Origin of the sequence: Limibacillus halophilus, from assembly GCF_014191775.1 — a bacterium.
GTDB classification, from domain to species: Bacteria; Pseudomonadota; Alphaproteobacteria; order Kiloniellales; family CECT-8803; genus Limibacillus; species Limibacillus halophilus.
Genome location: NZ_JACHXA010000001.1, coordinates 454141 through 569483, shown reverse-complemented (window position 1 = coordinate 569483; position 115343 = coordinate 454141). Strand labels below are relative to the sequence as shown.

Sequence of the window (115343 nt, the reverse complement as noted above, 5' to 3'; positions counted from 1 at the left end):
CGATGAGAACGATGCCGACGCCGCCAATCACCAGAACTCCGCCAATGACGATATGCAACGTTAACGTCTCACCCAGAAACAGAATGCCGCCTAGCACCGACATCACGGGCGTCAACAGGATGAAGGGCCCCACCTTGCTCGCTTCGTAACGGCCCAACACGTGGTACCAGCAGCTATAGCCGATCGCGGTCATGACCGCCCCAAGGTAGATGACCGCGACCCAGACCTCCAGGCCCGCAGATCGAACGTAGGTCAGGTGGTCCGCCTCAACAATCAGCGAGGCAATGAACAACTGCGGCGCCGCCATCGCCGAAACCCAGGCAATCGCCGTAAAACCGCCAAGGGCGCCCAGGCGCCGCATCATTGCTTGTCCCAACGCCCACATGAACGCACCGGCCAGGACCAGACCTATGCCAATCGCCTTACCTTCCAACCGGGGCTCACCGGCGATCAGGTAAATGCCGCCAAACGCGACGGCCATTCCAAGGATTTTGCGTAGGCCCAACTTCTCACCGAGCCATAGTGCCGCAATCAGCGATAGGAACGGTACCTCGGCCTGCACAATAAGTGCTGTTGTCCCCGCATCCAACAGCCGCAGTCCATTGAAAGTCAGCCCGTACTGTAGGGTTGATCCGATGAGCGCGACCAGAAACAAAGAACGCAGAGCAGCCCGTGGAATTGGAACGAACCAAACCAGCAACATGGCCGTCACCCCAAAACGCATGGCCATCAAAAGAATCGGCGGAAACTGGTCGACCGCGGGCTTGGCAACGACAAACCCCATACCCCATAGAATCGGCACCATCAAAGCAAGAAACACATCAATCTTTTTCATTAAGTATCCTCACAGGAACGCGGCTATACGCGCCCTGTCTTAAATAGGCCCTGGGTCAGGCAAAATTTTGGTTGGGCATTCGACGTTTCGGTCAGTTAATTCCGCCGTGGCTGTTGTTGCGTAATGCAATGGATGCCACCCCCGCCGAATGCAATATCGTCGACAACGAGAGGCACGATCTTTCGCTCAGGAAACACCTCGCTGAAAAGTCGATACGTAGCGCGGTCCTCCTCCACACCGTAGCAAGGCATGATCAAGGCTCCGTTGGCCATATAGAAATTGACGTAGGAGCGGCAAAAGCGCATCGAGGTCGAATCCGCGCCGACGGCGCTTTTGACTTCCATGACTTGGAGTGGCCTTCCCTTAGCGTCCGTCTGTCCGCGCAAAGCCTCCAGGTTCTCCGCAAAAGCTTGATACTCCGGCTGGGATTTATCATCGGTCGTTTGAACCAGAACCAGCCCGGGCCGAGCAAAAACCGCCACCCCGTCGACATGGCCATCCGTTTCCGTGTCGAAGGAATTGCCGGGGAGCCAAATCACCTTGCGCACGCCCAGGCAGCGTTTCAACTCATCCTCTATCTCAGCAAGATCCCAATCAGGATTTCGATTGCTGTTGGGAAAGCAGGACAAGGTGGTGATCAGCGTTCCTTCTCCGTCGACAGTTACGCCGCCGCCTTCGGCGACCAATCTCGAGCCGATTCTTTCGGCACCCGCCGCCGCCAGTATGCGGGCGGCGACCGCCGCGTCGTTCGCGTACCCCTGATACTTGCCACCCCACGCATTGAAGCAGAAATCGACACCCGCCAGGTCACCCTTGCCGTCCAGCAAAAAACAGGGACCTGCGTCACGACACCATGAGTCGTCGATAGGCGCCTCAAGTACATCGATCGCCGGCCCTAACAGCGCACGGGCCGCCATCGCATCTGCCGGAGACACAACCATTGTCACCGGTTCGAACAGCCGAATTGTCCGTGCCGCCGCCGCAAAGGCGCGCCGGGTCGCAGCAATATCGTTCCAGATCTCGGCGCGCGTCGGCCACATCATCCAGCAGCGTTCGTGCGGTTCCCATTCCGCAGGCATCCGGTAGGCATCGGCCGGAATAGAATCCGATTCACTTTGGTGTCGTGGCGCCATGATCACTTTGCGACGGTTGGGAGTATCAAACGCGTATGGGAACTCTGGTATTTGGCACTACCATCACGTCGCATACAACCCCGTCACTGGACCGAACGCCGATGACGGGAGATCAGAGGCCGACGGTGTGTGCAAAAAAAGGGGCGGCATGGTTTCCCGATGCCGCCCGACCTCCCGGCAAGGAGGAATCGTCCCGCTGACGCGGCTTAAAGAGCCAGAGCCAGCATTACTCAGCTGCTTGCGACGCCTCGATATCGCCCAAGGCCCACACCAACCGGTCCATGTGTTGCTTGAGATTCACGTCGATACGCATGTAGCGCTCGCCGCCCTTCATGATGTCCAGGCCATCCTTCGCAATAATACCGCGCTTTAACAGCTCATTGAAAAGATGGGTGGAGGTAATTGCCGGGTCGAGAATCTCCAGCATGAAGAAATTGCTACGGGACCCAGGCACCATGCGAAAACGGTTCAGGCCACTCAACTTCTTGGTAACATAGTCGCGCATCTCAACGATGGTCTTAACCGTCTTCTCGACATGTTCGTCGTCGAATACCGCAGCCGATCCGCCAGCGACCTGTACCTGTCCCATGTTCCAGGTCGGCTTGATGTTCCAAAGCGGAAGGATCAAGTCGCGGTTCGCGGACGCACCAAAACCAACGCGCAAACCGGCAAGCCCGTATGCCTTCGACAGAGTCCGCAGCACGATCAAATTGGGATAATCCGGAAGGAGGTGCATCCCACCCTCGGTTTCGGTGTAGTGAATGTAGGCTTCGTCCAGGACCACCAGCGTCTCCTTGCTGGCCGCCTCGCAAATCCGGCGAATGTCGCTCTCTTCGATGAAGCGACCGCTGGGATTGTGCGGATTGGTAACGAACGCAATCCGTGGCTTCTGTTTCAGAGCCTCGATATAGCGATCAACCATCGGCTCGAAGTCTTCCCCCATCGGCACGAACACCGGCCGACGGCCTTCGCAGTTCGAGTAAATGTGATAAATTGGAAAGCAGGGTTCATGCATCAGAATGGCTTCGCCAGGAGCTGCGAATGCTCTGATTACCATGGCGATCACTTCCGTTTCGCCAGAACCGCAAACCACGCAATCCGGATCAAGGTTGTAACGCTTCGCGATAGCCTCGCGCAGTGCCTTGGCGGTCCAATCCGGATAGAGGTCGATCCGACCCTCGGCGGCCTTCACAGCCTCCAGCGCCTTGGGCGAGGGTCCGTAGGGATTCTCCGCCGAGCCGAGTTTGGCTATCTGGTCCATGGGAATATTATACTTTTCAGCAACGTATTCCCTGGACAACCCGGGAACGTAGGCCTTGCCCTCGACGAGAGCAGGGACACTAACTCGCACCATTTTTCAGCTCCTCAATTAAACGAATATCGCAGTTACCGAACACCAACTGATCAGATATTAACCTAGTGCAAAAACAATCTCAATCACAAAAATACTATTACATTGTTAAAATACATGGCATCGCGCCACCGATCTGCTGTGGTCTTGATTAATCAGTTTACGGGCTCGCCTCGTTCCGGATGCTGGGCTGTGTGGATGCAAAAAACTCCCAGAATCTGCCACTTATTAACCTTTCAGTTCTGAGATGCTTTGCCCTCATTCGCTTTTTTACTAGCTGGGTGGCCGATCTTTTCGGTTTCTCAAAAATAGTACACTTTTCCTTTGCATATTAGAAAAATATAGTACAATATAAACCATGCTTATCACAGAATGCTGCTGCTCGAAAACTCAACGAGCAGAGATCACCAACAATCTCAAACCGGCGCCGGTGTCACACGTTGAACTTTGGGGTGCCACCTGTAACATGGCATCCCGATAGCCATGACTGTACTTGTCGAGGTTCTACACACCCTGATACTCGACGAAGGACGTGTTCGCACTGAAACGGGATAGGCGATAGCTGGAGCTAATGAGTGCCGCGATGTCGGAATGGAAACTGCAAACACATACAGGCAGCGGCCCCAAGTATCTTGCCCTCGTGGGTGCACTGGAAGACCGCATCAGCGGGGGACATCTGAGGGAAGGCGATCGCCTTCCTCCCCAACGCGACTTGGCTCGGATGTTCGGTGTAACCATTGCGACGGTGACCCGTGCGATCGCGGAGGCGTCGAGACGTGGATTAGTGGTCGCCCGCCCTGGCAGCGGCACCTATGTAAAAGACCGCTCCACGCTACCCGGTGCGGCTCCCGAGATAGTCGACCTCAGTATCAATACCTTGCCCAGCGATCTGGTCGCAGGTCTGCTCGACGCTGCGTTGGCAGAAGTGGCGGCCCGTAAAATCAGCCATGACGCTTTTGGATACTCTTCATACGGCAGCAATTCCCGGCACCGCGCTACTGGCGCCGAGTGGGTGTCGCGCTTCGGACTTGATGTCGGGGTCGAGTCGGTACTCCCAACGCACGGTGTGCATCAAGGATTGATGGCCGCTTTCGGAGCGCTAGCCAAACCAGGAGACAGTGTTATCTGCGAGCCTTTCACCTACACCGGCATTAAGCGTATTGCCGAGTACCGGGGGCTGAAGCTGATTGGCGCGGATATGGACGACGAGGGGTTGCTGCCAGATAGTGTCGGCCGGGAACTGCGGAACAGTGGGGCCAAGATCGTGATCGTCACGACGGTCGCGCAGAACCCTACGACAGCGAGCCTTTCAATGGAACGGCGGCGCGCGCTGGCCGAGGTATGCCGCAAAGCCGACGCCATCATCTTGGAAGATGCGATCAATGTGCCATTGGCCGGTGATCAGTTACACCCGATTGCTCACTACGCGCCCGAGCGAACCCTTTACCTGACGAGCTTTTCCAAGTGTGTGACTCCCGGGTTCCGTTTGGGATATGCCGTCGTGCCGCCCCAGGTTTTTCCTATATTCCACGATGCGCTGATCAGCACACAATGGATCGGGCCTTTGTTCTATGCCGAGCTGGCGGGTATCCTTCTAGCCGGGTCTCAGATGGACAAGTGCCTAGACCTTCATCGCCGGGAAGCGAAAGCACGCGTGACCCTGACGACGTCGCTTCTGGACTGCGTAAAACCCGTTACTTTCCCAGGGTACCACGTGTGGGGGCTAGCTCCCGCCGGCTGGCAAGCTGATGAGTTCTGCACTGAGGCCCTGCGCCAGGGGGTAAGAATCTCCCCCGCCTCGCATTTTGCAGTTTCTCCGACACCCTCAATCCAGGCTTTCCGGATCAGCCTTGGTGGCTGCGAGACGCGGGAGCAGTTGCAAAGTGGCCTCGAGAGATTAGCTCGAATCCTCCAGCACAAGCATGCGGTCAGCGGGACCGTCGTCTGACCCTCATCGATTTACGAAATCACGCCAGGTTTTGCCACGCCGCCTCGGTTTCTGCCGCCGGTCGATCGCTAAGCATCTTCTCGTAACAGGTCGAACGTTGCCAGGGGCGACGGCCAATCTGCGCAATCAAACTCTCCATATCGGAAGCCACGACTTCTTGCCCATGACTGGCGCCCGCCGATCGGGTAATGGTCTCATCCATTAGGGTACCGCCCAAATCGTTCGCGCCAGCTTGCAAACAGGACTGCGCACCCTTACGACCCATCTTCACCCAAGAGGTCTGGATATTGTCGATCAGTCCATGGAACACGATACGGGCGACTGCATGCATCAAGACGCTTTCACGGAAGGTCGGCCCCCGGCGTGCTCGTCCCTTGAGATAGATCGGGGCTTCGGATGCAACGAACGGCAGTGGAACAAATTCCGTGAAACCGCCCGTGTCTTCCTGTAGCGCGCGAATGTGAAGCAGATGACGCGCCCAGGAACGCGTATCGTCTATATGCCCGAACATGATCGTCGCAGTGGTCTTAAGCCCCGCTGCGTGTGCTGCACGCATCACCGACAACCATTGCTCCGTGTTGATCTTGTCTGGGCAAAGCGTAGCGCGCACTGCGTCGTCTAGAATCTCCGCGGCGGTCCCCGGCAAAGTATTCAGGCCAGCTTCTTTCAATTCTGCGAGAAAACTGTCCAGCGGTTTGCCGAGTGTGGCCGCACCCTGCCAAATCTCCAGCGGCGAGAAGGCATGAATGTGCATTTGCGGCAGCGCCTCGCGAATGGCCCTGCAGATAGACAGATAGGTCTCTCCCGTGAATTTTGGGTGAATGCCGCCTTGCAAGCACACCTCGCTGGCACCCCGATCCCAGGCTTCCCGAGAGCGCCGCACAATCTCATCTAAACCCAGTTCATAGGGCCGACCCCGCAGGTTCTCCGACATCTTGCCTTTGGAGAAGGCACAAAACTGACATTTAAAATAGCAAATGTTGGTGTAGTTGATGTTGCGATTGACGACGAAACTGACGGCATCACCGCAGCTTTGCGCACGCATCTCATCTGCCGTCCGGCAAAGGTAGCTGAAATCTCGCCCCCGTGCCTCGAACAGCGATGCTACCTCACTTTCGGTCAGGGCCATGCCCTTGCCGGCCTTGCGCATCAGGCCCGTGTAGGCGCGGGTGGTCGTTCGCGTCGAGCGTGCCATCAAGTGGCCTAACTGTGCGGCTGGCGGCTCGGTCGAGATACCGGTGATCCAGTCGTCTTCGCGGAGCTCCCCTGCGGCATCCACAAGCGGCAGGACCTTTGATCTCAATTCTGGATCCAACCAAGCGGCGCCGTTCTTCACGTACTGAGGATAGACGGTCAGGCGCTCCGTCAGAACCTTACCGCACTGTGCGGTCTTGGTGGCCAAGTCCTCAAGATGCGGCCATGGCGCCTCCGGGTTGACGTGATCAGGAGTGACCGGCGAAACACCACCCCAATCGTTGATCCCGGCATCAATCAAGGCACCCATCTCCTCCCGGCGCAGGTTCGGGGGCGCTTGAATGCTCATCTCCGGTCCAAGAATGAGTCTCGCCACCGCGATGGCCCATAGGTGGGTCTCCAGGTCCGACGCGGGCGCGTCCGCCATTTTGGTGCCGGGCTTTGGCAGGAAGTTCTGGATGATGACTTCCTGAATGTGGCCATAGGCCTCATGTAGCCGGCGGATTGCGAGCAGGCCTTCCACAATCTCTTCCCTGGTCTCGCCGATTCCGACCAATAGCCCAGTCGTAAAGGGAACCTTGGCTTTTCCTGCATCTTCGATCGCGGCCAAACGCGCGGCCGGATACTTGTCGGGCGACCCAAAGTGAGGGTTGCCACGTTCCGACAAGCGATCCGATACCGTCTCCAACATAATCCCCATGGACGCAGCGTGCGGACGCAACATGGCGAGGTCTTCCGCAGTCATCAGCCCAGGATTGAAATGGGGCAGCAGACCAGTTTCCTTAAGGACAAGCCGACCCATCTCAGCCAGATACGACAAGGTCGAGCGATGACCCAGGGTTGCCAGCTCCTGACGCGCGATTTCATAGCGCGCTTCGGGCTTGTCGCCCAAAGTGAACAGAGCCTCCTTGCAACCGGCTTGAGCGCCGCGCCGAGCGATTTCCAGCACTTCGTCGGGATTCAGAAACGCTTTCTTCAGATGCCGCGGCGCCTTAGCAAATGTGCAGTAGTGGCAAACATCGCGGCAAAGCTGCGATAACGGTATGAAGACTTTTCGCGAATAGGTAATTCGCTCCCCGAACCCCTGATCTCTCAGGTGGCCGGCAGCCGTCATCAAGCCTGCCAGACTCCGTCTGCCCGCGAGTTCGCGTGCCTCTCCATCGCTCAGAACTCTACCCAGCACTGAAGGCTTATCAGTCTCTAGTCGCATATCCATTACAATCCCATTCCAAAGCCTTGGCGTGCAAAATCGCCGCCTGGTCCGGCCATTTCCTGACGAAGCTGGAGTTCATCCAACAGCAGACGCCGGGTGCGTAAACCCACCGACGGATCGCCGGCGCTACGCTTCAGGAAGCGTTCGACGTCGTCTGGCTTGTCTATGTCGAGTGCGGGGCCGTCGAGACGCAGCACCTGCATGCATAAATTCGCTTCGCGCGCCGCCGCTCGATGTCGATGGAAGCTGTTTCCCTCGAAGGCAAAGGGGAACCCTTGCGGAGGCCGGCACAACAAGCCGTTGGTTCCCTCGCCATCATGTGACGGCACAATTGCTATCGACGACGGTCGGCCCGCGCAGTGTGCCAATGCTTCAAGATCTTGATAGCCGAGCAGCGGCACATCACAAGGCAGATACAAAAGATTGTCGGCTCCCTGGCGCGCAAGGTGCGCCGCGGCCGCTTCAACTGCTGCTGTCAATCCGCAATCAGCCTGCTGAACCAACACGGTGGCATCCACGGCTCGCGCCAATGCCGCGACCTGCGCATCTCGGGTCACGACGCTGATACTCTGGATCGTCTGCGATCCACGCAGGAGCTGTAGGATATCGCTGCACATCGCGAGTGTTAGCTTCTGGCGATCCTGGGCCGCAAGAAGGGGCGCCAGACGGCTTTTGCTTTGTGCCAGTGATTTCACCGGCACCACAACGTGCAACCCCTGTTGTCCCTCCACCCATCTAAATCGGCGGCCAATCATGACTCACCTCCACCGCGTGGCAGGGACAACACGAATTCGAGTACTTCTGCCGCCAGATGGGCGCGACTCGCTTCGTCATGCATGACAGTTTTGGCCACCAGAACCGGCAGTGGTATCCCTCTGGCTTCCACCGTGTCACGGTTGTCCACCACCCAGCAGTCTACGAGGTCGCCATAGTACTCCACGAGCGACCGTTGAGTTCGCGGCAAGCCCAACTCGTGCATGATCTTCGCCAGAGGCCCCTTGACAGCGTCACCACCGACAAGCGGCGAAACAGCCACTACCGGGGCGCGGCACTTCGCAAGCGCATCTCGGAACGACGGCATCGCGAGCATCGGCGCGATACTGAGGAACGGATTCGACGGACAGATCACCACTGCCTCCAACCCATCGTCATTAAGCAGATCAAGCGCTTTGGGTGAAGGTGCTGCCGCTTCGGCTCCCCAATAGGTCAGGGCCTCTACCACTGGCGCACAGCCTTCCCGAACAAAATACTCCTGGAATGCAAGCGGTCCGGAAGCAGTATGGACCACCGTCGAGAGGCGCTGATCACTCATGGGAAGAATGCGCGGGCCCACTCCCAGCCGCGTTGCAAGCGCCGCTGTAACGTCGCTTAGACTCACGCCGGATCGCAGTTGGCGCGTCCGCTCCACATGGAGCGCAAGATCCCGATCTCCGAGCCTGAACCAAGTCTCCAGTCCAAGCTCCCCAAGGGTTTCATGAAAACTCCAGGTCTCGTCGCCACGCCCCCAGCCCAACGTCTTATTGGCGCGCCCGGAAAGTGTATAGAGGACCGTATCGACGTCCGGGCTGATGTGCAGCCCGAGATGCTCGAAATCATCGCCGGTGTTGACCATGATCGAGAGCTTGTCCGCTGGCACCGTCACAGCAAGGCCATGAGCCAGTTTTGCGCCGCCGACACCGCCGCATAGGGCCAATATACGCCCTCCGGTCATCGGAAGAGATCCGCATTCACTGGGCGCAGCAAGGCACGACTGCTGGATGACGTCTGATCCCAGATGACGCCGCGTAGCAACACCGCGGGCTGGCCTTCGTCGGCCTGTCCCATGACCAGCGATGCCGCAGCCGCCAGTTCATCGGCAAACCCTATCTGTGTGGATTCCAGCTTGCGGCCGAACAAGTCCGGCTGGTTCACCTTATCAACCAGTGCCGGGAGCCCGGCAACCCCCAGCGCCATGCCCACGGTGCCCAAACGCCAAGCGCGGCCGACGCTATCATTGATGATCACTGCAACGCGAACGCCAAAATGGCGATCAAGGGCTTGTTTCAGGCGCGAAGCGGAGTCGTCCGGATCCACCGGAAGAAGAAGTACGGGCTCTTTACCATCCGCCTTTTGTACGTTGGACTGATCAATGCCCGCGTTTGCCGCGACATGTCCCAATCGATGCGCCACGATGATAACACCCGGAACGCAGCGCAGAACCTCTGTCGACTCAGCCAGAATCAATTCGACAACGCGCGGGTCCTTGCCCGCCCGATCTGCATAATCTCGGGCCTGCGGACTTGGCTCAACAGCGCGCAGATCGACGAAGCGGCCCTCGGCCTTTGAGATGATTTTCTGCGCAACGACCAAAACGTCATTGTCCTGAAGGGTAATGCCGTTGTGGTTCAGACCCGCAATCAAGAGCGCAGCGATATCATCTCCCGGTTCGACGATCGGTATACCGCCTATTGCGCTCAAGGTGACTGCTGCAGGCCCCATGGTCGAGCTTTCGCCCCCTCCTCTGATAGCTTTCCGGACTAGGATGCAGTTTCCAGACCAGTGATTTGGATACCTGCGCCCTTTACTTTGTACCGACGGTTCAAGCCTATCAGAATCGATGTCAAGGCCTCGGCGGCGATGCTATTTGCCAGGGGACCGGCGTCGATTCCGCGCATACCCATGTCGGTAATCAAGGTGATCACTGTGGCTTTGGCGTCGCCGTTGTTACCGGTGACCAGCACGTCGCAAGCAACGTCTTCACCACTTGCCAACTTGTCGGCGGCAACATTCTGCATGGCAGAGACGACCTGCGCCTTATCACCCAGAACTTCCGCTGTCCGGGCTGCCGGCGACCCCGTCTGTGTAACCTGGACGGTCGACACCTTTGGCGGCACAAGTGGAACGGTCGTATCGACCACAACCTTTCCTTCCAACTGCCCGGCAATATCGGTCAGAATTTCCTCATGCGTGGAGAAAGGCACAGCCAGAATGACCACCTCACACTTTTCCGCCGCGTCTCGGTTGGAGGCTCCGACAGCCATACCCCCTCCAACACGTGCGTTCAACGCCTGCGAGGCCTCAGCGGCCCTAGCGGCATCGCGCGATCCAAGGATCACGCGATAACCCGCTAACGTCAGGCGATAGGCGATGCCGCCACCGAGCGCCCCCGTACCACCGATTACAGCAACACTCGGTTTGTTCGACGACATAACACCCTCTTCTTCTTGCAATTGTTTAGCGGATATGCGGCAGAACCTCTTCACCGAAGAGCTTGATGCCTTTCAGCACGTTCTCCAGCGGCATACCCGGGAAGTTCATACGCACCAGCAAGTGCGAGCACTCGAGCTCGTCACGATGGCGCTGGCACTCGGCAATGCACTCTTCCGGGTCACCAACGACGAAACGCCCCTTGATCAACTCCTCAAGCGGCAGGTCCTCGCCGGATACGCCCGGCACGTTCTTGCCCATGCCCCAGGAATAGTAGGCTTTATACTTGTTGGCCATGAAGGGTGCGCCCATCTCCATGGCTTCGGCCTTGGTAGGCGCGCAGTAAAGCTCGACGCACTTGGTGATTCCCTCCGGATGCCTCGGTAGGCCGGCATCCTTGCGAACCTGATGATAAAGACCGACTTGCTCCTTCACGGCATCATACTGCGTGACGGACGTTGCAATCCAAGCATCGCCCTTGATCGCCGCACGCTTGATGGCCGGATCAGCGGCCGCACCCAGCCAGATGGGCGGACGGGGGCGCTGCAAGGGGCGCGGGCGGATCGAGATGTTCTCGAATTTCACGAACTCACCTTCGAAGGTGGCGTTGTCCTCTTCCCACAACAGCTTCAGTGCATCGATCTGCTCGTCGAACAACTTTGCGCGGCGCTTCCGGTCGACGCCGAAATTGTTGTACTCGATGTCCCGATACCCCAGGGCGGCGCCGAAGATCAACTTGCCACCGGTGATGATATCCAGCGTGGCATACTGCTCTGCCACGTCGATGATGTTGTGCAGCGGAAGGACGAAAATGTTGGTGCCCAGCGTCATATCGCCGGTTTCTGCCGCGAGGCGCGCCATCATCGGCGTCGTCTGCAAGAACTGATCCGGGTAGGTCAGGTAATGCTGTGCGAGCCAAAGGGCATCGAATCCAGCGTCCCTAATCGCTCTGGTTTGCACGAGGTGGTTCTCGAATTCCTGACGAATATTCGCATCGGGCAAGTGCTGCGTGCCCAGAAAAACGCCTACATCCATAGCTCTAAATTCCTTACTTTTAATCAGTAACCATTGCGGGACACGTCGGCGAGCGAGCTATAGAGCTCCGGCCGCCGATCGCGGAAAAAGGTGTAACGGCGCCCATGGCGCTCGACCTCGGACATATCCAGGGTTGCCCAGATGGTTGCCGGACCCTGTTGCTTCGGCCCCTCAGCCAACAATTCGCCCATTGGGCTATAGACAATGCTATGTCCGTAGAAAATTCGCTCGCCCTCGGTTATCTCCGACCCACCCTTGTTCGGAGCCACCACGAAGACGCCATTCTGAACAGCCGTGGTACGCAATTCGAACCCCCAACTGTCGGCGCGATAATTGCCCCAGGCAGCGGTCGGTACGAAGATGATTTCCGCACCATGCAGCGCCAGAACACGCCAGCCCTCGGGGAAGGAGCGCTCGTAGCAGATCAACGAGCCGATTCGGCCGTGGTCGGTGTCAAAAACCGGCAGACCCGGGCCGCCCTTGAAGTAGTAGCGCTCGTTGAGGCCCGGTGAGTAGCTGTACTGATCGGGGATATGGCACTTACGATAGCACTTGACCTGACGACCGTCCGGCAAAGTGCCGGGCACGAGCTCGCCGCGCGGATCAATCACTGCAAGGCTGTTGAAGTACTCTCCCTTTACGAATCCCTTTTCATAGAATGTGAAAAGGATGTAGCAGCCGATATCTTTGGCGACTTCGCGCATACGCGTCACACTCGGGCCATCGATCGGCTCGGCGAGGCCAAACCACTTGGGGTCGTTGTAGCCGCAAAAATACTGGGTGTTTGAAAGCTCAGTGAATACGATGAAGTGCGGTTTCCTATCCTTCACTGCTTCGTAAACGAGCTTGATGTTAGCCTCGACATTCTTTTCGGGAACCGGGTCGGCACCGCCGCACTGAACGACAAGTACCTCGACCTCACGCTTCTTATCAGTGGTCACCATTTCTCCTCTCCCGCGGATATCTGCGGCGCCTCAGAACCCCTCGGCGCATAAATCTGTATGAGCTCATCGCTCAAGGAGAGAATGATACAAATGTTTTCTTGAAGTCAAGTTATAGAATTTTTGTTTGTTTTTTTGGGTCGTATATCAAGAGTCGAGGAAAGGCTCTTCCCGGTAGGCACCCATATCTTGGCGTCTACGGTGGAATGAATTAATCCTGTCGATAACCTTCGGGTCGCTCTCGCCGATTATGAAAGCCAGCAAGGTTTCCAGCAACGCCGATGGGGCTTGGGTTGAGGGAAAGAATTGCGGCGTGCGCGTTGGCGAAACAAAAACGTAATCAGCTTGAAAAGCGATTGGCGCGGCCTGGCTGTCTGTTATCGCCACGACGGTTGCTCCTTGTCGCTTGGCGAGTTGGACGGACTGAATCACCTCCGTCCGATAGGGATTGAAGGAAATCACTATCAAGACATCCTGCTTGCCGATCCGTGCGACGTCATCCACAGGCAAACTTCCATGATTTGGCAACAAGACTAGGTTGTCCAACGCCATACGGCCTACGTACCAGAAGCTGTAGGCCAGCGCATAACAACTTCCGAGACCGACAATCATGGTATTGCGCGCCTTCACGATCCGTTTCGCAACGGCGCGAAGCTGATCCGTGCTGGTGTTAGAAAACAACTGTTCGATATTTGCCAACGAGGCCGCGGCCATCTGGCTGTACAGCTGGCCGTGACTGTTGAATTTGGCCAGAGCCTGCAACCAGCGGGCGCGGTCGGGGAAGCTATCAACCGCCCCTGTCACAGAATCACGGAAGGGTTGCCTGAACTCCTCGAAGCCGGCAAAGCCGAGAATTCGTGCTAGACGCACCAAGGTATTTGGTTTGATTCCAGCGGCTTCCGATAGTTTGCGGATGGAGCTGACAGCGACGCCATTGGGATTGTCGAGAACGTACTGCGCGGCCCGCCGAAGCTGCGGGCTCATGGCGGGAAATTCAGCAAGGATCTTATTTCGAACCTCTTCTACGGTCATACAACACGCCCTTTCCAAACATCCGCTCAGACGCGGAGTTGACAAAACATTTTTTTCAGTCTCTAAATTTACCGAACAAATGTACCATTTATTTTTATCGATGCCAAACATCTACAATAGGAGCGTTCCCCTGTGACGAAAACCCTACCAAGCCACGCTGAAATTGTCATTGTGGGCGGCGGCATCCTTGGATGCTCCACGGCCTATCATCTGGCGAAGAATGGCTGCAAAGACGTCGTGCTTTTGGAGCGCGCGAAGCTGACCAGCGGCACCACTTGGCACTCCGCAGCTATGGTCAGGCAGTTGCGATCGACGGTGAGCCTCACACAACTTACCAAGTACAGCACGGAGCTGTACTCTTCGCTAGCGGAGGAAACGGGGCAGGAAACCGGTTGGATTAAGTGCGGCAGCATTTCCATCGCCAGCACACCCGATCGGATGACCCACAACCGGCGCCAAGGTACCTTGGCGCGGGCATTCAATGTCGAGGCTTGGGAAATCGGGATTGACGAGATAGCCGACTACTGGCCCATTGCAAACCTGGATGACGTTATCGGCGGCATCTATTCACCGAACGATGGTAGGGTCAATCCGAGCGATACCTGCGCGGCCCTCGTAAAGGGCGCAAAGATGCGGGGCGTGAGTTTTTACGAGGACACAGCGGTCACCAACATTCGCGTGACAAACGGCCGTGTCAGCGGCGTCGAAACCGCCGAAGGGACGATCACCTGCGACAAACTGGTGGTCTGCTCCGGTCTGTGGAGTCGCCGTGTTGGCTTGATGATGGGCGCATCCATCCCCCTCAATCCATGCGAACACTATGCAATTATGACCAAAGCCATCGATGGGGTGCGCATCGGCATGCCGATCATCGGCGATCACGACAACCATATGTACATCCGCGACGAGGTTGGCGGCCTGCTGATCGGCTGCTTTGAGCCGAACGCCCGTGCAATTGATCTGGCAGACCTGCCAAACGACTTCTGCTTCGATCTTCTCAAGGAAGACTGGGACCACTTCGAACCGATTATCGAAGGTGCTATCCGCCGCATACCGGCGCTCGAAAGTGCCGAGATCAAAACACTTATCAATGGACCGGAAAGCTTTACCACCGACGGCAACTTCCTGATGGGCGAAGCGCCGGAGCTGGCGGGCCTGTTCGTTGGTTGTGGAATGAACTCCATGGGCATGGCGAGCGGCGGCGGCGTTGGGCGCGCACTGGCTGAATGGGTCATCAACGGCGAGCCGACACTGGATCTCTCTTCAGTCGATATCCGCCGCTTCGGCCGATTCCGCAATAATCTTGCGACACTAAAGGAACGCTCCGCGGAGATGCTTTCCAAGCATTACGCCATCAGCTATCCAGGCCGTGAGCCCGAGACCGCACGCAATGTTCGCCTGACGCCGCTACACAGCGCGCATGAGCGCAACAACGCGCAATTCGGCGAACGGTCCGGATGGGAGCGGCCCAATTTTTTCATCCCCGAAAACACACCGTTCGATCCGACCCTCACCTACGGCAAGCCGGGCTGGTTCGATATCGTGGCTGAGGAACACAAGGCCGCCCGCGAAAAAGTCGCGATCTTCGACCAATCCCCCTTCGGCAAACTGCAGATCGAGGGTCGCGATGTGGTGGCCTACCTGCAAAGGGTTGCCGCCAACAACGTCGACGTTCCTGTTGGCCGGCTTGTTTATACTCCCCTTCTCAACAAGCGCGGCGGCTACGAAAGCGATGCTGTCTTGATGCGTCTGGCCAGCGATCGCTACCTGTTCATCACCGGCACAGCGCAAACCGAACGCGATCTCCATTGGTTAAGCAAGCAACGGCGCGATGACGAATGGGTAACACTGGTGAACGTGACCAGCGCTTATGCAGTTATTTCCGTCATGGGCCCCAATGCCCGCACCCTTCTAAAGCGCGTCAGTAATGCAAGCTTTAGCAACGCCGATTTTCCCTTCATGACACATCAAGAGATAGAGATTGGCAAAACGGTGGCGCGCGCCGCACGCGTGTCCTACGTCGGCGAACTCGGGTGGGAAATCCATATCGCTTCCGATCAAGCACTCCCCGTATACAACGCACTGCTTGATGCCGGGCAGGGTCTCGGCTTGCGGTGCGGTGGGACTGTGGCAATGGGCGGCCTGCGTTTGGAGAAGGGATATTGTTCCTGGGGTCACGACATCGGCACCGACGACACACCGTTGCACGCCGGTATGGGCTTCACTGTGAAGTTCGATAAAGGCTGTGATTTCATTGGACGCGACGCGTTGCTGAAGCAACGTGAGTTTGGAATCAACCGCCGGCGCATTCTGCTCAAAGCCGACGATCCGGAGGTCATGCTACAGGGCAGCGAGACAATCATTGTTGATGGACGAGTCTGTGGACACACAACATCCGCAGCTTACGGTTATACGATCGGCAGCGCGGTTGCCATGGGCTACATGAGCCTTCAGGGGGCCGACGCAGCGGCCTTGGTTAAACAAGGTAAGTTCGAGATCGAGGCCGCAGGGAAGCGCCACGCGGCGACGGCCAGCCTTCAAGCCCTGCACGATCCGAAGGGCGCACGAATGAAGGTCGACGACGGCGCCTGAAAACGCCCCGGATGGAAATTGGAAACGGCGCCGCTTTCGATAGCGGCGCCGTTGTTGCATACGCTGACCCCGGTCAGCGTTTCAGGAAGCTACCGTTACCACGCGCGCCAAGAGCCTTACCATCACGGGCGATAAGATTGCCGCCCAGAAAGGTCATGACCGGCCAGCCCTTAAGCGTCTTACCCTCGTACAACGAAAAATCGGACGCCGAGCCAAGGACGGAAGCGTCCACCACCCGCTCCATTTCGATATCGACAACGGCCAAATCCGCGTCCGCGCCGATCTGGAACGTGCCTTTGCGCGGATAGAGGTTAAAGGTTTTAGCCGCGTTGTAGGAGGTCACCTGGGCAACCCGCTGCAGGGACATCCCACGCTTGTGATAGCCTTCGGTCAACATAACCGGGAAAATGGTTGCCATACCTGGGAAACCGGACGCCGCCTGCCAGATCGTGCCCTGCTTCTGTGCGCGGCAAACCGCGCAGTGATCGGTGCCGACACAGGAAATCTCACCGGAAATCACACCCTCCCAGATACGCTCCAAATCGTCCTGTTTGCGCAGCGGCGGGTTCACTTTTCCCAGCGTGCCAACATCGGAATCTTCGGTCAGGGTCAGGTAGTGGGTGCAGGTTTCCACCGTAATCCGCCCGTAACGTTGTTTTTGGATCAAGGCTTCCTGCAAGCCTTCCTTCGCGCCGATATGAACATAGTAAAGCGAACAACCGGCCTGCTCCGCGAAATAACCGGCGCGACGGACGTGTTCTGCCTCGGCAAAGGCTGGCCGCGCGGCGTTCCAAGCCGCCAACCCATCCATGCCGCTCTCCTTCACGCGCTTGGCGTAACGGCCGATGATGTCGGTGTTCTCGCAATGAACGCAGGCGACTGCATGATCATGCGCCGCGAGCTTCTTGAAGCTGTCGAACATCACGCCATCGTCGATTTCATTGATCATACCAACGGTTTTGCCGTCAGCGCCGCGATAGGCCATGTAGAACTTAAAGGAAGAGACGCCGAGGTCGATGTACTTGTCCAGCTCATCAGCCTGTGATTCGGTCAGGATTCCAAAATGCAGGCCGACATCAACATGGGCCTGGTCTTCCACCATGGACACAAGGTCCGGGTAGTCGTCATAGGGTGTCGGTATGGCGTTCTGGTAGTGACGATGGAAACTCAACACACTCGTCACCCCGCCAAGCGCCGCTGAAACGGTCTCGGTGTTTACGTCCTGCGCGAAAGGATTCGCGTAGCCCAAGTGCGTATGCGGATCGATGCCGCCCGGGAACACATGCTTCCCGTCGACCGACACGATCTTCTTCGCCGCCGCACCGGAACCCGGAACCAAGATGCCTGCGATCAGACCATCCTTGATACCAATATCGCCTCGAAAGGTCCCGTTCACAGGATCAACGACGTTTCCGCCAGTTAACAAAAGATCAAACATCTAGACTCTCCCTCTCTAACACCGACGCCGTCCTCGGCGCTTCAGTTCTGGCTAGCCCCCTGCGCTGCCCGAGCGGCTCCAGGCAGGCAAGCGCCCTTCCTCAGCTGCGTGGCAGGACGCCCAACTCTCTCCATAGGGCTTCAACTGCGGGGCTTCGCTCCGGCAGCGTTCCTGGGCCAGCGGACAGCGCGAACTGAACGAGCACCCTGGTGGCGGATTGATTGGGCTGGGCAATTCGCCCGCTGCGCCGTCTCGATCTCTACGGCGCTTCGAAAGGTCTGGAATGCTGTCGACAAGCATCCGGGTATAGGGATGTCTGGGATGGGCAAATACCTCGTCAGGGGTGCCGATCTCACAGATCCGCCCTAAATACATGACGCCCACTTTGTCCGACATGAAATCAACGACGGCCAGGTTGTGGGAAATGAAGAGCATGGTCAGCTTGTAGCGCTCTTGCAGGTCGCGCATCAGGTTCAGTATCTGCGCTTGCACCGAAACATCGAGGGCCGAAGTCGGCTCATCGCACACCAGAAGCTCTGGCTCGCCTGCCAATGCCCTGGCGATGGAGATTCGTTGGCGCTGACCGCCGGATAGTTCGTGCGGGAACCGACGACCATCGCTTTCCGACAACCCTACGGACTCCAACAACTCGGCAATGCGTCGCGCAGTCTCCTTTTCACCCTCGATGAGTCGCCCCTCGCGAATGGGCTCGGCAATGATATCGGCAATGCGCCAGCGCGGATTGAGTGACGAATAGGGATCCTGAAAAATCATCTGGACACGCGGTGCCGTCGATCCCTGTTCGCGGCCACCAGATGGCAAGCCAATCGGTTGCCCATCGACACTGATCGCACCCGCTGACAAGTCGTACAGTCCGACCACCAATCTAGCGACCGTGGATTTTCCGCACCCGGATTCGCCGACCAAACCGAAGGTCTCGCCCTTACGGACATACAGATCGATTCCGTCAACGGCCTTTAGAATTCGCCGTGGTGCCCCGGTCAGAAGACGTTGAATCTTGGGGGCTGACACATCGAAATGCCTGACGGCCCCTGAAATTTCCAGAAAATGCGGCGCTTCGGTCATCGTTGGGCTACCTTCCTGGGCCTGTTAGGCGCTTCACCGCTATCAAGCGTCGGCAGATCATTGCGCCAACAAGCCACCAGCCCGGCACCGGCTGCTTCCAGGCGCGGACGCTCCATCGAGCAACGATCCATGGCAACCGGGCAGCGGCTCGAGAAGGGACAGGAGTCCGGTCGCACCTGCCCAAGCCGTGGCATCGCACCGCCAATCTGCGTCAGGCGGTCCTGGCGCGCGCCCAACAGCGGTATCGAACCCATCAGGCCCTTCGTATAGGGATGGTTTGGCGCTTCGAGTAATGTTTCGACCTTACCGATTTCCGCGACCCGCCCGGCGTACATGACAGCGACCCGGTCCGCCATCTCGGCGATCACCCCCATATCGTGGGTAATCAGCATGACGGCGGTACCATTCTCCCGGCAGAGCCGCTTCAAGACGCCCAGAATCTGGGCCTGAACCGACACGTCGAGCGCTGTAGTCGGCTCATCGGCAATAATGAGTGTGGGATTGGCTGCAAGCGCTAGGGCAATCACCACGCGCTGCCGCATACCGCCGGAAAACTGGTGCGGATACTGCTTGATCCGCTGTTCCACGTCAGGGATGCCGACATCGTCTAGCAGCTTGACCGATCGCTTCCGCGCTTCGGCCGGCGTCACATTGAAGTGAGTGCGGATGGTTTCCACAAGTTGATCTTCAACCGTGAACAGAGGGTCGAGACTGGTCATGGGGTCCTGGAAGATCGTCCCGACTTCACGGCCACGAATGGCCCTGATCGCCTGCTCGGAGAGGTTATCGATCCGGCGACCGTTCACCCAAATTTCACCCGAGGCTATTCGGGCAGGCTGTGGCAGCAAGCCAATCACCGCCGCCCCAGTCATTGACTTGCCAGCGCCCGATTCACCAACGACTCCCAGGACCTCGCCCGGTTGAATCGAAAAGCTGACGTCATCCAGGATCTTGAGGTTGCCTTGGCGAGTCGGAAGTCCGACGTTGAGCTTTTCAATCCGTAGGATCGGTTCTTTCGATGGTGCTGAGGTCATACTGCGGCCCTCAGCGAAGGGTAGGATTGAGGACATCTCGCAGCCAATCCCCCAAGATGTTTATAGACAAGACAAGCAACAACAATGCGGCGCCGGGAAAGATCGTCATCCACCAGTAACCGGAGAAGAGATAATCATTACCGATGCGGATGAGCGTCCCGAGAGAAGGCGCCGTCGGCGGGAGGCCCACGCCCAGGAACGACAGTGTTGCCTCCATGATGATCGCGATCCCAAACCCGACAGTCGCGATCACGAACACCGGCTCGACGATGTTGATCAAGATGTGTTTGCGCATGATCCGCATTGGGCTAACGCCGATGATACGGGCTGCCTGCACATACTCGCGTCGGCGTTCGACCATCGTCGCACTGCGCACCGTCCTGGCAAAATGCGCCCAGTTGGCCAGGCCAATGGACAGCACGATGATGTACAGCGCCAGCGCATCGTGCACCTCTGCGGGCAGAAAGCCTCTCGTCACGCCGTCTATCAGCAGAGCAATCAAGATAGCCGGAAAGCTCAACTGCACGTCGGCAAGCCGCATGATGGCCGCATCGATCATACCGCCGGCATAACCGCTGATCAGCCCCAGGATAATGCCTACCACCGATGCAAAGGCCATGGAAAGCAGCCCCGCAAGCAGAGAAATTCTCATCCCGTGCAGGATCAAGGAGAGCATGTCGCGCCCCTGCGCATCGGTGCCGAGCAGATACCCGTCCAAACCTTCATCCGTCCAAGCTGGCGGCAAGCGAGAGGCCAATAGGTCAATTGACGCCAGATCGAAGGGATCATGCGGAGAAATCCAGGGCGAAAGTGCCGCAGCGACACACAGCACAACCGTGATGATCGCCGAGATTAAGGTCACCGGAGACGTTATCAGCGAGAATACAGCGTCGCTGCCGCGCAGGCGCGCAAGAAAGCCTGTCGTTCGCGCTGCCGTTGCACCTTCTGTTGCCACGATCAGCCTCCTCTAAGCTGCTTGCTTTTGCGTGAACTCAGCGCGCAGCCGCGGGTCCACAACGAAGTACAGCAGGTCGCAGATCAGGTTGATCAAGACGAACATGACCGAAACCAGCAGCAGATAAGCCGCGATCACGGGAATATCACCGAACTGGACCGCCGTAATAAACAAGAGCCCCATACCCGGCCACTGAAACACCGTCTCGGTGATAATCGCGAATGCGATAATAGATCCGATTTGGAGTCCAGTGACCGTGATGATGGGGACGATTGCGTTCTTCAATGCATGGCGGAAATTGACCCGCAGCGGAATCAAGCCCCGTGCATGGGCAAACCGCACATAGTCCGAACGCAAGACCTGCAGCATCTGCGAGCGGACCAGTCGCATGATCAAGGTCATCTGAAACAGTGCTAATGTGACGGACGGTAAAATTAAAGCCTTCCAGCCACTAGCGGTCAGCATTCCCGTCGTCCACCAGCCAAGCCCAATCACTTCTCCGCGGCCAAAAGACGGCAGCCAGGAGAGCATGACCGAGAAAATCATGATCAGCAGAATACCGACCAGGAAGGGCGGCAAGGAGATTCCAAATAACGAAACAAGCATGAATCCACGGCTTGAAAGGCGGCGGGGATAAACCCCGGCAAGAACGCCCATGGGGATTCCAAAAGCCAACGCGAGGAAGCCTGATAGCAGGCTCAACTCCAATGTAGCAGGCAGGCGCTCGGCAAAAAGGTCGGACACCGGACGCCCCATCCGATACGAGATTCCCAGCTCTCCCTGTGCCGCCCCCAGCACAAAGCGGCCAAACTGTACATAAACCGGATCGTTGAGGCCCAGGTTTTCGCGCAAGGCTTCGCGTTCCTGCAATGTCGCGTCCTGGCCAACCATGTTGTTCACCGGATCGCCAACAAAGCGAAACAATGCAAAAGCGATCAATCCGACGGTGAGAACCACCAAAACGGCCTGCGAGAAGCGCTGTAGGATAAAGGCGATCATCTCTTAAATCATGTCTCTCGCTGGCTGGGGGTGGCGACTCGAGTGAGGTAACAATTATTTCGCAGTACCGGCAAGAACCCGGGACGGAAAAATCCTCTCCGCCCCGGGAATTCTTGCACCACGGCTTACTTTATCTTCGTCGTTTTCAACTCGAAGACGTTATCTGCGCGCTGGTTGACTTCGACATTCTCACGAACGCCCCAGGCTAGTGTCTGCTGATGCAGAGGAATCATCGCGATATCATCTGCCGCCAACCTCAAAGCCTCTTTGATCAAAGCCCTGCGTTCGTCGGCATCCACGGTCATCGCAATTTTTTGCTGCAGCGCATCAAGTTTGGGATTGGAGTAGTCACCCATGTTCCACTTGCCCTGTCCTCCCTCTGCCTTGGTGCCAAGGAAGTCGTAGAGCACGTTGTGCGCGTCATAGGTGGGCGGAACCCAACCCATCATGTACATACTGGTATCACGGTCCAGAACCTTGCCGAAGTACTTGGTTTTGGTCATTGCGTTAACCCGCGTCTTGATACCGACCCTGGCCAGCATCGTTGCCGTTGCAACGCAAATGTCCTCGTCCTTTACATAGCGATCATTGGGACAATCCAAAGTCACCTCAAAGCCATCGGGATAACCCGCTTCGGTAAGCAGTTGCTTGGCGCGCTTGAGATCATAGGCAGGGCGCTCCTCCATGGAGGGGTCATAGCCTTCGACTTGAGGCGCGATATAGGAGCCCGTCGGCTTGGCTGCGCCTTCCATGATCCGGTCGGCAATCGCATTCTCGTCGATGCTCAGATAAACAGCCTCACGGACACGGCGGTCCTTGAAGGGATTTTTGCCCTTTACGTTGGAGTAAAGCAGCTCGTCGCGATTTTGATCGAAACCGAAGAAGATGATCCGCATCTCTTCGCCCTGCAGCATCTTTGTCTGATCGCTGCTATCGACGCGGCCGGCATCTTGCAACGGAACGGGATAGATCATGTCTACCTCACCCGACAACAGGGCGGCAACGCGTGTTGCGTCGGATTTGATCGGCGTGAAAATCGCCTTGTCGACGTTGTGCTCACGCTTATCCCACCAGTTCGGATTGGGTTCGAATACCGTTCGTACGTCAGGTTCACGGCTGACGACCATGAAGGGGCCGGTGCCGTTTGCATTACGGGTCGCGTAGTTTTCGCTTCCCTTACGCACGTCGGCCGCTTCCTCCGCACCGTTCTCGACGCTCCATTCCTGATCCATTATGTACCAGTCGGCGATTTCATTGAGCAGCGTTGGACTTGGGCCGTTGGTGGTTATCTCAACCGTCAGATCATCGACTTTCTTCAGCTCCGCAATAGAGCGAATTTTGGCCTTAACGTCGGACGTTTCGCCTCTGGCACGCTGAAAGGAGAAAATCACATCGTCTGCGTTGAAGGGATTTCCATTATGGAATGTCACACCCGCACGCAACTTGAAGCGCCAAACCGTATCGCCATCCCTCTCCCAGGATTCGGCCAATGCGGGCTCAATGCCAAGGTTGCGGCCACGCCGAACCAAAGATTCATAAAAGTTACCCTGGAACCCCGTCGTATAGATCTCGCTCAAGCCGTATGGATCAAGCGTCTGGGCATCGCCAGAGAAGGCCCACTTAAACTCTGCCGCGCGGGCGTCGTTCATAGTAGCGGCGGCGGACAAGGCGACAGCCAAGCCTCCTGCTCCAACAATTGAAAGTAACCTGTTTTTCATCGAAACAACCCCTCTCCCTGGTTTCACTCGGTTTCCGCTGCGGCGTCTTTGATGGCGCCCTCATGAGCATTCTCAAGGCGGAACTTCGCCGGCTCTCATTTCATCGGCAGTATAAAAGTCTATGGATTGTCCGGGGGTAACGTCAAGCACAATTGGTCCAATAATCGATCAAAATGGATTAATTGTATGGCATACAATTTCCGCATACTGGCACACGAAAGAGGCGGAACTCCAGATCGTCATTTTGATACAAGAGGTTACGGCACTCATCATTTTTGGCCCAGCAGTTCAGAAAGCGGGGACAAATCCCGCGCCGTATCCAGTCCGTCCGTCAATTGGATCAGTTTCTCAACCCGGTTTCCGTAACCACACTCACTCAGCAACGACCTAGTTTTTGCCATCGCCTCCCTGTCAAAGAGACTGCTGTCGATCTTATAGCGGTCGGCCTCGGGGTCGCCGCTCGGGCAGGTGCTTAAGAACTGTCTGACCTCGCGGTCGAGCGTCTTCACACGCAGGACTGTATGATACTCCTCTGGATAGAGCGCACTCAGCGCATCATCTTCGACGACCTTTACCTTAGCCGCCAAAGCGAGGATCTCAGGCCTTTGCACGGCCTCGACGGTAAAGTCTTTCAGGCCTATGTTTCCCTGGAGCAGGCAACAGGCGATATGGTAGGGGACGTTGAACTGCGCATCGACCGCATTGATGGGGACCGGATGATATGTAAGCACATCGGTCCGGTACAAGCGGACTTCGACCTCTGAAATGTCTTGAACTGCGATCCCGGCGCGCTGCGCCTCCAAGGCGAGATCAATGGCGCCGTGGGCAAAGCGGCAACAGGGATAGGGTTTGATCGCCGTCCCTAGCCCCCGCAAGTCTGTTCCTAAGCCCCGCGTGACGGCCTCGGTGTCCAGTTTCTGATCGTGGCCAAAGGCTGCAAAAAAGCCGCCCGCCCCTTCCAGGATCGTGGCGGGCCCCGTAAAGCCTTCTGCCGCCAGCAGCGCGGCAATTACTCCGGACTGAGCGGCCCTACCTGGATGCAAGCGCTTTATCCAGGAGCCGTCTGCACGCCATTCCACCAATCCGGCGGCTTGTGTCCCCGCAATACCAAGCGCGCGTGTTGCAGCGATGCTATCCAAGCGCAGAACAACCGCACCGGCAGCAGCAGCGCCCAAAGCACCGCAAAGCGCGGTCGGGTGGAAACCGTAGCGAAACAAGCTGCCACGGAAGACCTCTCCCAGCCGACAGGCCACCTCATAGCCAGCGATGAGTCCCAGAAGAAAATCCCGGCCGCTGGCCCCCGACGCCTCTGCGATTGCGAAAGCGGCAGGCACCACAGCCGCGCCGGGATGCAAAACGCCGATCCGATGATCGTCGTCCAACTCCAACGCATGGGCTAACGTTCCGTTCGCCAAAGCGGCCTCGCCGCAACTCAGGCGCAACCCGCTACCGAAGACGGCGGAAGGACCGCCGCTACCGAACCGGGTCAGCCCGGAGACCGTTCGTTTGGAGGATTCCGCCATCGCCCCACCAAGTGTTACGGCCAGTGTGTCCAGGGCATAGGTTTTTGCCCTGGACATCGCTGCATCGTCACAACCTTCGGTTATCAGTCGCGTGGTAAATCCAGCCAGCTTTTCGGCCAGCGTTGCGGTTTCAGGCATCGACAATGGCTCCATAAGCTTCCGGCCGACGATCCCGATAGAAAGGCCAAACCTGCCGCACCTCTTCCAAACGTGCGCGGTCGAGGTCGGCGATCAGAATCTCTTCTTCCGTATCGCTCGCCTGCGAGATGATCTGCCCGATAGGATCGACAAAAACGCTCTTGCCGTAATACTCACTCTCGAATTCGGTGCCGACGCGGTTCACGCCAGCCACAAAATAACCATTGGCAATCGCATGGCCGCGCAGTTCTGGCTCCCAGACGCTCTGAGAGAATCCACGTTTGGTGGTGGCGGTTGGAACAAAAACCACCTCTGCACCATTCAACCCTAAGCACCGTGCACCCTCCGGGAAGTGGCGATCATAGCAAATGAGCACGCCGATCTTTCCGAAAGTGGTGTCAAACACTGGGTACCCCTTGTTCCCAGGGCGAAAATAGAACTTCTCGTTGAAATAGGCACTCATGGGAATGTGGTGCTTTCGGTAAAGGCCCAGAATTTCGCCCTTCTCATCGACAACCGCGGTCGAATTGTAAAGTTCGCCCGCCATAACCCGCTCGTAGAAGGGCACCACAAGCACCATGCCTAAGGCCTTAGCCGTACGGCGCATCAACGTCATCGTCGGCCCGTCAATCGGCTCTGCCAATTGCTGGTCGTCCGGATTGATCTTCTGCGGAAAAAACCAAGTCGCAAAACACTCGGCAAGGCAGGCGACCTGCGCGCCCTGTTCGGCGGCCTGGCGTAACATTGCCTCCGCACGGGATAGATTCTCGTCACGCTCCATCGACGCCTTCATTTGAATGAGTGCCGTTCGCACTTTAACCCCTCCTCATTTTTCGCCCAGTTTCAAACGCCTGGTCGATATTGTAATACAATTGACCGCAACAATTAGGATTACGTAAGCTTACAATGTCAGTCAATATCTGAATTTTTCGCATAATTGTACTGTTTTTATGGCGATACCCAAGAGATCTGCGCGTCACTACCGGTCGAGATGCACAGCAATTCTCTTTGAAATCTCTTGCTACAACAAGCCCCTGACGAAAATTCGAAGGCTAACCGCAAGACCGGGGCTGCTGCCGGATCGGCTATGGTTAAATACGCCATCTTTGAGAGTGATTTCATGAATTGTCTACACAGACAATATGCTTTATAGAGAACTCATGGTTGAAGAATGGACACCGAATATCGATGATCGCAAGGTCCCTTTGTACCGAGCGATCGCCGATGCTATCGAACGCGATGTCGCGGACCGCGTTCTCCGGCACGGAACCCAAATGCCGACCCACCGCGCCCTGGCAGACAGACTGGGCGTCAATGTGGCAACGGTCACGCGCGCCTATTCGGAAGCACGATTGCGCGGGCTTCTGGTCGGCGAGGTGGGGCGCGGCACCTATGTCAGCAATCCTTCCGCATCAAGCGAGCGCGCCACCACCGAAAGCGGTATCATCGACTTCAGGATCAATCAACCGCCGACATCTGAAGTCGAAAAGGCCCTATCTCGTGAGCTGGCGGCCTTCTCGGGCCGGGTGCGCACTATGGGGCTGCTCGGGTATCATCAAGCGCCTGGTAAGTTGCAGCACCGCATTGCCGGGTCGAAGTGGGTCGAGCGTGCTGGTGTTTTTGTAGAACCGGGCCGGGTCGTGTTGACCAACGGCGCGCAGCAGGCCCTTATGGCAACGTTCGCAGTCTTGACGCAACCAGGCGACCTGGTCGTCACCGAAGCCCTCACCTATCCCGGTATTCGCAGTTTGGCAGACCTTTTCCGTGTCCGGCTAAGGGGCTTGCGGATTGATGACCAAGGGCTGGTGCCAGACAGCCTGGAGGAAGTATGCCGGGAAGAGAAGCCGGCGGCACTTTACCTTACGCCAACGATCCACAACCCGACAGCGTCGGTCTTACCGTTGGAGCGGCGCCAGGAGATTGCCAGAATCGCCGAGCGCTATCAGGTGCCCATTGTCGAGGACGATATCTATGGCCCCCTTACCGCTGGTAATCCGGCACCGATTTTCACGATGGCGACTGGCGATTGCTACTACGTCTGTGGAACTTCCAAGACCGTAGCGCCGGGATTACGGATCGGCTATCTGGTCGCGCCGTCGCATATGATCCATTATGTGGCTAACGCCGTCCATGCCACGACGTGGTCGGCCCCACCGCTTACTGCGGAGATTGTCACCTCCTGGATCGAGTCCGGGATTGCCGACCGCGTGCTAGAGTGGCATCGAGCGGAATCGGGTCGTCGGCAAGCCGCCGCTCGACGTATTCTGGGACAGTTCGATATTACGGACCAGCCGTTTGGCTATCACCTGTGGTTGCGCCTGCCCGAAGAATGGCGCAGCGAAGATTTCGTCCAGGCCGCCAGGGCCAACGGCGTTGCAATTGCCCCAAGCAGCCCCTTTGCCGTTGATCCGAGGGATGCCCCAAGAGCTGTGCGCATCAGTCTGGGCTTGCCTGAGAATCAAGCCCTCATGGAAGAAGGGCTGATGCGGATCAATGACACCCTATCGCAATACAACATGCCAAAGAACGTTATTATCTGATAGCTGCTGGATCGCTTGGCACAGACAGGCGGTAGGCTTGCGGTGGTATGCTGGGACTGCTGCGAGCGGCAGGTCTAATTCAGTGACCGGGCTCGCGTTGAGGCAGGCAAAGCAGCCTCACATACCAGAACGCAAACAGCGCAAAGGCCCCGCCCCAGGACATACCAGCCAACATCAGGAATGGCTGTGTGGCTGTGTCGATCCAACCCATCGCCACACGCAACACGGCGCCGACCACCAATAGCAGATAAATGACCTGGGTCACCTTGTCGGCGGTCAAGGGACGACCGGCATGCCCAAGCATGGCACGCGTCATGACAGCCAGGGTCATCAGCCCAATGGTTCCGGCGGTAAGACTGTGCAGCGCGGCGGGCACAGAAATCAGATGCGGCCAGAGTGCTGCTCCGCCCAACAGCAGGAGCGAGATCCCCAGCGAGCCATAGGCGACATGGAGCACCAGCAAAAGCGGCTCAGCGATCGTGCGATGGCCCGCCCAGCGGCCTAAGCGCAGCAGCGTGGCTGCACCAGCAATGAGGAGCAATATGCCGGCAGCCAAGGACTCCGGCGCCGCAACCCAACCAACCAACGCAACCGCCACACAAACCAACGCGACCTTATCGAAAGTGCCGACGGAAGCCGGAAGCCCTTCCCTATCTCCTCGTTTCGCAAGCCAGTTTCGCGTGAAACTCGGTGTAATCCGCCCGCCAATCATAGCGATCAACATCGCAAAAACGCCTAAGGCCGCCCGCTCGAAGCCGCGGGATTCGAAGCCCGAAAGATATGAGATCAACCAACCGGCGTTCGCCAGGGCCAGCAGGGATATGAGGATGCATACCGGTATGTTCTTCTTATTTCCGGCCGCCAGGATTTCCCGCCAGACCGCAGCCGCCAGAACCAGCAGAAACAAGCTATCGATCGCCGCCGCCAATTGAGGTGCTGAATCGCCAAAGAGCAGCGCCAACCGCCCGGCCAACCACAAGAAGAAGAGGAACGCCAACCGCCGCCCTTTCAGGGGTAGTCGGCCCGTCCAGTTCGGGACCGCCGTCAATAAGAACCCGGCAATTACCGCTGAAAGAAATCCGAAAAGCATTTCATGAATGTGTAGTGCCAGAGGGTCGAGCGCCGATGGCGGCACCCAACCGCCGCTCAGACCGTTTACCCAAATGCCGATCTGCAGAGCGGCCTGCAGGCCGGCAGCTGGAAAAAAGACCGCGAAGGCACGCGCAAACAACCGTTCCATGATTACCTGCCATTCTTTCCAAGCGCCGACTCGATCTTGGCGATTTCCGGGTGGACGCTTAATCATTTAAGTGGCATATTAAATACTACTTTTAACAAAATCCGCAAGAGCCTGAAATTTGGGGCGGCCCATTCAAGGAACTAAGCGATGCGTATGACCCAGCACAGCGACTATGCCCTACGGTTGCTGGTCTTCCTGGCATTGAGGACGGACCGGACCTGCACCGTCAGTGAGATCGCAGAGGCATATGGACTATCCCGCCATCACCTTTTGAAAGTGGCATTGCAACTAAAGAACCTGGGATTAGTCGATAGCCTTCGCGGGCGCAGCGGCGGAATCAATCTCGCGGTCGATCCGGCTGACATCAATATTGGCGCGTTAATGAAATCGCTGGAGACCGATTTTGCTTTGGTGGAATGCATGAAGCCGACCGGCGGCAACTGCGTCATATCACCGGAATGCCGCTTGAAGGGCATGTTCCACGAGGCGCTGGAGGCCTACCTCGACGTATTGCGCGCCTATTCGCTCGCCGATGCGCTGGGGAACGGACCCGCGCTGGCCGCCCTGTTGGAAATTCCCGGTACCGAAAACCTGGGCTCGCTCAATTGATCTAGCTCAAAGACAGGTGGCGCGCGGTTTCATAGAAACAGGAAGAACGTTCGCCCCAATCCGGCGACCCTCACGTGAAGAGACAGGTACGACATGATTTCACAATTGACCAGAAGTGAGCGGCTTGGGTCGCTGGCCGTGTTGCTGTTGCTCGCGGTCATCGGACTGGCTTTTGCCGGGGCTGGAAACGGCGCGCCGCTCGGCGTTCACGGGCTTATCATTCTACTTTATGCGATTGGCCTGGCCTTCGTCGTGATGCATGGTTATTTCGAAGCCGAGCCCGACCCCGAACGTCTGTCGAGTTACTATGACGATCCGATCAAGGTCGGCGTCGTCCTCACTATGCTTTGGGCCGTGTTCGGCATGTTCTTCGGGCTGTGGGTTTCGGCCCTTCTGGCCTGGCCGGATCTAACCTTCGACGCTGGGTGGGCGAGTTTCGGCCGTATGCGCCCCGTCCACACCTCCGGGGTCATTTTCGGGTTTGGCGGCAACGCGCTTATCGCTACGTCGTTCCATGTAATGCAGCGGACATCGCGTGCACGTCTGCCCGATCAGTTTTCGCCTTGGTTCGTTCTCCTGGGATACAACCTGTTCTGCATTCTGGCGATCAGCGGCTATTTCATGGGCCTCACCCAATCCAAGGAGTATGCCGAAGCAGAGTGGTATGCAGACATCTGGCTGGTAATCGTCTGGGTTGTCTATTTCCTCCTCTACATCCGCACCCTGGCGCGGCGCAAGGAGCCGCACATCTATGTCGCCAACTGGTATTACCTGGCCTTCATTCTGGTCGTGGCCATGCTTCACATCGTCAACAATCTGGCGATCCCGGTCTCCCTGGGGACCGCCAAGAGTTACTCGCTGTTTTCCGGTGTCCAGGACGCCATGACCCAGTGGTGGTATGGACACAATGCGGTGGCCTTCTTCCTGACCGCCGGCTTCCTTGGCATGATGTACTACTATCTACCCAAGCGCGCCGAACGGCCGATCTTTTCCTATCGCCTCTCGATCATCAGTTTCTGGGGAATCACCTTCCTCTATATGTGGGCCGGGTCCCATCATCTTCATTACACGGCCTTGCCGCAGTGGGTGCAGACGTTGGGCATGACGTTCTCCGTCGTGTTGCTGGTTCCCTCCTGGGCCTCGGCGGGCAACGCCCTGGCCACGCTCAATGGCGCCTGGCACCGGGTTCGCGACGACGCAACGCTACGGTTTATGATGGTGGCAGCCGTATTCTACGGTCTCAGCACCTTTGAAGGGTCCTTCATGGCCATCCGGCCGGTGAACTCCCTATCTCACTATACCGACTGGACCGTCGGCCACGTGCACGCAGGCGCTTTGGGCTGGGTGGCGATGATCACCTTCGGCTCTATCTACGCCTTGGTCCCCTGGATATGGAAGCGCGAGCGCATGTACTCGGCCAGACTGGTGGAAGTGCACTTCTGGTTGGCGCTGTCCGGAACCATCGTCTACGTCTTCGCCATGTGGAACTCGGGCATCATCCAGGGCCTGATGTGGCGCACATACAATGACAGTGGCACGCTGGCCTACTCCTTCATCGATTCCCTGGTGGCGATGCATCCCTACTATATCGCCCGCACTTTTGGGGGCCTGCTGTTCCTGCTGGGCGCAATGGTTGGCACCTACAATGTTCTCAAAACCATCCGCGCGGCGGCCCCGGGAACGGTGCAGACCGCCGATGACAAGGATATCCCGGCGGATGCCGCCAAACCGCTACTCCAGCCGGGTGAGTAAAAGATCATGCCAGATTTTCATCGCAAGCTAGAACGCAACTCCATCGGCTTCGTCATCGCCATCGTCCTGGTGGCCGCTATCGGCGGCATCGTGGAAATTGCTCCGCTCTTCACGATCGACGAAACGGTTGAGGCCGCGCCGGATATGCGCGTCTACACGCCACTGGAGATAGCCGGCCGCAATATTTACATCCGTGAGGGCTGCTATGCCTGTCACTCGCAGATGATTCGCACTCTGCGCGACGAGGTGGAGCGCTATGGGCCCTACTCGCTGGCCGTGGAATCCCAATACGACCATCCTATGCTGTGGGGTTCAAAACGCACCGGGCCGGACCTCGCCCGCCTCGGCGAGAAGTACTCCGATGACTGGCATGTCGCCCACCTTATCAATCCGCGCGACGTCGTGCCTGAATCGGTCATGCCAAAGTATGGGTGGCTGCAGCGCCAACGCCTGAAGGTCGAGGATCTGGATCAACATCTCGCGGCGCTCCGCAAGGTCGGCGTTCCCTACTCGGATGACATGATCCAGAACGCCACCGAGGATGCAAAGGCACAAGCTACACCGGACAGCCGCGGTGTGGAGGGTCTGACTCAGCGCTACGGTGAAGCTACGCACCTACGCGCCTTTGACGGCGACCCGTCCCGGTTGACCGAGATGGATGCGGTTGTCGCTTACCTTCAAATACTCGGTAAACTGACCGACGCCGCCTATGCGGCGCCTGCGGTCAAGGAGTAGGCAAGATGGAGTTCTTTGATCACCAGACCTTGGTCGGCTTTTCGAAAAGCTGGGGCCTTTTCTATCTCATCGCCCTGGCATTAGGCGTTCTCATCTACACCTTCTGGCCTAGCAACCAATCTCGATTTCAGCAGGCCAAGAAAAGCATTCTCGACAAGGATGACAGGCCGTGGACATAGGCAAGCGCGACCCCATTACCGGACGAACAACAACGGGCCATGAGTGGAATGGCATCGAAGAGCTGAACACGCCGATTCCGCGTGTCGTCCTTTTCTTCCTGGCGGCAACGATCCTGTTCTCGATCATCTACTGGATCCTAATGCCCGCCTGGCCGATCGGCACGACCTACACCAGAGGTCTGCTTGGGTTGGATCAAAAAGATATCGTTCAGATGCAGGTCGAGCGCGCCCAAGCCGAGCGTGGCGCTTGGACCGACGAAGTGGCGGCACGGAGCTTCGATGCCATAGCCGCGGACCCTGAGTTGATGACTAAGATCGGCGAAACCGGACGCACGCTCTTTGCTGACAACTGCGGCGTTTGTCACGGCGTTGAGGGAACCGGAAATCCCGGCTTCCCTGACCTTTCGGCCAAGTCATGGCTGTGGGGGGGCGATCCGGAAACCCTGGCCGAAACCATTCGCGTGGGTATCAACGCCACGCACCCCGAAACCCGGCAGTCGCAGATGCTGGCCTTTGGTCGGGACGGGATTCTCGCGCGATCGGAGATCAAGGACGTAGCCGCCTACGTGCAATCCCTGAGCGACCCGCAGGCGGTAAGCGGTGAGCCGCCTGAGCGAATTCAATCAGGAAGCAATCTTTTCGCGGATAACTGCGCGGCCTGCCACGGCGAGGACGCGCGCGGCATGACCGAGGTCGGCGCCCCCGACCTGACCGATTCGATCTGGATATATGGCGGTGATCGCCAAGCGATCCTCACCACACTCATGCAAGGGCGCCAGGGCCAGATGCCGGCCTGGGAGAACCGCCTATCGTCCACTGAGATAAAGATGCTGGCTATCTATGTGGGAACACTGGGGAGGGCCTCGCGATGAGCCAATTTCCGTTTGGCGGCCCACGCGTGAACAGTCGGAAGCGTTCATCGGGCTGGCTTGTCGCCGTGTTCCTCGGGGCGTTGATTCTGGTCGGTGCAAACGCGCATTTCGTCTATGTGGCGGTAACCTCACAGCCCGATTGCGTACCGCACTTAAAATCTCCCGCCGCGGAAAAGATCGGCGAGGAATCCCCGTTCCGCGCCGCCAAATCGGCTTGCTGAGGACCCGCAGATGAGCAACACAGCGACTCCGAATAGCCCCACCCAAGACAGCACGGTGCCCTTGGCGCAGCAGCGCCAACGCAACCTACCCGCGACGGCGGCTTTTGACTGGCTGGCCGCCGGCTGGCGCGATCTATGGAACAAACCGCTGCCCAGTCTGGCCTATGGCGTTGCGGTATTCGGCGTATCGCTCGGCATCGTCTGGGGGCTCATTGCGCTCGGCATGGATTACATCCTGTTTCCGGCACTGGCCGGGTTCATGGTTGTCGGGCCCTTGCTGGCAATCGGGCTCTATGAAAAGAGCCACGCGCTCGAAACCGATGCGCCCGTGCGGTTGGGGCGGATGATTATGGTGCGGGCCAAATCCGGACCGCAGGTACTTTTTACGGGAACCATTCTCTGCCTATTGATACTGGCCTGGATTCGGGCTGCGGTGATTGTTTATGCCCTGTTTTTCGGCCTTCGGCCCTTCCCTGGGTTGGATGATGTGGCCGCCATGCTTTTCACCACATCGATTGGCTGGGCAATGCTGTTCGTGGGCACCGCTATCGGTGGTTTGTTCGCCGCCTTCTCCTTTGCCATCAGCGTTTTCGCCGTTCCCCGCCTCTATGACGAGCGGACCGATGCCTTCACCGCGATGGGTACCAGCATTTCCATGGTATGGAACAACCTCCCGGTCATGATCGCCTGGGGTGCCATCGTCCTGCTGCTCTTCCTTCTGAGTGTGGCGACTGGACTAGTAGGGCTGATTCTGGTCTTTCCGCTCCTGGGGCACGCGACCTGGCATGGATACCGGGCAATGAAATGAGCTGCTGCCTTCCCAATGCGGCAATGACGCAAGGCGAGGGCGGCCCTCCCTTGTCGGACGAGTTGCGTCTTTCCAGCTATGATCTTGGTGGCGGTTTGCTACAGACCGATCTGTCGGTTCCGGGCATTCATTGCGCTGCCTGCATTCGCGCGGTCGAAGGCGGCCTCAAGGCTCTAGAGGGTGTAGAGAACGCGCGCGTCAACCTGTCTACCAAACGAGTCAGCATCAAGTGGCGGGGCAACAATGTACCGCCGTTTATCGAGACCTTGAGACAAACCGGCTATGCAGCGCACCTCTATGAAGACCGAAAGGAGGACGAAGACAAAACACTGACGCACCTGATACGCGCGCTCGCGGTCGCCGGGTTCGGCGCAATGAACATCATGTTGCTGTCTGTGTCGATCTGGTCTGGAGCGGATACTGCCACGCGGCAGTCGTTTCACTGGGTATCCGCCTTCATCGCCTTACCCGTCCTGGCTTACTCCGGCCAAGTGTTTTTCCGTTCTGCCTGGACAGCGCTGAAAGCTCGGCGAACCAATATGGACGTGCCGATCACCATCGGCGTGTCCCTGGCGTTCGGCCTTAGTTTCTATGACACCCTGACCGGCGGCAAGCATGCTTACTTCGATGCCTCGGTGACACTTCTCTTCTTCCTTTTGATCGGCCGCACGCTCGATCACATGATGCGGGAGAAAGCACGCGTCGCGGTGCGTGGATTGATGCGTTTGGCGCCGCGCGGGGCAACGGTGCTGCTGAGCGACGGCAGTCAGGAATACCGGCCGATTAGCGAGATTGCTCCCGGCATGCGTCTACGAATCAACCCCGGCGACCGTGTCGGCCTGGATTCCCGGGTTGTCGAGGGCCGCTCCGATATCGATGCATCCATTGCAACGGGCGAAAGTATGGCCCTGCCGGTCGAGCGCGGTTCGTATCTCAAGGCGGGGATGGTCAACCTGACGGGGGCGCTGACCGTCGAGGTGACGGCGCGCGCCGAAGATTCCTTTCTCGCCGAGATGCTGAGACTCATGGAGGTGGCCGAAGGTGGGGCCGCACGCTATCGGCGCATTGCCGATCGTGCCGCGGCAGCTTACTCCCCCCTTGTTCATTCCGCGGCCTTGTTGACTTTCCTCGGCTGGATGCTGACCAGCGGAGACTGGCACAACGCCGTCAGCGTAGCGATTTCCGTCCTCATCATCACCTGCCCCTGTGCGCTTGGATTGGCGGTGCCCATCGTCCAGGTCGTGGCGGCGAGGCGGCTGTTCGATGGGGGCGTTCTGGCAAAAGACGGTACCGCCCTGGAGCGTTTGGCCGGAATTGATACCGTGATCTTCGACAAGACCGGAACTCTCACATTGGGCCGTCCCGCACTTTTGACGCCGGAGGCCTATCGCCCGGAGGTTCTCGGCAAAGCCGGAGCCATTGCTGAGCGCTCCAGTCATCCCTTGGCAAAGGCTATTGCCGCGGCCACCAGCCCAGCACAACGTTTCGGTTACGCGCCCCAGAACGTGACAGAGACACCGGGCTTGGGTATGGAAGCCAGTCTGCTGGGCCACACCTACCGGCTTGGCCGGGCCGAATGGGCCCTAACAGCGTGCGCGGATGCGACCTTGTTCGGGCGCACGGTTCTGAGCGAAGACGGGCGGCTCATTGCCACCTTCGCCTTTCAGGATCGCCTACGTCCCGGCGCGAAGGACGCCGTGATGCGGCTACAACGCGAAGGGCTTGCGCTGGGCATACTCTCCGGCGATCACGAAGAGTCGGTCCGCGCGATCGCGGAGGCACTGGGCATTCCCGCCTACGAATCCGGCATGCTTCCCAAGGCCAAGCTGGCGCATATCGTGGCGCTCACTGAGGCCGGACACAAGGTCGCGATGATCGGCGATGGGTTGAACGACGCCCCTGCTCTGGTCGCCGCCGAGGTGTCGATGGCGCCGGCATCCGCCGCCGACATTGGTCGAAACGCCGCGGGTTTCGTGTTCCTGCATGACAGCCTAGAAGCGGTTCCCGCCGCATTGGAGACAGCGCGGCGCGCGCGGCAATTGATTCGACAGAATTTCCTGCTCGCAATTCTATACAATTCGTTGGCGCTTCCCGTCGCAGTCGCTGGCTACGTCACGCCGTTGGTCGCTGCCTTAGCGATGTCGGTCTCCTCCCTCCTCGTTATCGTGAATGCCCTTCGATTGGGAGCCTCCAATACTACCGCCAGGAAGAAGGGCGAGCCGCAACTGGTCGGGCCGCGCCACGACCTTCACGTCGTGCGGAGCACCGGATGATGAGCAGCCTGACTTTTCTCATTCCCATTGCGTTGCTTTTAGGACTGGTTGCCCTTTGCGCGTTCCTCTGGTCATTGCGCAGCGGTCAATATGAAGATCTAGATGGCGCGGCTGCGCGCATCCTTCTGGACGAGGACACGCCCGGATAGTGCCGTCCAACCCCTTTACCAATTCGTGAAAATTTAGTGCTTGAGCCTGTAGTTGATACAGGCGTTATGGTTCTTCCATCCGCCATCATATGGAGAGCCCTGAGTCTTATGAAATCCGACGAAAAACTGTTCCGCACGGGTGCGATTGGATCGATCATTGTCGCCCTTTGCTGCTTCACACCCTTGTTAGTCGTGCTTTTCGGCCTGGTTGGCCTATCTGCTTGGCTCGGATGGATCGACTATGTTCTGTTCCCGGCACTGGGCTTCTTCTTGCTGTTGACCGCCTATGCCCTCTACCGTCGGAAGTTCCACCCGGACTCTGTCTGCGCCGACAAGCCGGATGGCCGCTAAAGCCATGACCGATCTTATTGTCATCGGAGCCGGTTCAGCAGGCTTCTCTGCAGCCATCACCGCAGCGGAACTGGGCGCGGAAGTTACACTGGTCGGCCAGGGGACCATCGGTGGCACCTGCGTCAATGTCGGCTGTGTGCCGTCCAAAGCTCTCATCCGCGCCATGGAAGCGCTGCATCATGCAAACGAGGCCTCACGCTTCTTGGGAATCGAAGCGACCGCCCGCCTCCAAAACTGGCAAACTCTGGTGGCGCAGAAGGACACCCTTGTCGAGCAGCTTCGCCAAGCCAAGTACGCCGACCTTTTACCCGCCTACGATAAGCTCATCTATCGGGAAGGGAGGGCGACGTTTGACCGAGAAGGTGTCCTGGTAAACGGTCAACGAGCGCCTGCGGACAAGGTCATCATCGCCACCGGAGCGGCGGCCGCCATTCCCGCCATTCCGAGAATCGACGGTGTTTCCTATCTGACCAGCACCACCGCGCTCGAACTTCAAACCCTGCCCGAATCCCTATTTGTGATCGGTGGTGGGTACATCGGTTGCGAACTGGCCCAGATGTTTGCCCGTGCCGGTGTAGGTGTCACCCTCTTTACGCGGCGGCGGCTTGTGCCTGACACGGAACCGGAGATAGGCGATGCCATCACCGGATACCTGCGCGAGGAAGGAATTGTGGTACACGCCGGACTTTCTTATCAAAGCATTGCTCAGGATAACGGCGGCGTTGTCTTGACGACCGTCAGCGACGGTGAAACCACAACCCACCATGCCCAGCAGGTTCTTGTCGCCACGGGGCGACGGCCAAATAGCGAAGGGCTCGGCCTCGAGGTTTCCGGCATCGACACAGAAGCCGACGGGCGTATTGTGGTCGACTCCTGCATGCGCACTAGCCGCCGGAACGTCTATGCCGCAGGCGACGTGACCGGCCAGGATCAATTCGTCTACATGGCCGCGCATGGCGCCAAGATAGCGGCGGAAAACGCCTTGAACGGAGATGGCCGGCGGTACGATGACAGCGCGGTACCCGCCGTGGTCTTCACGGACCCGCAGATTGCAAGTGTCGGTCTCACGGAAGCAGAGGCCCGGCAACGCGGCCACGCCGTCAAGTCATCCGTGCTACCCTTGTCCTACCTGCCGCGCGCACTCGCAGCACGCGACACACGCGGCTTGATCAAGTTGGTAGCCGATCGAACGACAGACCGCTTGCTGGGGGCGCATATTCTCGCTCCCGAAGGCTGCGACAGCATTCAAACCGCGGCGCTAGCGATCCGCCAAGGCATGACCGTGCAAAATCTTGCGGACATGATCTTCCCGTACCTGACGACCGTTGAAGGACTGAAGCTCGCGGCGCAGACTTTCGATAAGGACGTGGCCAAACTTTCCTGCTGCGCCGGCTAAGTGCAAAACGGCTGTCCGGCGCTAGAAAAAGGGCGCGTTACTGCTTTTTGACCTTGTCCTTGCCGGCTTCGGGGAAAACCCACATGGCAACGATCATGAAGGCTCCCAGGGCCAGGATGATCCAAGGGGCGGGGCCTTCGGGCGATTGACCCTCCAACCAATAGGCAACCAACGCCACGACTCCCACCAGAACCGACAGCATGGCTTTTAGATGTGCTGGCATCGCTCGTCTCCCAATGTTCTCATCATGTAGAGCCCCCTTCCACTGATGGTGGAAGCGTGGTTCGAAGTTGTTTCAAATCGTCGTGGCGACAGTCACCATCAGTACTGCCAAGCCGATCCCCATGAAAGCCACCAAGCCGACGGGGCGATTGCGTAACGCCGCGGGCAATTGCTGGAACCCAGGAGGCCCCGCAAGCAAAGCGAGCCCGCCAGCAATCACGGCGGTCGCCCAGTCAAGTTCCTGAATCGCGAACAGCAATAGTCCGCCGACCAACAGCACGATCAGAATACCGTTGCCGGTGACAAGAAATGAGCGCGACGGTGTCCACCAGCCCTCCGGCATAGCCGACACCGGCAAAAAGCCGGCCACCAGCACAATACCCACCGTCGTCGCAAAAACGCCAAGGGTGAAGATCGCAATCGGCAGAACTCCCAATACCATGTATCAAGCCTTAAGCATTATTCGACTGAGGTCTCGCTCATGAACCAAACACAAGCTGTTCGCTTGACCGGTCATTGACCATACCATATGCATATCACTAGTATATCACAAGTCCAGGGGAGACCAAGATGTCCCAAGAGTCCGAGAAAAAGAAGCGGACGATTACCGAGATCCGCGACTCTAAACATACCGGCGAAAAGATGGTTTACACATCGGTTCCCGACTATACCTCCGCGCGTTGGGCCGAGATGGCCGGTGCGGACGTCTGCGTTGTCGGTGACAGTCTGGCGATGGTGGCCCATGGCCACAAGAGTACGATCCCGGCAACCATGGACATGATGGTCATGCATGCGGGTGCCGTACGTCGTGGAGCGCCCAACACCTTCGTACTGGGGTGCATGCCTTATCAAAGTTACAACACGGTAGATCGCGCACTGGCCAACGCCAGCAGGTTCATGCAGGACGCGGATTGCGATGCCGTGAAGCCTCAGGGCGGCAAGAGCCAGGCTCATATCCTGAAAGCCTTGGTCGATGCCGGTATCCCAACGGCCTCGCATATCGGGCTGACGCCCCACACCATCGCCATGTTCGGCGGCTTCAAGATTCAAGGCCGAACGGCTGACGCAGCCATGAAGATTCTAGAAGACGCATTTGCCATCCAGGATGCAGGATGTTTCATGCTCGAGTTCGAAGCCGTTCCCGCCAAGATAGCGACGATCATTTCCAAGCAATTGGAGATCCCGACTATAGGCATTGGCGCGGGCGCGGGCACTGATGGCCAGATTCTGTTGAGCTACGATCTTCTTGGAGTTTTCACGGATTTCAAACCCAAGTTCACAAAACGGTATGCCAACCTGACCGAGGTAGCGGTTGACGGCCTGCGGCGCTATGTTGAAGAGGTCAAAGCGGGCCAGTTCCCCGATGAAGAACACAGTTACGGCGTGAATGACGAGGAGTGCGAGAAATTCCTGAGCATGGTCGAGAAGCGCAAGCAGATTTGAGCGGCAACGACGCGCCGGTCAGCGCTCGGAACGCTGGCCAACGCGTGCTCGATGATCTGGAAAGAATGGGGGCTCCAAACGATAGCCTGACGCAAAAGGCCTATCGCCTCCTGGAAGAACAGATCGTCATGCTGCGATTGGAGCCCGGCGCGGTTCTTTCCGAGTCTGCATTGGCCAAGCAGTTTTCCATCGGACGCACACCCATCCGGGAGGCTCTTCAAAGGCTGGCGCGGGAAGGATTGGTCCTGATTTTGCCGCGCCGCGGCATCCTGGTCAGCGAACTGAACGTTCGCCGGCAGCTTCGTTTGCAGGAGTTGCGCCGCGAGGTCGAGCGCCTGATGGCACGAAAAGCGGCCAGGCGCGCCACTTCCGAGGAGAAGCAGGCTTTTGAGATGATCGCCGAAGGGATGCACGAAGCGGCCCGCATCAATGATGACATCATGTTCATGCGATATGACCGGCAACTCAATCTTCTGCTTTGTCACGCCGCGCGCAATGAGTTCATCAACAGCGCAATGTCGCTCACGCACGGCATGTCCCGGAGATTTTGGTATTCGCATTATCGCGAGGTGGCGGATCTGCCCCTATGTGCCAGGCTTCATGCCGACGTGGCGACGAAAGTCGGTGAAGGTGACAGCGCCGGCGCAGCTCAGGCAACCGACGCCTTGATGGACTATGTCGAGCAGTTTACGCGCGCAACTTTGGATTTCGGGACCGGGAATTGACTTACACAATCTGAGATTGCTAGTTGCGAGAGAGAATCTCGCGCCCCGGGCCCTATACCTGAGAATAACAATCATTTCCTCCGAAAGACCCTCTTTCCAACCCAGGTATTGCCTTGTACCATACGCCAGATATATCAGTCGTCGATGACCTGTCGGAGAGAAGTATGAAAGTCTATAGGGGGGACCGGACGATCGATGGCGTGCAGGTCACGGTGGATGGAAAGCCACTGAAGGAGCGCGTCGATCTCAAGCAAATATCCAAAAATGGATTCGAATGGAGTTACGAGGGACCGGAACCTGCACAGTTGGCGCTGGCGATCCTGGCGGACTGTGCGGGCGACGCCACAGCACTAAAGCACTACGACACCTTCATGCAGGAGGTTGTCGCTAATTTCCAGAATGACTGGGAAATGACCGAGGCCGACGTGATGTCGGCGCTCGAACCGGAGTAATCCGCCTGCCCTTACCTCATGGGAGCAGATGCGGACTACAATGATACTTAATATTGAGGGAGGAGAACCATGTTGAAACATTTTGCACCACGCGTGCTTGCCGGCGCGGCACTGGCCGTGACCCTTGCGGTCACGGGTCTGGCCAACGCCCAAGAGCACAAGTTTAAAATGGCCACCGCTTGGAGCGGCGGACCACTGACCGACATTGGCGCTCAGGCCTTCGCCGACCGGGTTAAGGAAACCTCCGGTGGACGCATTGAGATCGAAGTCTTTCCGTCAGGCACCTTGGGCCCGGGCCTGAAAGTCTCCGAGACCGTGAAGAACGGCGTTGCCGATATGGGCCATACCTGGGTCGGTTACGACTGGGGCGCGGACACGACGGCAGTGTTGTTTGGCGGGTACGCCGGCAGCTTCGACAGCGAGCGGATGCTGCACTGGCTCTATCGTGCAGGCGGCGCCGAACTGCACGCCCAGTGGCGCGATGAACAGTTCGGCCTGGTCGCCATGCCGCTCTTCATTCGCACCTCCGAAGTGTTCTTGCATTCCCGCAAGCCCGTTCGCACGCTTGAGGACCTGCAAGGGCTGAAGCTTCGTACCGCTGGCGCATGGTTGGATATCTCCCAGTCCATGGGCGCCGCACCGGTCACCATGCCGGGCGGTGACGTGTATCCGGCTCTTGAGCGCGGCACCATCGATGCGACCGAATGGGGCACGCTCTGGGAGAACCTTTCTCCTGGATTCTACCGGGTGACAAAATACGTGATCATCCCGGGTGTGCATCAGCCGACTGCGCCGTTCGAGCTGGTGGTCAACAAGGACTCCTGGGCCAAACTGTCGGAAGCTGATCAGAAACTTATCAGTGACGCGGCCTTCTATACGACGATGAACAGCTGGCTGACCATCGGCCAGGAAGATGCCAAGGCCCTGGAGGTTTATCGCCAGGAAGGCAACGAGATCGTCGAACTCGATGCCGAAGTGCAAATCGCTGCACACAATGCCGGTATCGCCTGGGCCGAGAAGCAGGCAGAGGGAAACGAATGGTTCCGCAAGGTTCTAGACCATCAGAAGGCTTTTGCTGATCTGTGGAAAGACGCCAATCGGTACCGCAACGTGAAGACCGAGTAGGATCACGTTCAGCCGTTTGAACTCGGGGCGCCCGCCGGCAAACAACAGCCGCGCGGGCGTCACTTCCCATAAGCCCTAACGTTCGGTTTCCCATGAAACGCATTGTCACCGCGCTCGAAAAGTTGACGGTAGGAATCGGCTACGCCGCGTCGGTCCTCATTGTCCCACTGATACTGGCAACCTGCTACGAAGTCTTTGCTCGCTACGCCTTCGGCTCGCCAACGATCTGGGCGTTTGAGCTTGGTTACTCCGTGATGGGTGTTCACTTCCTGCTGGGCGCGGCACTGACGCTGCAGCGTGGCGGGCACATTCGCATTGATGTGCTCTATGGAAACTTCAAACCCAAGACAAAGGCGACGATCGATCTTTTCTTCTACGTGATTTTTCTGCTGCCGTTTTTAACGATCGTGTCCTATTGGATGCTCAGCTATGCCTTTGATTCCTTCGTGAGCGGCGAGCGCACCGGCCAGTCGGCCTGGAACCCCGTGATCTGGCCGTTCCGCATCATGATCTCCAGCGCCATCGCGCTACTTACCGTCCAAACTATTGCAGAAATTTTGAAGTGCGTGATGACACTCCGCCACGCCGATGATCAGGCGGAGGAGGCCTAAGACATGGAAGCCTTGTTGATGTTCCCGGCGCTCTTCCTGCTGATTTTCCTGGGGTTCCCGGTCGCCTTCGCGCTCATGTCCGTGGCCTTCGTCTTTGGTTACTATACCTTCGGCGACGCGGCTTTCTTTCAGTTCATGCAGAAGATCGAGGATGTAGCCAGCAACTTCATCCTTGCGGCGGTCCCCTTGTTCGTTTTCATGGGCGCCATGCTGGAGCGCTCCGGCATTGCCGAGAAGCTGTTCCACGCAGTGCACCTTTGGACCCGCCGGCTGCCAGGCGGCGTCGCTGTCGGTACGGTGATTATGTGCATCATCTTTGCCGCCTCGACCGGTGTCATCGGTGCGACGGAGACCGTAGTCGGACTCCTTGCCATCCCCTCAATGATGCGCCTCAACTACAGCAAATCCCTCATTAGCGGCACGATCTGCGCGGGCGGATCACTGGGCACGATTATTCCGCCGTCAGTGGTCGTGGTCGTATTGGGACCGATTGCCAACGTTTCGATCGGCGATCTCATGGTCGGCATGATCTTTCCAGGCTTGATCCTGTCGGGACTCTATATCGTGTACATCATCCTGCTTTGCACCTTCAGTCCAACGGCGGCGCCTCGTGTCGATGATGACGAGCCGCTGATGCCTTTAGGTGAGAAGCTGGTGGTTACGGTCAAGGCGCTGGTCCCACCGCTCTTCATGATCTTCGCCGTGCTGGGGTCGATCATGCTCGGTTGGGCAGCCCCAACCGAAGCGGCAGCGCTGGGCGCTGCTGGCGCCATCGTCCTGACGATTGCCTATGGCAAGTTCACGCTGCAGACTTTCAGCGAAGCCTTGGTCAAGACGCTGACCGTCACCTCAATGATCATGCTGATCCTCCTGGGCGGCAGTATCTTCACCGGTGTTTATGCTGGCAGCGGCGGGATGTCGATCATGCGCGATCTGCTCGACGCGATCAGTTTGGGCCCATGGGGTCTGCTGATTATCTTCCTGCTGCTGGTCTTCGTTGCCGGGTTCTTCCTGGAATGGATATCGATCCTGTTGATCTTCGTGCCGCTGTTCATGCCCTTCATCCGCGACGCAGGGTTCGATCCGGTCTGGTTCTGCATGCTCATTCTGATCATGATCCAAACCAGCTACCTGACACCGCCGATGGCGCCGGCCATTTTCTACCTGCGCGGTATAGCACCACCGGAGATGACCTTGCGGCATATGTACGTGGGCGTGGTCCCCTTCCTGGCGATCCAGATGGTGGCTCTGCTGATTGTAATGATGTTCCCGGAAACGGCCTTGTGGCTGCCGGAGCAGGTACTTGGCTTCCGTTGAGTTGGGCGCCCGTCGGCAGCAATCGGCGGGCAGCCGAGAAGAAGGAGTATGAACCATGACGCCGGATGAGATCCTTTCCCAAGCCCCACGCGTTTTGAGCCAAAAACAGCGCGAGTTCTACTTTGAACAGGGGTATCTGCTGGTTGAGGAATTCGTGGACAGAATCTGGCTGAAAAAGCTGCGCGATGCCATCGACCGGCAGGTTGAACTGAGCCGCAAGGTAACGCAGTCGGACAGCGTCTTTGATCTTGAGCCCAATCACAGAAGCGACGATCCGCGATTGCGCCGGGTGTCCTCACCTTGCGACCAGGATCCTGTATTCTGGCAGTTCCTGGTAGAATCCCGGATTGGCGATCTGCTGGCTGACCTGCTGGGCCCGGATGTGAAGTTCTATCAGTCAAAGCTCAACTTCAAATGGGCCAAAGGCGGTTCCGAGGTCAAATGGCACCAGGATGTGCCTTTCTTTCCGCACACGAATAATGCCGTCTTGACCTGCGGCACCTATATATACGACTGCGGCATGGAACAGGGGCCGCTGGGTGTCATTCCCGGAAGTCACAAGAATCCGATCTACGACCATTACAACACCAAGGGCGTTTGGACCGGCGACATTCAGCCGGAAGACCTGCCCTCGGTGCCGGTCGGTACTGCGCAGTATCTTTGCGGCCCTGCCGGATCGATAACGCTACACAACTACCGTACCGTTCATGGCTCAAAGGCAAATCAGTCGGACATTGGACGACCCCTTCTGCTCAATGTCATGTCCGCCGCCGATGCTGTTCCCTACACGCACAATCCCCTGCACTCGAAGTATGAACAGCAGCTGATTCGTGGCGTACCCGCGAAATGGGCGCACCATGAAGAGGGTCGCTTCCTTATTCCGCCCGACTGGAGCGGCGGCTACACATCGATTTTCGATTTACAGCAGAAAGCCGGAATGCCCGCAGCGGAGTAGAGTAAGATGGCGCCTCAGAATCTTGGCAGACTGCGGTCCTTCATTATCGGGATGACGGGAGCCGTCGATCGGCTTGCGGATGACGAGGAAGCATTGATCGACGCCGCCCGTGGCCACCTGGCCGCTCTGATTTCGGAGGATGACTGGTTGGGTGACGCCTTCGCCAAGCCTCACCCGAAATATTACCAGCAATATCTGCTGCACTGCGATCCGTTGGAGCGGTTCTCCCTCGTAAGTTTTGTTTGGGGGCCCGGACAGCGTACGCCGATACATGACCACGGCGTCTGGGGGTTGGTAGGCATGCTGCGCGGGGCCGAGTTCTCCCAGGCCTATAGTCAACGCGGTCAAGCATTGGAGAAAGGCGAGCGCCGCCGCCTGGAACCCGGCGATATCGAAATACTCCGTCCCAGCCTCGGCGACATTCATGCGGTTTCGAATGCGTATGAGGACCGGGTTTCGATCTCGATTCACCTCTATGGCGCAAACATCGGCGCCGTCCGCCGCCGCGTCTTCGATCCCCAGACCGGGGCTGAGAAACCATTTGTTTCCGGGTACGCTTCGAACGTGGTTCCCAATCTTTGGGGTTGACCGCAAGTAAGCGCCTCAAGCATTCACCAACCCCTTTTCAACTGCCGTTTTCTTTGGTAATGTGCATCTGATATATCAGTTACCGATGGCCTAGTGAGGAGATTTTGTCATGGAACTCAGCCAAAGCCCGATGGACGAGCGTCAGCGCAACTACCGTTCGGAGTATCGCCGTCGGATCGCCGGCTGGTACAATGGCTGGCTGCACGTGGTGATCATCTATGTGATCGGCCTCACCGCCATCTATCTCTATACTGCCCACATCGGAAATGTGCAGTGGTGGGAGTGGCTTACAATCCCCGTGGTCTTTATGATCACCAATATCTTCGAATGGTTCCTGCACCGCTATGTGATGCACCGGCCGCTGCGCTGGAAAGGTCTCAGAGCGATCTACAATCGCCACACTCTGCAGCACCATCAGTTCTTTACTGAGTCCGAGATGCGGTTTGCCGACCAGAAGGACTGGCGTGTCACCTTTTTCCCACCTTTTGCTTTGGCGGTCTTCATCCTGATGTCGATCCCGCCTTCCGCCGTCATGGGATATCTGGTTTCGGCAAACGTCGGCTGGCTGATCATGTGCACGACGACGGGCATGTACCTGACCTATGAGTTCATGCATTTCTGCTGCCATGTCGAAGAGAGCTGGTTTGTCCGCTACTGTCCCTTTGTGAACACGCTCCGGCGCCATCATACCGCCCATCACAACCAAGCCATCATGATGGAGCGGAATATGAACCTGACCTTCCCGATCTCAGACTGGTTGTTCGGCACCTCTGATCTGAACCGAGGGCTGCTTGGCCATATCTTCAACGGCTACAGCACCAAGCACCTGCGGACCGATCTGCGTAAGGTTTCACGGACCCCGAAACCGGCTAGGGCCAAGAAGCAATCAACTGCGGGGGCCACTGCCTGAGGAAAATCGGCGGCTTCCGGACCGAGGGGTCGCCGACGATCTTTCATCATTGGAGGCTACGCCTTCGGTAGAACGGGAGGCCAGAGCATGCGCGCGCCACGTGTCGTCGACCAAATTCGCCATGAACACAAGAACATGGGTCGGGTGCTGGCTGAATTGCGGGACCGAGTGACAAGTACAACGCCGGACGCACTTACCGCCCGGCATCTCGACCTGCTCTACCGCATGCTTTTCTATATCCGAGTGTTTCCGAACAAGATGCACCACCCGAAGGAAGAGGATTACCTGTTCCCGGCGCTTTTGAAACGCGCGCCTGCACTGAAAGCCGAGGTCGCCGCATTGCGGCAGCAGCACATGGAGGGCGACAGAGCGCTTGAAGAACTGGAAGCGAGCTACAAGTCACTTCAAGATAACCCTGCGCTCGAGACACTGCTTGCCTTCCAAGCGCAGGTGTCGAGCTATGTCGATGCCGAGTTTGCTCACATGCGCCACGAGGAAGACGTCATATTGCCTGCTGCGCTCGAGGCTCTGACGGAGGCCGACTGGCAAGCCATCGAACGCGCCTTCATCACCAATAGAGACCCTTTGTTCAGTGACGAAGTGGAACTCGGGTTCGAGGTTCTCGCCCACACATTAGGCGCTGACTGACGCACCGGTCTTTATTATAGCATGGGGGTTCTCCGCCGGATCGGCATATTCACTTTAGGTGCGACGTGGTCATTGTTCCCGAAACGCCAAATCATCGCGACCGCATCCGAGCCCTGTTGCTAGGGGCTTTCCCTAGCGCCGCTGAGGCCGACCTCGTGGAGCGTTTGCACGCCGATAGTGATGCAGTGATTAGTTTGATCGCCTTGCGGGATGAGCAGGTCATTGGCCAGGCGATGTTTTCCAGGATGATAGCGCCCTTCAAGGCCTTGGCACTGGCGCCGGTTGCGGTTGCTTTACCCTGGCGTCGACAGCGCGTCGCTTCGCGCCTGATTGAAAACGGCCTTCAGCGAGCGCGGGATTCCGGCTGGGAGGGCGTATTCGTTCTTGGCGATCCGGCGTTTTACCATTGCTTTGGCTTTCGAGCCGGGCTGGCTCGCCCCTTCTCATCTCCTTACGCCGGACCCCACCTTATGGCGCTGGCCCTCAAGGGAGGCGCACTGCCAATCCTATCCGGCCAGATACGTCATGCTGCCGCCTTTTCGGCCATGGGATAGCGTCAGACCAGGGCTATCAGAGCCCGAGGGTCTTCGCGCGTGCTGATGGTACGGCGGAGTTGCGACGGAGAGGACCCAAAAGCCTCTTTGTAGACTCTCGAAAAATGCCCGGCCGACTGAAAACCGGTCGCCAGGGCAACCTCCATGACCGAAAGCGGTGTATGCAGCAGTAACTGATGTGCTTTCTTCAGGCGCAGATGCCGGTAGAAGACCTTCGGCGGCATGCCCACATGCTGGTGGAACAAACGTTCGAGCTGACGCAGCGAAATCTTCGATGCCTTGGCCAGCGCCGCCTTTGAGAGCGGCGTTTCCACGTTCCTTTCCATCAACTCGATGCAAGCGGTCAAAGCCGGATGGGTCAATCCCAAGCGTTGAGCCACCTCCGGAGCCGCACCAGGCAAGGCAAAGTCCTCGACCGTTAAGCCAAGGTCCTTCGCCGCCAGGGCGGCTAACAGATCGCCATGGCGTCGCCGCAACCACGCCAGCATCATATCCATGGCGCCACTTGAACCGGCCGCGGTAATGATACCCTTGCCGCTGCAACTGCTCTGCGCTGCTTCAAGGGTCACGCTGAAGGTCTCACGAAAGCTTTCGCGGCTATCCGGCGGCACTGTAACAGGGCCATTATCCAGCACGCCGCTTTGCGCAAGCAGCCATGTCCCGTAGCCAACACCGCCAAGTTCCGATCCAAATCGCTGAGCACGCCGCAACCACTCAGGCAAGGCGCCGGTCTCAGCGCTTATGGCGTTGCGTTCGCCAAGCACGAGGATCAACCGGTAATCGATCCCCTCACCGACCCGCGCCTTGACCGAGATCTTGGTGCCGCATCTTGCCTTTACGGGACTCCAGGCCGAACCGATTGGAATACATTCATAGAAATCGTCGACCAGGCGGGCATTCAAGACTGCCAGGCATTCCGCCAGATTGGCATAACCACGAAGGTCGAAACCATCGAACAGTACAAGACCAACCCGATGGTGCCTCACCGACCTAGCCGCTGCGTCGTTCATCAACCTTGTCTCCAGCGTTGGTCGCCGCACAACCTCATGATGTCCGCCGAAATCAGACAGCCCAAGGCGTGAAACTCAAACCTAATCCATGGTATCGGCTATCGGGGAGGGGAAGGCAACAGTCCTGTGCCCTTTGGGTGGAAACCTGAATAGGGTTTCCACGGGCTCGCCGCTGACTGCGGACAACACTTCGTCACGGCGGTGCGACCTCACCACCTGTTGACAGCCTGCCCTACCCTTGATGCTGTAGCTTGGCACCGAACCGCACAGATGGACCCAATGAACGCCGTTCAAATCAAGCGTATCTATGAACCCGTTGCTGGCGAAGACGGTTATCGCGTACTCGTCGACAGACTATGGCCGCGCGGAATTTCGAAGGACGCCGCCGCCCTGGACGATTGGCCCAAGAACATAGCGCCTTCTCACGAACTGCGAAGATGGTATGGCCACGACCCGAAGCGCTGGGAAGAGTTTCGGCGGCGCTACAAGGACGAACTAGCGGCGCAGACAGACGCCCTTGAGCGGCCCCGTGAACGGGCCAGGAAGGGTGCTATCACCCTGCTCTTCTCAGCAAAGGACGAGGTCCACAGTCAGGCGGTGGTTCTGAAAGAGGTTCTGGAGAAATAGGTTGCGATCTACCAGCCGCCTGCACGCAAACGCTGTACCACCTTGTCGGCGACATGGGCACAACGGGCGCCGTCGAAAGGGAATAGCTCAGAAAGGCGCGGCGCCAGTGACTCCTCCAACGTCGCCCGCATCAGGCGTCGAGCGCGATGCAATCGGGTCTTTACCGTTTCCGGACGGATATCCAAGCGACGTGCGGTATCATCGGTACTTAGTCCCTGGACATCACGCAAAATGAACACCAGTCGAAAGGCCTCCGGCAGGGCATCCACCGCCCATTCGAGCATACGCCGTACTTGTGCCCGGCTGGCTTCCGATTCCGGACTGGCTGGAAAAAGCGATGACGAGACCATGATCAAACGCCCTCCGTCGGGCTCAGTGCTACTGTCGAGTTCAGAAAGCTCTACGGTCGGTCGTCGTCGCCGAATCCGACCCAAGGCTTCGTTCAAGGCGATCCGGGTCAGCCAGGTAGAGAAGGACGACTTTCCTTCAAAGCTCTCCAGTTTCGTAAAAGCGCGAACATAGGTTTCCTGGACGATATCCTCGGCTTCCGCATCGTCACGAACAACGCCGCGCGCGACCCGGAAAAGCTGTTGATTGTGACGGCGTACAAGCGCTCGCACGGCGGCCTCGTCCTTGTTCCGAGCCAGTGGAACCAGGTCCTCGTCCGCAATACCGTCAAACTGATGCGCAACATGAGCCCGGGCTGGTTGCATCGGGTTCCCTCCCTCCGAACGGACCATTGGCGACATTACCGTCCCCTATTAGATGATCATCCGGCGGAAAAGTTCCCGAGAAAATTTGTCACATCCCGATGGAGCCAAGAAACTCCCGACGCAAGGCCGCGTCATCACGATAAGCCCCCAGCAGCCGTCGTGTCACCATGCGGACGCCGTGGGCCCGCACACCGCGCGTCGTCATACAGGCATGCTCCGCGACCAGGACCACCGCAACACCACCGGGTTTCAGGCCTTTGGCTATCGCATGGGCAATCTCGTCCGTCAGGCGTTCTTGCACCTGGAGACGTCGCGCACAAGCCTCCACAACCCGGGCCAGCTTGGAAATGCCAACGACCCGCTCAACCGGCAGATACGACACATGGGCGACGCCGCGAATTGCCGCCATGTGATGCTCACACACTGAATGGAAGGGAATATCGCTCAGCGTCACCACATCATTGTAGTCGCCGACCTCACCAAAGGTCCGGTTCAAGAACGCCACTGGGTCCTGCCGATAACCGCTAAACCATTCCTCATAGGCGCGTACAACCCGTCCTGGGGTCTCAAGCAACCCTGGGCGGTAAGGATCGTCGCCGGCCCAGCGCAGCAGCGTTTCTACCGCCGCTTCGGCCTCAGACCGGCTCGGTCGCCGCCTCACATCACCCGCCGCGCCACGTTCTCGCTTTGAGAAATCCGGCTTGTCCAACAGGGTCGCTTTATGATCGAGCTCCGAACCCGGAAGCGCATTCATGAATCATCTCCAATCTGCATTCGCCAATGCCTATTGGATGTCGAAACGCGCGGATGGTTCCCTGGCGGCACCCCTGGATGTCGGCGATCGATGAGCGAGAACCGCCCGCCTAGAGTGTCCAACCCCCGTCGATGACCATGGTTGTACCGGTTACGAAGGCGCTTTCATCGGAAGCCAAATAGACTGCCAGCGCAGCAATTTCCTCTGTGGTGCCAAGCCTGCCCATCGGTTGACGGGCAACGAAGGCAGCGCGGTTTTCCTCGACACTCCCTGGCAGTGCTTCGATCCGCTCGTTCAAGCTGGGAGACTGTATGGTACCTGGACAGATCGCGTTACAACGGATGCCCTGCTTGATGAAATCCGCAGCCACCGATTTCGTCAAGCCAATGACAGCGGCTTTGGTTGTGCCGTAGACGAAGCGATTCGGCGCGCCTTTGATGGAAGAAGCCCCCGAGGACATATTGATGATGGACCCGCCGCCATTCTCAAGCATCAGGGGAAGGAAACCGCGCAGCAACCGCCACATCGACTTCACATTGAGATCGAAGCTGAAGTCCCAGGTTTTCTCATCGCAGTCGAGAAGCGACCCCTGATGCACGTAGCCCGCACAGTTGAATAATATCTCGACCGGTCCGACCGCGCTTGCGACCGCTGCCACCGCATCATTGTCCAGAACATCCAGCACCAGCGTCTCGATAGTCGGTGCTTCGGACTTCAGGCTTTCCAGCAGCGAGCCGGAGATATCGCTCGCCACGACCGTTGCGCCCTCCCTCGCCATGGCTAAAGCCGTCGCCTTGCCGATTCCCTGCCCAGCCGCCGTCAGAAATGCCTTTTTACCCGCAAGACGCCCCATTGTTTCATCTCTCCCTTGCTTTCATACTTTACCTGCCAAGCCTGTTCCAGCCGGGCTAAATCGATTGAATGGACTCTGCCTCTCCCCACGCCCCCGTGCAAGCCGCGCCAAGTGACAGATCGGCCGTTCAGGCCTTTGTATCCGGGGATGGTTCCAGATCGCTCAAAGCGGCGAACACATCCACAAGTTCTGGCATGAATCTGTCCCCGTATCCCAGATTGAGACTGAGTTTCATGGCTTGCAAGGCGCCATCGGACATCAAGGTAGCCGCGTTGTTCCTTGTCGCCAGACGATTGTAATAGGTGATGTCCTTCAAGCAGTTTCGCAGGGTGAATTTATGAGCGTTTGGATCGCCCTCGCAGATGTACTTAGAATAGCTCTGGAAGTTACCGCAGTTCATGCCTGAATTGGTCAGAATTTCCCTAAAAACCTGGGGCTTCAGGCCGACCTTGCGGACCATCGTGTAACACTCCGCCCAAATGGATGCGAAACCGATTGCAACAACATTGTTGATGAGTTTTGCCGCATGGGCCGAACCGACCGGACCGCCGGTTGGAATGATCGCCGTCGCCCACGTGGACAGCAGGGGCCGCAGGCGCTCAATGGTTGCCTCATCGCCGCCGACGTAGGTGGTCAACTCACCGTCCCAAGCGTGCGCCGGTGTCCGGGACAACGGCGCATCGACAAGCGCGATTCCACGGGCCGCAAGCTCTTTGTGAAGCCTTTCGGTTTGGTCCGGCTCGGAGGTCGAGGTGTCAACGATGGTCAAACCCTCGCGCGCGCCCTCCAGAATCCCACTTTCGCCCTCTAGAACCTGCATGACCTGAGGCGCACCCGTGACGCAAAGTACGATCACGTCGCACTGCTCGGCCATTTCCTTGGGATTGGCGACTTCAACTGCGCCGCGTCCCACCAGATCGTCGATAGCTTCCCGCTTCCGGTGGGCCATGACCCGGAGGTCAAACCCCTTCTCCACCACATTCTTGGCCATCCCCCAGCCCATCAAACCGGCACCGATGAAACCTACAACGAGATTGGTTGTCATTTTTCTATCCTCCAATTCTTTTAAATCGATTTAAACTCGGATAATCTGGGATCATAAGGAGGGAAGCGCACTCTGTCGCGCCGGAATTTCGGGGAGGAGGAACAAAGCTTCATGTTGCTAATCGGCAAGGTGGCCATCGTGACCGGCGGCGGCTCCAAGCGGGGCTTGGGTCAGGCGACCGCGCGGCTTTTTGCCGAGCAGGGCGCGGCCGTCGCCATCCTCGACCGCGACGGCGAGGCGGCGGAAGCGCAGGCGAAGGCTTTGGGCGACGGCCACCTGGGCATCACCTGCGACGTGACCGATAAGCAATCCTGCATGGCGGCGGTCGCAGCCGTCGAACAGCGACTGGGGCCCATCACCACATTGGTCAACAACGCCGGCATTACCCAACCGCTGAAGGTCATGGAGGTTTCGGGCGACCACTATGACCAAGTGCTGGACGTGAACCTGCGGGGCACGCTCTACATGAGCCAAGCCGTGATTCCTCTTTTTACGCAACGCCGGAGCGGCGCGATCATCAACATTTCCTCGGTGTCCGCTCAACGCGGCGGCGGTATTTTTGGCGGCCCGCATTATTCGGCTGCCAAAGCCGGTATTCTGGGCCTGACGAAAGCGATGGCCCGCGAGCTCGCCCCTGCGGGCATCCGGGTTAATGCTGTCTGCCCCGGCTTCATCGACACCGATATTACCGGCGGCAAGCTGACTCCGGAGATGCTTGAGCAGATCGTTGCCGGCATACCGATGGGTCGCACCGGACGGGCCGAAGACGTGGCCGGATGCTGCCTTTTTCTCGCTTCCGATCTTTCGGCCTACTGCACGGGCAGCGAGGTGGATGTCAATGGTGGCAGTCACATTCACTAGATCGGGTCACTGAATCGGGGCGCTGAATCGGGGCGCTGAACGCGAGAGGAGAAAAGCGATGGCGGCACGCCAGGTCACGAACACCTCTAAGCAGGATCTGCGAGAAAAGGCGCGCATGATTCGACGGGAAGTTCTGCGCCTCACTGACATCTGCGGATCGGGTCACTACGGTTCCGCCTTTTCCATCGCCGAATTGCTAACGGTTCTCTATTACCAGCTCCTCAATGTCCGGCCGGACGAGCCTCAGTGGGCCGACCGCGATCGCTTCACCATGGGCAAGGGTCACGCTGCCATCGGCCTCTATCCTGTACTTGCCGATCTTGGTTTTTTCCCGGCCAGCGATCTGGACAGCTACACCCGTCTTGGATCTCCTCTGGGCGACCACCCGGATATGAAAAAGGTGAAGGGCGCAGATTTCTCCTCTGGTTCCATCGGGCACAACCTGTCCGTCTCCGTCGGCATGGCTTTGGGGCTCAAGTGCCAAGGGTCGCCTGGCCGTGTCGTCTGCATGATGGGTGACGGTGAGCAGACGGAGGGCCAGGTTTGGGAAGCGGCCATCTCTGCTGCTCACTGGAACCTGTCCAATCTCGTCGGCCTCGTCGACATCAACGGTGCGGGCTCCGACGGCATCGCCCAGGAAACCATGCGCACCGAGCCATTGAAAGCAAAGTGGGAGGCCTTCGGTTGGGATGTCATCGTGCTTGAGGACGGCCACGACCTGGATCAAGTCTTCGACGCACTCAATCGGGCCCTGAACGCACCACGGGAAAAGCCGTGCTGTGTTCTAGCTTACACCGTTGCGGGTAAGGGTGTGTCCTTCATGGAAGGAACCTGGCAATGGCACCTCGGTTTCCTTGGGCCTTTAGATCTCGACCGCGCCTACCAGGAAATCAACAGCGGCACAATTGGCTGAGGGAATGATATCGCCATGACACAATCCTCCAAAAGCGCCACGCCTTTGATGACCCGCGAGATCAAGGCCGGACTGGACCTGCGTGAATCGACCGTCACAGACGCCTTCGATGCGGCCACGTGGGATATGGTGGTTTCACTCGGGCTGTCTCAGCAACTGACGACCGGCAAGGTCTTGACGGACCTCGCTGAGGCGGGACGGGATGATATCGTTGTCTGTACCGCCGATCTTGGTCGGCCAACGCAGGTCGTCGACTTTGGGCGCCGCTTCCCGGACCGCTACTTCAACTTCGGCATTGCCGAGCGCAACATGATCGGTGCAGCCGCCGGGCTGGCGACTACGGGAATGTTGCCGGTCATCTCGAACTACTCTTTCTTCCTAGCGCTGATGGGGCTTGAGAACATCCGTAACGACATCTGCTACACCAATCTGAACGTGCGGATGATCGGCACCCATTCCGGGATCGCCATGGGCTTTTACGGCACATCGCACCATTGTTGCGAGGACATCGGCGCACTGAGAACGCTTGCCAATTTGACCTTGATGGCGCCTTGCGACGGCAACGCGATCCGCGCCGCCTTGACCACCACGATCGATCACCAAGGTCCGATCTACTTCCGAACCGGCCGCGGACGCGAAGCACAGGTCTACGACAGCCCGCCCGATTGGCGTATCGGCGGGTCAAATCTCCTACGCGAGGGAAAGCACGCAACGGTCTTTGCGATCGGCAATCTCGTAAAGGCATCATTGGATGCGGCGGCTATACTCGCGAAAGAAGGTGTGGACTTAGAAGTGGTCGATCTGTACTCAATCCGACCCATAGACCGCGACGCGGTTCGCCGCGCCGCAAAGATGCATGGGATAATTCTCAGTGCAGAGGAACATAACGTTACAGGGGGACTAGGGGCTGCCATCGCTGAGGTAATCGCCGGAGAGGGTTTGGCCGCACGCCTGACCTCAATCGGTATGCCTGATGAATATTCCCTGCTTGGCCCGCCGACGCACCTGTATCGGCACTACGGTTTGGATGGTGAGGGTGTGGCAGCAAAGGTCCGAAGCGCCCTTTCCGTGTGAAGGAAGAGAAAGTCTATGAGTGCAGGCAAGGGCAGAAAAGGCAGCAGCACAAAGCGTCCGATGACGCAAAAGCAGCTTGCGGACAAACTGGGGCTCTCGACGGCTACGGTGTCACTCGCCCTACGTGACAGCCCAATGATTGCCGAGGAAACGCGCAAGCTCGTGCGTGATGCGATGCAGAAAAGCGGCTACGTCTACAATGTTGCCGCCGCGTCCCTGCGAACCGGAAAGACCCGCATCGTCGGCGTGAGTTTCCACGATATCGTCCACCCGTTTTTCGCCGAGATGTTAGCGTCAATCGAGGACAGCCTGTCGGAAAGCGGTAAGGCGATCTTCATCAACAATCATGGCGACGACCCGGAACGCCTCAGGCGCTTCGTTGAAGGCCTGCGCGAGCACGGCGCAGACGGTTTGATCGTTTCACCAGCGTTGGGAACCGACCCGGAGATGCTGCAATTGCTTCGCCGAGCCGGCGCTGCCATCGTGTTCATCTCTCGTTACCTGCCCGGATTCGACGCCGACTTCGCAGGCAACGCCGACGTACTTGGCATGGGGATCGCCACCAGGCACCTTTTGAGTCTGGGTCACAAGGAAATCGTTATGTTGGGCGGTCTTCCCGGCACCACAACCGGCGACAATCGCCTGGCAGGCTTTCGCCGGGCTGTGATTGCAGAGGGACTGACCTGGCGTGATGAGTTGCACCTTCCAGGTGCCGCAAAACGTATTGTCGGGGTCGAGCTGGCGCGTCAGGCCTTGTCACGAACCCCACGACCCACTGCCTTTGCCTGCTTCAATGATTTGGTCGCCTTCGGCGCTATGAACGGCATCCGCGCCGCCGGTCTGGTCCCCGGCAAGGACATCGCCGTCGTCGGCATCGACGATTCACAGGAAGCGCAGGCCTGCTTCCCCCCCTTAACGACTGTTTCCAATCACCCCGGTCGCATCGGCGCCGTGGCTGCCAATCTCCTGTTGGAGCGGCTTGCCGACCCGGCAGCACCCTTCCAGCACATCGCGATTGAGCCAGTCCTTACGGTTCGAGAATCCTGCGGCAGTCCGGGCGAAAACTAATCCTCTCGATCCTACGCCGCTGATCAGCCCGATTGGCCGTCCACGGGCTTGCCGCCAAGGCATTCGTAATACTTCACTGCCTGACTATCGTCGGCCTTTCCGTAGCCCGCCGAAGCCGCACCCAGGAATACCTGTAGCGCAGCGGTGGCCAAAGGCAAGGGAAAGCGCTCCTCGCGCGCGGCATCCAGAACGATGCCCAAATCCTTGACGAAAATATCAACTGCCGACTTGGCGCTGTCGGGTGTCGTGATCATGCGCGGCCCGCGATCACCGATCATCCAGCTTGAACCCGCCGAATTCATGAGAACTTCGTGCAGCAGCGCGGGCTCAAGCCCCTGATCGGTGCCAAAGGCCATGACTTCGGCCGCCACCGCCAAGTTTGCGCCTGCCGCAAGTTGATGAACCATCTTCATGGTCGAGCCCGCGCCGGGCTTGTCACTCAAGCGATAGATGTTGCGCCCCATCGCATCGAGCAGCGGTCCGGCCGCTTCGAAAGCGGCATCCTCACCGGCGGTCATGAAGGTCAAGGTGCCTGCCTCAGCCCCCACCGTCCCGCCGGAAACAGGTGCGTCCAGATAGCGCCAGCCCGCATCGCTGGCGGCCTGTCCCATAGCGGCTGCATCTCCTGCGGGCATGGTCACAGAGCACAGAACAAGTGCGCCGGCTCCCAGCGCGCCGCGAGCGCCGTCCTCCCCGAACAGCACCGTGCGGGCTTGGCTCGCATTCACCACCATGATCACCAACGCATCAGCGCCCATACAGGCTTGCGCCACAGTTGTCGCCCTGCGGCCACCGTTTTCCTCCAGCCATGACAAGGCGGCATCGCTAAGATCAAACCCTGTGACATCGTGCCCGGCCTGCAACAGCATTCCGGCCATTCCACGACCCATTGCGCCCAAACCTGCAAAGGCAATCTTCATAGCTTATGTCTCCAAGAATGTTCGAGGTTAGGCGACAGCGGGAGGGCTACTCCTTAACCGCACCGGTCATCGACGATACGTAGTAATCGACGAAGAAGCTGTAGAGGATAGCCACCGGCAAGGATCCCAGCAACGCACCGGCCATCAGTGAACCCCAGTGATAGACGTCACCGTCCACCAACTCCGATAGGACGGCGACAGGCACGGTCTTGTTGCTGCTGGTTGAGATGAAGGTCAACGCATAGATGAACTCGTTCCAACAGAGCGTGAAGGCGAAGATACCCGCCGAGATCAAACCTGGAACCGACAGTGGGATGATAATCTTCACCAAGATCTGAAAGCGGCTTGCACCATCCATTAACGCGCATTCCTCGAGTTCATAGGGGATCGACTTGAAGTACCCCATCAACAGCCAGGTGCAGAATGGAATGAGGATTGTCGGATAGCTGAGGATCAAGGCCATCGGACTATCGAACAAACCGTACTGGAAGATGATCGTCGCTAAGGGAATGAACAGAATCGAGGGCGGCACCAGGTAGGCGAGGAAGATTAACCCGCCCACCGTCCGCGATCCGCGGAAACGAATGCGCTGGATCGCATAGGCCGCCATGACCGCCGCGACCAGCGAGAGCACCGTGGCACAAACGGCAACCAACATTGTGTTCCACATCCACCAGGGATAGTCCGTCTCGAATATCAGCTTGTAGAAGTGATCCAACGTCGGTGAGTGCACGAGCAGGGGGTTGCTATTCTGGATATCAAGTAGTTCCTCGTTCGGCTTTAGGGCTGTTGTGGTCATCCAGTAAAATGGAAACAGCAGCACGAATGAAATGATCGACAGAGGCAGATAAACCGTCACCCAGCGCGAACTGCGGGTGACAAGAAAGTCCATGCCTTGCGGCTCATCCTTTTCCTTGCGCTCGGTACCAAAGATGGTCTTGCGTTTGATCTGTTGCGCTTGAGGCTCAGTCATCGCCTTCTCCTTGCTGCCACTTGCGGCGCTGCAGGCCAAACCAGGAAAACAATATCGCCGAGAGCAGGAAGGGGATCATAGCCGTCGAAATAGCAGCCCCTTCGCCTAGATTTCCGCCCAGGATCGCGCGCTGGAAGCTGAGTGTCGCCATCAAGTGCGTGGCGTTCACCGGCCCACCGCGCGTCAGGGCGTAGATCAATTGGAAATCGGTGAAGGTAAACAGAACCGAGAAGGTCATGACCACGGCAATGATCGGCGTCAGCATCGGATAGGTGACATAGCGGAACAACTGCCAACGATTTGCGCCATCAATCGTCGCCGCCTCGTATAGCGAGGGCGACACCGTTTGCAGTCCGGCCAGCAGAGTAATCGCGACAAAGGGCACGCCGCGCCAAATGTTGGCGAAGATCGTTGCCCAACGCGCGTTCCAGGGGTCACCGAGAAAATTGATGTTCTCGTCGATCAATCCCATACCGGAAAGCGCCCAGGAAATTACCGAGAACTGCGCATCGTAGATCCACCAAAAGGCTATGGCCGAAAGCACGGTGGGTACGATCCAGGGCAGGAGCACGATTGCCCTGATAAATGCCTTGAAGGGAATGTGCTTGTTCAAAAGCAATGCCAGGTACAGGCCGATGGCGAACTTGAAGACGCTGGCCACGACCGTGTAAAGCATCGTGTTGAAGACGGAAAGCCAGAACACGTCGTCGTCCATCAACCAGACGAAATTCTCAATGCCGATAAAGACACCAGACCGGCCGATGGACGCGTCGGTCAACGAAAGCCAGATGCCAAGACCCAAGGGATAGGTGAGAAAGGCAACCAAAAACGCGGTCGCGGGCAGCATGAACCAGAACCCCAGCCAGCCCTTGTTGTTGGCAAGCCTGGCACCCAAGGAAAGATACATCGCATCGCCCGATTGACCTGGTTGTGGGCCCTTCGATTGTGCGGCGGCTTTCGTGTCGGTCACGGCCATCCCTGGCACAACTCCCTTCTAAGAAAAACCAACGCCAACACCGGACCTGACGGAGCGGTGCATGGCCGGCAACCCGGGCGGGACCCGGCAGTCAATTGACCGCCGTTTCCCGCCCTCGTAAGTACCTTCAGCGGCTGTAGATACGTTCAGCCTTGCGGGCTGCCTGTTTGACCGCATCGGCCGGGCTCGATTGCCCGGTCGCGACCGAGGCGAACATGTCGAGCACGATGAACTCCGCCAAGGCTGCGGCGGCCTTCTCTCCGACCGAACCCTGATAACCCGCCGTGAGCGTGCGCTTGGCCGCCTCACGGAAAATCGTCCGCTTGGGATCGTCGGTCCAAACCGGCGCATTGTCGAAGGCGTTGAGTGAGTGCGTCAGATACCCGACGGCCCCATCCAGCCACTTGTCATAAGTCGGGCTGGACATCATGAATGCCATGAAGGCCTTACAGGCGTTGGGGAACTTCGTGTAGTTGAAGGCCATGATCGGATAGGCGATGTGGAACTCCGTCGGCTTGCCGACCGGACCGGTCGGCCAGACCGCATGGTCGATATCCGCCGCCATCTCCATCCCATCCACCACAGCCTTCGTGTAAATCGAAATGCCGTTGTTCGTGAGGCCCACTTCGCCCGACAGGAAGGCTTTGTTGTTGTTGCCGTCATTCCAAGAAGCCGTGCCCGGGATGAAGGTGTCGTAAAGCTCCTTCACATACTCACAGGCCGCAAGGGATTCAGGGCTGTCGATGATAACCTTGTCATTCTCGTCCACCATCGCGCCGCCATGGCTCCACAAGGCCCAGTGCACCCAGGCATTACCATCACCCGATGCATGACCCAGCGCCATGCCCGCCGGCATCCCGGTACCCTTAAGCGCTTTGCAGAGCTCCAGGAACCCGGCGTTGTCATCGGGGAAAGTCTTGAAGCCGGCCTTCTCAATCGCCGACTGGCGGTAGTTGATGTAGTTGCCGTTAAAGCACATCGGCAATCCGATCCACTTGCCGCCATTGACGCCGTACGCCTTCGCTGAATCAACCCAGCCGCCGTACTCACCGCCCAGGTGGTCGGCCACATCGGTTAGATCAAGCAGCTTATTGGGGAACAGGTGCGGTGTGGAATAGAGACCCCAGACCAGGTCCGGGCCCGAACCGACGTTGGCGGCCACGGACGCCTTGGGTTGGATATCGTCCATGAACTCATTCTCGACAGTCACGGCGACCCCCGTTGCCTCGGTGAAGGCAGCCACGGCGGCATTGAAAGCATCCTCTTCAGACTGGATGAAACGCTTCCAGCGCAGCAAGCGGAGTTCAGCGCCCGCTTCGGGCTTGAAGGGGTTCATGGCAGCCCATGCTTTGGCAACATCAAGGAGACCGGACCTCTCCGCGGCAAGTAGGGCCGCGGCGGCGGCCGATCCCTTCATAAAGGAACGGCGATTAAATGACATACTATCCTCCCATTCTTTGTTCATTGGGGATTGATCCCCGTCTTTGGACGCAAGCGCGGCACCGGCCGCCCCACGCCAGCGGGTCAGGCGACCAGCGTCCGCCCCGTTTCCGCGTCGAACACATGCGCCCGCTCTACATCAGGTCGCATGTGAATTCCCTCACCCGGCTTGAAGGCATGCCTCTCACGAAACAGCGCATTGACTTCATGGTCTCCGAGCTTGCTGACAATCTGCACTTCGGACCCGGTCGGCTCTGTCACGATCACCTCCGAGCGAAAGCCTTGGCCCTCCCCGCAAAGCACCAAGTGCTCCGGTCTGAATCCGAAGACAATCGGCTTGCCTTCTTCCAGGCCGCCGACCCGTTGAATATCGATACGGGTTCCCCCGTTGATCTCGATTTGCGCCCGCTCGCCCTCCAGCCGCGCCACACCCTCCACGAAATTCATGGCGGGGGAGCCTATAAACCCAGCGACGAAAAGGTTGTTCGGGTGGTCGTAAAGCTCGAGCGGCGCGCCGATCTGCTCGACGTTGCCGCCCTGCATGACCACGATCTTGTCGGCCATGGTCATGGCTTCGATCTGATCGTGGGTCACGTAGATCGTGGTCGCGCCCAAGCGCTGGTGCAGCGCCTTGATCTCGGTACGCATCTGCACGCGCAACTTTGCATCGAGGTTCGATAGCGGCTCATCGAAGAGAAAGACCTGTGGGTCGCGAACGATGGCCCGGCCCATGGCAACCCGTTGACGCTGCCCCCCCGACAACTGCCGGGGAAAGCGATCCAGATAAGGGACCAACCCCAGGATATCGGCGGCATGCTGCACCCGCCTGTCGATCTCCGCCTGATCCGTCTTCCTGAGCTTCAAGCTGAAGGCCATGTTGTCATAAACCTTCATGTGCGGATAAAGCGCATAGTTCTGGAACACCATGGCGGTGTCGCGCTCCTTGGGCGGCACCATATTGACGACCCGGTCGTCGATCAGAACCTCGCCGGCTGTAATCGACTCAAGGCCTGCCAGCATCCGCAGCAGGGTGGATTTGCCGCAACCCGAGGGGCCGACCAGAACGGCGAACTCACCGTCTTCAATGTCAATGAAAACGCCGTGGACAACTTCCACGGAACCAAAAGACTTGCGCACATCACGGATCGTCACAGACGCCATGCAGAAATCAAACCTCCCTAGCGCAGTTTCATTATCGGGTGATTTTTTGTCCCCACCGCTACGCAACGGCAAAACAATGATTGAACCGTTGAGCGCGTTGGTCAATGCTTTTTTAAATCGATTTAGATGGCTACCAGTATACAAATGCTGCCTAACGGGCTCCAATCCCATGAAAATTGGCGGAAGGGGATTCCATGAAACAAAAAATTTTGATGATAGGCCCGTTGATGGCGTTGGTTCAGGAGGCTCTGGCTCAGAACTATGACCTTCTGCGGTACTGGGAGGCCGATGATAAGGACGCTCTTCTGGCTGCCGAAGGCGCAAAGATCAAAGGAATTGCGACGGATGGACATCTGGGCGCCAGTCGCGCGTTGATGGACCGCCTCCCCAACCTTGAGATCATTGTGTGCCAGGGTGTCGGATATGACGCCATTGATCTGGAGGCGGCCCGGGCCCGCGGTATTGCCGTAACCAACACGCCAGAGGTGCTAAGTAATGCCGTTGCCGAGTTGACTCTCGGCATGATGATCGGCCTTTGCCGCCGGATTCCCCAATGCGATCAGTATGTTCGTAAAGGTCATTGGTTGAAGGCCCACTATCCCCTGACAGCCGAACTGACCGGGGCCCAGGTGGGGATCCTGGGTCTCGGGCGAATTGGCAAGGAGATTGCCGCGAGGTGTTGCGCCTTCAAAATGCAGATCAGCTACCACGGCCGAACGCAGCAAGCGAACCAACCCTATCGCTATTACTCTGACTTGGTCGCCATGGCGCGCGATGTGGACTGGCTGGTGGTCATTGCACCCGGATCTGCAGAAACCCAAGGGCTGGTGAGTCGCGAAGTCCTGGAGGCGCTGGGGCCCAAAGGATGCCTTGTGAACGTCGCGCGCGGTTCATTGGTAGACGAGACGGCTCTTGTCGCGCTATTGACCAGTGGAAAGCTGGGTGGCGCCGCGCTGGATGTCTTTGCCCAGGAACCTAAAGTGCCTGAAGCATTGTTCGGGCTCGACAATGTCTTGCTGCTGCCACATGTCGGCAGTGCGACCGTCCAAACGCGCCGCGCCATGGGTCAGTTGGTGATCGATAATCTGGCGGCGCATTTCGCGGGACGGCCTCTTTTAACGCCCGTCGCCTAAAGTTTAGGAGTCACGATCTATGTCCATCCGAAAAGTCGCCGTCCTGGGAACCGGAATCATGGGTGCCCCCATGGCGCGCAACATCGCCAACGCCGGATTCGCCGTAACCGTCTGGAATCGTACGACCTCCAAAGCGGAGCGTTTGAGTGACGTGACGACGGTCGCCGCAACGCCGGCAGAAGCCGCGGCTCAGGCCGATGCGGTTGTCACAATGCTGGAGAACTCTGGTGTCGTGACGCAGTTGCTTTTCGGAGACGGCGACGCGGCGGCGGCGGCGCCGGAGGGCTGCCTCTTTATCGATATGTCATCGATCCAACCTTCCGTCGCCCGCGACCATGCCGCTATGCTGGAGAAGATCAGAAAACGCCATCTAGACGCCCCTGTGTCCGGCGGCGAAAAAGGAGCTATCGAGGCCACGCTCGCCATCATGGCAGGTGGCGGTAAAGATGATCTTGCCGACGCGGGGACCTTATTGAAATCAATGGGTAACGTGACCCATGTCGGCGATCACGGCGCAGGTCAGGTGGCCAAACTTGCTAACCAAGCCATCGTGGCCGTCACCATCGGCGCGGTCGCTGAAGCCTTGCTTCTGGCTCAAGAAGGCGGTTGCGACCCGGTCGCTGTTCGATCAGCCATCATGGGCGGCTTTGCGACCTCGCGCATACTCGACTTACACGGCCAGCGAATGCTGGAGCGCAACTGGATGCCTGGCGGCCCGATACGCATGCAACTCAAGGACCTAAACAATGTGATCGAGGTCGCGCGCGAGGCCGGCCTGACGTTGCCGCTGACGGAAAAGGCACAACGCGCCTATTCCGACCTCAACGATGCGATGTCAGCCGGGAACCAGGATCACAGCGCCTATCTTCTATGGCTTGAGGCGCTGAATGGCGGCAAACGCCTGGGCCAGGGTGCCGACCAGCGTGCGGGCTAGTCCCGTCGGATATCGTCTTCCAGAAAGCCGCGGACATTGTCTTCGAAGGAATGGTCGGCGATGAAGCCCAACTTCGTGGCCTTCTCGGGCCTCAGGTCGGCGAGCCACCCGTCCACAATCTTCTGAATAACGGGATCCGGCTCCCAGCGAATGCGCGAAACCGGTTCATCGCCCGCGACGCGCCGCATTGCCTCGACCATCTCGCCAATGGTCGCCAGCAACCCAGGGAGCGCAATGCAGCGGTTCTCGCCCCACACCTTTGCCTCCAGCTCCGCAGCGTGCAGCAGATTGGCAATCACCGCGCGCGGCGAGCAGACCCACATCGGCGACTCCGGTTTAACCGGACAGATGGCTTCGTCGCCCTGCAAAGGCTCGCGAAAGATGGACGAGGCGAAAGAGGAAGCCGCGCGATTGGGCTTGCCTGGCCTGACGGTAACCGTCGGTAGCCGCAAGCCCCTCCCGTCAATGAAGCCCTTGCGGGAGTAATCGTTGATCAGTAACTCGCCTATCGCCTTTTGGGTTCCGTAGGAAGTTTGCGGGTTCAGCAAGTACCAGTCTTCTATGGGCTGTGGGATTTCACCTCCGTAAACCGCCACGGAGCTGGAAAAAACGACAACCGGCGCTGTCTCCAGCGCACGACAACGCTCCAACACGTTGAGCGTTCCCATCAAGTTCGCCTGGAGCCCGGATTCGAACTCAGCCTCTGCCTGTCCTGACACCACGGCCGCCAGATGGAAAACTGCGTCCGTGCCATTTGGGATCGCCTGCGAGATCGACGCTGCGTCACTAATATCAGCCGCCCTGGTCGTGATGACGAAGTCCGCAGCCACGGCAGGTGGCGCACTCAAGTCCACGAGGTGGAGCGCGCGAATTTCCTGCCCTCTCAGGACACCGCGGGCGGCCAACGCCGCGGCCAGCTTTTGACCAAGAAATCCGCCGGCGCCCAGAATTGTGACTTGCATGGGTTAGCTTCCCCACGCCACGGCGGTTTGATGCTGCTCACCCAAACCCTCGACGCCGAGACGGACCTCGTCTCCGGCTTTCAGGAAACGCGGCGGCTTCAACCCCATGCCCACACCGTGCGGCGTGCCCGTCGCAATCAAATCACCGGGTTGCAGCAGCATATGACGGCTCATGTAGGAAATGATCTCGGCAACGCTGAAGATCATGTCCGAGGTGTCGCCTTCTTGCATACGCTCGCCATTCACGTCGAGCCAAACCTGCAGGGCCTGAGGGTCGGGAACCGCATCGGCGGATACCAGGTGAGGGCCGGTCGGTCCGAAGGTGGGCGCCGATTTTCCCTTGATCCACTGGCCGGTGCTTTCCAACTGGAAAGCCCGCTCGGACACATCGTTCACGACGCAGTACCCGGCCACACAGGAAAGCGCCTCGGCCTCGCTGACGTAAGACGCTTCCCGCCCGATAACCACGCCAAGCTCAACTTCCCAATCGGTCTTTTCCGAACCCTTGGGAATGACGATGGGGTCATAGGGCCCCGACAGCGCGGAACTGGCCTTGGAGAAAAGCACCGGCTCGGCCGGTGGCGGCATGCCGCTTTCGGCGGCGTGCTTGGCGTAGTTGAGACCGATACAATAGAAGTTCGTTACGAACGGCAGACAGGCCCCGATACGTGGGCTTCCCTCAACCAACGGCAGCGCTTCCGGGTCGATGGCCCGCAGGCTGTCCATGCCCTGTTCAGTCAAACTATGCGGGCCAAAATCCTCGATAAGGTGCGACAAATCTCGAATGCGCCCCTCTGAATCCAGAAGACCTGGCAACTCTTCGCCCGCTTCACCCCAACGCAGTAATTTCAAGGTCCCTCTCCTTCTTTCTTATCCTGGTCACTGGCAGCGGACCAAACGGACGCCGCAATACCATGGTTCTAGTGGTTGTCGCGTGGCAGCACGCGCGCGACACGCTGATAGGCTGTTGCAAACTCCAGGCAACCGCCGCCGGAAAGCTGTCCGACATGCTGGCGGTATAGCTCCTGCCAGGGTGTTTGATGCGTCAATTCCGGAGGCTTGTAAGCCGCTCGCCGCGCCGTCATTTCCGCATCATCGATTAACATCTCCAAACGGCGTTCCTGCAAGTCCAGGCGCACTCTATCGCCGGTTCTGAGCAGAGCCAAGCCGCCGCCGACGGCGGCCTCCGGCGAGGCGTTGAGAATGGAGGGACTTTCGGAGGTACCGCTCTGACGGCCATCCCCAACGGTGGGCAGATGCTCGATACCCTGTCGAATCATCGCATCGGGCGGCTGCATGTTCACAACCTCCGCCGAGCCTGGAAAACCAACCGGACCGACGTTGCGAATGAAGAGCATGCTGGTTTCATCAATCTCAAGGGTCGGGTCATTGATACGTTGATGATAGTCCTCGGGGCCTTCGAAGACGATGGCCCGTGCATCGACGATACCCTCGGACCCGGGCCGCTCAAAGAAGCGCTTGCGGAATTCGGGCGATATCACCGAAGTCTTGAGCAAGGCGCTATCAAAGAGGTTTCCCGACAGCACCATGAAACCGGCATCTTCGCGCAAGGGATTTTCTACAGAGCGTATGACGTCTTGGTCCTGACTACATTGGCCTTCCAGATTATCCGTGACGCTGCGCCCGGTGACGGTCAAGCACGTCCCATCGAGCTTCCCCGCCTTCAGCATCTCCGCCATGACCGCCGGTACACCGCCGGCACGTTGGAAGGATTCGCCCAGATACTTGCCGGACGGCTGCATGTTCACCAACAACGGTAAGGCGTAGCCATGCTCCTCCCAGTCCTCGATCGATAGCGCCACACCGGCATGGCGCGCGATGGCCTGTATATGCGGCGGCGCGTTGGTCGAGCCCCCGATCGCGGTGTTCACCCGAATAGCGTTGAGGAAGGCATCACGGGTCAAGATCTGCGACGGCCGCAGATCGTCCCAAACCATCTCGACGATCCGGCGTCCGGTCGCATAAGCCATCTGCCCTCGCTCCCGGTAGGGCGCGGGAATGGCGGCGCAACCGGGCAGACTCATGCCCAACGCCTCCGCCAGGGCATTCATCGTGGAGGCCGTTCCCATCGTGTTGCAGTGACCCATCGAAGGAGCCGAAGCGCAGACCCTGGACATAAACTCCTCGTAGTCGATCTCACCACTACCAAGCAGGCGGCGGCTCTCCCAAACGACCGTTCCCGAACCCGCCAGCTTACCGCGCCACCAACCATCCAGCATTGGCCCGCCGGACAAGACGATCGCAGGCAGATCGACGGTCGCAGCGCCCATCAGCATCGCTGGCGTGGTTTTATCGCACCCCGTCGTCAGAACCACCCCGTCTAGCGGATAGCCGAACAACACCTCGACCAGCCCGAGATAGGCGAGGTTACGGTCCAGCGCCGCCGTTGGGCGTTTCCCGGTTTCTTGAATTGGATGCACCGGAAACTCGATGGGAATGCCGCCTGCGTCTCGTATTCCTGCGCGCAGGCGCTCAGCAAGATCGATATGAATTCGATTGCAGGGCGACAGGTCCGAGCCGGTTTGCGCAATGCCAATGATCGGCCTTCCCGATTGCAGTTCGCCGCGTGTCAGCCCGTAGTTCAGATAGCGCTCGATATAAAGCGCGGTCATCGCCGGATTGTCGGGATTGTCGAACCACTCCTGGCTGCGTAATCGCCTCTGGTCCTTACTGGATGGCATTGAATTCCTCCCGACGATCTTGGTGAGTCGCGTTTTCATTCAGTTTTTTACCGCTCCGGGCTTGGCAAGCGTGCTGGAGTGGAATTTAATCGATTTAAGGCGAGAGCCGCGCGGCGGTCAAGCCACAGTGGGAGGAAGCAGCTATGAATCTGATCGACCTAAAAGGCCGCTGCGCTGTCGTTACCGGCGGCGGGCAGGGCATTGGGCGGGCCGTAGCCGAGCGGTTTTTGGCGTCCGGCGCCTCGGTCGCGATATGGGACAACGACATGGAAACGGCGCAAGCAACCGCTGACGAGCTTAAAAAGCTCGGGCCCGCGATCTTCTACCAAGTCGACATGACGGATTGGCACAGCGTTAGTTCAACCGCCGAGGAAACCCATGCCCACCTCGGTAAAATCGACATTATGGTGAACAACGCCGGTATTTCGGGTCTCAATGCGTCCGTCGCCGATTATCCGATCGAAGAGTGGCATCGCGTGATCAATCTGGACCTGAACGGCGTCTTCCACGGCTGCAAGGCGGCGGTCCCCTTGATGACGGCGGCAGGCTACGGCCGAATCATCAATGTCGCTTCCATCGCCGGCAAGGAGGGTAATCCGAACGCAGCGGCCTACTCAGCAGCCAAAGCAGGCGTGATCGCCTTGACCAAATCACTGGGCAAGGAATTGGCCGAATTCAACATCGCGGTAAACTGCATTACCCCGGCGGCAGCCAAGACGGCAATTTTTGATCAAATGACAGAGGAGCACATCAATTACATGCTGTCGAAAATTCCGCGCAAGCGCTTTGTCGAAGTCAAGGAGATCGCCGCCATGGTGGCTTGGTTGGCCTCCGAAGATAATTCCTTCACGACCGGTGCGGTTTTTGACCTCTCCGGCGGCCGCGCAACCTATTGAGCGAGTCAATGCCCAGAATACTGGCCGTTGGCGAATGCATGGCCGAGTTGAGCCCGCCTGACGATCAGGGACGGCGATGCTTGGGCTATGGCGGCGACACCCTGAACACCGCACTTTATATGGCCCGCCTGCTGGGCAAGGGCCTCGTGGGATATGTAACCCGTCTGGGCGACGACGCTCTGAGCAAGAACATGGCCGACGATTGGCGGTTGGAGGGTCTCGACACCACACTGGTTGAAACGGCAGCGGGGCGAACCGTCGGCCTTTACGCCATCGATCTGGATGATCGTGGTGAGCGCAGCTTCACCTACTGGCGCGGGGAATCACCCGCGCGCGAGCTCTTTAATCAAGGAGCCTACGCAAAGCGGCTGGAGGCCATCGAACGAGCGGCCTTGGTCTATATCAGCGGCATCACGCTCGCCATCTTGCCGAACCAATGTCGCCGAGCCCTGCTCGATGCGCTGGCGAAGGCTCGAGCCGCCGGCGCCATGGTCGCCTGCGATCCGAACTATCGGCCGCAGCTTTGGCCCGATATGGCCGCGGCGCAACATTGGATGGGCGAAGTTTACCGCACTTCCAGCATCGTCGTAACCAGTCCGGACGAAGAGCAACGGCTGTTTGGCAACCAGGAGATCGCTACTCGGACCGCAGCCGAGATCGTGGTGAAACAAGGAGGAGCGCCATGCCTTCTGATGCTTCAGGGGAAGACGCTTGAGGTCACGCCGCCCGCCGTTCTTAAACCACGCGACACAACCGGCGCGGGCGACGCTTTTAACGCCGCTTATCTGGCGACCCGTTTCTCCGGCGGCGACCCAATGGAAGCAGCCCGGGCGGGCCACCGCCTCGCGGCGAAGGTCATTATGTCCCCCGGCGCCATTCTGCCGAGCAATGTCATGAAAGAAAGCGCCCCATGAGCCCCGGTCATTCGAGAAGTGATACTTTGCGCGGGCACTTGCAGCGCGCACCTGTTATTCCGGTGCTGACACTCATCTACCGCTAGAGCACGCTGCCCAAAGCGACATCCGGCTGAACCCCGCGCGCATTGTTCCGTGCAACGGCGAGGGCTTTGCCGGGTGTATTTGTATGGAAATTTTCAAATGAACATTGCTTGGAGGTATTGCAACTATTTTTACTTATTTATGACATTTAATTTTCATGTTGCCGTGCTATTGTGTTCACTTGAAACAAAATGAACGTGATTTATGTGTGAATGAGCATCGAATGAGCCTGACTGGACGACAACACACAATTGCGGACATCGTGGCCAGGGAGGGTTTCACGACGGTCGATAGTCTTGCCGCGGCTTTTAGCGTCACCACACAGACCATTCGCCGCGACCTGCGTTCACTTTGCGATCGCGGTATCCTTCGCCGTCGGCATGGGGGTGTTGACCTGCCATCGGGTAACGAGAATCTGCCCTACCCAATGCGACAAATACTGGCTCTTCGGGAAAAGCAGCGCATCGCCCGTGCCGTTGCCGATTATGTGCCTGACGGCGCGTCCTTGGCTTTTAGCATTGGAACGACACCGGAGATTGTCGCCACGGCGCTGTCCGGCCACAAGAACCTTCGGGTTTTTACGAATAACATCAATGTCGCGGCGGCGGCCTGTCGTAATGCCAGCTTCGAGGTAACGACGGCGGGCGGACGACTTCGCAACCAGGACATGGACGTCATCGGCCCTTCAGCCGACGCGTTCTTTGCCTCTTACAAGGTTGACTTCGGGATATTCGGTGTTGGGGGCGTCGATGCGGACGGGTCGCTTCTGGATTTCACGGAGGATGAGGTCAAGGTTCGAGAAACCATTCGCCAGAATTGCCGCCAGTCATTGCTGGTGCTCGACCATACAAAATTTGGGCGGCCCGCGCACGTCCGGGGCGGGTACATACATGAAATGTCCGTCGTCTTTTGCGATCAGGACCCACCGGAGACAATCCGCAAGTCCTTATCGGATGCGGGCGTAAAATTTGTTCTGGGACGAGGACGACCCGAGGAATGAGCAGGATCGAAGTACAGTCCCTGGTAAAGGAATGGAGCGGCCAACGGGCCGTCGACAATCTTTCTTTCGTCGTGGAAGAAGGCAGTTTCACGGTCCTTCTCGGCCCCTCCGGCTGCGGAAAATCAACGACTCTGCGGATGATCGCCGGCCTCGAGGACGTCACCGGCGGGCGCGTCATGATTGGCGAAAGAGACGTTACCAACCTGGACGCAGCACAGCGCAATTTAGCCATGGTGTTTCAGTCCTATGCGCTTTTCCCGCACCTTTCCGTGGCTGAGAACATCGTTTTCGGCCTGAAGGTCCGAAAGGTAAAGCGGGTGGAACGGGAACAGCGATTGCAGCGTGTGGCCGAGATTGTTGGACTGGAGGGATATCTGGAACGCAAACCTGCGCAGCTTTCGGGCGGCCAGCGGCAGCGTGTTGCCCTGGCGCGGGCGATCATCGCCGAGTACCCAGTTTGCCTGATGGACGAACCGCTGTCGAACCTCGACGCCAAGCTGCGCGGTGAAATGCGGGCTGAGATTCGTGGCCTGCAACGGAAGTTGGGAATCACGATGGTCTATGTCACTCACGACCAGACGGAAGCTATGTCGATGGCTGATCAGGTTGTGTTGCTGCGTGACGGTCGATGCGAACAAATCGGCACCCCAGACACGCTCTACAATCGCCCCCAAACCGCCTTCGCCGCTCGTTTTCTCGGACTTCCCCCTATGAACCTTCTGCGTCTTTCGAGAACGGCCAACGGCACGGGTATAGTCGGCCTGGGGGACCAAGGGGCCATATCATTTGAGGCAGACGAGGGCTGGCATCTCGGCTTGCGACCCGAGGACATTGAGTTTTGTGACGAGGGCGTGCCAGCAAGGGTCACCGCCATCGACTACTTGGGCGCCGATTCCGTTGTCAGCCTTGAAATTGGTGGCCAGGGCCTGGCGGTACGCACGGCCGGCCATAGCAACCTGAAACTGGGCGAAGCGGTGCATATCGGCTGGAACCCGACGGCGGCGCACCTATTCGATGCCCAAGGAGTGAGGGCTGCAGTCAGTTAGTTTCTTGAGTTCACCGGTCTGGGCACCGGTTATTCCGAGGCAATGATAAAGAAACGTTTCCGTCACCTCGGATCAAGCAAGGCCCCTGAGATGGGAGGATTGGAAGTCGGTTTCTTCCGGAACTCTCAAAATACGGCAAACCATGGAGGAACAGAATCCCATGTTTAGGATCATCAGAAATACCGCATTCGGAGCCGCCGTAGCCCTCGTGGGCCTGGCCGCCACCGCGACAGCGGACGCAAAGACCGAATTGACCATGTATTACCCCGTAGCGGTCGGCGGACCCTTGACCGAGGTGGTCGATAAGCTGGTTGCCGACTTCGAAGCGGAGAACCCGGACATCGATGTCAACGCCATCTACGCCGGCAACTACAACGACGCGCGCATCAAGGCGCTGGCAGCGCTGAAGAGTGGTGAGCCCGCTCAGCTTGCCGTCATGTTCTCCATCGATATTTACGAGTTGATCGAGCAAGACGCGATCATTGCCTTCGACGACATCGTGAGCAGCGAGGAAGACAAGGCTTGGTTGAAGGGCTTTTACCCGGCTCTCATGGAGAACGGTATTACCGATGACAAGACCTGGGGTATTCCCTTCCAGCGCTCGACCATCGTGATGTACTACAACAAGGATGCTTTCCGCGAAGCCGGCCTGGACCCCGAGAATCCGCCGCAAACCTGGGATGAGCTTGCCTCCATGGGCAAGAAGCTCGTCAAGAAGGCAGGCGACGGCACCGTCGAGAGATGGGGCGCCATGATCCCCTCCACCGGGTATCCCTACTGGATGTTCGGCGCGTTGACCAAGCAGAACGGTCAGGTTCTGATGAGTGGAGACGGCGCCACGACCTTTTTCGACGCACCCGCCACCATCGAAGCTTTGGAGTACTGGAAAGGCCTTGGATCGGAAATGGGCGTAATGCCGGAAGGGACCATCGAATGGGGTACCTTGCGGCAGAACTTCCTGGAAGGCAAAACCGCCATTATGTGGCACTCCACGGGCAATCTGACCGCCGTGAAGGACAACGCAAGCTTTGATTTCGGTGTAGCGATGCTACCCTCGAAGGTCAGCCGCGGAACGCCAACCGGCGGTGGCAACTTCTACATCTTCAAGGACACCAGCGAGGCCGAACAGCAGGCCGCTTTGAAGCTGATTAAGTTCTTGACACAGCCCGAACGAACAGCGGAATGGAGCATCAAGACCGGTTACATCGGCACGCGCCCCGATGCCTATGAGACTGACAAGCTAAAGAACTACGTGGTCGAGTTCCCGCCGGCCGCGGTGGCTCGTGATCAGCTCGAATTTGCAACGGCTGAGCTTTCGACCTACCAGACAGGCCGGGTACGAAAACTGCTCGACGACGCCATTCAGGCGGCCCTGACCGGTAGTAAGTCACCGACCGAAGCTCTTACCGAGGCTCAGAAAGCTGCTGACGGCCTGTTGCGGCGGTATCGCTAACAGACGGAATGCCTCCTTGTTTCCGAGGGCGCGGCAAGCCGCGCCCTCGGGACCTTTCTCGGAGTAACAACACATGGGTGGGCCCAGATTCATCAAGAACCAGGTTTACGGCTGGCTGCTGTTGATGCCTGCCGCGACCCTGCTTGTGGCATTTACCCATTACCCCGCCGTTGCAACGTTGCTGCAAAGCTTCTTTTCCTCGGGAACAGCCCGACGGCCAAGCAAGTTCGTCGGGCTCGACAATTATGCCTACATGCTGGAAGATCCGGTCTTCTGGAAAGTCCTGACAAACAACCTTTGGTATGCAGTCGGCACCATTCCGACCAGCGTCGCCATTGCGATCTTAATGGCGCTCTGGGTCAACGAACGACTGCCGCTGCGAGGCGTCGTGCGCATGGCCTACTTCACGCCGACCGTCCTGCCGATGATCGCCGTGGCGAACATCTGGCTTTTCTTCTATTCGCCCGATATTGGTTTGCTCGACCAAGTGACGCGGGTGTTCGGCTTTCACTCTCAGAACTGGTTGGGCGACCCGGACACGGTTCTTGCCTGTATCATCGTGATGACCGTTTGGAAGGAAGCCGGTTTCTTCATGATCTTCTACCTGGCCGCCCTGCAATCTCTACCCCATGAATTAGAGGAAGCCGGGCGCCTGGAAGGTGCCAGCCGCTGGTACTTCTTCTGGCGCGTAACATTCCCACTATTGATGCCGACCACGCTCTTCGTCCTGATTAACGCAGTGATCAACTCCTTCAAACTTGTGGATCATTTATTCATCCTGACCAAGGGTGGGCCGGACAACGCCTCATCGCTTCTGCTCTATTACATCTACGAAGTGGCTTTCAGCTTCTTCGATCAGTCCTACGCTTCGACCTTGACCGTTGTACTCCTCCTGCTGCTGGCCTTGATAGCGGTCGGTAAGTTCACCGCGCTCGACAAAAGGATTCACTACAGATGAGCGCGGTCAGAAACACACCGGGACGCTGGCTAGAGATCATCGGCGCCTGGATGGTGGCCGTTCTGTGGCTGCTGCCGTTGGTTTATGCATTCTGGGCAGCCTTCCATCCTCCGGAGTACGCCACCCGCTTCGATCTTCTTGCGCCTCTTACACTGGAAAATTTCGCCACCGCCTGGTCGCAGGCGCCCTTTGGCCGGTACTTCGTCAACACCTTCTTACTTGTGACGATGATACTGATCGCGCAGCTTTTCCTGTGCACCCTGGCGGCCTACGCCTTCGCCCGTTATGACTTCTGGGGTAAGAATCTGGCTTTTGCCTTGGTGCTTCTACAATTAATGATCATGCCCGAAGTTCTGATCGTCGAGAACTACCGGACGATGAGCAATCTTGGCTTGGTCGACAGCATCCTGGCCATCGGCCTCCCCTATATGGCCAGTGCGTTTGGCATCTTCCTGTTGCGCCAAACGTTCAAGACGATCCCAAAGGAACTAGAAGACGCCGCCCGCATCGAGGGTTGCTCGGAAATTTCGATCCTGTGGCGTGTCTTCGTCCCGCTGGCAAAGCCTACCTACATTGCCTTTGGGCTGGTTTCCATCAGTCATCACTGGAACAATTTTCTCTGGCCTCTGATTATCACCAACTCGGTTTCAACTCGTCCCTTGACCGTTGGTCTGGCAATCTTCGGCGCGCCGGAGTCCGGGGTCGATTGGTCAATCATAACAGCCGGAACGCTGCTCGCCGTCGCGCCGCTGCTGGTTGCCTTCCTGTTGTTCCAACGCCAGTTTGTCCAATCCTTCATGCACGCAGGCATCAAGTGATGGAGATTGTTACCTGGAATATCCAGTTCGGTCTCGGTACAGACGGCATCGCTTCGTTGGAGCGCATCGCGGCACGAATCCTGGAGAAAGGCAGGCCGGAAGTCGTCTGCCTCCAGGAAGTCGCAAGATTCCTGCCAAGCTTGGGGCCCTCTGCTGCAGAAGACCAGGTCGCAGCTTTGGCTGCCTTGTTCGATGGCTATCGCGCTGTCTATGGCCCGGCGATCGAGCGGCAAGCGGCAAGCGGGGTAAACAACCGAACACTGGAGTTCGGCAATCTGGTTCTGTCACGACTCCCCGTCATTCAAGTCTTCCGGCACCCGCTGCCGCAACCCGCCGCGGCGGGCGTCAAGCACATGCCGCGTCAGGCGACAGAAGTGGTCGTTCAATCGGGCGAGCACCCGTTGCGCATCATTACAACACACCTGGAGTTTCATTCGGAACCGCAGCGTAAGGCACAGGTGGAACGCTTGAAAGCCCTGCAGCAAGAAGCCCATGATAACGAGCGGCTGGTTGCAGCGACCGTATCAGAAGGCCCCTACGCTGCGGTGCCGCGCCCGCAGGATGCCATTGTCTGCGGAGATTTTAACGCTGAGCCTAACGACGCGGTTTATCGTGCCATGCTATCGTCCATCGAAGGCCGGTCCGGCAATCTCTTCCAGGATGCCTGGCGGGTCTTGAAGGGTGATGCCCCGCATGACGGCACTTGCGGCCTAGACGACCCAAAACAGTGGCCGCAGGGTTTGCATTGTCGCGACTACTTTTTTGTCAGTGACAGACTGGCGGCAGGTCTCGTCGACATCTGGATCGACCAGGAAACCTGCGCCTCGGACCATCTTCCGGTATGGCTTCGCCTCTACCCCACGGCCGCCAAGCCTGAGCCCTGACTGACCACGGCCGGGTTATTAACACCTCGGCGTGATTCCCGCTGCGCTTTTTTCTTCTCATAGGTGGTTAGAAAATCAAGTTCACTGTAGAACAACGGGGATAATTGCTAACATGGGTTAAAAATTGTGACATTTTTTTCATTTTTGTTGAATAAATAAAAAGCATCCTTAGACTGAATGCTCGTGTTCCGGCCGCGGCGACAGCATCGCCCGCCGCAGAACATACTCTGAGAATTCATGGATGGGAGAAGGCTATGAAATTTAATATCCGCGCGGCAGGGATGGGGCTGGCCGCTGCCCTGGCAATGACGACCGGCGCACAGGCAGCCACCGAAATCAATGCGAGCATCTGGTTCCCGGATACGCACCCCTTGACCAAGTACGGCTACGTTGAGTGGGCCAAAACGCTTGAGGCCGCCTCGAATGGCGACATCAAGGTTAACCTGTTTACCGGCACCGCATTGCTGCCGCCTAACGCGCATCTGAGCGGTCTGCAGGATGGCATTGCGCATCTGACCTACCACGCTGGCACCTACACACCGACCGACCTGCCCGAGGACAATACGCTTTCGATCCTTGGCTTCGGGCTGCGCGACATCATGACGTCTTCCTTCGCAGTGACGGATTTCTTCATGAACGATCCGGAGATGAAAGCCCGCTTCGATTCTCTTGGCATTGTCTTTGCCGGCGGCTATGCGACGCCGCAGTACACCATCATGTGTGCCAAGGAAGTCAAAAGCCTGGATGACATGAAGGGCCTGAAAATCCGCATGCCCGGACCGGTGCATGCTGAATGGGCACGCAGCATCGGCGCCGTTCCGGTCAGCGTCCCCTCTTCGGAGATGTTCACCGGCCTGGAGCGTGGACAACTGGATTGCGCCTCCAACGCAGCCAATGATCTGAAGAGCCGGTCTCTTTGGGACGTTGCGAAGTACACCTATAACATTCCCCTCGGTGTCTATTTCGCCGGTTGGGAATACGCCTTCAACAAGGATTTCTGGGGCGATTTGGAAGCCGGTCAGCGCCGCATCATCCTGGACACCATTTCCGACACCTTGGTCGACACGATGATCGGCTACGTTAACGCGGCCGAAGAGGCGTTGGCTGAAGCGCCGTCGCATGGCGTGACAGTCACTCAAGCCTCGGCCGAAGATCTGGCGGCGACGAACGAGTTTGCCGCGAATATCGTCCGGGCCACGGCTATCAAGGAAGGTACGGAGCGCTTCAACGTTCCTGATCCCGAGGGTCTGGTAGCTCGCTTCGAGGCAACGTTGACCAAGTGGGAAGGCTTGCTCGATGGCATTGACCGGGCGGATGCCGCCGCGCTCAAGAAGGTTCTGAAAGACAATCTTTACAGCCGGATCGACGCCGCTTCCTACGGCAACTGAGTTCGGTCTGAAGACAGACGAAAGAAAAGGGCCTCTCCGATGGAGAGGCCCTTTTTTCTACGGTATTCCATCCGATCTCAGGAACCTCGGAGGGTCCGATAAAGCGCCGGACGGCGTTGATCCAGCAAAGGATAGCGGCGGCGCACTTCCTCGATGAACGACAAGTCGATCTCCGCGGTTACGCAACACTCCGTATCGGATGCCGTTGCCACGACGGTCCCCCAAGGGTCCACGATCATACTCCGCCCGACAAATGCCAGCCCGGATTTGGGCTCCACGCCATACTGTCCCGAAGCCACGACAAAGCACTGGTTCTCGGTCGCACGAGCGCGCAGGAAGAACTCCCAGTGATCGTAACGCGGGCTGAGGAATGCAGACGCACAAACCATGATATCGGTCCCCTGGAGCGCCATCTCCCGGTAGATCTCCGGGAAACGCAGATCAGAGCAGACGGAAAGGCCAACGCGACCCACGTCCGTTTGAAGCACGTCAAGACAATCGCCGGCGGTAATCTTATCGGATTCGCGGATGCCCGGAGGAATGTCAGTCCGGTTGGGTGCGTCGAACAGATGCGTTTTCCGATAGGTGCCGACGATCAAACCCTGCGGATCGATAAGCGGCAGGCTGTTGTGGTAACGCCCGTCGGCCGCCTCCTCATAAAGCGATCCACCGATATACATGCCGTACTTCTTGGCTTTTTCCGCCAGCAAGTTGGTCACGGGACCCGGAATTGGCTCGGCGATCGACCGGTAAACCGTCGCATCGGAGAACCCAAGGCCAGTCCATAGTTCCGGCAGGACACAAAGGCGCGTTCCCCGCTCCCCCGCTTGGTCGATCAAGTTGAGCATCTTCTCAACCGTAGCGTCCTTTTCACCGTCCACTGCGGTGATCTGAATGGCCGAAACGACAAGCCGATCAGATTGACTGGGCATAAATCTTCAACTCCTTACTGCATCAATGCGGGCAACCAGAGCGATAGCAGCGGGAATGCCACGATAATCGCAAGGGTTACGATCTCGATTATGACGAACCAGGTAACGCCCCGGAAAATCTCCTGCAGGCTTACGATACTGCCAAGGGCGGCCTTCATCACGTAAACATTGAGCCCTACGGGGGGCGTGATAAGCCCGATTTCGAGCAGCTTTATAAGGATGATGCCAAACCAGATGAAGTCGATTCCGGCTTCACGTGCAACCGGCAAGATAATCGGCAGCGTCAACAGCAGTATACCGATGGAGTCCAGGAACATGCCAAGGGCCAGGTAGAGCACGGTAACCATGATGATCACGGTCAACTCGTCGCCGCCGAACATCAGTAGCTCTTTCGCGATGAAGGTAGGTACGCCGCTCAGAGCCATAAACTTGCCCAGCAGAACGGTGCCGATCACGACCATGAAGATGCCAGCAGTACTCGAAAGGGTGCTGAGAATCGCGTCCTTGAGCACCGGCCAGGAAAGGGTCCGACGGACGGCTGCCAGGACGATCGCCAGGAACGCGCCAACAGCGCCTGCTTCCGTCGGCGTGAATAGCCCGATGAAGATACCGACGAGCACACCCAGCACAAGCACAGGAAGGGGCCAAACCTCTTTTAGGGCATCCCACTTTTCCTGCGCAGAAAAGACCTCCTCAACCCGTGGCGCCAGCTCCGGATTGATCTTGACCCGGGTGATGATCATCAGGGACAGCATCACCGCCGAAAGCAAGCCGGGGACAATACCGGCAATGAACAACTGAGAGATGGAGACCTCGGCATAATAGCCGTATAGCACCATCAGAATACTTGGCGGAATCAAGGAGCCCAAGGTACCGGCGGTAGCGACCACGCCTGTCGCAAGGCCCGGATTATAGCGATACCGCAGCATTTCCGGTGTTGCGATTCGCGCCATAGAAGAGGCCGTGGCAACACTGGAGCCGGAAGCCGCCGACATCAGCGCACAAGCGCCTACACTGGCAACCGCCAAGCCACCGGGCAAGCGCGACAGAAAGATCCGCATCGCCTTGAACAAACCCTGTGTCAGGCCCGACGAAGACGCCACGTAGCCCATCAGCAGGAACATCGGGATTGCCGTCAGGTTCCAGTCGCCGACGAAGTTGAAGGGGACTGCCGTCAGCATGCCCCACGCAGCTTTCATATTCAGGATCACGCCAATGCCGATGAAGGATACAAAACCGACGGCCACGCCAATCTGAATCCTCAGTCCAATGAGGACCAGTCCGGCGGCCAGCCCAATGAAACCGATCAGTACATTATCCATGCTTCTGCCCCTGGGCCGGCTGAGCCGAATCCTGTTCTTCCAAAGATGTTGGTGCACTCGGCGTCGGGTCGAAGTCCGGCTGCCTCAATGCTTTCCAAGCGTGGAGAAGGATCGCCATCAGAATGACTGCGAAACTGATCGGCAGGATGAATTTGGACGGCCAGATTTCGATGAAATCGACCCCCATCACCATTTCCTGTATGCGAAAGGACTTAACGGCGTCGAGCCATGTCTGATAGGCCAGAATTCCGAAGAACACGGCACTAATCAGGTTGCCCATGATATAGAGCCCCCGCTGCGCCAATTTAGGTAGCAATCGAACAAAAAGATCTACCTGGATGTGCTCGTGCCGTAACTCCACAATGGCCAGGGGCAAGAAAACCACCGCAACCATGTAGTAAATTGAGACCACCTCCAGGTTGCTCTCGATAGGTGCATGAAAAACGTTACTCATAAACACATCGAGCACCATTTGGACCATCATCAGCACAAGGCTGATGCCGCCCACGACAGTCAGGCCCTTCGCGAAGGAGCTGATGAAACGCTCCGCCGCCGAGGCGTGGTTTGCCGCCGTCTCGCTAGATCGTTGTTCCACTTCTCTCCCCTAGAACTCTTATGATCCGCCGTTCCAGCCGTAGGATTCGGCGGCCGATTCGGGCGACACCTTACCGTTTGCAATGTCCGATGCAATGGCTGAGTTGGCACGCTTTTCAGGCTCGCCCCATCCACCTCCACCTGCAGTTTCGACCACCAGACGATCGCCCCGGTGAAGTTGTGTTACGGTCTTGGAGCGAATCTCCTCAACTGCGCCGTCGACCCTGAAAATCCGGGACCTGGCGACCCCGCCTTCCTTGCCACCGTTAAGTCCGCCGGCCGGAACGAAATGGCGCTCGCCACGGTGGGAGAAAGACACCGGCCCACTTACATCGTCGAGAATCTCGAACTCCTTGATCACACCAAGGCCCCCGCGCGAAGACCCGGCGCCGCCGGAATCCCGGCGCAACGCAACCCTGTTGATGCGCAAAGGCGCCTCCATCTCCATGGCTTCGGCAGGCAGATTCATACAGTTCGTTGCGTCAGTCTCTATCGCATCGACACCATCCAGATCGTTACCGGCGCCACTACCGCCCGCGATCAACTCCCCAGTCACGAAGGCCTCGCCCGAGCGCCGCGCACCACCAAAAGCCATGACAAGCAACTGACCCGCGTTGGGGGCGGGAACTTTGCCGGGCAGCGCCTCGGCAAGCGCCGAAAGCATGCAGCCGGTGATCCGCTTGATTGTCGCGGTCCGCGCATTTACCGGCGCCGGCGACTTCGGATTGACTAATGTACCCTCTGGCAAAGTGAGACGGATGGGCTTGAAACACCCGCCATTGTTGGGGATCGACGGGTCGGTAACGGCCCGTACCGCATAGCAGGCAGCGGCCAGGCTGCCCGAGGGTACGCAGTTGATCGGACCGCGCACCTGCGGGCTGCTGCCCGTCAGGTCGAAATGGATATCGCCGTCCGCAAGAGTGACCGCGACTTCGACGCGAACCCGTTTGTCCAGATCGATTCCGTCATTATCCAACCAATCGGTGAAGCGGTAGGTGCCGTTCGGAATTTTCTTCAAGGCATCGCGGGTCATGGCTTCGGCGCGCTCGATCAGCAACTGGAACATCGTCAAACAGGCGTTGTTGCCATGCTTGTCCACCAATCCCGCGAGGCGTAATGCACCGATCTTGCAGGCCGCAATCTGAGCATGTAAATCTCCCAGGAAGATATCCGGAATCCGGACATTCAGCCGCAGCAAGGCTGTCAGTGTTTCGTCGAATACGCCACCGTGCGCCCAACGAACAGCGGGCAACCGCAGGCCTTCCTGGTAAATCTCAGTAGAGTTCGTGGGCACCGATCCGGCGCTCATTCCGCCGACGTCCTGGTGATGGGTCATGGTAGCCGCCAACGCCACCGGTCGGCCGTTGGCGAAAATTGGCATCACGACCGCGATATCGGGTAGATGCGTACCCCCATGGTAGGGATCGTTCAGCAGGTAAATATCGCCGTCGGTCATGGTCTCGGGAGGGAACTTCCGAATGATCTCGGCGACCGCCGGTATCAGTGTGCCCAGGTGGATTGGCACGGCACAAGCCTGTGAAAGCGTCGTGCCGTCCAGCATGAAAAGCGATGCTGAGGCGTCCAGCCCTTCCTTGACAATGGGGGAACAAGAACTCTTGAAGAGCGTGACCTCCATTTCCTGGGCGATTCCGTCCAGCTTGTTTCGAACGACTTCCAACGTAATCGGATCGACGCCACCAACTGTTTTCGAAACCATCTTCATTACTCCTTGCGCTCGATGAGCAGAGAATTTCCCTCGACGACCAGGGCCTGCCAACCGGGCGGCACAAGGGTCGTGGTATCCGACTGCTCGACAATGGCCGGACCTTCGAAACGCTCGCCCGACGTCAGGCCATCGCGATCGTAAACCGCTGTCTCCACCGCTGAAGAAAGGCCCTCGAACCAAGCGAGTCGCGATCCCTTATGCGCTTGCTTGGCAGCACCATTCGCCCGCGCCGTCAGATTGGGCGGCGCGAGCTGCGCCCGATGGACGGTCCTCAGATTGACGATCCTTGCAGGCGCGCCCGTGGCGTGACCAAAGATGCGGCGGTGGGTTTCCTCGAAGCGCTTGTACAATGCCCCGATGGGATCGGTGCCGGACAGGTCCAACACCACCTCCAATGTTGAACTTTGGCCCATGTAGCAAACATCGGCGGAGTAACGGGTCTCAACCTTCAGGCCGGACAGGTTCTCGGCGGCCATAAGGTCCCCCGCCTGGGCGTCCAGTGTCGAAAGAAACTTCGCAAGGTCGTCCGTAATGGCGTCGTTCAAGGGCATCGGATAAGCGGCGGCAACCTCATGCTCGATGGGCGCTGCCAACAAACCCGCCGCGGAAAGGACGCCCGGATAGCGAGGCACTAGAACGCGCCGAATACCAAGCTCCTCCGCCAGCGGCACCGCATGGAGAGCGCCTGCACCACCCAGAGGAACCAGCACGAACTCGCGTGGGTCCAAGCCTCTGTTCAAAGACACCAGACGAATGCCTTCGGCCATCTGAGCGTTGGCTATCCGATGGATGCCAAGAGCCGCTTCCGGCACCGAGAACCCCATTGGCTCGGCCACTTCCCTGCGGATGGCGTCCTCCGCCAATGCCGGATCGAGCCGCAACGTGCCGCCAGCAAAATAGCCGGGATCGAGATAGCCCAGAACAATTGATGCATCCGTCACGGTCGGCTGCGTACCGCCCCGGCCATAACAGACGGGGCCCGGTTCTGCACCAGCGGATTCCGGCCCAACGCGCATACCCTTCGCGGAATCCAACCAGACAAGACTGCCGCCGCCGGCCCCCAAGGTTTCAATATCAACCATAGGTACGCGTACACTATATCCAGCTATCGACGTTTCCGAACGTACAAGCGCCTCACCGCCGTCAACCAAGGCAATATCGCTGGAGGTGCCACCAACATCGATCGTGATAATTTTATCAATGCCTGCTTGGGCGGATTCGGAAAGTCCGCCAATCACGCCACCAGCGGGACCGGAGAGGAACAGCCTCACCGGACGAAGCCGTGCAACGGAAGAGATCGCAAGTCCACCACGCGACTGCATGATCTGCAATGGCGCAGGCATCCCAGAGGCCGCAAGCGATTCCTCCATTTCCCGCAGGTAGCGATCGACGACCGGCTTCACATAGCTGTCGAAAGCCGTAACGACCGTACGTTCGTACTCTCGGAAGGCCGGATCTACTTCAGAGGACAACGAAACCGGCAGATCAGGTGCCACCTCGGCAATGTAGGCCGCAATCGCGCGCTCATGAGCCGGATTCAAGAATGAAAACAGCAGCGTTACGGCGATGGCCTCGACTTTCTGTTCCAGCAATTCATCAACGGCGAGACGGACGCTATCCATGGAAAGCGCTGTAACGACCGAGCCATCCGCGGATACACGCTCATCGACTTCAACACGCCGAGCGCCTGGCGCTAGCCAAGCAGGAGTCTGCGACCTTAGCTTCAGGTCATACATCTCCCGCCGCATCTGGCGTCCGATCTCGAGCACATCCTTGAAACCGCGCGTTGCGATGATGCCGATCCTGGCACCCTTGCGCTCCAGCACAGCGTTGGTCGCCACCGTCGTGCCGTGGGCAAAACGGGTGATGCTATCAGGCGCAACCCCATGCTCGTCTTTGAGCTGCGCGATAGCGTTTCTGACGGCGATGCTTGGGTTGGACCGTGTCGAAGGAACCTTGAAAATTTTCGGTCCGTCGTCTGTCACACAAACGATATCGGTGAAGGTTCCCCCAATATCGATGCCAAGGCTAACCTCACGCTCATCCGTTGCCATGCTACTTCACTCCGCCGCTTCAAAACCATAGACCGACTTGGCGGTCTCCGGCGTGATATAGCCATGCTCGACATCCCTCCGAACGGCCTCGCTTGGCCGTTCGCCGACCGGGCCATAACCTGCCCCGCCCGCGGTATAAAGGGTCAGAATATCGCCCTTGCGGAGATCCAGCATGTCCTTGCTTTTCACCGAAATGATCTCACCGCCCCGCTCCACCTCACAACGCGCGACCTCTCCATCGGTGCCGCCAAACAGACCATAGGGAGACAGGCGGAATCGATCGGCATAGATCGCAAAATTGACGTCGTCCTTGAGGATTTCATAACGACGGTAAAAGCCGAGGCCGCCGCGATGGCGGCCATGGCCGCAAGAATCCGGCAGCAAGCCATAACCGACAATCCGAAAATGGGAGAAGTCCATATCCGTCGCCTCAATCGGCGTATTGGCGCAATTGGAAAGCGGAGCATCGACGGCATCACAGCCGTCCGTATTTAATGACGCGCCGTAGCCGCCGCCAAACACTTCCAGATAGACGCGGTACTTGCCCTCGTCCAAATGCGAGATCGAGGTGACTGTTGTCGTATCGTTCCCACCCGCAATGACCCGGTCCGGCACGATCTGTGCCAAAGCCTTCATCACGGCATTGAAGCAACGATATCCGGCTTCCATGCGGGCGCGCACCGGCGCCGGGTAGTTGGGGTTCAGCAGGGAGCCCTTTGGCGCCGTGATGCTGATCGGCCGCTTTACACCCTCATTGAAGGGAATGTCAGGACTGGTCAGAACCGATTTAATGGCACTGAGTGTTGAGGAAACCGTAGAAGAGAACGGGCAGTTCAGATTACGGGTCACCTGCGGGCAGCTACCGGCAAAGTCGACACTGATGGTGTCGCCCTTAACAACAAGGGTTGCCTTGACCTCAAGCGGCTTGTCGGTCAGGCCGTCATCGTCCAAGGCGTCTTCGCCATAATAAGTACCGTCCGGAATTTCGATCAGCGCAGCACGGAATCGGCGCTCCGAGTAGTCCATCAGTTCGGTCATGACCGCAGTGACCGAATCCACTCCATATTTCTCACAGATCTGCGTGACGCGCTGACCGCCGATCGCGTTGGCGGCGAACTGCGCGTTGAAGTCGCCGATGGTCTGGGCGGGCACGCGAATATTCGCGGCCACCAGACGCTCCAACGGCCCACCGTACCAATCCCGCTTCAGGTTGTACTTGGATGGCGGAAAGATAAAGCCTTCGGCATGAACGTCCGCTGCGGCCGTGGTCAGGCCGGGGTTGCCACCGCCAAGGTCAAGGTGGTGAGCAACTGTGCCGGCAAATCCGATTACCTTCCCGTCGACAAAGATCGGCGAATAAATGAATACGTCCTGTAGATGCTGACCACCTGCGAAGGGATCGTTGTTGATGTAGAAATCGCCTTCAACAAGCTCATCGACCGGATAGAGCGCCGCACAAGCGCGGAAGGTGTCGGCCATCGGACCGAGTTGCATCGGGATGAGTTCCGCTTGGGCAACAACGTTCCCATCTCTGTCCAGGAGTGCGGCGGAAGCGTCGGAGGCCTCTCGGACGATGGTGGAGTATGCCGAGCGGATCAACTTGGCGCCCATTTCACGGGCCGCCGCGATCAAACCTTGGCTGATGACCGCATAGTCAACTGGGTCTAATGTGCTCATGATATCGGTCCTTGTATTTGCTTCCGGCATTATTCGGCCCTCGTCAGAATCAAATTGTGGTTCTCGTCCTGCGCCGCGCTCCAGCCGGCAGGCACGAATAAAGTAGAGGTCGAATCCTCCAGCAGCATCGGCCCTGTCAAGATTTGCCCATCGCCGATCTGGCTGCGGCTCATCAGGGTGCCCTGCCACTTCTGGCGTTGATCAAAGAGTTCGATCTCACTGGCTTCGACACTGTAATCACCGGTCTCGACCAGCACCGGCAGATCCGCCAACTCGGCGGAAATACCCAATCGGAAGGACACAAACTCGATCGGCTTATCCGAGCTGGCGCCAAAGAAATAGATCTTCTCGTGAGCGGTGCCGAAAAGCCGCTGAATTGCGGCGCCGTCCAGCTTGGCCACCTCCGCCTCGCTCAAGGCAACAGGCACCTCAAAGGCCTGGCCGACGAAACGCATATCCGCGATGAAATCCAGTCGAAGATTGCTATCTAGCCCCAGTTCGTGGAAGCGCGTCAGCGCCCGATCCTTCATTTCCTTGAAAATGCCGCGCACCAGGTCGCCGGCCCCAACATCGACGACGGCACGGTGGGTCATGCTCTCAAACTGAACAAAATCGGAGGCGATCAGGCCGTAGGCCGACATGACACCTGCATTGGGCGGTACGACAATGGTGCGGATGCCCAGATCCTGGGCCACCTGGGCCGCGTGCAAAGGCCCGGCACCGCCATAGGGAATCATCACATAGTCACGCGGGTCCTTGCCGCGCTCGGTCGAGATAAGCTGAATGGCGCGAACGATGTTCGCATTCGCCAATTGGATCGCGCTATCCGCAGCTTCCTCCAACGTCATGCCAAAGTGCTCGGCAATCGGCTTGAAGACTGCGCGCGACGCTTCCGGGTCAATCTGCATGCGACCGCCGAGAAAAGCTTCGGGGCGCATGGTCTGACGGATGACATGTGCGTCTGTGATCGTCGGCAACTTACCGCCGCGACCGTAACACGCCGGGCCGGGGTCGGCGCCCGCGGATTGCGGTCCGGCGCGCAGCATGCCTCCTTCATCGATCCAGATAATGCTGCCGCCGCCGGCGCCGACGGTATTGATGTCGATGACCGGAATCCTTACCGGCAGACCGTCGATCATGAACTCGTTCGTCAGGCCGGGCTTTCCGCCGGTAACGACGCTGACATCGGTAGAAGTCCCTCCGATATCCAGCGTAATGAGATTCTCGTAGCCGGACCGGCTGGCTTGCCGTGTGGCGCCCATGACGCCAGCGGCCGGGCCGGAAAGCAAGGCGGTCACAGCGCTTTGACGCATGGCCTCGGCGGGCAGGCGTCCGCCGTTGGACTGCATGACACTGAACCGACCTTTGAATCCATTCTCCGCAAGGCGCCCCTCGAAACGCCCGATATAGCGGTCGATCACCGGCTGAACATAGGCGGAAATCGCTGCCGTCGATGCCCGCTCATACTCGCGAAACTCGCGCGTCACAGCGGAAGACAAGGTCACGTGCAAATCCGGAAGCCGCGCCTGAATGATCGATCGAAGCTGCTCCTCGTGTGCCGGGTTCGCATAGGCATTCAGCAAGCAAACGGCGACAGCTTCATAACCACCGTTCTTAAGCGCGGGAATCAATGCCGTCTCCACCTTGGCTTCGTCCAACGCAGTAAGCACGCTGCCGTCAGCCAAGATACGTTCCGAAACTTCGAAGCAATCGGCGCGCTTAACCACCGGCGCGGGCTTCTGATACTCTAGATCGTAAATGCTCGTGCGGTTGTGGCGTTGCAGCGCCAGGATGTCCCGGAATCCTTCGGTTGTCACGAAAGCGGTCGGAAAGCCTTTACGCTCCAGAACAGCGTTGGTAGCCACGGTTGATCCGTGAGCCAGATCCTCGATCTCGGCGATCGTCAGCCCGCTGGCAAGCAACGCATTAAAGGCGCCTTCGTCCGGACGGGAAGGGACACTCGGCACCTTGGCGACACGTATTCCTTCCTTTCCGATAGCTACCAGGTCCGTAAAGGTTCCCCCGACTTCGACGCCAACGCGCATCTATACTCTCCTCCAGTTTTCTCATCGATCTGCCGATGCAGTTCCATTACGACTATCAATCTAATTGAATATTTTCTATAAAAATTTTTGCAAAAACGAAACTTTAATCTACATTAGCGGCGAACACCAAAGACGATGAGCAGGAAATAATGCCCTGGAATGTGCTGTGCCGCCTCCCTCAAGACGACGCTGGGAGCACCGATCGGATCAGGGAAACAAACGCGCCTTTTCGCGGCGGGGTCGATTCCATTTGGGACATCTTGAAAGATTGAGAGTGCACACCTGATGCCGACAGCACAAACGCCAGCGACGGCGGCGAACACACCTAAATACGTGATCATCACATTGCTGTTCCTAAGCGTCCTCGTCTTTGCCTGGGGGGGTAACTACACTTGGGTCAAGTTGGCCCTACAGGATAGCGGCCCCTTGACCTTCAACGCCCTGCGCTTTCTGGGGGCGACAGCCATCGTCGGCCTATGCCTGGTTTCGCTTGGCAGGGGCAGAGTCCTGCTGCCGGAGCCGGGCGAGCGGCTCTTGCTCGGCGCCATCGGCTTTCTACAGGTCGCCTTGATGACCGGCTTGACCTCAATTGCCATGCTCTGGATCGAAGCAAGCAGGACCGTTTTGATCGCTTACTCCATGCCGGTTTGGGCGCTGCTGATTAGTATCTGGTTGCTGGGTGAGCGCACGACACCGACCGCGGTTGCCGGCGGCGCCTTAGGTTTATTGGGTCTGGTGCTGCTCACCGAGCCCTGGACAATGACCTGGGATAGCGGCAATGCCTTTCTCGGTTCAGCCATCGCCTTGATCGCCACCATCGGCTGGGCCACCGGCGCCGTGCTATACAGAACCCGGCGCTGGCGCAGCAGCTTCTGGCAACAGGTGTTCTGGCAGTTGGCTGTTGCAGCGGTATCGGTATCGCTCTTGGCCATGATCATGGAGCGAGGGACTGCCTTTAGCCCGACGCCGCAGTACCTAGCCATCTTATTGTACAACTGGATCGTGCCTACCAGCTTCGGCTTCTGGTGCTGGGCACAAGCGCTCAGCAGGATATCGGCCGCAAGCGCGGGGCAGTTTCTGCTCCTCTCACCTGTTTTCGGCGTGTTTCTGAGCAATCTTGTTTTGGATGAGCCGCTTCATTCGTCACTGCTCATAAGCGCGCTTTTCATCTTGGTTGGCGCCTTCCTATCCTTTCAACGATCTGCCGTGCCACCGCAGACCAACACTCCTGGTTGACAGCCGATGATTTCTTTTCAGTCTGATTCTAAATTTTCGGTTGAATTTTTTTTGTATTTTTTTCAATCTAAGCAAAACAACAATAATGAAGGGGAGTCATACCTTTGTCTTTGATGCAAAAGAGAACGCGCAAATCGGAAATCGACGGCTCGATTGGCCAGAAGCTGCGGTTGCGCCGCAAGGTCAGGGGGCTATCGCTTGCGGTAGTGGCACAAAACAGCGGCGTCTCCATCGGCCAATTGAGCCATATAGAGCGCGGTATTTCAGCTCCTTCGCTTCATTCCCTCAAGCAGATCTGCGAAGCATTGGACATGCCAATGGGCTGGCTGTTCGACGGGAAGGAGGCCGACGAGAAGAACGACTCGGATTATATCGTCCGCACCGCTAATCGGCGCATTCTTGATCTGGGTGAAAAGGGTATGACCAAGGAGTTGATGACGCCTGACTCCTGCCCCGGAATACAGATGATGCTAATCATCATCCAGCCCCAAGGCGGCTCCGGCAAAGAGCCTTATAACAATCCAGACGGCGCGAAGTGTGGGACGGTTGTTTCCGGTACGCTGGGTTTGGAGATTGACGGCAAGCAGTTCGAGCTTATGCCGGGGGACGCATTTGCTTTTGATGCCAGGCAGTTATGTCGCTTCTGGGCGATCGGCGAAGAAGTTTGCCAAGTGATCTGGACCGTGACTCCTGCCGTCTACTGATGACCTCTGAGAGCAACCCAAGCAACACACGCCCGAAACGGATGGCCTGACCAATGATTGAACGCGAGCGTCCTCTTCTTGCCAATTCCCTCTGGGAAGCGACCGCCAACCAAGCGCTGCCACGCCGGCATCTGGAAGAGTCCCTGACCGTCGATACAGCTATCGTTGGTGCAGGTTTTGCCGGCCTGTCTTGCGCCCTTCACTTAGCCGAGCGCGGGTTGAAGCCGGTGGTGATCGAAGCGCGGACCCCTGGATGGGGTGCTTCCGGCCGCAACGGCGGGCAAGTGATACCCGGACTCAAGGAAGACCCCGACACGATAGAAAAGCTCTACGGGCCGGAGATGGGCGGCCGGATGGTACGTATATCGGGCGAGGGGCCGTCCCTGGTTTTCGATCTGATCCGACGCTATGGCATCGAATGCGATCTACAGGACAACGGATGGATACAGGCGGCACACGATTCCAGTGCGCTTGATCTGTTGGCCCGCCGCGCCGAGCAGTGGCAACGTAGGGGTGCCAAAATCGAGCACCTATCCAAGTCCGAGACTGCACGGTTGATCGGCACCGGAGCCTACGCCGGCGGCACGCTGGACAGAAGAGGCGGCTCCGTTCACCCGCTTAATTACGCGCTCGGACTAGCCGCCGCGGTCCGCAGTCTTGGGGTCGACATTTACAGCGACAGCCCCGCCGAAAGCCTCGAAAAGACCGGCCAGGGGTTCCTGATTAAAACTCCGCACGGCGAAGTGCGCGCCAAACAGGTGGCGCTTTGCACCAACGGTTATACCGACCACCTGTGGCCCGGCTTGGCGAAAACCGTAGTTCCATTCCGTTCCATACAGGTCGCAACCAAGCCGCTCTCCGAGAATGTCCGGCGGAGTATTTTCCCGGAAGGCCATGTCAGCAGCGACACGCGCAGACTCCTAAACTATTTCAGACTGGATGCGACAGGGCGCTTACTCATGGGCGGTCGAGGCGGCTTTACCGACGCAGGTCTAAGGGCCCGTTTCTCCGTGCTCAAGCATGTGACGCACCGCTTGTTCCCGCAAATCGGAGAGGTGGAGTGGGAACATGCCTGGGGCGGACTTGTCGCCATGACCCAGGACCATTTCCCGCATTTGAATGAGCCGGCGCCAGGCCTGCATGCTGCGCTGGGCTTCAACGGTCGGGGCGTGGCAATGGCCACCGCGCTCGGCAAGGTCCTGGCTGAACGCTTGGCTGGCAAAGCCGTCGAAGATCTGGATTTCCCGGTCACTCAACCAAATCGAATTCCATTCTACGGTCTGCGAAAGCCGGCCGTGACCTCGCTGGTGGTTTGGTACGGGCTGCGCGACCGTTTGGGATTCTAGGTCACGCCTCCAATCCACTATTGCAATCCCAACACCCTCTGCCGGGAGGGTGGGCGGCCCTGGGGGATTAGGGCCGCCCTTTAATTCACGCTCCACGAAAGAGCTGTGGGGTCACGGTGCAAGCACGCCCGAGAAAAGGCGCCAGCCGCCGTGCTCAGCCAGGTAAGTCTGAGAAGCCGGGTCCGTGATCGAGAGACCACCGTCAACCACCAACGTTGTCCCGGTAATGAAGGAAGCGTCATCCGAGGCCAGAAACAAAGTGGCGCAGGCTATCTCATCGGGCTGCCCCATCCGGCCGAAAAGCGACGCCTGCCGCTCCCACGCCGCGGATTTGCCTTCCTCGGCGGTTTCGAATGTCTTGATCCATCCCGGCGAGACCGCGTTGACACGCACGCCCTTAGGCGCCCCCTCTACCGCCAGACTTCGGGTCAAGGCTTCCAATGCCGCCTTCGCTACGCCGTAATGCCCCCATGTACCGTGCAGGCTGGCGGTCGAGGTGATGTTTATAATCGCGCCAGACCCTCGCTTTACTGCCGACTGCGCCAGATAGGGCAGGGCGCTTGTTGCAACGAAGTAAGCTACATCAAGGTTGGACTTGATCATCTTCTGGAACCGCGCGGTAGGCGGGTCGGTCTTCTCAACGCCCGCATGTCTGGCGCCTGCACCGACATTGTTCACTACTATGTCCAGGGCACCGGTCCAGGCTAGGCACTGTTCGACGAGGTCGCGCGCTTGCTTCTCCTCACGCACATCCGCCTGTATGAAGCATAAGCGGGGGTCGTCTCCGCAGTCCTTTAACAAGCCGAGTCCGCGTTCCCGGCTCCGCCCGCAAAAGGCCACGCTGGCGCCTTCCGCCAAAGCTTTTAGAACAATGGCGCGACCGATCCCGGCACTGCCTCCGGTGACGAGGATGGTCTTGTTCTTGAACCGCATAATGCATTCTCCCGGTTTCGAAAGCCTGGCTCAGCCTGACGCCCCGATAGGAGGGATGCAACGCGGAGAGGTAACAATTTTCACTTACAGACAGTCTTGACTGTTTGTTTCTTACAAATTAGTTTTTCACTAACTATAAGAAATGTCCGCGGTCGCGACGGCTGAAGAACGACATTTTGGGCCGAAGCGACTTTCCCAGGTTCTCTGACCCCTACGGAGGCTATGTCTATGAAGAAACTAACGCTTATGATTGCCGATGCTTGCGCGGCAATTTCCGCAGCCCTTGGCGGCGCACCCGCCACGGCGCAAACCGAGTTTATCGCCAATTCCTTTTATTCTGCCGAACACCCCCATTCCAAGTATGGCTACATCGAATGGGCGGAGATGGTAAAGGAGCTCTCCGGCGGATCGCTGGTGCCCGAGGTTTATACCGGTACGGTCCTGTTGGCGCCGCGCGCCAACCTTCAGGGCATCCGTGACAACGTTGTCCAGGTTGCCCACCACGCTGCGGTCTACACACCCTCCGAGCTTCCAGTTGCCAACGCGGTTCAGGAACTTGGGTTCAACTACTCTGACGCTCTGGTGGCGATTTTCGCCGTGACGGATTTCAGCGTACACAACGCCACGCAGCTCCAGGAGTGGAAGGACAAGGGCGTCGTCTACCTCGGCTCATACGCCACGCCTCCATACATTCTCTTCTGCCGGGAACCGATCCGTAATCTCGAAGAGATTAAGGGCAAGCGTATCCGCACTGCCGGTTCGACCGTGTCGTTGTGGGTTGAGGAAGTTGGCGGAATTCCCGTCAACGTACCCTCCAGCGAGATGTACACTGGCCTGGAGCGCGGCACGCTGGATTGTGCGTCCAATGCCGGCAACGACCTGATCGACCGGTCTTTGTGGGAAGTCGCCAAGTACACGACGATCCTACCCACTGGCATGTATTGGTCCGGCCCACAGTGGGGTTACAATCCGGGCTTCTGGGCAAGCCTGAAGCCGGCCGACCGCCGCATTCTTATGGAAGCCACCGCCCGCGCCATGGCCCGCATGAACATCAACTATATCAAGCGCGCCGATAGCGCCCTTGAAGAAGGCAAAAGCAAGGGCAACACGATCTATCAGCCCGAAGCCGATCTGATGGCCTCTGTTGAAAGCTACCGCGAGAAAGCTCTTGGGCTGGTCTACAAGACTGCCGAAGAGAAGTACGGCCTGACGAACGGGAAGGAAGTCATTGACGATTTCCGCGCCGTTTATGCGAAGTGGGAGAAGCTGATCGCCAGCGTCGACCGCAATGACGAAGATGCCCTGACCGCTCTGGCGCTCAGTGAAATCTACGACACGCTGGACCCAGCCACCTACGGCGTTCAGTAATGGAAAGGGCAGGCCGGAGCCTCTGTGGTACAATCTTGTTCCTTCAGGCATCCCGGTCTGCCCCTTCGCCTAATTAATCGTCTGGAGGTTCCATGCAGGTTCGACGCACACAGGCAGAGCGATCGCGCAAAACGCAGCGTAAAATTCTGGATGTGACGCTAACCTGCTTGCTGGAACAAGGTTTGCGGGATACCTCAACCGTCGACGTTGCCCACCGGGCCGGCGTTTCCCGGGGCGCATTGCTGCACCACTATCCGAGCAAGGATCTGCTTCTCAAAGAAGCGCTGAGGCACCTGCTGCGCGATGAAATCCGCGAAGTCCGCCAGATGGCGGAGGGCGTGGACAGCGGTGAGATCGACTTCGATGCGTTTCTCGCAAATCTGTGGGAGCGCTTCTCAGGTCCGATGTACATGATCACGCTGGAGTTCGTGACCGCTGCGCGCACCGACCCCGTAATCAAGGCGGCTCTTGTGCCCGTGGCGCTGGAATACAACGCCTCGCTCGACGAGATCTGGGAACAGTTGTTGCTTCGCTCGTCCAGCGAACCGCGCGACAGGCGACTGGCGCTGAACGTGACGCTCTGTTTTTTGCGCGGCATGGGCACACAATCGGTTTGGCGCGACGACCCACAACTTTTTCATGACATGTTGGATTTCTGGAAACAGACACTGGAAACCGCAGGCATCCTAAAAAACAAAGATCAGAAAGGCTGACCATGGCCAGCGATCCACTGGACCTATCCGGTCACGACAACGACTACAGCGCCACTGACGGCTACCTTGAGCGCCTCTTCGAAGGGCTGAACAAGGCCTTCCTTGTCGTGGGCTGCCTGTTCATGGCGGTCATGATGCTGCACGTGAGCATCGACGTCGCGTTGCGTTTCTTATTCAACAGTTCCGTGATCGGCACGCTGGAAACCGTCTCCTTCTATCACATGGTGATCGCCGTTTTCCTGCCGCTGGGTTATGTCGAATTGAAGGGCGAACATATTCGCGTGGATCTCTTCGTGCAGTTCCTGCCCAAACCCCTGCAGTTCGCACTGTATCTCTTTGCCTGCCTGCTCGGGTTGATCTACTTCGGAATGCTTGGATACCAAAGTTTCCTCGATGCCTGGCGGTCTACAGATCGTCTGGAAACCATCATGTCCAACTTCCTTTTCTACATCTGGCCGAGCCGGTGGGCCTTGCCTATCGGTTTTGCAGGAATCTGCCTCGCCATTCTCGCAAACCTGGTGCGGGCGCTCCGTCTGCGCCGTGCACTTTAGAGAGCCAGCCTCACCATGACTAATCTGGACATCGGCGTCGCAGGCATTGTCGTTACGCTTCTGCTCATAGCTCTGCGGGTGCCCATCGGGCTTACGCTTGGCCTCGTCTCCATCGTCGGCGTTGCGGCGATGACCTCGATACGCGTGTCCTGGGGTTTGATTTCGGCAACGCCGTTTGATTTCGTTGGGCAATGGGAGCTAACGGCAGCGCCGATGTTCCTCCTGATGGGGTACATCTGCTCCACAACGGATATGACCAAGGGTTTGTTCTCGGCGATGCGCCTGATGTTGGCGCGGCTTCCGGGCGGCCTCGCCGTATCCAGCGTCGCTGCCTGCGCGTTTTTTGCTGCGGCCTCTGGCTCCAGCGTCGCCACGGCGGCGGCAATGTCCCGTATTGCAGTCCCTGAAATGCTCGCCAACTGCTATGACAAAGGACTTGCAACCGGCACCATTGCCGCGTCCGGCACCCTTGGGTCTTTGATTCCACCAAGCGTTTTGCTGATTCTCTACGGTGTCTATGCCCAGGTTTCCGTCGGTCAGCTTTTCATGGCCGGGTTCTTGCCGGGCATTGTGTCGGCGTTGCTTTACATGGCGATGATCGTTGTCCGCGTGCGCGCTAATCCGAGCCTTGCCGGCACCGTTCAGATCGAGGTGACCCGCGCTGAAAAAATCGCGGCCTTCAAGGATATCTGGCCATTGCCAGTCCTTATCCTTTCCGTGCTGGGTGGCATTTTCACCGGTATCTTTTCCCCTACTGAGGCTGGCGCCATCGGTGCTTTCGTGGCGGCCGTCATCGCCTACAGCCGTGGAGCATTGACGCGCGAGGCCATCAAGAGCGCCCTGATCAATACCGCGAACAGCACCTCCAGCATCTTCATCATTCTCATCGGCTCTGTCTTTTTCACGCGCTTCCTTGCGCTTAGCGGCGTGCCGGTAGCCTTCTCCGAGTTGATCCTGGGGGTCAGTGATCAGATCTGGTGGATCCTGCTGGCGGTCACGGTGATTTACGTGATCCTGGGCATGTTCATCGATTCGATCGGTTTGCTGCTTTTGACTTTGCCGCTGATCCTGCCGCTGGTGGACGGTGCCGGATTTGATCTCGTCTGGTTCGGAATCATTGTCATCAAGCTTCTCGAAATCGGGCTGGTTACGCCGCCAATCGGATTGAACGTTTACGTCATCAAGGGGGCGTTGGGGAACCTCGTCACCCTGCAAGAGGTCTTCAAGGGCGTGACCTGGTTCGTGGTCATGGACCTCGTTGCCCTGCTCCTCATCATCATTTTCCCAGCCATGTCGCTGTTCTTGCCAACGCTGGCTTACCGCTGACGCGCCTGCTTATTAGGGAGACTAAAAGTGACCACGACTATTTTCACCAATGCCAATGTACTCGATACCCGCGCCGGCACGATCCTGCCGGACCACTCGGTTCTAGTCACCGACGGCAAGATCACCGAGGTATCCCAGACGCCCCTGAAGGCCGACGGCGCAAAAGTCATTGACATCAAGGGCCGCTATCTGATGCCGGGGCTTTGCGACGGCCACGTCCATGTCACCGCGATCACGCCGGACTTTCCGATGCTCAAGCGCCTGTCGCCCTTTTATGTAGCGGCGCGCAGCGGCGATTTACTTCGGGACATGCTGATGCGTGGCTTTACCACCGTGCGAGACGCGGGTGGTGCGGATTACGGCCTTTCGCGCGCGGTCGACGAGGACAAGCTAATCGGGCCCCGCGTTCTCTTCTGCGGTCACGCCTTGTCGCAAACCGGCGGCCATGGGGACATGCGCGGCGTCGGCGACCACGATTTGGACCAATGTTTCTGCTGTGCCGGACTTGGTCTCGTTTGCGACGGTATTCCGGAAGTCCGGCGTGCCGCACGTGACGAAATTCGCAAAGGCGCGACGCACATCAAGATCATGGCCTCCGGTGGCGTGTCGTCGCCGACTGACCGGATCGACAGCACGCAATTCGCACTGGATGAAATCGACGCCATCGTTGAAGAGGCCACCGCAGCCAATCTGCACGTCATGGCGCACGCCTATACTGCTCGGGCAATCAACCGCCTGCTGTCACGCGGTGTCAGGACCATCGAGCACGGCAACCTGATGGACGAGCAAAGCTGCGAGGCTTTCTTGAAGTATGGGGCCTTCCTGACCCCGACCCTGGCCACTTACAACGCGTTGGCCAGCGAAGGTGTTGAAGCGGGCATGGCGCCGGAGTTGCAAATGAAGGTCTACGACGTGCTTGACGCTGGCGCCCGCGCCCTGGAGATGGCCCAAAACGCCGGCGTGCGCATGATCTATGGTTCCGATCTGCTGGGCAGCATGCAACGCCACCAGCTCAACGAATTCAATCTTCGCAAGGATGTCGTCCCTGCTGCAGAGCTTATCCGTGCAGCAACCTGCACCGCCGCCGAAGCTTTCCTGCGCGACGGCGAGTTCGGCGTCGTCGAGCAGGGTGCACGCGCCGATCTTCTAGTGGTCGAGAGCAATCCACTAGAGGACGTGACGGTTCTAACCGAGCCGGAAAAGAACCTCACCGCCATCATGAAGGAAGGCAAGTTCTATAAGAACCTGCTGCCTTGAGAGTTTCCACACTGCCGGAATTAGGAGTAAGAAATGAGTAATGTAGAACCTATTGATTACCAGAAGCGCAGCTACGGCGCGATCGAAGTCGGCTTGGGTCAAAAACCCGGAATTGTCGTCATCGACTATCAAAAAGCATTTACGGAATCCAAGTACCGACTGGGCGGTGCCCCGATGGTTATGCGCGGCCTGGAGAACACCGCACGCCTGCTGGAGGTCGCGCGGCGCAATAACGTTCCGATCGCAACCTGCTACACGGCCTACAAAAGCGAAAGGGACATGCCTTACTGGAAGGTCGGCGCAGTGCGCGAGGAGCTGATCCATGGCCATCCCTGCACCGAGCTAGACCCGATGATCTATCAGGAAGATTACGACGTCGTCGTCTGCAAAACCGGGCCGTCCATCTTCTTTCAGACGCCCGTCGTCCCCTTCTTCCTCAAGGAGCGCGTCGATACAGTGATTGTCACCGGCTGCATCACCAGCGGTTGCATTCGCGCATCAAGCATCGACAGCTTCCAATGGGGATTCCGAACCATCGTACCGGAGGACTGCGTCGGCGATCACGAGGAGCAGCCGCACCTCGATAACCTGCGCGATCTGTCCCGTCGCTACGCGGACATTTCCAGCGCTGACGCCATGATCGAGTACATCGAGGAAACCGGCCGCAGAAATAACTGAGGATCAGCCGGGCGCTTCGGCGCCCGGCGTTTCTCCCAGAGGATCGACCGCCAACTCTTGCAGCCTCCGGCTCAGTTTTGGTGCGGCAAAATCAATGAAAGCCCGAACCTTCGGCGCCACCAAGCGGTTATGGGGGTGCACCAGGTGAACCGGAACCGGGGGCGGCGTGACCGGCTCCAGCACCGGCACAAGGGCACCGCTTCGAAGCTGCTCCGCGACCATGTAGGACAAAGCCACCGTTATCCCATCGCCAGCGGTGGCGGCGGCAATTGCAGTGGCTGCATCATTAATCTCCAAGCGCGGCTCAAACGATTGGTAAGCGACCCCGCCACGGTCAAGGTATCCCCACTTGCGATTTGCCACCAAGCCAGTAAATGCGATTATGGAATGAAGTTTCAGATCGCTGGGATTTTGTGGCCAGCCACGCCTATCCAGATACTTCGGACTTGCTACCAGCAAGCGCCTGACTTGTCCGACACGCCTTGCAATAAGGCTCGAGTCAGAAAGTGGTCCAATACGCACGGCAACGTCGATACCTTCTTCAACCAAATTTACCGTTCTGTCGATCAGCAGTACGGAGAGGCTGACTTGAGGGTGGGCGCCTAGAAATTCGGAGACGATCGGCGCCAGTGCCGTTCGCCCGAATGTGAACGACGTGGTGACGGTCAGTCGCCCTTGGGGGGCGGCCATCTCCCCCAATGCCTCTTTCTCCGCAGCCTCGATACCGGCAAGCACCGAACGGGCGGTTTCCAGAAACCGCACGCCGGCCTCGGTCATGCTCAAGCTGCGGGTCGTCCGATTGAGCAGCCGCACACCAAGGCGCGCCTCGAGCGAAGCAACGGCACGCGTCACCGCCGGAGGAGAGATATGCAGACGCCGCCCCGCCGCGGCAAAACTGCCGACGTCGGCAATCGCGACCAAAACCTCCATTTCATGCACACGGTCCATCTTTATTCCTTTTAGCGAAATAAAGTATTTCATATTCCTTATATTATTTTATTTCACGTCGAATGCCATCTTCCTTTGTGCCGGTGATCAATAGCCACCGATGATCTAACCAGTATACGAGAGTCACCATGTCCCACCGCTATGCAGACATCGCCTTCACGGAAACAATCAAGAAGCTGCAAGAGGCCCACGGTAGTCGGAAGAGCTACGCGCGCTTCGAAGTGATCGAAGAGCCGGTGAACCAGGTACTTGGCCCCCGAGAGGCAGGGTTCATTGGTGAGCGCGATAGCTTTTACATGGCTTCGGTCAGCGAAACAGGCTGGCCCTACGTCCAGCATCGCGGCGGACCGCCGGGGTTTGTGCGTGTTCTGGATGAACGAACGATTGGTTTTGCCGATTTTCGCGGCAACCGGCAGTACATCAGCGTCGGCAACATGATGACGGATGACAGGGTATCGCTCTTCTTCATGGACTATGCCCATCGCACCCGCTTGAAGATACTGGGTCGTGCCCGCTTGGTGGACTTGGAGGAAAACACCATCCTCAATCGCCTGGAGCTTCCGGAGTACCGCGCCAAGGTAGAACGCGGTATCGTGATTCGCATCGAGGCCTTTGACTGGAACTGCCCGCAGCACATCACGCCGCGCTACTCCACCGCCGAAGTTCAAGAGGCCATAATCCCGCTCAAGCAACGGATTGCCGAGTTGGAAGCCACCTTGACCGCGATGTCGGAGACCACAGCAAATCCCACTTGAATTATCCGGCAATCGGAATATCTATGCGCTCCTGCGGGAACGCGGGCTGTCGCCCCGTCAGCATGTGATTCCGGATGGATTGCAAGTGACCTATGAACGAGCAGGGGCGGGACGGCGGCTTGACGTAGCCTTGGCGCTTCTTGATGACGGCGATGGCTCCGGCGCGGCGGAACTGGCCCGCGAGGCCGTCGCCTTGGCCCCGTCCTGGGCCGAAGCTTGGTTCGTACTGGGTGAGGCACTGGAGCTGGCCGGTGATAAAGATGCCGGTGCCGCAGCCTTCCGCAAATATCTTGAACACGACCCCAGCGACCGTCTGGGATCCTCACCGCGACTGGCTTTGCTGGGCGCTGCGGATACGCCTGAGCGGCTCCCTCCAGCATACGTGCGGCAGCTTTTCGACCAGATAGCGCCCGCTTTCGAAACCCAACTCGTGGATCGTCTCGGCTACTGTGGACCGCGTTTGCTCTGGCAAACGCTCCAAGCCTTCAAGCAGAACCTTCCAGAGAGCCCCACAATCCTGGACCTTGGTTGCGGCACTGGCCTCGCCGGCGAGATATTCTCGGTGCTGGGCGGCGTCATGGACGGCCTGGATATATCACCCGGAATGCTTGCGCAGGCGCGGGCGAAGGGCCTTTATCGCGCGCTTCAATCGGGCGACATCGCAACCCCACCGGATGATCTTTGTCTGCGTTACGATCTGCTTATCGCCGCGGACGTCTTCAACTATTTGGGCGATCTTGCTTCCACCTTCAGCAGTTGTGCCGGGCGGTTGAAACCGGGTGGTTTGCTGCTCTTCACCGTGGAAGCGGATTTGGAAACGCCCGACGACCTCCGATCCGCCTATAGCCTCGGCCCCGGTCAGCGCTTCCGCCACGATCCGATGGCCCTGCGCGCCTGGCTCTCGGGGAACGGATTTTCCCTTCTGGCTCAAGATCGCGCCGCACTCCGCCGCGAAAAGGGCCTTCCCGTCGAAGGTTTGGTAATTCTGGCCCAGAAAGACCAACCGGCGGCGATCAGCCATTCCACCGGCGGTGCAACGCGCGCACCCTGGACCTTGCCCGGCGCCGGCTGAGGAGGGAAATAGGCAAGCAACCAATCTGCCGTTTATCCTGGATGAAAACATCGATGAGATAGGCGCCTTGCAGCGCGCTCATGCCAACGGCGCGATGGATGCTATCCATCTCAAGATCTCCAAGGTGGGCGGCATTACCAAGGCCCGCCAGATAAGGGATCTTTGCGTTACTTTTGGCTTGCCGATGACGATCGAAGATTCTTGGGGCGGCGATATCGTGACGGCTGCCATCTCCCATCTGGCACACTCGACGCCCGAGCCGTTTCGCCTCGCTGCCACCGATTCCAACTCTTATGTTTCGGTCACCAACGCCAAGGGCGCTCCCAAGCGCATAAACTGTAAGATGCGCGCCGGCGACGCTCCTGGTTTGCGGGTCGAGTTGCGTTATGATGTCCTCGGTCAGTCGCTTTTTCAGATTACCGGATGAGATCCGGCCGATTGGAGTAGGGGGAGTCGATGCGAAGCAGCCAGGTCATCCATATTGTCAGTTGCCACGCCGAAGGGGAGGTTGGCGACGTGATTGTCGGCGGCGTAGCCCCGCCGCCGGGTGAAACTCTCTGGGAGCAACGCAATTTCATCGCCAACGACCAACGCCTGCGCAATCTAGTGCTCAATGAGCCGCGCGGCGGCGTCTTCAGGCACATCAATCTTCTGGTGCCGCCCAAGGACCCGCGCGCCCAGATGGGCTGGATCATCATGGAGCCGGAAGATACACCGCCCATGTCCGGATCAAATTCGATCTGTGTCGCCACCGTACTGCTCGACAGCGGAATACTGCCGATGAGCGAGCCGGAAACACGCATGATTCTAGAGGCACCCGGCGGCCTCGTTGAGGTTTTGGCGGAATGTCGCGACGGCAAAGCACAGCGCATTACGGTCACCAACGTTGCTTCTTTCGCCGACAAAATCGACGCCAAACTGGAGGTCGAGGGGCTGGGAACCCTGAAGGTGGACACGGCTTATGGCGGGGACAGTTTTGTCATCGTCGATTCGGCTTCCTTGGGATTTGAGATTGCGCCTCACGAAGCACGTGATCTGGCGGCGGCGGGAATCAAGATCACCGAAGCCGCCAATCAACAGTTGGGCTTCACGCATCCCGTCAACCACGAGTGGGACCACATCTCCTTTTGCCAATTCGCCGGCCCCTTGGATCGAAAGGGCAAGCGGCTCAGCGGCGCCAATGCGGTGACGGTGCGCCCCGGCAAGATTGATCGCTCACCGACCGGCACCGGTTGTTCGGCCCGTATGGCGGTCCTCCATGCCAAGGGGCACATGACCTTGGATGATCATTATCAGGCACGCTCCATCATCGGCTCGGAGTTTCATTGCCGGATCGAACGAACGACCGAGATTGCCGGCCGGCCCGCTATCGTGCCCGTCATCAGCGGGCGGGCCTGGATCACGGGCACCCATCAGGTCATGTTGGACCCGGACGATCCCTGGCCGCAAGGCTACCGCCTTTCAGACACCTGGCCGAAACTGTCATGAGGCCGCAGGGCCCGCGGTAACACGCGCACCATAGACCGTCTCGTTGACCTCTGGGTCGCCAATGACCCCTGGTTCATTCTCGTAAACGAAAACACCCATCAAGCGGCGCGTGTTCCCAGATACAGGCGATACGCGGTGCAACGAATTGCAGCCCCGAAATATACATAGAGCGCCCGGCTCACGGGAAACCCGGATAGCGTCCCCCGACCGCTTCCCCTGAAGGAAGCTGGCGACATAGGCGTGATTCTGGTCATCATCGCTTCGCGCGTTCGGGACGATCTCGAAGTCACCACCACCCTCGGGTGCCTGCAACATCAAGGTGACTGTAAAAGCATTGCAGGAATCGAAGTGCCAGGACGAACGATCACCGTCATGAAAGCAAAGCGTGTTGACCGGCTGGTAGGGATCCTCGTTATCGAACAGCTCCTTGACCCCAACGATTTCCGCAATGAAAGCGCGGGTTTCATCCCAATGGTACAAGGTTTTCAGAGGTGAATCGTCCGGCAGATGATCGTAGGCGATCATTCGCGAACTGGCCTCCATGAAAATGTTGCGGGGATGGTCCGCGGGCAGGGCAGGGTCCGGTTGGCGCTGCAAGTAGCAGTTGCGGCGCGAACTGATATGGTGTGCCTGCTCCTGGCGCTCCAGGGCATCCTCGACCGCTCGCTGGCGGGCTGTCGAAAGAATGAAGTTCGGCAGAACACAGTACTGCTGCGCCTCCAATTCGCGCCGGCATCGATCGATCACTGCGCGTCTTGTCGGGCTGTCCCGCTGGTCCAGCGGATAGGCGTCAAGATTAATGACCTTCTGGGGTTGAGTGAAATCGCCGCGCATTCTGAGCCATTCCTTTCCATCGCACTCGACGGCTGGACTCCGTCATCCTTCCGACCTTACAGGCTGAAAAGCGACCTGAACCGGGATAGGTCGCGGTTTATCGGCTACAACTGTTTCATATTTTTGTTGGACGCTCAACAAACTTTTTGATAAGAATGAAACCGAGACGCATGCAACCACCTCGAAGAAACCTGAGCCACCAGCCATCCACCGACCTTTCCAACAAGCGACTGGGAAGGCTTCTGACAGGGAGAGAACCAAGATGGACGACTTGAACCGACTCAAAGACCTGCTGCGTAGCGGTAGGATCGCGCGGCGTGATTTCCTGCGCCAAGCAAGCGCCCTCGGCGTGACGACGGCCCTCGGAACGGCTCTAACGGCCGGCTTGGTCACAGCATCGGGTGCCCTGCCCGCGCACGCCGCGACACCCCGCAAAGGCGGCCATATGCGCTTCGGCATGGGGCACGGCGATACGTCGGATTCCCTGGATCCGGCGCACGTCAACAACGGATTCACCGTTGTCATGCACTATACAATCTCCAACACGCTTACCGAGGTGGACGCGGCTGGCCGCCTGCTGCCGAAGCTTGCTGAAAGTTGGGAAGCTTCGGCGGATGCCTCGCAATGGCGGTTCAAGCTGCGCAGCGGACTAACATTCCATGACGGCCGACCGGTGACGCCAGCAGACGTGGTCGCCGCCATCAACCATCATCGCGGTCCTGATTCCACCTCGACCGCAAAGCCCATCGTCGAGCCAATCACCAGCGTCAAGGCGGAGGGTCCACTGGAAGTCGTCGTGACCTTGGCCGCTGGAGACGCGGACTTCCCCTTCAAACTCAGCAGCTTCAACTTCCCGATCTATCCCGCCAACGCAGACGGTACCTTGGATTGGCTGTCAGGAAACGGCTGCGGTCCCTACAAGCTCAAAAAGTTCGAGCCCGGCATTCGCGCGGATTTCGAGCGCAATCCCGCATATTGGCAGGCCGGTGATCGCGCGCATTTCGATAGCTGCGAGCTCTTGGCCATCGTAGATGTAACCGCCCGGCAGAATGCTTTGATCAGCGGCGAAGTTGATGCGATTGACCGCATCGACCTGAAGACGGCGGACCGCTTGGCCGCGTTGAGCAATGTGGAAGTGCGCGAAGTTGAGGGAAAGACCCATTATACCTTTCCTATGCGAACCGATACCGCACCCTTCGATGACATCAACGTCCGCATGGCCCTGAAACACGCATTGGACCGGCAAGCACTGCTGGACACCATCCTTTATGGACACGGCACGATCGGCAACGATCACCCGATTAGCCCGGCCTATGGCTTCCATGCGAGCGATATCCCACAAACCGACTACGACCCCGACAAGGCGAAGCATTACCTCAAGCAAGCCGGGCTATCGTCACTCGAAATCAACCTCAGCGGCGCGGACGCTGCCTTCGCCGGTGCCGTCGACGCCTGTGTCTTGTACCAGGAGCACGCCGCCAAGGCGGGCATCAACATCGAGGTGGTCCGCGAGCCGTCGGACGGCTACTGGTCCAACGTCTGGATGCAAAAGCCCTGGTCCGCCTGCTACTGGTATGGAACGCCGACCGCCGACGGCATCTTCACCCAAGCCTACTCCGCGGGAGCGGCCTGGAACGATTCCTACTGGAACAACCCGCGCTTCAATGAGTTACTGGTGGCTGCCCGGGCCGAACTGGACAACGCCCGCCGCATGGAGATGTACCGAGAAATGCAACTCCTTGTTCACAGCGACGGCGGGGTTGTTATACCTTTGTTCGCCAACGACGTCTTCGCCGTTTCGGATAAGGTCGGGCACGGCGATCTTGCCAACAACCTAGAGGTCGACGGCCGGATGTTCTTCGAGAGGTGGTGGTTCAACAAGAGTTGATCCACAACCGCGTCATAACCTTGGAGGTCGGGACAGAGGTGAAAAAACCCGTAGCGCGTACCGCGACACTGCGACCGCGCACCCACCCGGAAATAAACGAGTTCCGTCGTCGCGCCCTGATCGAAGGGACCATTCGCTCACTTGCGGAGCATGGCGTCGGCGGCACCACCGTTCGGACGATCTGCGAGGCCGCGGGAAGCTCCCGCGGCCTGATCGGCCACTACTACAACAGCAAAGAGGATCTGCTCGCGGCCGCCTTCCAGCATCTTTTCAACACTATCAGCGAACAGGTACACGAAGCCGTCTCACGCAGCGGTCCCTCGGCAGTCGCGCGTCTGAAAACCGTCCCTTCAGCGCTGCTCACACCACCGGTTTTCACGGAGTTGAACCGGCATGCTTTCCTCAGTTTCTGGCATGAAGTGCGCTTCAACACATCCGTGCGCAAAGCAAACCGGCAACTGTACCGCGACTATATCGACCGCGTCGAAACGCTGTTCGAGGATGCTGCGCAGGAAGCCCACGTACAAATTGATTATCGACGCGCCGCCTTGGCACTGATTGGGCTGATGGACGGTTTGTGGCTGGGATTGTCGATCCACGACAAGGTGATTTCTCAAAAACAGGCCATTGATATTTGCCACCAGTATATCAACCAACAACTCACACCGCCTCAATCTCCCGCATCGTCTTGAGCGCTGCTTACCTTCTGATTCTCGCCACGCAATTATTTATTAAGTAATTCGCCTCAAAATCTAGGCATTCGATTTGTCATGCATGTTCATGGCCCTGGAGAAAAGCGATGCCTACTACGTGCAAGAACTGTAATCGGTTGGAGGTGGCCTACAGCCTTCTCCAATCGGACCAGAGAGCCGGTCTGGACGCAATTGCCGCGACGATCTCGCCGTTCTTGGAGCACCTGAGCAAGGCCGAATCCCGGGCCTACGATCTCGCCATGAAGGCTCACGCACGAATGCAGGAAGATAATCTGCAATCGGCAAAGGCCTTTCTTGTCGAGTATGGGCGGAGCCTGGCGGGAATTCTCAATTCACAAGGCTGCGACGTGGCATTGGCCAAACGGGAAGTCTGCTCCTGGGTGACGCCGCAGGATGAAGATTACACTGCGCTTCGCATTGGCCTGTCGCTTATAGAACGGGCGCGCTCAAGCAAACCGGAAGAGGCCGGCAAGCAATCCATGACCGCCTGAGCGAACTGCGCTAGCGTGCGGGCTTGGAGGCGAAGACAAAGCAGTCGTCACCGCCGTTCTTGATCTTCTGGCACAACGCAATTGCATCCGAACGACGAACAATCAGACCGCTACGCACCATATGTAACCCACTGTCGTCGGGCGCACCTATCGGCTCTAGAGCGACACCAGCACCATCAAGATAAGTGCGGTAGCTATCGGAAATCTGCGCATGGAACTTCATCGCGCCCTCTTTGACCCGAAACGCGCCGAACTGGATCTTGTATCCCCCCGATTGAGCCATGCTTGCTGTGGCTGGAATTTCCGTCTTCTCGATCTTTGCCACCTGGGCACCCGTCGCCGGCTTGCTGGGTTGCAAGGGCGGCGCTTCGGTAAGAGGTTCAATCGCTTGCGTTTCAGGTGTGGGGGTTTGGGCGACGGGCTCAGGCAACAGGGGTTTCTCGACAGGCAAAACGGCAACCTCCACCATAACCTTTGGCGTCGGCGTTTCCACCGCGTCCACGCTGATCGGCTTCGACATCGACTCGCCAATCAACGGCCCTTTCAACTTGCTGACCGAAAAGGTTCCAGGGGCCGCGACCGCGGTTGTCGGCTGTGCAGGCACGGCGGTTGTCGCCCCGGCGCTTTCCACTGAAGCAGTTTCGCCATTTTGCTTCTCAACAATAAGCGGCTGTGGCTCAGCCTCTTCCTGTTGAAGGGCCGCCGCATCAAGAGATGCAACCTCAGGTGTGGGCTCTGGGGTTACGGCGTCTGCGATTACGGCCTCTGGGGTCGATTCAGGTGTCGCAGGCACTTCGGTTGCAACTGTGCTCGGCGCTAACCTGATGGGGTTGGATGAATCTGCTTGCACAGATGGCTCCACCATTGGTGCCATCGATTTCCCGCCAACGTCAGGGGTATCGGCCGCCTTATCAAGCTCCTTAATTCCCGACAGCGGGATCAGGGAAACCTCTGTAGCGGTGTCAGCGGCACCCTCTTTGGGGGGCGATGCAACGTCAGTTTCCGACGGCTCAATCAACGGGGCCACGGCCGGTGGGGATGATAGAGTTTCCTGGTCAAGCGAGTCGGATATCAGCGGCGAAGCAGCCGGCGGGGCTTGTGCTCCTGATAGCAGAGGTGTCCCATCAGCCGCGGGACTTGATATCGAAGGTTCGGGTGACCTGAATATTTTCGAGGTTTGCCAAGTCACGATGAACAGGGCAAGGAGGGAAACGAGGACCGACCCAAGGATAACCGGCCGGCGCACTCTGGAAAGCTCCGGCCATCCGCTCCGCTCTCTCCGGTACATAACCTCCAGAGCTTCAAGCAGCATTCTGCTGCTTTTTTCGCGCTCGGCAGCACTCTTTGGTTCCCCGGAAACGCCGCTGACCGATCCGACCACGCCGGGCGCCAGGTCGCGCTCATCGGTTATCAAACGCCGTCCCAAGGGCGTCAATCGGCAGGCGAGGAAAACGCTGTGAGGCTTCTGATCGCCAACCTGCCAGGGCTCAACCCACAGCTGATCAAGGCAACGGCGTACGATGGTCGGGTCGATAGGTTCATCTTCCTCGTCGAACAAAAGCAGCTTGCCGCCGGGTTGCTTCAGCCCACCGCGCATCCATTCTTTCTCCGCCGGAGACGGCCGAATATCTAGAAACCGGGGTATCTGATCAGGAATATCGCTCACGGAATCCCTCATTTATCTCAAATTACATATATATTATTTTCGCTTTTTTGTCTCTTAAGAAAATCTTCTAGGCCCTTTACTCTTAAGAGGGAATCTTGATTGGACGCAGCGGAGGAGAGTAATTGCGCCACTAGCTGCGAATGCTTCGGCTGTGGCATTGTTGATATGCCAACCCTTTTGGATGAGAGGCATGCTGGACAGAATTCTGCGACCTTGGGTCGAGCCACCGTTGCAGCGAATGGCGCGCGTCACCGCCCGACTTGGAGTAACCGCGAACGCTGTGACGCTCTTTGGTTTCCTGGTTGGTCTACTGGCTATCCCTACGATCGCTAACGAACTTTATCTGATTGGGCTGTTCTTCATTCTTGCCAATCGGGTCCTGGACGGCCTGGATGGTGCCGTGGCGCGAATCATCGGACCAAGCGATCTGGGTGGTTTCCTGGATATCGTCCTTGATTTCATCTTCTATGCCGCCGTGGTGTTCGCCTTTGGACTGGCGCGGCCCGACGACGCCCTGGCTGCCGCCTTCCTGATCTTGTCTTTCGTTGGAACCGGCAGTTCTTTTCTTGCCTATGCAGTCTTTGCGGCCAAACGGGGGATGTCCACGGAGATCGGGGGCTCTAAATCACTCTTTTACCTGGGCGGCCTGACAGAGGGCAGCGAGACAATCCTTCTGTTCGTGATCTTCTGTCTGTTTCCTGACAGTTTTGCCACTGTCGCCCTTATCTTCGGGGCAGCCTGCTGGATCACCTCCGTTTCACGCATTTTGGCGGCGGTTCGTACGTTTCGCTAACCGCTGCGCGAGCGTGCCGTCAGGCCGGAAATTGCCGCATTGCCCTCTGGATTTGATTTGCTTGGCATGATTGGATTATCTCGCGGTATCGTCGCGATGACGTGGCGTAAGGGAGACCAGCTTGAAGGGCAGCGAGGATAGTCCGGAAGAGTGGGCAGCGCAGGCAATCGATGCGTTGGGCACCGCGGCCTTCATGGAAACCGGTATTAACTATCTGCGCGCACTGGCGCCCTTCGTAGGCGCCTTTGCTGTGGCGCTCGACGGATCACGGCGACCGGCGCACCTTTACGATAACGTTCGCGCCCACCGTCGGGTGGAAGTCGTCGACCAATACCTTGAAGGCGCCTACCTTCTGGATCCCTTTTATGATGCCTATCGCTCTGGAATGAGTGACGCCGTCCTCCACCTCAACGAGATCGCTCCCGATCGTTTCCAGCAAACCGCTTACTATCGGCGCTATTACAAGGCGATTGGGTTGAAGGATGAAGTAGGCTTCTTGATCGACCTCCCGGACCGTCGCACCTTTTTTCTGTCTATTGGGCGCCGCGCCGAAGAGCCACGCTTCACGCGACGGCAACTCGACGCCTTTCGGGGCGGCTTTCCGATCTTTGCGGCATTGGTGCGCAGGCACTTCCTGGCTGGGCGCCCCTATCACCCCGCGGAAGAGTCAGGCGTAGCGAACGAGCTGGAATCCGAAGCTCTTCTGGGTGTCGATCTGGCTATCGATGCTTTCGGACGCGAAGACCTGACGGCCCGCGAGATGGAGATCGCCGGGCTCATCTTGAAAGGGCATTCCAGTAAGTCGATTGCACGGCTGACCGATATCAGCCCCGGGACCGTTAAGCTGCACCGCAAAAGCATTTATAGGAAACTCGGGATCACCTCGCAAAGCGAGCTCTTTGCGAGTTTTCTGCAAACCCTGGGCTGAACCGGCCGCGGTAAAATGCCTGCTTCCGACCGTCTATCCCCAGGGGGATATATACACGCTTGAAGCTGTCCCGTACGCTTTTGCTATCCATCTCATGATGGCGCCGGACTAGAACAGGGAGACGGCGAGTTTGGAGAAAAGCATAAATAAAGCGGCAATCGAAGCCCGCTCTGTACGAAAAATTTACGGTGCTGGCAGCGAGCGGGCTGTGGTAGCGCTGGATGACGTATCGCTGACGATCAATGACAACGAGTTCTTTACTCTCCTCGGCCCTTCGGGCTGCGGGAAAACGACACTTTTACGCTTGATCGCCGGCTTCGAGCAGCCGACCGAAGGTGAGATTCTTCTGTTTGGCGAACACCTTGAAGGCCTGCCGCCCTATCAGCGGCCGGTCAACACCGTTTTTCAGCAGTACGCGCTGTTCCCCCATATGACCGTGGCCGGGAATATCGGCTTCGGATTGGAGATGCTGGGCGAGCCAAGGAGCGAGATCGACGCAACCGTCGCACGCATGTTGGCCTTGGTGCGCATGGAAGAGCTGGCCAACCGGCGGACCGACCAACTATCCGGCGGACAACAACAGCGCGTAGCCCTGGCGCGCGCATTAGCGCCGCATCCGAAAGTCCTGCTTTTGGATGAACCGCTGTCGGCGCTGGATTTGAAGCTGCGAAAGGAAATGCAGATCGAACTCAAGCGTTTGCAGAGCGAGACCGGCATTACCTTCATTTTCGTCACTCACGATCAGGAAGAAGCGCTCACCATGTCGGACCGCATCGCCGTCATGAGCGAAGGTCGCATCCTGCAGGTTGGCGCACCCCAGGATATCTACGATCACCCGGCGCGCCGTTTCGTCGCCGACTTTATCGGTGAGATCAACATTCTGAACGCCGAACTGCTTTCCAGTGATTCGGGTGTGGCGCGGGTTCGCTTGCCCTCCGGCAAGGAACGCAACGCCAGTTTACCCGACGCCCAGATGAAACCCGGCCAGGTGAACGTTGCCGTCCGACCCGAGCACGTCACCATCACCGACAATGAGCAGGATGCCGCGCTGAACGCCACCGTGCGTAACGTCGTCTACTTCGGCACGGGAACGCACTATCACCTGGAAAGCGCTGAAGGCGATGCACTGGTCGTTGAAGTGCAGAATCGCCACGGTGCACAGTCGGACTATGAAGTTGGTCAGCGCCTTGGTGTTGCGATTCCTGACGGCACCTTACAGGTTCTGGTGGACTGATGGCCAAGCCCGTCGACACCACCGAAAGCCGTGCGGCCAGATCGCCGCAAAGCGCGGCGGCACGGCAACGGCTGGAGAAGACGACCGCCGATCTGCTGCGGCGCAGCCGCAACACCCGGCTTATGCTCCTGACTCCTGCGATTGCTACAATCCTGTTGTTCGGCATCACCCCCTTGTTCATCATCCTCGTCTATTCGTTCCTGGAGCCGGGGTCCTATGGAGGTGTCACCTGGAATTTCTCGCTTGAGGCCTATATCCAGTTTCTTTTTGAGCGGGATATTTTCGACGACACCCTGGTCTTTCACACCTCATACCTGCAGATCTACGGTCGTTCTGTAGGACTGGCGCTGATTGCCACGCTGGGCACTCTGGTGATCGGGTTTCCCACCGCTTACTTTATTGCGACGAAGCCTCGCGAGCAGCGCAATTTCTGGCTTTTCCTGGTGACGCTGCCCTTCTGGACCAATCTGCTGATTCGCACCTATGCAATGCTGCTGATCATTCGCGACGAAGGGGTCATCAATCATGGGCTGCAAGGCGTCGGCTTGATCGAGCAGCCGATCAACATCCTCTACACCGATTTCGCGGTCTGCATGGGGCTGATCTACAGCTACCTGCCCTTCATGGTCCTGCCGCTCTACGCCAGCCTGGAGAAATTGGATTTTCGTTTGGTCGAAGCGGCTTACGATCTTTATGCCAATCGCTTCATGGTGCTGCGCCGGATCATCATTCCAATGGCCAAACCCGGTATCATCGCCGGATGCATCCTGGTGTTCATACCCGGCTTGGGTGCCTACATCACGCCCGAGCTGCTGGGCGGCGGCAAGAAGCTGATGATTGGCAACTTGATCGCCATTCAGTTCGGCTCTTCGCGCAACTGGCCCTTCGGTTCCGCGGCGGCCCTGATCCTCATGACCATCGTCATGGTGGCCTTGTTGATCTACATGAAGAACGCGAAGCAGGGGCAGGGGGCCGGCGGACATGGCTGACCTCAAGCAAGCACTCAGGTTCGGGGGGCGCCAGAAGGACCTTCGGTATCAGCCGGGATTCACCCAGATGGCCTGGCTGTGCATCTTCGTGCTCTATGCGCCCATTTTCATGCTGGTACTCTATTCCTTCAACGACAACCGCTCGGTCACGCTCTGGACGGAGTTCAGTCTGCGTTGGTACATGGCCGCCTACGAGAACGCGGGCATCCAGCGCGCCGCTCTGATCTCTGTCGAGGTCGCCCTGGTGGCTACGGTCTTTTCGACCATCTTTGCAACGATGGCAGCCTTGGCGACGACGCGAACGGCGCCTTTCAAGGGACAGGCCGCGGCCTACACCATCGTCAACCAGCCGCTGATGGTGCCTGAGATCGTCACCGCGATCGCAACCCTGTCGTTCTTTGCCTTGATCAAGCAGCTGACCGGTGTTTCGGGCATCGGCTATCTGATGGTGGCCCATACGGTCTTCTGCATCCCCTTTGCGTATATGCCAATCCGGGCGCGGCTGGAGGACATGGATTTAACGCTCGAACGCGCGGCGGCGGATCTCTATGCAAAACCCTTTCAGATTTTTCGCCGGGTCACGCTTCCACTTCTTATGCCCGGCATTGTCGCAGGGGCGATGTTGGCTTTTGTGGTTTCGCTCGACGACGTGATCATCAGCTTGCTGGTCGCTGGGCCAGGCGAGACAACCCTACCGATTTACATTCTGGGCCAGATACGGCGCGAAATCACACCGGAGATTAACGCTATCTCCAGCGTGTTCCTGCTGATCTCGGTCCTTTTCGTGACGCTGTTCTTCATCATCGAAGGAAAGCGCAAATAGGGCGCGGGAAAGCACCCTTTCAGCAGAGGAGGCTGAACTATGAAGACCCGATTGTTATCAATGGTTGCCGCCGCGGCGATTGCCGTCGGCATCAGCAGCAACCCGGCCAGCGCAGCTGGTGAACTCAACATCTACAACTGGGGTAACTACACCAGCCCCGAGTTGATTGAGAAGTTCGAGAAAGAGCACGACGTCAAGGTCACGCTCGACGGGTACGATTCCAACGAGACCATGCTCGCCAAGGTCAAACAGGGCAGCACGGGCTACGACATCGTGGTCCCCGGCGACTACATGATCGCCATCATGATCAAGGAAGGTCTGCTCGAGAAGATCGAACCCAATAAGATGTCGAACTTCAAGCACATGGATCCCAATTGGGTCGATGTGTATTGGGACCCAGGTCGTGAATACTCGGTTCCTTGGCAGTGGGGCACGACGTCCTTCACGGTTGATACCGCCGTCTACAAAGGTGACGTCAACACCCTGGCGCTTCTGTTCGATCCCCCAGCCGAACTGCAGGGTCGGATCAATATGCTCAACGACACCAACGACGTGATCAATGCCGGTCTGCGCTATCTCGGCTACCCACGCTGCAACAAGAACAAAGAGCAACTCAAAGAGTTGACGGCGATGTTGCTCAAAGCCAAAGAGCATTGGCGTACGATGGATTACAGCACCATCGAAAAGCTGACTTCCGGTGATGTCGATCTATCGCAGAACTGGAACGGCGCAGCGATGCGCGCCCGTGCCCAGCGACCGACGCTGCAGTATGCCTACCCGAAGGAAGGCTACACCGGCTGGATGGACAATGTGGCCGTGTTGAAGGGCGCTCCGAACCTGGAGAACGCCAAGCTCTTCGTCAACTTCATCATGGCGCCGGAAAACGCCGCGTTGATTTCCAACTTCGCGCGCTATGCCAACGGCATCAAAGGCAGTGAACAGTACATGGACCCAGAGATGCTGAGTGCTCCGGAAATCGTGCCACCCGAAGGCGTACCGGCACCTGACTTCGTGACGCCTTGCGATCAGGAGGTTGCGGATCTCTACAACAAGATCTGGACCGCTCTGAAGAAGTAACCGACAGGCATACTCCGGGGGAAGAGCCAAGCTCTCCCCCTGGAGGCCGCCTGATGAGTCGAACTGGAAAACTTGATGAGTAAATCCCTGCCTAGAAGCGCATTCTCACGCCCCAAAACGGCGCGCGAGCTTGGCATCATGCAGGGGTTCCCGCCACCGCCTGAAAAGCGCCCGACGTTGGAAAACTGGGATCTGCCTCCGTTCAACCGTTGGAGTTTCCAGAATGTGCGCAGCTTGATCCCCACCGCCGAAGTACATCGAAGCGAAGGGCCGGCGAGCATTCTGCCGGAACAGAAGGCCGATCTCGGCGCCATTGAATTCGAAACCGAGGACGGCAACAGCAAAACCATCGAAGCCAGCCTTCAGGATACCTACACCGACGGCTTCCTGGTTATGCATCGCGGCAAGGTGGTCACGGAGCTTTATTTCAACGACATGACGGCGACGCGCCTGCATTTGGCGCAATCGGTGTCTAAGTCACTGGTTGGCACCTTGGCCGGGATTCTGATTCATGAGGGGTTTTTAGACCCCCAACGCCCCCTGGCCGACATCGTCCCTGAACTTGCGCCCAGCGGCTTTGCCGACGCAACCGCTCGCCATCTTCTCGATATGACCAGCGGTGTCCGCTTCATCGAGGATTACGGCCATCCCGATTCGGATATGACACGCATCGATGTCGCTTCCGGGTGGCGGCCGCCGCATCGCGGGCGAACACCGGAGACCATCCGGGACGTGATTATCACCCTCCCCAAGGTACGCGAGCACGGACAGCGGTTCGACTATCGCTCTATCGAAACCGACGTTCTTGCCTGGACGCTTGAGCGCGCTACCGGCCAACTCCTCGTCGATTTGCTTTCACAGTACATTTGGGGGCCATTGGGCGCGGAGAGAGACGCCTATTTTACCGTGGACTCCGCTGGCACCGCCCTTGCCGACGGCGGCTTCAATGCCTGCCTGCGCGATTACGCACGCTTTGGTCTGATGATGCTCAACGGCGGCGAACTGAACCAGCGGCGAATCGTACCGGCTGCCTGGGTCGAGGATTGCCGAAGCGGAGATCATAGCAAGTTCGGTGATATCTATAGGCAGACCAGCCCAAACGGAGCATACCGCAACAAGTGGTGGATCAACGACATAGCGCGCGGGGACTTCATGGCGCGCGGTGTCTTCGGCCAGATGATCTACATTGATCCGGAAGCGGACTTCATGGCCGTCAAGCTGTCAACCTGGCCCGATTATCTGATCCCGACCTTCACGCGCGAGACGTTGCGTTCCCTGGTCGCCATCCGCCAGGAGCTTGCCGCAACTTGATACTCCCAGGCTTGACGACCAACGAGACCAGCTAAGTCGTGGCATTCCCCAGCGACAACCGCTAGACAGTACCGACGCGTCACGACGCAGCGGTTTCGATTCCAGTAGAGGTTCATCAAGGTGGAGAAAGTAGAGGTCGTTGTCATTGGCGCCGGCGTCATCGGACTGGCGATTGCCGAAGCCCTCGCCGCGACCGGGCGTGAGGTTGTTGTTGTGGAGCGCGCAAACTGCATTGGCTCCGAGACATCATCACGCAATTCCGAGGTTATCCATGCGGGCCTTTAC

General features: G+C 58.2%; 111 protein-coding genes (2 of these 111 only partly in view). 65 read left to right on the top strand and 46 right to left on the bottom strand.

All coding sequences use genetic code 11. The annotated features are described in order from the left end of the window. From FHR98_RS02635 to FHR98_RS02625, 3 genes are all read right to left on the bottom strand, one after another. Positions 1–835, bottom strand: the 5' portion of a protein-coding gene (locus tag FHR98_RS02635) for a DMT family transporter (protein WP_183415058.1). Its footprint begins 44 nt before the window's first position; only the first 835 of its 879 coding nucleotides appear in the window; it begins with the start codon at positions 833–835; its stop codon lies beyond the left edge, outside the window. 95 nt (positions 836–930) lie between these two features. Then, the gene (locus FHR98_RS02630; protein WP_221205681.1) at positions 931–1968 is read right to left on the bottom strand and encodes an agmatine deiminase family protein; all 1038 of its coding nucleotides are present in this window, start codon (positions 1966–1968) and stop codon (positions 931–933) included. Positions 1969–2194: 226 nt separating this feature from the next. Beyond that, complete coding sequence (locus FHR98_RS02625; protein ID WP_183415057.1) at positions 2195–3322, bottom strand: pyridoxal phosphate-dependent aminotransferase; 1128 nt, start codon at positions 3320–3322, stop codon at positions 2195–2197. A gap of 580 nt (positions 3323–3902) precedes the next feature. Here FHR98_RS02625 and FHR98_RS02620 point away from each other — a divergent pair. After that, positions 3903–5267, top strand: coding sequence for an aminotransferase-like domain-containing protein (locus FHR98_RS02620; RefSeq protein WP_221205680.1), 1365 nt, complete (start codon positions 3903–3905; stop codon positions 5265–5267). Between the two features lie 19 nt (positions 5268–5286). Here the strand turns inward: FHR98_RS02620 and cofH are convergent, their stop codons facing one another. The 8 genes from cofH to FHR98_RS02580 all read right to left on the bottom strand — a co-directional run bounded on the left by cofH (position 5287) and on the right by FHR98_RS02580 (position 13979). After that, positions 5287–7671, bottom strand: a complete 2385-nt coding sequence (gene cofH, locus FHR98_RS02615) for a 5-amino-6-(D-ribitylamino)uracil--L-tyrosine 4-hydroxyphenyl transferase CofH (RefSeq protein WP_183415055.1) — start codon at positions 7669–7671, stop codon at positions 5287–5289. Positions 7672–7676: 5 nt separating this feature from the next. Continuing rightward, complete coding sequence (cofC, locus tag FHR98_RS02610) at positions 7677–8429, bottom strand: 2-phospho-L-lactate guanylyltransferase (protein ID WP_183415054.1); 753 nt, start codon at positions 8427–8429, stop codon at positions 7677–7679. Next, the gene (gene cofD, locus FHR98_RS02605) at positions 8426–9385 is read right to left on the bottom strand and encodes a 2-phospho-L-lactate transferase (protein ID WP_183415053.1); all 960 of its coding nucleotides are present in this window, start codon (positions 9383–9385) and stop codon (positions 8426–8428) included. The genes cofC and cofD overlap by 4 nt, the downstream gene beginning before the upstream one ends. Then, positions 9382–10152, bottom strand: a complete 771-nt coding sequence (gene cofE / locus FHR98_RS02600) for a coenzyme F420-0:L-glutamate ligase (protein ID WP_183415052.1) — start codon at positions 10150–10152, stop codon at positions 9382–9384. Before cofE ends, cofD begins: the two co-directional genes overlap by 4 nt. Positions 10153–10190: 38 nt before the next feature. Next, positions 10191–10862, bottom strand: coding sequence for an NADPH-dependent F420 reductase (npdG, locus tag FHR98_RS02595; RefSeq protein WP_183415051.1), 672 nt, complete (start codon positions 10860–10862; stop codon positions 10191–10193). A gap of 25 nt (positions 10863–10887) precedes the next feature. Then, the gene (locus FHR98_RS02590; RefSeq protein ID WP_183415050.1) at positions 10888–11895 is read right to left on the bottom strand and encodes an LLM class flavin-dependent oxidoreductase; all 1008 of its coding nucleotides are present in this window, start codon (positions 11893–11895) and stop codon (positions 10888–10890) included. Between the two features lie 23 nt (positions 11896–11918). After that, complete coding sequence (locus tag FHR98_RS02585) at positions 11919–12839, bottom strand: carbon-nitrogen hydrolase family protein (RefSeq protein WP_183415049.1); 921 nt, start codon at positions 12837–12839, stop codon at positions 11919–11921. A gap of 144 nt (positions 12840–12983) precedes the next feature. Next, entirely contained in the window at positions 12984–13979 is a 996-nt protein-coding gene (locus FHR98_RS02580; RefSeq protein WP_183415048.1) for a MurR/RpiR family transcriptional regulator, read from the bottom strand. Between the two features lie 21 nt (positions 13980–14000). On the opposite strand from FHR98_RS02580, the gene FHR98_RS02575 reads away from it, so the two are divergent. Beyond that, a complete protein-coding gene (locus tag FHR98_RS02575) occupies positions 14001–16460 on the top strand; it encodes a GcvT family protein (RefSeq protein WP_183415047.1) in 2460 nt (819 codons plus the stop codon). Positions 16461–16533: 73 nt separating this feature from the next. On the opposite strand, the gene FHR98_RS02570 is transcribed toward FHR98_RS02575, so the two are convergent. The 8 genes from FHR98_RS02570 to FHR98_RS02535 all read right to left on the bottom strand — a co-directional run bounded on the left by FHR98_RS02570 (position 16534) and on the right by FHR98_RS02535 (position 26165). Beyond that, on the bottom strand, positions 16534–17898 hold the full coding sequence (locus FHR98_RS02570) for a dihydroorotase (RefSeq protein WP_183415046.1): 1365 nt from the start codon (positions 17896–17898) through the stop codon (positions 16534–16536). 51 nt (positions 17899–17949) lie between these two features. Then, positions 17950–18984 (bottom strand): ABC transporter ATP-binding protein, encoded by a 1035-nt coding sequence (locus FHR98_RS02565; RefSeq protein WP_183415045.1) that lies wholly within the window; start codon positions 18982–18984, stop codon positions 17950–17952. After that, on the bottom strand, positions 18981–20018 hold the full coding sequence (locus FHR98_RS02560) for an ABC transporter ATP-binding protein (RefSeq protein WP_183415044.1): 1038 nt from the start codon (positions 20016–20018) through the stop codon (positions 18981–18983). The genes FHR98_RS02565 and FHR98_RS02560 overlap by 4 nt, the downstream gene beginning before the upstream one ends. Positions 20019–20028: 10 nt before the next feature. After that, positions 20029–20973 (bottom strand): ABC transporter permease subunit, encoded by a 945-nt coding sequence (locus FHR98_RS02555; RefSeq protein WP_322091207.1) that lies wholly within the window; start codon positions 20971–20973, stop codon positions 20029–20031. 12 nt (positions 20974–20985) lie between these two features. Then, positions 20986–21972 (bottom strand): ABC transporter permease, encoded by a 987-nt coding sequence (locus FHR98_RS02550; protein WP_183415043.1) that lies wholly within the window; start codon positions 21970–21972, stop codon positions 20986–20988. A 125-nt stretch (positions 21973–22097) separates the two neighbouring features. Beyond that, positions 22098–23690 carry an ABC transporter substrate-binding protein gene (locus FHR98_RS02545; protein WP_183415042.1) on the bottom strand — a complete coding sequence of 531 codons (1593 nt, stop codon included), beginning with the start codon at positions 23688–23690 and terminating at the stop codon, positions 22098–22100. Positions 23691–23959: 269 nt separating this feature from the next. After that, entirely contained in the window at positions 23960–25351 is a 1392-nt protein-coding gene (locus FHR98_RS02540; protein ID WP_183415041.1) for an MmgE/PrpD family protein, read from the bottom strand. Further along, positions 25344–26165, bottom strand: a complete 822-nt coding sequence (locus FHR98_RS02535; protein WP_221205679.1) for a nitrilase-related carbon-nitrogen hydrolase — start codon at positions 26163–26165, stop codon at positions 25344–25346. The genes FHR98_RS02540 and FHR98_RS02535 overlap by 8 nt, the downstream gene beginning before the upstream one ends. 346 nt (positions 26166–26511) lie before the next feature. Between FHR98_RS02535 and FHR98_RS02530 the strand changes: the two genes are divergently transcribed. Further along, complete coding sequence (locus FHR98_RS02530; protein WP_183415040.1) at positions 26512–27891, top strand: aminotransferase-like domain-containing protein; 1380 nt, start codon at positions 26512–26514, stop codon at positions 27889–27891. Between the two features lie 79 nt (positions 27892–27970). Here the strand turns inward: FHR98_RS02530 and FHR98_RS02525 are convergent, their stop codons facing one another. Continuing rightward, positions 27971–29131, bottom strand: a complete 1161-nt coding sequence (locus FHR98_RS02525) for an NnrS family protein (protein ID WP_183415039.1) — start codon at positions 29129–29131, stop codon at positions 27971–27973. Positions 29132–29278: 147 nt separating this feature from the next. Here FHR98_RS02525 and FHR98_RS02520 point away from each other — a divergent pair, with 147 nt between their 5' ends. From FHR98_RS02520 to merA, 11 genes are all read left to right on the top strand, one after another. Continuing rightward, a complete protein-coding gene (locus FHR98_RS02520) occupies positions 29279–29740 on the top strand; it encodes an RrF2 family transcriptional regulator (protein ID WP_183415038.1) in 462 nt (153 codons plus the stop codon). Between the two features lie 93 nt (positions 29741–29833). Beyond that, a complete protein-coding gene (ccoN, locus tag FHR98_RS02515; protein ID WP_183415037.1) occupies positions 29834–31492 on the top strand; it encodes a cytochrome-c oxidase, cbb3-type subunit I in 1659 nt (552 codons plus the stop codon). Positions 31493–31498: 6 nt separating this feature from the next. Further along, complete coding sequence (ccoO, locus tag FHR98_RS02510) at positions 31499–32227, top strand: cytochrome-c oxidase, cbb3-type subunit II (RefSeq protein WP_183415036.1); 729 nt, start codon at positions 31499–31501, stop codon at positions 32225–32227. A gap of 5 nt (positions 32228–32232) precedes the next feature. Beyond that, the gene (locus FHR98_RS02505; protein WP_183415035.1) at positions 32233–32406 is read left to right on the top strand and encodes a cbb3-type cytochrome c oxidase subunit 3; all 174 of its coding nucleotides are present in this window, start codon (positions 32233–32235) and stop codon (positions 32404–32406) included. Continuing rightward, positions 32397–33278 carry a cytochrome-c oxidase, cbb3-type subunit III gene (gene ccoP, locus FHR98_RS02500; RefSeq protein ID WP_183415034.1) on the top strand — a complete coding sequence of 294 codons (882 nt, stop codon included), beginning with the start codon at positions 32397–32399 and terminating at the stop codon, positions 33276–33278. The genes FHR98_RS02505 and ccoP overlap by 10 nt, the downstream gene beginning before the upstream one ends. Beyond that, positions 33275–33499, top strand: a complete 225-nt coding sequence (locus FHR98_RS02495; RefSeq protein ID WP_221205678.1) for a hypothetical protein — start codon at positions 33275–33277, stop codon at positions 33497–33499. Before ccoP ends, FHR98_RS02495 begins: the two co-directional genes overlap by 4 nt. 10 nt (positions 33500–33509) lie before the next feature. Next, positions 33510–34307 carry a DUF2189 domain-containing protein gene (locus FHR98_RS02490; protein WP_183415033.1) on the top strand — a complete coding sequence of 266 codons (798 nt, stop codon included), beginning with the start codon at positions 33510–33512 and terminating at the stop codon, positions 34305–34307. 23 nt (positions 34308–34330) lie between these two features. Further along, positions 34331–36580, top strand: coding sequence for a heavy metal translocating P-type ATPase (locus FHR98_RS02485; RefSeq protein WP_246377325.1), 2250 nt, complete (start codon positions 34331–34333; stop codon positions 36578–36580). Then, entirely contained in the window at positions 36577–36729 is a 153-nt protein-coding gene (ccoS, locus tag FHR98_RS02480; protein ID WP_437126607.1) for a cbb3-type cytochrome oxidase assembly protein CcoS, read from the top strand. Before FHR98_RS02485 ends, ccoS begins: the two co-directional genes overlap by 4 nt. A 108-nt stretch (positions 36730–36837) precedes the next feature. Next, the gene (gene merF / locus FHR98_RS02475; RefSeq protein WP_183415031.1) at positions 36838–37080 is read left to right on the top strand and encodes a mercury resistance system transport protein MerF; all 243 of its coding nucleotides are present in this window, start codon (positions 36838–36840) and stop codon (positions 37078–37080) included. A 4-nt stretch (positions 37081–37084) separates the two neighbouring features. Beyond that, complete coding sequence (gene merA, locus FHR98_RS02470) at positions 37085–38476, top strand: mercury(II) reductase (RefSeq protein WP_281369906.1); 1392 nt, start codon at positions 37085–37087, stop codon at positions 38474–38476. 37 nt (positions 38477–38513) lie between these two features. Here the strand turns inward: merA and FHR98_RS02465 are convergent, their stop codons facing one another. Then, entirely contained in the window at positions 38514–38699 is a 186-nt protein-coding gene (locus FHR98_RS02465; RefSeq protein WP_183415029.1) for a hypothetical protein, read from the bottom strand. 72 nt (positions 38700–38771) lie between these two features. After that, the gene (locus tag FHR98_RS02460; RefSeq protein ID WP_183415028.1) at positions 38772–39140 is read right to left on the bottom strand and encodes a hypothetical protein; all 369 of its coding nucleotides are present in this window, start codon (positions 39138–39140) and stop codon (positions 38772–38774) included. A 128-nt stretch (positions 39141–39268) separates the two neighbouring features. On the opposite strand from FHR98_RS02460, the gene panB reads away from it, so the two are divergent. The 11 genes from panB (at position 39269) to FHR98_RS02405 (ending at position 48026) form a co-directional block, all read left to right on the top strand. Continuing rightward, a complete protein-coding gene (panB, locus tag FHR98_RS02455) occupies positions 39269–40141 on the top strand; it encodes a 3-methyl-2-oxobutanoate hydroxymethyltransferase (RefSeq protein WP_183415027.1) in 873 nt (290 codons plus the stop codon). After that, positions 40138–40866, top strand: coding sequence for a GntR family transcriptional regulator (locus FHR98_RS02450; RefSeq protein WP_246377322.1), 729 nt, complete (start codon positions 40138–40140; stop codon positions 40864–40866). Before panB ends, FHR98_RS02450 begins: the two co-directional genes overlap by 4 nt. A 164-nt stretch (positions 40867–41030) precedes the next feature. Continuing rightward, positions 41031–41318: a DUF6166 domain-containing protein gene (locus FHR98_RS02445; RefSeq protein ID WP_183415026.1), complete on the top strand. Its 288-nt coding sequence runs from the start codon at positions 41031–41033 to the stop codon at positions 41316–41318. 69 nt (positions 41319–41387) lie between these two features. Beyond that, the gene (gene dctP, locus FHR98_RS02440; protein ID WP_183415025.1) at positions 41388–42443 is read left to right on the top strand and encodes a TRAP transporter substrate-binding protein DctP; all 1056 of its coding nucleotides are present in this window, start codon (positions 41388–41390) and stop codon (positions 42441–42443) included. A 92-nt stretch (positions 42444–42535) separates the two neighbouring features. Continuing rightward, on the top strand, positions 42536–43054 hold the full coding sequence (locus FHR98_RS02435) for a TRAP transporter small permease subunit (protein WP_183415024.1): 519 nt from the start codon (positions 42536–42538) through the stop codon (positions 43052–43054). A gap of 3 nt (positions 43055–43057) precedes the next feature. Further along, positions 43058–44371: a TRAP transporter large permease gene (locus FHR98_RS02430; RefSeq protein ID WP_221205677.1), complete on the top strand. Its 1314-nt coding sequence runs from the start codon at positions 43058–43060 to the stop codon at positions 44369–44371. 55 nt (positions 44372–44426) lie between these two features. Next, a complete protein-coding gene (locus FHR98_RS02425; protein ID WP_183415023.1) occupies positions 44427–45326 on the top strand; it encodes a phytanoyl-CoA dioxygenase family protein in 900 nt (299 codons plus the stop codon). A 6-nt stretch (positions 45327–45332) separates the two neighbouring features. After that, the gene (locus FHR98_RS02420) at positions 45333–45914 is read left to right on the top strand and encodes a cysteine dioxygenase family protein (protein ID WP_183415022.1); all 582 of its coding nucleotides are present in this window, start codon (positions 45333–45335) and stop codon (positions 45912–45914) included. A gap of 109 nt (positions 45915–46023) precedes the next feature. Continuing rightward, on the top strand, positions 46024–46824 hold the full coding sequence (locus FHR98_RS02415; RefSeq protein WP_183415021.1) for a sterol desaturase family protein: 801 nt from the start codon (positions 46024–46026) through the stop codon (positions 46822–46824). An 87-nt stretch (positions 46825–46911) separates the two neighbouring features. Further along, complete coding sequence (locus FHR98_RS02410; RefSeq protein WP_183415020.1) at positions 46912–47472, top strand: hemerythrin domain-containing protein; 561 nt, start codon at positions 46912–46914, stop codon at positions 47470–47472. Between the two features lie 65 nt (positions 47473–47537). Then, on the top strand, positions 47538–48026 hold the full coding sequence (locus FHR98_RS02405; RefSeq protein ID WP_183415019.1) for a GNAT family N-acetyltransferase: 489 nt from the start codon (positions 47538–47540) through the stop codon (positions 48024–48026). Between the two features lie 2 nt (positions 48027–48028). Here FHR98_RS02405 and FHR98_RS02400 read toward each other — a convergent pair whose 3' ends face one another. Further along, a complete protein-coding gene (locus tag FHR98_RS02400; protein ID WP_183415018.1) occupies positions 48029–49036 on the bottom strand; it encodes a GlxA family transcriptional regulator in 1008 nt (335 codons plus the stop codon). Positions 49037–49315: 279 nt separating this feature from the next. Between FHR98_RS02400 and FHR98_RS02395 the strand changes: the two genes are divergently transcribed. Next, positions 49316–49663: a DUF488 domain-containing protein gene (locus FHR98_RS02395; RefSeq protein WP_322091206.1), complete on the top strand. Its 348-nt coding sequence runs from the start codon at positions 49316–49318 to the stop codon at positions 49661–49663. A gap of 8 nt (positions 49664–49671) precedes the next feature. Here the strand turns inward: FHR98_RS02395 and FHR98_RS02390 are convergent, their stop codons facing one another. The 4 genes from FHR98_RS02390 to FHR98_RS02375 all read right to left on the bottom strand — a co-directional run bounded on the left by FHR98_RS02390 (position 49672) and on the right by FHR98_RS02375 (position 53028). After that, positions 49672–50376: an RNA polymerase sigma factor gene (locus tag FHR98_RS02390; protein ID WP_183415016.1), complete on the bottom strand. Its 705-nt coding sequence runs from the start codon at positions 50374–50376 to the stop codon at positions 49672–49674. An 88-nt stretch (positions 50377–50464) separates the two neighbouring features. Beyond that, the gene (folE, locus tag FHR98_RS02385; protein ID WP_183415015.1) at positions 50465–51130 is read right to left on the bottom strand and encodes a GTP cyclohydrolase I FolE; all 666 of its coding nucleotides are present in this window, start codon (positions 51128–51130) and stop codon (positions 50465–50467) included. 109 nt (positions 51131–51239) lie between these two features. Beyond that, positions 51240–51983, bottom strand: a complete 744-nt coding sequence (locus FHR98_RS02380; RefSeq protein WP_183415014.1) for an SDR family oxidoreductase — start codon at positions 51981–51983, stop codon at positions 51240–51242. 127 nt (positions 51984–52110) lie between these two features. Next, entirely contained in the window at positions 52111–53028 is a 918-nt protein-coding gene (locus FHR98_RS02375; protein WP_183415013.1) for an NAD(P)-dependent oxidoreductase, read from the bottom strand. 111 nt (positions 53029–53139) lie between these two features. Between FHR98_RS02375 and FHR98_RS02370 the strand changes: the two genes are divergently transcribed. Genes FHR98_RS02370 through FHR98_RS02355 form a run of 4 tightly spaced genes read left to right on the top strand, consistent with a single transcriptional unit; the run spans position 53140 to position 56944 of the window. Next, complete coding sequence (locus tag FHR98_RS02370; RefSeq protein WP_183415012.1) at positions 53140–53889, top strand: SDR family NAD(P)-dependent oxidoreductase; 750 nt, start codon at positions 53140–53142, stop codon at positions 53887–53889. Positions 53890–53947: 58 nt separating this feature from the next. Then, the gene (locus FHR98_RS02365) at positions 53948–54802 is read left to right on the top strand and encodes a transketolase (protein WP_183415011.1); all 855 of its coding nucleotides are present in this window, start codon (positions 53948–53950) and stop codon (positions 54800–54802) included. A 15-nt stretch (positions 54803–54817) separates the two neighbouring features. Then, positions 54818–55876, top strand: a complete 1059-nt coding sequence (locus tag FHR98_RS02360) for a transketolase family protein (RefSeq protein WP_183415010.1) — start codon at positions 54818–54820, stop codon at positions 55874–55876. A 15-nt stretch (positions 55877–55891) separates the two neighbouring features. Beyond that, entirely contained in the window at positions 55892–56944 is a 1053-nt protein-coding gene (locus FHR98_RS02355; RefSeq protein WP_183415009.1) for a LacI family DNA-binding transcriptional regulator, read from the top strand. Positions 56945–56967: 23 nt separating this feature from the next. Here FHR98_RS02355 and FHR98_RS02350 read toward each other — a convergent pair whose 3' ends face one another. The 5 genes from FHR98_RS02350 to FHR98_RS02330 form a co-directional block, all read right to left on the bottom strand. Next, a complete protein-coding gene (locus FHR98_RS02350; RefSeq protein WP_183415008.1) occupies positions 56968–57864 on the bottom strand; it encodes an NAD(P)-dependent oxidoreductase in 897 nt (298 codons plus the stop codon). A gap of 46 nt (positions 57865–57910) precedes the next feature. Further along, positions 57911–58837, bottom strand: a complete 927-nt coding sequence (locus FHR98_RS02345; RefSeq protein ID WP_183415007.1) for a carbohydrate ABC transporter permease — start codon at positions 58835–58837, stop codon at positions 57911–57913. Then, a complete protein-coding gene (locus FHR98_RS02340) occupies positions 58830–59813 on the bottom strand; it encodes a carbohydrate ABC transporter permease (protein ID WP_183415006.1) in 984 nt (327 codons plus the stop codon). Before FHR98_RS02340 ends, FHR98_RS02345 begins: the two co-directional genes overlap by 8 nt. A 127-nt stretch (positions 59814–59940) precedes the next feature. Beyond that, positions 59941–61254 carry an ABC transporter substrate-binding protein gene (locus FHR98_RS02335; RefSeq protein WP_183415005.1) on the bottom strand — a complete coding sequence of 438 codons (1314 nt, stop codon included), beginning with the start codon at positions 61252–61254 and terminating at the stop codon, positions 59941–59943. Between the two features lie 83 nt (positions 61255–61337). After that, positions 61338–62414 carry an ABC transporter ATP-binding protein gene (locus FHR98_RS02330; RefSeq protein ID WP_183415004.1) on the bottom strand — a complete coding sequence of 359 codons (1077 nt, stop codon included), beginning with the start codon at positions 62412–62414 and terminating at the stop codon, positions 61338–61340. Between the two features lie 194 nt (positions 62415–62608). Here FHR98_RS02330 and FHR98_RS02325 point away from each other — a divergent pair, with 194 nt between their 5' ends. Next, positions 62609–63547: a 2-hydroxyacid dehydrogenase gene (locus FHR98_RS02325; RefSeq protein WP_183415003.1), complete on the top strand. Its 939-nt coding sequence runs from the start codon at positions 62609–62611 to the stop codon at positions 63545–63547. A gap of 19 nt (positions 63548–63566) precedes the next feature. Then, complete coding sequence (locus FHR98_RS02320; RefSeq protein ID WP_183415002.1) at positions 63567–64481, top strand: NAD(P)-dependent oxidoreductase; 915 nt, start codon at positions 63567–63569, stop codon at positions 64479–64481. On the opposite strand, the gene denD is transcribed toward FHR98_RS02320, so the two are convergent. The 3 genes from denD to FHR98_RS02305 all read right to left on the bottom strand — a co-directional run bounded on the left by denD (position 64478) and on the right by FHR98_RS02305 (position 68145). Beyond that, positions 64478–65443, bottom strand: coding sequence for a D-erythronate dehydrogenase (gene denD, locus FHR98_RS02315; protein ID WP_183415001.1), 966 nt, complete (start codon positions 65441–65443; stop codon positions 64478–64480). The two genes, FHR98_RS02320 and denD, sit on opposite strands and share 4 nt — an antisense overlap. A 3-nt stretch (positions 65444–65446) precedes the next feature. After that, entirely contained in the window at positions 65447–66295 is an 849-nt protein-coding gene (locus FHR98_RS02310; protein WP_183415000.1) for a fumarylacetoacetate hydrolase family protein, read from the bottom strand. A 68-nt stretch (positions 66296–66363) separates the two neighbouring features. After that, a complete protein-coding gene (locus tag FHR98_RS02305; protein ID WP_183414999.1) occupies positions 66364–68145 on the bottom strand; it encodes an IlvD/Edd family dehydratase in 1782 nt (593 codons plus the stop codon). Between the two features lie 143 nt (positions 68146–68288). On the opposite strand from FHR98_RS02305, the gene FHR98_RS02300 reads away from it, so the two are divergent. The 9 genes from FHR98_RS02300 (at position 68289) to FHR98_RS02260 (ending at position 77586) form a co-directional block, all read left to right on the top strand. Beyond that, on the top strand, positions 68289–69041 hold the full coding sequence (locus tag FHR98_RS02300) for an SDR family NAD(P)-dependent oxidoreductase (RefSeq protein WP_183414998.1): 753 nt from the start codon (positions 68289–68291) through the stop codon (positions 69039–69041). Positions 69042–69049: 8 nt separating this feature from the next. Next, entirely contained in the window at positions 69050–69955 is a 906-nt protein-coding gene (locus FHR98_RS02295) for a sugar kinase (protein ID WP_183414997.1), read from the top strand. 307 nt (positions 69956–70262) lie between these two features. Continuing rightward, the gene (locus FHR98_RS02290; RefSeq protein ID WP_183414996.1) at positions 70263–71039 is read left to right on the top strand and encodes a DeoR/GlpR family DNA-binding transcription regulator; all 777 of its coding nucleotides are present in this window, start codon (positions 70263–70265) and stop codon (positions 71037–71039) included. Next, positions 71036–72085, top strand: a complete 1050-nt coding sequence (locus FHR98_RS02285) for an ABC transporter ATP-binding protein (RefSeq protein WP_183414995.1) — start codon at positions 71036–71038, stop codon at positions 72083–72085. The genes FHR98_RS02290 and FHR98_RS02285 overlap by 4 nt, the downstream gene beginning before the upstream one ends. A 160-nt stretch (positions 72086–72245) precedes the next feature. Continuing rightward, the gene (locus FHR98_RS02280) at positions 72246–73538 is read left to right on the top strand and encodes an ABC transporter substrate-binding protein (protein ID WP_183414994.1); all 1293 of its coding nucleotides are present in this window, start codon (positions 72246–72248) and stop codon (positions 73536–73538) included. Positions 73539–73611: 73 nt separating this feature from the next. Continuing rightward, on the top strand, positions 73612–74496 hold the full coding sequence (locus FHR98_RS02275) for a carbohydrate ABC transporter permease (RefSeq protein ID WP_183414993.1): 885 nt from the start codon (positions 73612–73614) through the stop codon (positions 74494–74496). After that, entirely contained in the window at positions 74493–75314 is an 822-nt protein-coding gene (locus FHR98_RS02270; protein WP_183414992.1) for a carbohydrate ABC transporter permease, read from the top strand. The genes FHR98_RS02275 and FHR98_RS02270 overlap by 4 nt, the downstream gene beginning before the upstream one ends. After that, positions 75314–76198: an endonuclease/exonuclease/phosphatase family protein gene (locus tag FHR98_RS02265; protein WP_183414991.1), complete on the top strand. Its 885-nt coding sequence runs from the start codon at positions 75314–75316 to the stop codon at positions 76196–76198. The genes FHR98_RS02270 and FHR98_RS02265 overlap by 1 nt, the downstream gene beginning before the upstream one ends. A 254-nt stretch (positions 76199–76452) precedes the next feature. Continuing rightward, on the top strand, positions 76453–77586 hold the full coding sequence (locus FHR98_RS02260; protein ID WP_221205675.1) for a C4-dicarboxylate TRAP transporter substrate-binding protein: 1134 nt from the start codon (positions 76453–76455) through the stop codon (positions 77584–77586). Between the two features lie 77 nt (positions 77587–77663). Here the strand turns inward: FHR98_RS02260 and FHR98_RS02255 are convergent, their stop codons facing one another. Genes FHR98_RS02255 through FHR98_RS02225 form a run of 7 tightly spaced genes read right to left on the bottom strand, consistent with a single transcriptional unit; the run spans position 77664 to position 87936 of the window. Further along, complete coding sequence (locus FHR98_RS02255) at positions 77664–78518, bottom strand: carbon-nitrogen hydrolase family protein (RefSeq protein ID WP_183414990.1); 855 nt, start codon at positions 78516–78518, stop codon at positions 77664–77666. A 14-nt stretch (positions 78519–78532) separates the two neighbouring features. Further along, entirely contained in the window at positions 78533–79840 is a 1308-nt protein-coding gene (locus FHR98_RS02250) for a TRAP transporter large permease (RefSeq protein ID WP_183414989.1), read from the bottom strand. After that, a complete protein-coding gene (locus tag FHR98_RS02245) occupies positions 79833–80435 on the bottom strand; it encodes a TRAP transporter small permease (protein ID WP_183414988.1) in 603 nt (200 codons plus the stop codon). The genes FHR98_RS02250 and FHR98_RS02245 overlap by 8 nt, the downstream gene beginning before the upstream one ends. Positions 80436–80453: 18 nt before the next feature. Continuing rightward, on the bottom strand, positions 80454–82151 hold the full coding sequence (locus FHR98_RS02240) for a hydantoinase B/oxoprolinase family protein (protein WP_183414987.1): 1698 nt from the start codon (positions 82149–82151) through the stop codon (positions 80454–80456). Positions 82152–82156: 5 nt separating this feature from the next. Then, positions 82157–84214, bottom strand: coding sequence for a hydantoinase/oxoprolinase family protein (locus tag FHR98_RS02235; RefSeq protein ID WP_183414986.1), 2058 nt, complete (start codon positions 84212–84214; stop codon positions 82157–82159). Positions 84215–84220: 6 nt separating this feature from the next. Further along, the gene (locus FHR98_RS02230) at positions 84221–85891 is read right to left on the bottom strand and encodes a hydantoinase B/oxoprolinase family protein (RefSeq protein ID WP_183414985.1); all 1671 of its coding nucleotides are present in this window, start codon (positions 85889–85891) and stop codon (positions 84221–84223) included. A 29-nt stretch (positions 85892–85920) separates the two neighbouring features. Beyond that, positions 85921–87936 (bottom strand): hydantoinase/oxoprolinase family protein, encoded by a 2016-nt coding sequence (locus FHR98_RS02225; protein WP_183414984.1) that lies wholly within the window; start codon positions 87934–87936, stop codon positions 85921–85923. Positions 87937–88221: 285 nt separating this feature from the next. Here FHR98_RS02225 and FHR98_RS02220 point away from each other — a divergent pair, with 285 nt between their 5' ends. From FHR98_RS02220 to FHR98_RS02210, 3 genes are all read left to right on the top strand, one after another. Then, positions 88222–89172 (top strand): DMT family transporter, encoded by a 951-nt coding sequence (locus FHR98_RS02220; RefSeq protein ID WP_183414983.1) that lies wholly within the window; start codon positions 88222–88224, stop codon positions 89170–89172. Positions 89173–89285: 113 nt separating this feature from the next. Next, entirely contained in the window at positions 89286–89876 is a 591-nt protein-coding gene (locus FHR98_RS02215) for a helix-turn-helix domain-containing protein (RefSeq protein ID WP_183415185.1), read from the top strand. Positions 89877–89929: 53 nt separating this feature from the next. Next, positions 89930–91222, top strand: a complete 1293-nt coding sequence (locus tag FHR98_RS02210) for an NAD(P)/FAD-dependent oxidoreductase (protein ID WP_183414982.1) — start codon at positions 89930–89932, stop codon at positions 91220–91222. A gap of 111 nt (positions 91223–91333) precedes the next feature. On the opposite strand, the gene FHR98_RS02205 is transcribed toward FHR98_RS02210, so the two are convergent. Continuing rightward, the gene (locus tag FHR98_RS02205) at positions 91334–92155 is read right to left on the bottom strand and encodes an SDR family NAD(P)-dependent oxidoreductase (protein WP_183414981.1); all 822 of its coding nucleotides are present in this window, start codon (positions 92153–92155) and stop codon (positions 91334–91336) included. A 228-nt stretch (positions 92156–92383) separates the two neighbouring features. On the opposite strand from FHR98_RS02205, the gene FHR98_RS02200 reads away from it, so the two are divergent. The 6 genes from FHR98_RS02200 to FHR98_RS02175 all read left to right on the top strand — a co-directional run bounded on the left by FHR98_RS02200 (position 92384) and on the right by FHR98_RS02175 (position 98048). Then, positions 92384–93523, top strand: coding sequence for a C4-dicarboxylate TRAP transporter substrate-binding protein (locus tag FHR98_RS02200; protein ID WP_221205673.1), 1140 nt, complete (start codon positions 92384–92386; stop codon positions 93521–93523). Between the two features lie 92 nt (positions 93524–93615). Then, a complete protein-coding gene (locus FHR98_RS02195; RefSeq protein WP_183414979.1) occupies positions 93616–94236 on the top strand; it encodes a TetR/AcrR family transcriptional regulator in 621 nt (206 codons plus the stop codon). Between the two features lie 2 nt (positions 94237–94238). Further along, complete coding sequence (locus tag FHR98_RS02190; RefSeq protein ID WP_183414978.1) at positions 94239–94787, top strand: TRAP transporter small permease; 549 nt, start codon at positions 94239–94241, stop codon at positions 94785–94787. 15 nt (positions 94788–94802) lie between these two features. Next, on the top strand, positions 94803–96113 hold the full coding sequence (locus FHR98_RS02185) for a TRAP transporter large permease (protein WP_183414977.1): 1311 nt from the start codon (positions 94803–94805) through the stop codon (positions 96111–96113). Positions 96114–96140: 27 nt separating this feature from the next. Further along, the gene (locus tag FHR98_RS02180) at positions 96141–97370 is read left to right on the top strand and encodes a metal-dependent hydrolase family protein (RefSeq protein ID WP_183414976.1); all 1230 of its coding nucleotides are present in this window, start codon (positions 96141–96143) and stop codon (positions 97368–97370) included. Positions 97371–97403: 33 nt separating this feature from the next. Then, complete coding sequence (locus FHR98_RS02175; RefSeq protein WP_183414975.1) at positions 97404–98048, top strand: isochorismatase family protein; 645 nt, start codon at positions 97404–97406, stop codon at positions 98046–98048. 3 nt (positions 98049–98051) lie between these two features. On the opposite strand, the gene FHR98_RS02170 is transcribed toward FHR98_RS02175, so the two are convergent. Then, positions 98052–98996 (bottom strand): LysR substrate-binding domain-containing protein, encoded by a 945-nt coding sequence (locus FHR98_RS02170; protein WP_183414974.1) that lies wholly within the window; start codon positions 98994–98996, stop codon positions 98052–98054. A gap of 128 nt (positions 98997–99124) precedes the next feature. Between FHR98_RS02170 and FHR98_RS02165 the strand changes: the two genes are divergently transcribed. The 4 genes from FHR98_RS02165 (at position 99125) to FHR98_RS02150 (ending at position 102311) form a co-directional block, all read left to right on the top strand. Then, positions 99125–99751 (top strand): pyridoxamine 5'-phosphate oxidase family protein, encoded by a 627-nt coding sequence (locus tag FHR98_RS02165; RefSeq protein ID WP_183414973.1) that lies wholly within the window; start codon positions 99125–99127, stop codon positions 99749–99751. 85 nt (positions 99752–99836) lie between these two features. Continuing rightward, positions 99837–100823, top strand: a complete 987-nt coding sequence (locus FHR98_RS02160; protein WP_183414972.1) for a class I SAM-dependent DNA methyltransferase — start codon at positions 99837–99839, stop codon at positions 100821–100823. After that, positions 100783–101250 (top strand): enolase C-terminal domain-like protein, encoded by a 468-nt coding sequence (locus FHR98_RS02155; RefSeq protein WP_322091205.1) that lies wholly within the window; start codon positions 100783–100785, stop codon positions 101248–101250. The genes FHR98_RS02160 and FHR98_RS02155 overlap by 41 nt, the downstream gene beginning before the upstream one ends. Positions 101251–101279: 29 nt before the next feature. Beyond that, positions 101280–102311, top strand: coding sequence for a trans-3-hydroxy-L-proline dehydratase (locus tag FHR98_RS02150; RefSeq protein ID WP_183414971.1), 1032 nt, complete (start codon positions 101280–101282; stop codon positions 102309–102311). On the opposite strand, the gene FHR98_RS02145 is transcribed toward FHR98_RS02150, so the two are convergent. Then, on the bottom strand, positions 102306–103145 hold the full coding sequence (locus tag FHR98_RS02145) for a HalD/BesD family halogenase (RefSeq protein ID WP_183414970.1): 840 nt from the start codon (positions 103143–103145) through the stop codon (positions 102306–102308). The genes FHR98_RS02150 and FHR98_RS02145 overlap by 6 nt on opposite strands. Positions 103146–103407: 262 nt before the next feature. Here FHR98_RS02145 and FHR98_RS02140 point away from each other — a divergent pair, with 262 nt between their 5' ends. From FHR98_RS02140 to FHR98_RS02130, 3 genes are all read left to right on the top strand, one after another. Then, entirely contained in the window at positions 103408–105033 is a 1626-nt protein-coding gene (locus FHR98_RS02140; RefSeq protein WP_183414969.1) for an ABC transporter substrate-binding protein, read from the top strand. Then, positions 105015–105725: a TetR family transcriptional regulator C-terminal domain-containing protein gene (locus tag FHR98_RS02135; protein ID WP_322091204.1), complete on the top strand. Its 711-nt coding sequence runs from the start codon at positions 105015–105017 to the stop codon at positions 105723–105725. The genes FHR98_RS02140 and FHR98_RS02135 overlap by 19 nt, the downstream gene beginning before the upstream one ends. Positions 105726–105832: 107 nt before the next feature. Further along, a complete protein-coding gene (locus FHR98_RS02130; protein ID WP_183414967.1) occupies positions 105833–106237 on the top strand; it encodes a hypothetical protein in 405 nt (134 codons plus the stop codon). 10 nt (positions 106238–106247) lie between these two features. Here FHR98_RS02130 and FHR98_RS16765 read toward each other — a convergent pair whose 3' ends face one another. Next, positions 106248–107903: an SPOR domain-containing protein gene (locus tag FHR98_RS16765; protein WP_183414966.1), complete on the bottom strand. Its 1656-nt coding sequence runs from the start codon at positions 107901–107903 to the stop codon at positions 106248–106250. A 190-nt stretch (positions 107904–108093) separates the two neighbouring features. Between FHR98_RS16765 and FHR98_RS02120 the strand changes: the two genes are divergently transcribed. The 8 genes from FHR98_RS02120 to FHR98_RS02085 form a co-directional block, all read left to right on the top strand. Then, a complete protein-coding gene (locus FHR98_RS02120; protein WP_183414965.1) occupies positions 108094–108696 on the top strand; it encodes a CDP-alcohol phosphatidyltransferase family protein in 603 nt (200 codons plus the stop codon). Between the two features lie 121 nt (positions 108697–108817). Then, entirely contained in the window at positions 108818–109624 is an 807-nt protein-coding gene (locus FHR98_RS02115; RefSeq protein WP_183414964.1) for a helix-turn-helix transcriptional regulator, read from the top strand. A gap of 130 nt (positions 109625–109754) precedes the next feature. Beyond that, a complete protein-coding gene (locus FHR98_RS02110) occupies positions 109755–110858 on the top strand; it encodes an ABC transporter ATP-binding protein (protein ID WP_221205672.1) in 1104 nt (367 codons plus the stop codon). After that, on the top strand, positions 110858–111847 hold the full coding sequence (locus FHR98_RS02105; RefSeq protein ID WP_183414963.1) for an ABC transporter permease: 990 nt from the start codon (positions 110858–110860) through the stop codon (positions 111845–111847). Before FHR98_RS02110 ends, FHR98_RS02105 begins: the two co-directional genes overlap by 1 nt. Beyond that, the gene (locus FHR98_RS02100) at positions 111840–112670 is read left to right on the top strand and encodes an ABC transporter permease (protein WP_183414962.1); all 831 of its coding nucleotides are present in this window, start codon (positions 111840–111842) and stop codon (positions 112668–112670) included. Before FHR98_RS02105 ends, FHR98_RS02100 begins: the two co-directional genes overlap by 8 nt. 39 nt (positions 112671–112709) lie before the next feature. Next, on the top strand, positions 112710–113747 hold the full coding sequence (locus FHR98_RS02095) for an ABC transporter substrate-binding protein (protein ID WP_221205671.1): 1038 nt from the start codon (positions 112710–112712) through the stop codon (positions 113745–113747). Between the two features lie 75 nt (positions 113748–113822). Further along, entirely contained in the window at positions 113823–115058 is a 1236-nt protein-coding gene (locus tag FHR98_RS02090; RefSeq protein ID WP_246377318.1) for a serine hydrolase domain-containing protein, read from the top strand. A gap of 120 nt (positions 115059–115178) precedes the next feature. Next, positions 115179–115343, top strand: the start of a protein-coding gene (locus FHR98_RS02085) for an NAD(P)/FAD-dependent oxidoreductase (protein ID WP_183414961.1). It continues 939 nt past the right edge of the window; only the first 165 of its 1104 coding nucleotides appear in the window; the start codon lies at positions 115179–115181; its stop codon lies beyond the right edge, outside the window.

Bases quoted from the DNA above. Each gene is read 5' to 3' on its own strand.
- FHR98_RS02185 (WP_183414977.1), top strand. From the start codon at position 94,803: ATGACTAATCTGGACATCGGCGTCGCAGGCATTGTCGTTACGCTTCTG.
- panB (WP_183415027.1), top strand. From the start codon at position 39,269: ATGTCCCAAGAGTCCGAGAAAAAGAAGCGGACGATTACCGAGATCCGC.
- FHR98_RS02205 (WP_183414981.1), bottom strand. From the start codon at position 92,155: ATGCGGTTCAAGAACAAGACCATCCTCGTCACCGGAGGCAGTGCCGGG.
- FHR98_RS02200 (WP_221205673.1), top strand. From the start codon at position 92,384: ATGAAGAAACTAACGCTTATGATTGCCGATGCTTGCGCGGCAATTTCC.
- FHR98_RS02505 (WP_183415035.1), top strand. From the start codon at position 32,233: ATGGAGTTCTTTGATCACCAGACCTTGGTCGGCTTTTCGAAAAGCTGG.
- FHR98_RS02280 (WP_183414994.1), top strand. From the start codon at position 72,246: ATGTTTAGGATCATCAGAAATACCGCATTCGGAGCCGCCGTAGCCCTC.
- FHR98_RS02580 (WP_183415048.1), bottom strand. From the start codon at position 13,979: ATGTTTGGCATCGATAAAAATAAATGGTACATTTGTTCGGTAAATTTA.
- FHR98_RS02250 (WP_183414989.1), bottom strand. From the start codon at position 79,840: ATGGATAATGTACTGATCGGTTTCATTGGGCTGGCCGCCGGACTGGTC.
- FHR98_RS02550 (WP_183415043.1), bottom strand. From the start codon at position 21,972: ATGATCGCCTTTATCCTACAGCGCTTCTCGCAGGCCGTTTTGGTGGTT.
- npdG (WP_183415051.1), bottom strand. From the start codon at position 10,862: ATGTCGTCGAACAAACCGAGTGTTGCTGTAATCGGTGGTACGGGGGCG.
- FHR98_RS02105 (WP_183414963.1), top strand. From the start codon at position 110,858: ATGGCCAAGCCCGTCGACACCACCGAAAGCCGTGCGGCCAGATCGCCG.
- FHR98_RS02150 (WP_183414971.1), top strand. From the start codon at position 101,280: ATGCGAAGCAGCCAGGTCATCCATATTGTCAGTTGCCACGCCGAAGGG.
- FHR98_RS02365 (WP_183415011.1), top strand. From the start codon at position 53,948: ATGGCGGCACGCCAGGTCACGAACACCTCTAAGCAGGATCTGCGAGAA.
- FHR98_RS02585 (WP_183415049.1), bottom strand. From the start codon at position 12,839: ATGGTGACCACTGATAAGAAGCGTGAGGTCGAGGTACTTGTCGTTCAG.
- FHR98_RS02285 (WP_183414995.1), top strand. From the start codon at position 71,036: ATGAGCAGGATCGAAGTACAGTCCCTGGTAAAGGAATGGAGCGGCCAA.
- FHR98_RS02130 (WP_183414967.1), top strand. From the start codon at position 105,833: ATGCCTACTACGTGCAAGAACTGTAATCGGTTGGAGGTGGCCTACAGC.
- FHR98_RS02210 (WP_183414982.1), top strand. From the start codon at position 89,930: ATGATTGAACGCGAGCGTCCTCTTCTTGCCAATTCCCTCTGGGAAGCG.
- FHR98_RS02235 (WP_183414986.1), bottom strand. From the start codon at position 84,214: ATGGCAACGGATGAGCGTGAGGTTAGCCTTGGCATCGATATTGGGGGA.
- FHR98_RS02625 (WP_183415057.1), bottom strand. From the start codon at position 3,322: ATGGTGCGAGTTAGTGTCCCTGCTCTCGTCGAGGGCAAGGCCTACGTT.
- FHR98_RS02330 (WP_183415004.1), bottom strand. From the start codon at position 62,414: ATGGCGTCTGTGACGATCCGTGATGTGCGCAAGTCTTTTGGTTCCGTG.
- FHR98_RS02540 (WP_183415041.1), bottom strand. From the start codon at position 25,351: ATGCCTGAAACCGCAACGCTGGCCGAAAAGCTGGCTGGATTTACCACG.
- FHR98_RS02445 (WP_183415026.1), top strand. From the start codon at position 41,031: ATGAAAGTCTATAGGGGGGACCGGACGATCGATGGCGTGCAGGTCACG.
- FHR98_RS02465 (WP_183415029.1), bottom strand. From the start codon at position 38,699: ATGCCAGCACATCTAAAAGCCATGCTGTCGGTTCTGGTGGGAGTCGTG.
- FHR98_RS02175 (WP_183414975.1), top strand. From the start codon at position 97,404: ATGAGTAATGTAGAACCTATTGATTACCAGAAGCGCAGCTACGGCGCG.
- merA (WP_281369906.1), top strand. From the start codon at position 37,085: ATGACCGATCTTATTGTCATCGGAGCCGGTTCAGCAGGCTTCTCTGCA.
- FHR98_RS02255 (WP_183414990.1), bottom strand. From the start codon at position 78,518: ATGCCCAGTCAATCTGATCGGCTTGTCGTTTCGGCCATTCAGATCACC.
- cofE (WP_183415052.1), bottom strand. From the start codon at position 10,152: ATGGGGCCTGCAGCAGTCACCTTGAGCGCAATAGGCGGTATACCGATC.
- FHR98_RS02570 (WP_183415046.1), bottom strand. From the start codon at position 17,898: ATGTTTGATCTTTTGTTAACTGGCGGAAACGTCGTTGATCCTGTGAAC.
- FHR98_RS02170 (WP_183414974.1), bottom strand. From the start codon at position 98,996: ATGGACCGTGTGCATGAAATGGAGGTTTTGGTCGCGATTGCCGACGTC.
- FHR98_RS02530 (WP_183415040.1), top strand. From the start codon at position 26,512: ATGGTTGAAGAATGGACACCGAATATCGATGATCGCAAGGTCCCTTTG.
- FHR98_RS02165 (WP_183414973.1), top strand. From the start codon at position 99,125: ATGTCCCACCGCTATGCAGACATCGCCTTCACGGAAACAATCAAGAAG.
- FHR98_RS02360 (WP_183415010.1), top strand. From the start codon at position 54,818: ATGACACAATCCTCCAAAAGCGCCACGCCTTTGATGACCCGCGAGATC.
- FHR98_RS02355 (WP_183415009.1), top strand. From the start codon at position 55,892: ATGAGTGCAGGCAAGGGCAGAAAAGGCAGCAGCACAAAGCGTCCGATG.
- FHR98_RS02265 (WP_183414991.1), top strand. From the start codon at position 75,314: ATGGAGATTGTTACCTGGAATATCCAGTTCGGTCTCGGTACAGACGGC.
- merF (WP_183415031.1), top strand. From the start codon at position 36,838: ATGAAATCCGACGAAAAACTGTTCCGCACGGGTGCGATTGGATCGATC.
- FHR98_RS02335 (WP_183415005.1), bottom strand. From the start codon at position 61,254: ATGTCATTTAATCGCCGTTCCTTTATGAAGGGATCGGCCGCCGCCGCG.
- FHR98_RS02320 (WP_183415002.1), top strand. From the start codon at position 63,567: ATGTCCATCCGAAAAGTCGCCGTCCTGGGAACCGGAATCATGGGTGCC.
- FHR98_RS02325 (WP_183415003.1), top strand. From the start codon at position 62,609: ATGAAACAAAAAATTTTGATGATAGGCCCGTTGATGGCGTTGGTTCAG.
- FHR98_RS02295 (WP_183414997.1), top strand. From the start codon at position 69,050: ATGCCCAGAATACTGGCCGTTGGCGAATGCATGGCCGAGTTGAGCCCG.
- FHR98_RS02260 (WP_221205675.1), top strand. From the start codon at position 76,453: ATGAAATTTAATATCCGCGCGGCAGGGATGGGGCTGGCCGCTGCCCTG.
- FHR98_RS02630 (WP_221205681.1), bottom strand. From the start codon at position 1,968: ATGGCGCCACGACACCAAAGTGAATCGGATTCTATTCCGGCCGATGCC.
- FHR98_RS02545 (WP_183415042.1), bottom strand. From the start codon at position 23,690: ATGAAAAACAGGTTACTTTCAATTGTTGGAGCAGGAGGCTTGGCTGTC.
- cofH (WP_183415055.1), bottom strand. From the start codon at position 7,671: ATGCGACTAGAGACTGATAAGCCTTCAGTGCTGGGTAGAGTTCTGAGC.
- FHR98_RS02140 (WP_183414969.1), top strand. From the start codon at position 103,408: ATGGACGACTTGAACCGACTCAAAGACCTGCTGCGTAGCGGTAGGATC.
- FHR98_RS02490 (WP_183415033.1), top strand. From the start codon at position 33,510: ATGAGCAACACAGCGACTCCGAATAGCCCCACCCAAGACAGCACGGTG.
- FHR98_RS02350 (WP_183415008.1), bottom strand. From the start codon at position 57,864: ATGAAGATTGCCTTTGCAGGTTTGGGCGCAATGGGTCGTGGAATGGCC.
- FHR98_RS02100 (WP_183414962.1), top strand. From the start codon at position 111,840: ATGGCTGACCTCAAGCAAGCACTCAGGTTCGGGGGGCGCCAGAAGGAC.
- ccoO (WP_183415036.1), top strand. From the start codon at position 31,499: ATGCCAGATTTTCATCGCAAGCTAGAACGCAACTCCATCGGCTTCGTC.
- dctP (WP_183415025.1), top strand. From the start codon at position 41,388: ATGTTGAAACATTTTGCACCACGCGTGCTTGCCGGCGCGGCACTGGCC.
- FHR98_RS02225 (WP_183414984.1), bottom strand. From the start codon at position 87,936: ATGCGCGTTGGCGTCGAAGTCGGGGGAACCTTTACGGACCTGGTAGCT.
- FHR98_RS02270 (WP_183414992.1), top strand. From the start codon at position 74,493: ATGAGCGCGGTCAGAAACACACCGGGACGCTGGCTAGAGATCATCGGC.
- FHR98_RS02290 (WP_183414996.1), top strand. From the start codon at position 70,263: ATGAGCCTGACTGGACGACAACACACAATTGCGGACATCGTGGCCAGG.
- FHR98_RS02340 (WP_183415006.1), bottom strand. From the start codon at position 59,813: ATGGCCGTGACCGACACGAAAGCCGCCGCACAATCGAAGGGCCCACAA.
- folE (WP_183415015.1), bottom strand. From the start codon at position 51,130: ATGAATGCGCTTCCGGGTTCGGAGCTCGATCATAAAGCGACCCTGTTG.
- FHR98_RS02220 (WP_183414983.1), top strand. From the start codon at position 88,222: ATGCCGACAGCACAAACGCCAGCGACGGCGGCGAACACACCTAAATAC.
- FHR98_RS02400 (WP_183415018.1), bottom strand. From the start codon at position 49,036: ATGAACGACGCAGCGGCTAGGTCGGTGAGGCACCATCGGGTTGGTCTT.
- FHR98_RS02375 (WP_183415013.1), bottom strand. From the start codon at position 53,028: ATGACAACCAATCTCGTTGTAGGTTTCATCGGTGCCGGTTTGATGGGC.
- FHR98_RS02435 (WP_183415024.1), top strand. From the start codon at position 42,536: ATGAAACGCATTGTCACCGCGCTCGAAAAGTTGACGGTAGGAATCGGC.
- cofD (WP_183415053.1), bottom strand. From the start codon at position 9,385: ATGACCGGAGGGCGTATATTGGCCCTATGCGGCGGTGTCGGCGGCGCA.
- FHR98_RS02590 (WP_183415050.1), bottom strand. From the start codon at position 11,895: ATGGATGTAGGCGTTTTTCTGGGCACGCAGCACTTGCCCGATGCGAAT.
- FHR98_RS02230 (WP_183414985.1), bottom strand. From the start codon at position 85,891: ATGAGCACATTAGACCCAGTTGACTATGCGGTCATCAGCCAAGGTTTG.
- FHR98_RS02420 (WP_183415022.1), top strand. From the start codon at position 45,333: ATGGCGCCTCAGAATCTTGGCAGACTGCGGTCCTTCATTATCGGGATG.
- FHR98_RS02495 (WP_221205678.1), top strand. From the start codon at position 33,275: ATGAGCCAATTTCCGTTTGGCGGCCCACGCGTGAACAGTCGGAAGCGT.
- FHR98_RS02525 (WP_183415039.1), bottom strand. From the start codon at position 29,131: ATGGAACGGTTGTTTGCGCGTGCCTTCGCGGTCTTTTTTCCAGCTGCC.
- FHR98_RS02565 (WP_183415045.1), bottom strand. From the start codon at position 18,984: ATGACCGAAGCGCCGCATTTTCTGGAAATTTCAGGGGCCGTCAGGCAT.
- FHR98_RS02195 (WP_183414979.1), top strand. From the start codon at position 93,616: ATGCAGGTTCGACGCACACAGGCAGAGCGATCGCGCAAAACGCAGCGT.
- FHR98_RS02425 (WP_183415023.1), top strand. From the start codon at position 44,427: ATGACGCCGGATGAGATCCTTTCCCAAGCCCCACGCGTTTTGAGCCAA.
- FHR98_RS02620 (WP_221205680.1), top strand. From the start codon at position 3,903: ATGTCGGAATGGAAACTGCAAACACATACAGGCAGCGGCCCCAAGTAT.
- FHR98_RS02345 (WP_183415007.1), bottom strand. From the start codon at position 58,837: ATGACTGAGCCTCAAGCGCAACAGATCAAACGCAAGACCATCTTTGGT.
- denD (WP_183415001.1), bottom strand. From the start codon at position 65,443: ATGCAAGTCACAATTCTGGGCGCCGGCGGATTTCTTGGTCAAAAGCTG.
- FHR98_RS02120 (WP_183414965.1), top strand. From the start codon at position 108,094: ATGCTGGACAGAATTCTGCGACCTTGGGTCGAGCCACCGTTGCAGCGA.
- FHR98_RS02190 (WP_183414978.1), top strand. From the start codon at position 94,239: ATGGCCAGCGATCCACTGGACCTATCCGGTCACGACAACGACTACAGC.
- FHR98_RS02095 (WP_221205671.1), top strand. From the start codon at position 112,710: ATGAAGACCCGATTGTTATCAATGGTTGCCGCCGCGGCGATTGCCGTC.
- FHR98_RS02395 (WP_322091206.1), top strand. From the start codon at position 49,316: ATGAACGCCGTTCAAATCAAGCGTATCTATGAACCCGTTGCTGGCGAA.
- FHR98_RS02145 (WP_183414970.1), bottom strand. From the start codon at position 103,145: ATGCGCGGCGATTTCACTCAACCCCAGAAGGTCATTAATCTTGACGCC.
- FHR98_RS02485 (WP_246377325.1), top strand. From the start codon at position 34,331: ATGACGCAAGGCGAGGGCGGCCCTCCCTTGTCGGACGAGTTGCGTCTT.
- FHR98_RS02305 (WP_183414999.1), bottom strand. From the start codon at position 68,145: ATGCCATCCAGTAAGGACCAGAGGCGATTACGCAGCCAGGAGTGGTTC.
- FHR98_RS02090 (WP_246377318.1), top strand. From the start codon at position 113,823: ATGAGTAAATCCCTGCCTAGAAGCGCATTCTCACGCCCCAAAACGGCG.
- FHR98_RS02410 (WP_183415020.1), top strand. From the start codon at position 46,912: ATGCGCGCGCCACGTGTCGTCGACCAAATTCGCCATGAACACAAGAAC.
- FHR98_RS02460 (WP_183415028.1), bottom strand. From the start codon at position 39,140: ATGGTATTGGGAGTTCTGCCGATTGCGATCTTCACCCTTGGCGTTTTT.
- FHR98_RS02520 (WP_183415038.1), top strand. From the start codon at position 29,279: ATGCGTATGACCCAGCACAGCGACTATGCCCTACGGTTGCTGGTCTTC.
- cofC (WP_183415054.1), bottom strand. From the start codon at position 8,429: ATGATTGGCCGCCGATTTAGATGGGTGGAGGGACAACAGGGGTTGCAC.
- FHR98_RS02430 (WP_221205677.1), top strand. From the start codon at position 43,058: ATGGAAGCCTTGTTGATGTTCCCGGCGCTCTTCCTGCTGATTTTCCTG.
- ccoS (WP_437126607.1), top strand. From the start codon at position 36,577: ATGATGAGCAGCCTGACTTTTCTCATTCCCATTGCGTTGCTTTTAGGA.
- FHR98_RS02370 (WP_183415012.1), top strand. From the start codon at position 53,140: ATGTTGCTAATCGGCAAGGTGGCCATCGTGACCGGCGGCGGCTCCAAG.
- FHR98_RS02415 (WP_183415021.1), top strand. From the start codon at position 46,024: ATGGAACTCAGCCAAAGCCCGATGGACGAGCGTCAGCGCAACTACCGT.
- FHR98_RS02390 (WP_183415016.1), bottom strand. From the start codon at position 50,376: ATGCAACCAGCCCGGGCTCATGTTGCGCATCAGTTTGACGGTATTGCG.
- ccoN (WP_183415037.1), top strand. From the start codon at position 29,834: ATGATTTCACAATTGACCAGAAGTGAGCGGCTTGGGTCGCTGGCCGTG.
- FHR98_RS02560 (WP_183415044.1), bottom strand. From the start codon at position 20,018: ATGACCTCAGCACCATCGAAAGAACCGATCCTACGGATTGAAAAGCTC.
- FHR98_RS02275 (WP_183414993.1), top strand. From the start codon at position 73,612: ATGGGTGGGCCCAGATTCATCAAGAACCAGGTTTACGGCTGGCTGCTG.
- FHR98_RS02300 (WP_183414998.1), top strand. From the start codon at position 68,289: ATGAATCTGATCGACCTAAAAGGCCGCTGCGCTGTCGTTACCGGCGGC.
- FHR98_RS02380 (WP_183415014.1), bottom strand. From the start codon at position 51,983: ATGGGGCGTCTTGCGGGTAAAAAGGCATTTCTGACGGCGGCTGGGCAG.
- FHR98_RS02215 (WP_183415185.1), top strand. From the start codon at position 89,286: ATGCAAAAGAGAACGCGCAAATCGGAAATCGACGGCTCGATTGGCCAG.
- FHR98_RS02240 (WP_183414987.1), bottom strand. From the start codon at position 82,151: ATGGTTTCGAAAACAGTTGGTGGCGTCGATCCGATTACGTTGGAAGTC.